This is a genomic window from Paenibacillus sp. BC26, assembly GCF_900116125.1.
Taxonomy (GTDB): Bacteria; Bacillota; Bacilli; order Paenibacillales; family Paenibacillaceae; genus Paenibacillus_Z; species Paenibacillus_Z lignilyticus.
Genome location: NZ_FPAD01000004.1, coordinates 1 through 115,343, shown reverse-complemented (window position 1 = coordinate 115,343; position 115,343 = coordinate 1). Strand labels below are relative to the sequence as shown.

Sequence of the window (115,343 nt, the reverse complement as noted above, 5' to 3'; positions counted from 1 at the left end):
GTGGGAAGAGAAGAAGATGGTCGTGCCATTCCCGCGCTCTTCCGCGAGCAGCTCGAAGAACGTATGCTGCATAAGAGGGTCGAGGCCGCCTGTCGGCTCATCCAGGATGAGCAGCTTCGGTCTGTGCACCAGTGCTTGCACGATGCCGACCTTCTTGCGATTGCCGAAGGAGAGATCTTCAATCTTGCGGGAGAGATCCAGGTCAAGCCGCTCGGCCAGCTCCGCGATCCGCTTCGATTCCGATTGGCCGTAGAAAGCCGCTGAATACTTGAGCAGATCGATAACCTTCATATCGTCATAATAAAATACTTCCGAAGGCAAATAACCGACTTGGCGGCGGATGGCCTTGGCATCCTTCACGATGTCCATTCCCAGAATCGAGGCGCTGCCCGAGGTTGGGAAGACGAAGTTAAGCAGCGTTCGGATGGTGGTACTCTTGCCGGCTCCGTTTGGTCCGATGAACCCAAACACCTCGCCTTCTCCGATCGCAAAGGATACATCGGATATGCCGCGGCTCTTGCCGTACGTTTTCGTCAACTGACGAAGTTCGACGATTGATTTCACGCTTGGAGCCTCCTATCGTTTAACAGGTTAATGAATTGCGTTGACTGATGAGTCAATGTGATTGTAATCCCGCATTGACTCGTGAGTCAATGGATTTTTTGTGCGTCCGCGAGGCGGGTTTTAGGCGGCTTATCGACTTAAAAAGGCTGCGATATTTGTCGGTTTTTGTAGGAAAGCGGGATGAGAGTATGAGGACGGCGATGGTCTGAATAACCAACAAGATCACAAAATGTTCAAAACAATTCGTGAATATTGCAAAAACTAGGTAAAACACGAACTTTATGAAGTTTATTTGAATTTAATGTTCGTGTTTTTTCGTTGACATTCTGCGTCAGGATTGATAAACTAGGGATAGCGAAAAACGAATAAATACTTGCCATGCAAGACTCGTATATCCTTGGGGATCAGGCCCGAGAGTATCTACCCGAGAACCTTAATTTTCGGACTACGAGCCCATGCAGTTGAAGAACCAGGTTGCCGCCTTGACGGGGCAGCCTGATGTTGTCTATTGCCGTTCCTGTCTACTGGTTTGACAGGGCGACGTAGAGCTACATCTTCTCTGCTGGACTTGTAAGTCCCGAAGCCATCCATGTTGTGGAGCCTGTGCTGAGGGACTTTTTTTGTGGCTTGTACAGTAATCCGATTCCTTCATCAGACAAAGGTGGTTATAAGCAAATGTCAGCAAAAGTCGGCGTCATCATGGGCAGTAAGTCAGACTGGGAGACTATGAAGCTAGCCTGTGACGTTCTGGACGAGTTACAAATCCCTTATGAGAAGAAGGTTGTTTCGGCTCACCGGACACCGGACCTTATGTTCCAATACGCAGAAACGGCAGTAGAACGCGGCTTGAAGGTTATTATCGCGGGTGCTGGCGGAGCTGCACATTTGCCCGGCATGGTCGCTGCGAAGACGATTCTGCCGGTTATTGGCGTGCCTGTGAAGTCTTCGAATTTGAACGGACTTGATTCGCTGCTATCCATCGTGCAGATGCCGGGCGGCATTCCGGTTGCAACGGTTGCGATCGGCAACGCCGGCGGCACGAACGCGGGCTTGCTTGCCGCACAGATGCTTGGCGCATTCGATCCGGATGTACAAGCCCGCGTGCTTGCGCGCCGCGAACGGATTGAGCAGGAAGTGCTCGAAAGCAGTGAAACGCTATGAGCAGCGGTTTGGCGGGTAAAGACGTGAAGGTGATTTTGCCTGGAGCGACGGTTGGCATTCTGGGCGGCGGCCAGCTTGGCCGAATGATGGCGAATGCAGGCAGCGCCATGGGATATCGGTTCGTGGCACTGGATCCTACGCCGGATGCGCCTACCGGACAAGTGGCCGGTCAAATCGTAGCCGCGTATGACAATCGCGATGCGGCCCGCGAACTGGCGGAGCGCTCCGATGTCATCACGTATGAGTTCGAGAACGTCGATGCCGGCGTTGCGGCTATGCTGATGGAGGAATCGTACGTGCCGCAAGGCAGCGAGCTGCTCTATACGACGCAGCATCGGCTTCGTGAGAAGCGAGCGATTGAAGCGGCGGGCGTGAAGGTTGCGCCTTATGCAGAAGTGCGAAGCGCAGATGAGCTTCGCGAAGCAGTAGGCCGATTCGGCCTGCCTTGCGTGCTGAAGACCGCTATGGGCGGCTATGACGGCAAAGGCCAATGGGTCATCCGCAGCGAAGCCGAAATCGACGAAGCGTTCGAAACGCTGAATCGTGCCGGCACCGAGCTGGTGCTGGAGCAGTTCATTCGCTTCCGGAAGGAGCTGTCGGTCATTGCGGCAAGAAGCCCTCAGGGAGAGATTCGCACGTTCCCGGCGGCAGAGAACATCCACGTCGATAATATCCTGCATCTGTCGATCGTGCCTGCACGCATCGATGAAGAACTTCAGCGGGAAGCGGAGCGGCTTGCTGCCCGAATCGCTGAAGGGCTCGGAGCGGTTGGCTTGATCGCGGTGGAGCTGTTCTTGACGGAAGACGGCGAGCTGTTCGTCAATGAACTTGCGCCGCGTCCGCATAACAGCGGCCATTACACGATGGAAGCATGCCGGACATCGCAGTTCGAGCAGCATGTGCGCGCCGTATGCGGGCTGCCGCTTGGCGACACGGCGCTTCTGACGCCGGTTGTTATGGTGAACGTGCTCGGCGAGCACGTCGAGCCGCTGCTGGAATTGATTGCTAAGCAAGATGAGAATGCGGAACGTTTGGGCGTAGCGCCTAAAATTCATTTATATGGGAAACATGAAGCCAAACATAAACGGAAAATGGGTCATGTCAACGTGCTTGCATCGGATGTCGAGCAGGCGCTGGCATGGATTTCCGAAACCAACATTTGGAGGGTTTAATTCACGATGTTAGAACGTTACAGCAGACCGGAAATGAGAGCGATTTGGACAGAAGAGAACAAATTCAAGGCATGGCTCGAGGTTGAACTTTGCGCATGCGAGGCTTGGGTAGAGCTTGGCGTTATCCCGCGCGAGGATGTTGAAGCCCTGCGCAAAGGCGCAACGTTCAATATCGACCGCATCAACGAGATCGAGCTTGAAACACGCCATGACGTTATCGCGTTCACGCGTGCGGTATCCGAGACAGTAGGACCTGAGCGCAAATGGGTTCATTACGGCCTGACTTCCACTGACGTTGTCGATACGGCGATGGGTTACCTCCTTCTTCAAGCGAACACGATCTTGGAGAAAGACATTACGAACTTCATTGAAATTTTACGCGGCCAAGCGGTTGCTTATAAAGATACAGCGATGATGGGACGTACGCATGGCGTACACGCGGAGCCGACGACGTTCGGTTTGAAGCTTGCCCTCTGGTACGAAGAGATGAAGCGTAACCTGGAGCGTTTCCGCCATGCGGCTAACGGCGTTCAGTTCGGCAAAATCTCCGGTGCAGTAGGCACTTACGCGAACATCGATCCTTTCGTAGAAGAATTCACTTGCAAGAAGCTTGGCATTACGCCTGCTCCGATCTCGACGCAAACGCTGCAGCGTGACCGTCATGCCGAGTACATCGGCGCATTGGCATTGATCGCGACTTCGCTCGATAAATTCGCTACGGAAATCCGCGCTCTGCAGAAGAGCGAGTTCCGCGAAGTGGAAGAGCCGTTCGCGAAAGGTCAGAAGGGTTCATCCGCAATGCCGCACAAACGCAACCCGATCGGCTGCGAGAACATCTCCGGTCTGTCCCGTGTAATCCGCGGCCATATGCTGACGGCATACGAGAACGTTGTGCTGTGGCATGAGCGCGATATCAGCCACTCATCGGCTGAGCGCGTGATTTTGCCGGATTCCACGATGCTGCTCAACTACATGTTGAACCGTCTGGGCAACATCATCAAGAACCTTCAGGTGTTCCCTGAGAACATGAAACGCAATATGCAGCGTACGTTCGGCGTGCCGTTCTCCGGCCGCGTCATGACGAAGCTGATCGATAAAGGCATGAGCCGCGAGCAAGCGTACGACACGGTACAGCCGCGCGCGATGCAAGCATGGGAAGAGCAGCGCCAATTCCGCGACATCATCGAGTCGACGCCTGAGATTACGGCGCATCTGTCCGCTGATGAAATCGCAGACGCGTTTAACCCGGCTTGGCACCTTAAACACGTGGATACGATTTTCAGACGTTTGGAATTGATTTAAGAGCATGACTTCGCATGCATGAACATCTTCCGATCGCTGTTGTACCCTGAGTTTCATTTAACTATAAGGGATTATAGGTTGTTCTCCAGATTGTTCATGCCTGCTCCGTCATTACGTGCATAAATCTAAATCAAACCGTTGAAAAAAGGAGAGATTGAAATGACACAAGCGTTGTCCACGGCTGTGGATTATGTGAAGGCGCCGCTGCTATATAAAGGCAAGGTGCGTGAGCTTTATGATCTTGGCGAGCATTATCTCATTGTGGTAACGGACCGCATCAGCGCGTTTGACTATGTGCTGGACCCGGCAGTACCGGAGAAAGGCAATGTGCTGAATCGTTTGTCGGCCTTCTGGTTCGATCAAACGGCGGCAATGATGCCGAATCATATTGTTCACACGGACGTGTACAAGCTTGGCGATCTCGTAACGGAGCCCGAGCTTCTGAAAAACCGCATTATGGTTTCCAAGAAAGCCGAGCGCATCGATATCGAATGTGTCGTTCGCGGCTATATCACCGGCGGCGGTTGGAGACAATATGTGAAAACATCGGCAATTAACGGCATCGAGCTGCCGGAAGGCCTGCGCAAGAACGAGCGTTTTGCAGCGCCGCTGTTCACGCCGGCTGCGAAGAACGACGTTGGCCATGACGAGGACATCCCGTTCGAGCGGATGCAAGAGATGGTCGGCGCCGAGCTGGCGGAAGAGCTTCGCGATAAGAGCATTGCGCTGTACGAATATGCACGCGGCTTCTGCGAAGAGCGCGGTATCATTTTGGCGGATTGCAAGTTCGAGTTCGGCCTTATAGATGGTAAAGTCATTCTCATCGACGAAATCTTCACCCCGGATTCCTCGCGTTTCTGGGCGAAAGACAACTATGTCTACGACATCGAAATCGACAGCATGGACAAAGAACCGGTACGTACCTACCTGCTCGGCTCCGACTGGGACCGCGACAGCAAACCGGCTCCACTCCCGCAAGCCGTCGTAGAAGAAACAACCAACCGCTACCTGGCGATCTACAAAGCGCTAACAGGCGAAGCACTGGTCTAGTAACCCAAAACCCGCGAGTCAAGCACAGATGGCTCGCACCACATAAATCAGGCGACGCAAGCGGCGGCGAATAGCCCCGCGCAGCGAGCCCAGGATGCTCCCAGAGCATCCTGCAAAATAAGTGTTTTACCAGGATGGGCGAAGCAAATAAGTGGTGTGTCGAGCCGTAGAGCGCTAGCGCTCGCCTTTGAACTTGGGAAACATCCGCGAGGATATCGTTCAAGTTTCCCCAAGTTCAACAGCGACGGAGGCCGACATATCCACGTTTTGCGCAGCTCTCCCATCCCAAAAACCCCATTTTCCAGGAGGCGACCCCCCAAATGAAGGCTAAAGTTTACGTAACGATCAAACAAAACGTGCTTGACCCGCAAGGCAGCGCTGTTCAAGGCGCGCTGCACACGATGGGCTTCGAGGAAGTTGGCAAAGTCCGCATCGGCAAATATTTGGAACTGAACCTAGATACTACGGATCGTGCAGAAGCGGAAGCTCGTCTGAAAGCGATGTGCGAGAAGCTGCTGGCGAACACAGTAGTGGAAGACTACCGTTTTGAATTGGAGGGCTAAACGATGAAGTTCGCGGTTATCGTTTTTCCGGGCTCCAACTGTGATATCGACTGCTTCAAAGCAGTAGAAGATACAATCGGCCAGCAAGTCGAATACGTATGGCATACGGCTACGGATCTTTCCGCGTATGATGCGATTCTCGTTCCGGGCGGATTCTCTTACGGTGACTACCTGCGCTGCGGCGCGATCGCTCGTTTTGCACCGGTTATGAACGAAGTTGTAAAAGCTGCCGAGGCGGGCAAGTTCATTCTCGGCATCTGCAACGGGTTCCAAATCCTCACGGAGGCGGGCCTGCTGCCGGGCGCACTGCGCCGCAACAACGGCATGAAATTCATCTGCCAGCAAACACAGCTGGAAGTCGTCAACAACGCAACAGCATTTACCAGCCAATACAGCGCCGGCGAAATGATCGATATTCCGATCGCCCATGGCGAAGGCAACTACTACTGCGACGACGAAACGCTCGCGCAGCTCAAAGCAAACAACCAAATTGTGTTCCGTTATGCGGGTGACACGAACCCGAACGGTTCCATTGACAATATCGCGGGAATCAGCAATGAGCGCGGCAACGTGGTCGGCATGATGCCGCATCCGGAGCGCGCGGTCGATCAACTGCTTGGCTCGGAAGACGGCAAACGGATGTTTACATCGATTTTGAATGCTTGGAGGGAACAAAATGGCGCAGCAGTTAACAGCTAAAGAACCGACAGCGGAACAAATTGCGGATCAACGCATTTATACGCAGTTCGGTGTGACGGATCATGAATATGAACTGGTTTGCGGTTTTCTGGGACGCAAGCCGAACTATACGGAAATCGGCGTTTTCAGTGTGATGTGGTCGGAGCATTGTTCCTACAAGAACTCGAAGAAAATCCTGAAGAAGTTCCCGATCACCGGACCAAAGGTATTGATGGGTCCCGGCGAGGGCGCGGGTATCGTCGATATCGGCGACAACCAAGCGGTTGTTTTCAAAATCGAATCGCATAACCATCCGTCCGCAGTTGAGCCTTACCAAGGCGCAGCAACAGGCGTAGGCGGCATTATCCGCGACATTTTCTCCATGGGTGCTCGTCCGGTCGCGCTGCTGAACAGCTTGCGTTTCGGTAACCTTGAGAATCCGCGCGTTAAATATCTGTTCGAGCACGTAGTTGGCGGTATCGCTGGCTATGGTAACTGTATCGGGATTCCGACAGTTGCAGGCGAAGTTATGTTCGATGAGAGCTACGAAGGCAATCCACTTGTTAACGCAATGTGCGTGGGTCTGATCGATCATGATAAAATCCAGCGCGGCGTGGCAAAAGGCGTAGGCAACCCGGTATTCTATGTAGGTCCTGCAACCGGCCGCGACGGTATTCACGGTGCGACATTCGCATCGGTTGAATTGTCCGAAGAGTCCGAAGAGAAACGTACCGCTGTCCAAGTAGGCGATCCATTCATGGAGAAGCTGGTTATGGAAGCGACACTTGAACTTATTGATTCCGGCATCGTAGTCGGTATTCAAGATATGGGAGCAGCGGGTCTGACTTGCTCCAGCGCGGAGATGGCTTCCAAAGCGGGTAACGGCTTGGAGCTGTACCTCGACGAGGTGCCGCAGCGCGAAGAAGGCATGACACCTTACGAAATGATGCTGTCCGAGTCGCAAGAGCGTATGCTGTTCGTCGTTGAACCGCAGCATGAAGCGCAAGCGCAGGAAATTTTTGACCGTTGGGGCATTATCTGCGTGAAGGTTGGTAAAGTTACGGATGACGGCCGTCTGCGTCTGTTCCACCAAGGCGAAGAAGTGGCGAATATGCCGGTAAAAGCGCTCGTTGACGAGTGCCCAATGTACGACAAACCTTCTCAAGAGCCTGCTTACTACGCGGCAAATGCGGCAATCGATACGACTGCATATCCGGAAGTAACGGATCTGACAGGCGCATTGAAGCAAGTGCTGGCTTCGCCGACAGTGGCGAGCAAAGAGTGGGTTTACAACCAATATGACTACATGGTGCGCACAAGCACTGCCGTTCAACCGGGCTCCGATGCTGCGGTTGTCACGATTCGCGGAACGCGCAAAGCGCTTGCGATGACTACAGATTGCAACGGCCGCTATGTATACCTCGATCCTGAAGTAGGCGGACGTATCGCGGTAGCGGAAGCAGCGCGTAACATCGTATGTTCCGGTGCTGAGCCGCTCGCGATTACGGACAACCTGAACTTCGGCAGCCCGGAGAAGCCGGAAGTGTTCTGGCAAATCGAGAAGGCGGCAGACGGTATTTCCGAAGCTTGCCGTACGCTTGATACGCCGGTAATCGGCGGTAACGTCAGCTTGTACAACGAGAACGCAAAAGGCGCGATTTACCCAACGCCGGTTATCGGTATGGTTGGACTCGTGCAAGACGTTGATCATATTACGACGCAAGGCTTCAAAGCGGAAGGCGATGTTATTTTCATTGCCGGCGAAACGAAGCATGAGCTTGGCGGAAGTGAATTGCAATACGTGCTGCAAGGCAAGAGCGAAGGACGTCCTCCGCAAATTGACCTCGCAACGGAGAAGAAATTGCTTGATGGCGTGCTTGGCGCGATCCGCGAAGGTCTTGTCGCTTCGGCGCATGACTTGTCCGAGGGCGGCCTAGCGGTTGCGCTTGCGGAATCCGCAATCAGCGGCAAGCTCGGCGCTGAAGTGGACATTACGACAGACCTGCGTCCTGACGCTGCTTTGTTCAGCGAAACGCAATCCCGTATCTTACTTTCGGCGAAGCCGGAGCAAGCACAAGCGCTGCAGAAGTACCTGACAGACAAAGGCGTACCGAACGCGGCACTCGGCGTCGTACGCACAAGCGGACTTGTTGTTACTGTTAATGGCAAACCGGGCATCAACGCACCGGTTGATCAACTGGAGAAGGTTTGGAAGGATGCGATTCCATGTCTGATGAAATAAAACAGCTGCCGAAGCTGTGGACAGGCGATCACTATAACGAAGGCATTGGCCGGGATGATATTTTTGATAAATTGCGCGAAGAGTGCGGCGTATTCGGGGTGTACGGCATCCCGGATGCCTGCTCCCTCGGTTACTACGGGCTGCACGCGCTGCAGCACCGCGGCGAAGAGAGCTCCGGCATGGCAGCAGTGGAATCAACGACCGGCAAGTTTACGTACCACCGGGGCATGGGTCTTGTCAAAGAAGTGTTCGACCAGGCAACGCTGGAAGGCCTTCCGGGCAACTGCGTCATCGGCCATGTGCGCTATTCGACTGCAGGGGAAAGCAAGCTCGCGAATGCGCAGCCGCTTGTCTTCAAATATCGTGACGGCGATCTCGCTGTCGCAACGAACGGAAATATCGTGAACGCGCCTTCGATCCGCAAGGAGCTGGAGAGCCAGGGCTCGATTTTCCAAACGACTAGCGATACCGAAGTGATTGCCCATCTGATTGCGCGCTCGAGCAAAGACTTCGTCAGTGCGGCAAAAGATGCGCTGCAGCGGATTATTGGCGGTTTTGCTTTTCTCATTATGACGAATGACAAGCTGCTTGTTGCCTCTGACGGCCATGGCCTTCGTCCGCTCGTCATGGGGAAACTGGACGGCGGTTATGTATTCGCTTCGGAGACCTGCGCGCTTGAAACTTGCGGCGCTGAATATGTACGCGACGTGCAGCCGGGCGAGCTGCTTGTGCTGGATAAGAACGGTCTGCGTGAGGATCGTTTCGAGAAGCTGGAGCGCCGCGCGACTTGTGCGATGGAATATATTTATTTTGCAAGACCGGATAGCGATATTAACGGAATCAACCTGCACTCGGCGCGTAAGCGCATGGGGCAGAAGCTGGCGCTCGAAGCGTTCTTCGATGCCGATCTGGTAACGGGCGTACCGGATTCCAGTATTTCGGCCGCCATCGGTTATGCGGAGCAAACGGGCATTCCGTATGAGCTCGGTCTGATCAAGAACAAGTATACGGGCCGTACGTTCATTCAACCTTCGCAAGAGCTTCGCGAGAAGGGTGTCAAAATGAAGCTGTCCGCGGTTCGCAAAGTGGTGGAAGGCAAGCGCGTTGTCATGATCGATGACTCGATCGTGCGCGGTACGACGAGCCTTCGCATCGTTAACCTGCTTCGCGAAGCAGGCGCGACCGAGGTTCATGTGTGCATTACTTCGCCTCCGTTCAAGAACCCTTGCTACTACGGCATCGACACGCCTGACCGCAAGGAATTGATTGCTTCGCAGAAGACGGTTGAAGAAATTCGTCAGGCGATCAATGCGGATTCTTTATATTTCTTAAGCCATGAAGGCTTTATTGAAGCTGTCGGCGGTAACGACGGCGAATACAATCGCGGAATGTGCTTGGCTTGCTTCGATAATGATTACCCGACACCGGTGGATCCGACTTCGGAGAAAAGCTGCAGCTGCTAGTGTAAGGTGAAGGCAGCTGCCTGCGGCCGATATGGGTCTCCACTCGCTGTTGTATTCGGATTTCTTGAACAAGTGTTATAAGGTAGGAATCCGAATACAAAGGCGACCGCTAACGCTGTTCCGACTCCATATCGGACTCCGGCCGCTTTTTCACCTTGGGGTATGATCCGAAAGACAAACCTTGATCACCTAAGGTTTGATGAAATAATTCTAAGGAGTGACTATCGTGTCAGAAGCTTATAAACAAGCCGGCGTTGACATTTCGGCAGGTAATGAAGCGGTTGAACGGATGAAGAAACACGTGAAGAAGACGTTCCGTCCGGAAGTATTGACGGATCTTGGCGGCTTCGGTGGTCTGTTTGGCCTTAATAAAGACAAGTACGAGGAGCCGGTATTGGTTTCGGGCACGGATGGTGTCGGTACGAAGCTGAAGGTTGCTTTTGCGATGGACAAGCATGACACGATCGGTATTGATGCGGTTGCGATGTGCGTGAACGACATTATCGTTCAAGGCGCGGAGCCGCTGTTCTTCCTTGATTACCTGGCTTGCGGCAAAGTAGAGCCTGCGAAGATCGAAGCGATCGTGAAAGGGATTTCCGACGGCTGCGTGCAGTCCGGCTGCGCTCTGATCGGCGGCGAAACGGCTGAAATGCCTGGTATGTACCAAGGCGACGAGTACGATATCGCTGGTTTTACAGTCGGCATCGTAGACAAGAAAAACATCATCGACGGCAAAACGATCGCTCCCGGCGATGTCGTGCTGGGTCTCGCTTCGAGCGGTATCCACAGCAACGGCTTCTCCCTCGTTCGTCGTTTGCTTCTTGAGACAGCTGGTTACGGTCTTAACGATGCATTGCCTGAGCTTGGCGGCAAAACGCTTGGCGAAGTGATCATCGAGCCGACTCGGATTTATGTGAAATCCGTTCTTGAGCTGATCAAACAAGTACAAGTTAAAGGGATGGCCCATATTACAGGCGGCGGATTCATTGAGAACATTCCGCGGGTTCTGCCTGAAGGCGTGAACGTAGAGATTGCTTACGGATCATGGCCGATTCAACCGATCTTCGGGCTGATGCAAGAGAAAGGCTCGATCACAAACCGCGATATGTTCACGACCTTCAACATGGGCGTGGGTATGGTCGTTGTCGTTCCTGCTGAACAAGCCGAAGACGCGCTGCGCATTGCACGCGAGCTTGGCGAAGATGCCTACATCATCGGCAAAGTAACGGAAGGCAGCCGTGTAGTCACCTTTACGGGAGCTGACGTTTAATGGCCGGAATGCGCGTCGCCGTGTTTGCTTCGGGCTTCGGCTCGAACTTCGGGGCGCTCGTGGATGCGGCAAAAAACCAAAGGCTCGATGGCGCAAGCCTCGAGCTTCTTGTTTGTGATAAGCCGGAGGCGCCTGTAGTTGCGCGTGCTCGTGAAGCCGATGTTGATGTTTTTGCGTTTCGACCGAAGGAGTACGCTTCTCGTGAAGCGTACGAAACGGAGATTCTGGCGGAGCTGAAGCGACGCGGAATCGAACTGATCGTACTGGCCGGCTATATGCGGATTCTGACGCCGGTGCTCGTTGAGCCGTTCTTCGGACGGATGATCAACGTGCATCCGTCGCTGCTGCCCGCTTTTCCGGGCGTGAACGGGATTGGCCAGGCGCTGGCCTACGGCGTGAAGGTGACGGGGGTCACCGTTCACTACGTGGACGGCGGCCTGGACAGCGGCCCGATCATCGCGCAGCGCACAGTCGAGGTCGCGGACGGCGACACGCTGGAGACGCTCGCACCGCGAATCCACGCGGCGGAGCAAGCGCTGCTCCCGTGGGTCGTCTCGCGCATCGCCGCCGGGGCGGTCGCGATCGACGGCCGGCACGTGAGCGTGAAGTAGATCGAGTTGGTGAAGGTCGTCTGGAGAGCTACATTGGCGGAAAACTAGTGTGACTGAGTGGATATAGATTATCTGGTGAGCTACATGGTTGAGAAACTAGTGTGGTTGAGCGGATGTAGATCATCTGGGTAGCTACATGGTTGAGAAACAGTGTGGTTGAGCGAGAGGTACCAGTTACCGTACTTGAGTGGGAAATCGGAGATTTAGGCTAAAGAGAGGTACTGGTTACCTCACATTGGTGTGAATACGGCGATTTTGAGCTAAAAGGGGTACTGGTTACCTCACATTAGTGTGAATGCGGCGATTTTGAGCTAAGAGGGGTACTAGTTACCGCACACACGACAAATTAAGCCCAAGAGTAGCCCTCAGAGCAACACATTGGCTGGAAACCGACAAATCAAGCCCAAGAGTAGCCCTCAGAGCAACACATGAGCTGGAAACCGACGAATCAAGCCCAAGAGTAGCCCTCAGAGCAACACATGAGCTGGAAACCGACGAATCGAGCCCAAGAGTAGCACCTAGAGCAACAGATTGGCTGGAAACGGACGAATCAAGCCCAAGAGTAGCACCTAGAGCAACATTTGAGCTGACCATATCAAAGCGTGAGTAAGTTTCAAACAAATAGATGCAAGTTGGCGCGCGCTCCGACGGAGCTGCGCGCAAGGGTTATGCTTTCGGAGCTGGCGTTTAGCTTACGATGCAAGGGATTGCTTACAATAGGCGTGCTCCATCGGAGCGGCGCAAAAACTTTTAGGAGGTTCTATTTTGACCATTCGCAGAGCACTTATTAGCGTATCGGATAAGACGGGGATTGTGGAGTTTTCGCGGGCATTGGCTGGACTGGGCGTGCAAATTATTTCGACGGGCGGTACGGCGAGCCTGCTGGAGAAGGAAGGCGTTCCGGTTATCGGGATTTCCGATGTAACGGGCTTTCCGGAGATTTTGGACGGTCGCGTAAAAACGCTGCACCCTGCCGTACACAGCGGCCTGCTTGCCGTTCGCGATGACGAAGAGCATCAGAAAGCGATGCAAGAGCTTGGCCTCGACTACATCGACCTGGTTGTCGTGAACCTGTATCCTTTTGCAGCCACGATTGCGAAACCGGATGTATCCTATGAGGATGCGATCGAGAACATCGACATCGGCGGTCCGACCATGCTTCGTTCGGCAGCGAAGAACCACGCGTTCGTAACCGTTGTCGTAGACGCGGCAGACTACCAAACCGTGCTCGAAGAAGTGAAAGCGCAAGGCGACACGACGCTTGAGACTCGTAAGAGCCTCGCAGCGAAAGTGTTCCGCCACACCGGCGCTTACGATGCGCTCATCTCGGACTACCTCTCGAAGCTGCAAGGCAATCCGCTTCCGGAGAGCTACACGGTGACTTACGAGAAAGTGCAGGATCTGCGTTATGGCGAGAACCCGCATCAGAAAGCAGCGTTCTACCGCAAGCCGCTTGCATCCGCAGGCAACATCACGACGGCTGAGCAGCTGCACGGCAAAGAGCTCTCCTACAACAATATCAACGACGCTAACGCGGCGCTTGCCATTGTAAAAGAATTCAATGAACCGGCTGTCGTAGCGGTCAAACATATGAACCCTTGCGGCGTGGGCATCGGCAGCGACATCCACGAAGCCTACCAGAAAGCATACGCAGCAGATCCAACTTCGATCTTCGGCGGCATTGTGGCGGCTAACCGTACAATCGGCGTGGAGACCGCTAAACTGCTGAGCGAGATTTTCCTGGAGATCGTTATTGCTCCGGACTTCACGCCTGAGGCGCTTGAAGTGCTGACGAAGAAGAAGAACATCCGCCTGATGAAGCTCGGCGAAATCCAAGCGGCCAGCGAGCGCAAGCCGGAATGGCTCGTAACAAGCGTAGACGGCGGCATGCTCGTGCAAGAGAGCGACGTCCACAGCCTGACGGAAGCGGACATCCAAGTCGTGACGAACCGCAAGCCAACAGAAGAAGAGCTGAAGCAGCTGCTATTCGGTTGGAAAGTCGTGAAGCATGTGAAATCGAACGCGATCCTTCTGGCATCGGACGACATGACGGTAGGCGTAGGCGCAGGCCAAATGAACCGTGTCGGTGCAGCACGCATCGCGATCGAGCAAGCAGGCGACAAAGCACAAGGCGCAGTTCTTGCTTCCGACGCGTTCTTCCCAATGGGCGACACGCTGGAGCTGGCAGCGAAAGCCGGCATTACGGCGGTTATTCAACCGGGCGGTTCGATCAAGGATGAGGAATCGATCGCAGTAGCGAATGCGCATAACATTGCGATGGTGCTGACAGGCGTTCGTCATTTTAAACACTAGTACAGGCTTGGCATAAAAGGAGGGGTTTCCTGTGCGGATTATGGTCATCGGCGGCGGCGGGCGTGAGCACGCGATCGTCTGGGCGCTGAATAAGAGCGATAAAGTAAGCAAGATTTTCTGTGCGCCGGGCAACGCAGGTATTGCGGAGCTGGCAGAATGCGCGCCAATTCCGGTTAACCGGTTTGACGAACTCATTCAGTTTGCATGCGATAACGCGGTGGATCTGGTCTTCGTAGGACCGGATGATCCGCTTGCGGACGGGATCGTCGACGCTTTCGAAGCGCGCAATATTCCGGTATACGGACCTCGCAAGAATGCGGCAGAAATCGAAGGCAGCAAAATCTTCATGAAAAATTTGCTGAAGAAGTACGAGATTCCGACAGCGAAATACGAGACGTTCACCGAATACGAGACGGCACTGGCTTACTTGCGTGAGCAAGAGCTGCCGATCGTGGTCAAGGCTGACGGTCTCGCGGCAGGCAAAGGCGTAACGGTTGCGGCAACGTTGGAAGAAGCCGAAGAAGCGCTCCACGGCATGATGGTGGGCAAAGTGTTCGGCGAATCCGGCGGACGCGTCGTGATTGAAGAATTCCTGTCGGGACAAGAGATGTCGATTCTGGCCTTTGTGGATGGCGAAACGGTGCGCGCAATGGTGCCGGCTCAAGATCACAAGCCTGTCTACGACAACGACAAAGGACCAAATACAGGCGGTATGGGCACGTATTCTCCGCTGCCGCATATCGATCCGGCTATCGTGGAAGAGTCCATCGAGAACATCATCAAGCCGACTGCTCGGGCAATGGTCAGCGAAGGTCGTCCGTTCCGCGGCGTCCTATTCGCAGGGCTGATGATTACGAAGGACGGTCCTAAAACGATTGAGTTCAATGCGCGGATGGGCGATCCGGAGACGCAAGTTGTCCTGCCTCGCCTCAAGACCGACCTGCTCGATATCGTGCTCGCTTCGCTGAACGGACGCCTCGATCAGCTTGAGATCGAGTGGAGCGACGAAGCTGCGGTATGCGTCATTGCCGCATCCGAAGGTTACCCGGCTGCCTATCCGAAGGGCCTTCCGATCTCAGGCCTGGATGCTGCAAAAGCGCAAGGCGCGCTCGTGTTCCACGCCGGAACGGCACTGTCTGCCGAAGGCGAGATCGTCACGAACGGCGGACGCGTGCTCGGCATCGTCGGCCGTGGCAGCGATATTGCGGAAGCGCGCGCGAAGGCGTACGAAGCGGCGGCTGCGATTCATTTTGACGGCATGCACTGTCGGACCGATATTGCGGCGAAAGCGCTGAAATAGTAAGCAACAAGCAACATCTAACAGAGAGTTGTCCATCACCGGACAACTCTTTTTTTTTCGTTTTCACGGATGATTTCTCACACCATTGCTTCACAAATTCAGGTATGATTTGAAGTGAATGGTTTTATTGGCGGCTATGTCAGGCATCTATTCCATGACCAAGGAGTGAATTCGATTCATGAGACGGAGCAAGGTGGATTTTGACAGGGACTGGTTGTTTTACAGGGGGAATATTGATATTCCGTATGCGGTGAAAGCGGGCGGAGCCGGCAGCCTAACGGATTGCGAGAAAGGCGAGGAGGGCCTGTGGCAGCAGATCGCATTTACGGATAAGAATTCAGGCGTCTCGGTAGCCCCCGATGAGTGGGAGACGGTAAACCTGCCCCATGATTGGCTCGTGGAAGAGGAGTTCTCGAAGGACGGACCGCTGGAGCGCGGCTACAAAAAATCCGGCGTCGGCTGTTACCGCAAAATGTTCGATATTCCGGCCGCCGATGAGGGCAAGAAGATCATCATCGAGTTTGATGGCGTTATGCGGCACAGCAGCGTATGGGTGAACGGCCATTTTGTCGGTACGCATCCCAGCGGCAGCGTTCCTTTCTTCTACGATATTACGGATATCGTTCGTTATGGCGATGAAGGACGCAACGTGATTTTTGTCAAAGTGGATGCCAGGGATTACGAAGGCTGGTGGTATGACGGAGCGGGCATTTACCGCCATGTGTGGCTGACTACAACGGACAGGCTGCATGTCGGTCAGTGGGGAACTTATGTCACTACACCGGCAGTGTCGGAAGCAACGTCAACGGTGCGGATAGAGACGACTGTAAACAATGAATATCGGATCGCAAAAGATTGTGAATTGGTCATCGAAATTGTTGATGCAAACGGGGAAGTCGTTGCGTCTGCGCGTTCGGCGGCAACCATTCCGGACGGTGAAATACATACCTTTGTGCAACAGGTCGAGGTGTCCGATCCACTCCTATGGTCGCTTGAAGCACCGAACCTATACAAAGCCATTGCTATGGTTATAGAAAACGGTACGGAAACGGATCGCTACGAAACGATATTCGGCATTCGCACGATTGAATTCACGACCGACAACGGGTTTTTTTTGAACGGTAAACGGACCGTTATAAAAGGGCTTTGCGTGCATCAAGATTTTGCAGGTGTCGGGGTAGCCCTCCCGGATAGCATCATCGCATACAAATTGCAGCTCCTCCAGGAGATGGGTGCAAACGCTTACCGCTCTGCGCACCATCCGCCAACGAAGGAATTGCTGGAGATGTGCGACCGCATGGGCATCATGGTCATCGATGAGAATCGCCGGCTGGACAGCTCTCCGGAGGGGATCAAGAACCTGAAGCATATGCTCTATCGGGATCGCAATCACCCGAGCATCATTGCATGGTCGCTGGAGAACGAGGAGCAGCTTGAAGGCACCGTGATGGGGGCACGCATCTTGGCGACGCTGGTGCAGGTGACGAAGAAGCTCGACCCGACTCGGCCAACGACTGCGGCGCTGAATCACGGCTTCAATGACGGCGGATATAGCGATGAGCTTGATATCGTCGGCTATAATTACGGGCATAAATGGGGCAGCTTCATCAATGACCATGCCAAACATCCGGAGCGCATCATATACGGCAGCGAAGTCTCTGCTTACGCGGTAACACGGGGGATTTACGAGCATGACGAGTCCAAGGGCTACTGCTCGGAATATGGGACAAGCTGGCGGGAAAATGAATGGCTGAACAGCTGGACGACATCTCCGGAGCAATCATGGGGTGCTGTGGCGGAAAATCCTTTTCTGGCGGGCATGTTTATATGGGCAGGGTTTGATTATCGGGGGGAGCCATCGCCCTTCAAATGGCCGAATATCAATTCGCAATACGGCACGATGGATACATGCGGATTTCCGAAAGACAACTACTACTATTACAAGTCGGCATGGACGGATAAGCCGATGATCCATCTGTTCCCGCACTGGAACTGGCCCGGCAAGGAAGGGCAAGAGATTGACGTTTGGGCGTACAGCAACTTGGATACGATCGAATTGTTCCTCAATGGCGTCTCTGTCGGCGAGCAGAAGCGGAAGCCGAACGGACACGTGGAATGGAAGGTTCCTTATGAGCCGGGCAAGCTGCTGGCTGTAGGCAGAAGAGACGGTGAAATCGTATCGGAAGTAACGGTGGAGACGACAGGGGCGGCTCATCATATACGGCTTATGCCGCATCTAAGTGCGGTGCATGCGAACGATACGGACGCTGTTGCTGTACGTGTCGCGATCTGTGATGAGCAGGGGCGCGTCGTGCCGACTGCGGACAATCTGGTCTATTTCACGGTGAACGGCGGCGGGCGGATTATCGGAGTCGGCAACGGCGATCCGATCTCGCATGAAGCGGATAAAGCAAGCAAACGCAGAGCGTTTAACGGCTACTGCCTCCTCATCCTGCAGGCGGGAACAGAAGTTGGAGCGCTCGAGCTGCGCGCTCATTCAACGGGACTTCTGGATGGGCATGCGATCATTTCGGTAGGCTAGGCTAGCGCCAAAAGTTGCTGGATAGGTGAGGTAACGGTGGAAGAGTGGCTTTGGGGGCAACACATAGGCTGGATTGGAGCAGAAACGGCGGATGAGTGGCTCTGAGGGCAACACAATTGCTGGATTGGTGCAGAAACGGTGGAAGAGTAACTCTGGGGGCAACACATTGGCTGAATTGGTGGAGAAACGGCGGAAGAGTGGCACTGGGAGCAACACATAGGCTGGATTGGTGCAGAAACGGCGGAAGAGTGGCTCTGAGGTCAACACATTTGCTGAATTGGAGCAGAAACGGTGGATGAGTGGCTCTGAGGGCAACACATTTGCTGGATTGGTGCAGAAACGGCGGAAGAGTAGCTCTGGGAGCAACACATAGGCTGGATTGGTACAGAAACGGTGGAAGAGTGGCTTTGGGGGCAACACATAGGCTGGATTGGAGCAGAAACGGCGGATGAGTGGCTCTGAGGGCAACACATTTGCTGGATTGGAGCAGAAACGGTGGATGAGTGGCTCTGGGGGCAACACATGTTTAGAAACAGCTATCAAAACGGCAAGGCAAGGTTACTCTGAGGGTAACCTTGCCGTTTTTGCGTCTAAGAGCGGTAATAGATACCGCACATGGAACGGGATGACCGGGATCGCACGAAAGAACGGTAAATAGTACCGTACATGGAGCGGGATCGCCGCAATAGTGCAGAAGAGCGGTAACCAGTACCGCACATGGAGTGGGTTCGTCGGAATATTGCGGAAGAGCGGTAACAGGTACCGCTCATGGAGCGATACCAGCGACACCAGCGACACCAGCGCTCGAGCAAACAGAAAAGACCGCCTCAAAAGCTGCGTGCGTTTTTGAGGTGGTCTTTTTGCATATTTGCAACCTGCCAGAGTTTTGGAGAGGGTCCATAGTTTGGCATGTGGGGTGTTACTTGTTTGTAACTACTAAATCGCCTAAATCTACTAGCATAGGTAGTAGAAGAAGTGTGAGAGGATTGGTAGGATGCGACAGCTGCGAGAATTGCGACATCGGAGAAGATTAGCCTCATTGATTGTGGTTACGCTAATGATAGGCCTATTGTCGACCAGCTGCGGACTGAGCAAGGATGAATTGGCGGGAGCCGCTCATCCATCGCTTCCTCCGGGGCGAAGTAACAGCGACACGGGAACAAACGCCGACAGTGGCATAGGCAATTCGGAGTCCGGAACCCATGTAGATGACAATCATACGGGATCATCGCCAGGCCAAACCGTTGCGCTCCTGCATCCGCAGCCGCCTGTAATAACGATTGAGCCGCCGGTTATGCTGGATCAACCGACCGAGCAGAACACGGATTTTCTTTCGCCACAAGGCGCGAAGCTGGTTGCCTTGACCTTTGACGACGGGCCGGACGGTCATTACACGCCGGCTATACTCGATATTTTGAAAGCCAAGAAGATACATGCCACTTTCTTTACGGTAGGAACCCAAGTGAAAAGGTACGGCAAAGTCATGAGACGCATTCGCGATGAGGGCAGCGAGATCGGCAATCACAGCTATGCGCATAAGGATTTGTCAAAGCTTGACAGCAACCCTATTTTGAATCAAATTAAATGGACGGACGAATTAATTCATAAACAGATCGGATATGTGCCCCGCTTGGTCAGAGCGCCGTATGGTGCCACCTCGCCGTTATTGAAGCAGATTGTAAAAGATAACGGACGCGAGCTGATCGGCTGGACGGTCGATACGCGCGATTGGGCGGGCAGCTCGGTGGCGGCAATGCGGGCTAACGTGAATAAGAACACGCATCCCGGCGGCATTATTTTGATGCATTCTTTCGGAAGCAAACATGTCAGCAATACGGTAGAACTTCTGCCGCTCATCATTAAGGATCTGCAAAACAAAGGCTATACCTTCGTTACCGTGAGTGAGCTGCTGGCTGCCAAAGCACATAGCAATCATGCCAAGACGAAGCAAGGCTGACAGTGCGGAAGGAGCACGAGGGATGAACATATCGCAATGGATGAAACATACCGCTGTTCTGGTCGGCACCTTGCTCTGCTTCTTGGCGGTAACGGGCTGTCAGTACAGCGCCACGCCGGCTGATCTGCTGCTTAACCCAAGGTCGACGCCGGAGAACGCCGAGCTGGCTGCTGCCATTCGCGATCATCTCCCGGCGAGAGCCAAGCTGTCGCTGGCCATGCAAGAGCGGTCGAATTCGGCCGTGGTCAAAATGGATGCGGACGGCGATGGGAAGCAGGAGGCTTTTGTCATCTATTCGGATGAGAGCGGGACGGAGCATGTGATGGTGCTGAAGCGCAGTGCGGATATCGGCTGGCAGCAGTGGTTTTCGTTCGCCGAAACATCCAGCTACGGGATCGATGTATTGCGCACGGTGGATTTGGACCGGGACGGGGAGCCTGAGGTGCTGATCGGGTGGAATCAATACGGGGAGCCACAGCATATTTTGACCCTGTATCATGTGCCTTCGACCAGCGGAATCGTAGCACCTAAGCCGATAGCGGAGCTGCCTTACGATACGTTCGGACTCGGGGATGCGGAAGGAGACGGTCACGACGAGATTGCTTTAATTCAGCTGCAGCGTCAGAAGCTGACGGCTTCAATTGGGATCTATCATTTTGCGGGGGATCGTGCGACGAAGATGGCTTCCGCCCCGCTCGACGGTTCGGTAAATGAATACTTACAGGTGAAGCTTGGCAAAATCGCAAAGGATCAATATGGCGTGCTCGCAGATGCCGCGATTGGCGCGAACTCTTCCATGACGACCATGTATGCCTGGAAAGCAGGCAAGCTGGTTCCGATCTATCCGCCTAAACAAGCCGGCGACGAGAATGTGCAGATCAATGCGACCATGCAGCTAAGCGATGATGGCAACGGGGATGGGATTCTGGACGTAATCGAGCTTCGGGAAGCGCCCGGCCAATCTGAAGGTGTCGCCTACAGCGATTTGCTCTGGATTCAGCAATATAAGCAGTGGAACGGTGTCGATGGGTTTGACGTCGTTGGCGAACAATATGTGGATACGAATCGGTCCTATGCGCTGACGCTGCCGATGGAATGGAGCCAGTACACATTCCGAAGACTAACGGATGGGAATAGCGACGATGTTGCGCTTGACCGCTTTGAGGAGGAAACGAATCGGCGCGAGGAGATTTTGGCGCTGCGCGTGATCCCGATTGCGGAGTGGAACGAGAAGGAACAGCAGCTGCAAGAGGAAGGGAGCCGCTTCGAGCAGCTTGGCAGCGGTAGCGGGCTTGTTTATGTAGCGATATGGCATGCTCCGCTTATTAAGGAAGATGGAGCGAAGCCAAGCGGCATCTTCCCGCCTGATGAGGCGACGATGCGCAAGCTCTTCAAGCTGCTGCCGGAAGAATAGGTCTGAGTAAAGAGGGGGACGGCTGCTTTGAAAATATTGATTGTTGAGGATGAAGAAGCGATTCGCGGGTTTGTCCGCATTAATTTAAAACGAGGCGGCATGGAAGTAACGGAGGCCGAGGATGGGGAAACCGCTTTGGCGCTTGCGCAGGCGGCTTCCCCGCCTTTCGATGTGGCCCTGCTGGATCTGATGCTGCCCGGTATTAGCGGGTTTGAAGTGTGCGAGCAGCTGAGACAGCAGTTTCCCCGCATGGGCATCATTATGCTGACGGCGAAGTCGCAGGAGGAAGACAAGATCCGCGGCTTGGAGCTAGGCGCGGATGATTATGTGCAGAAGCCGTTCAGCCCGGGCGAGCTTGTCGCCCGGCTGAACGCGCTTAAGCGGCGCATGCAGCCGCTTGGCGATGAGCCGGCGGGCGGTGGCGACGGGGCTGGGGGAGCTTCAGCTGCCGAGGCAGCAGCCATGCCTGCGGCGGCGCAAGCGCAACCGCCGCAACCGCAAGGCTCCGGCGGCTCGGCGCAAGGCGCAGCGCAGCAGCCGGTGCCGCAGCGGCCCGGCGAGCTGAGCTCGGGGCTGTTCCGCCTGTCTTCGGCGGAGCGCCGGCTGTGGAAGGATGGCGTCGAGATCGTGCTGACGCCGACGGAATGGACGCTTGTGAAGCTGCTGATGGAGCGGGAAGGCGAGGGGCTTAGCCGCGATGATATCCTGAACGCGGTATGGGGACGCCACTACGTCGGCGATCTGAAGATCGTCGATGTGAACATTCGCCGCATCCGCCAGAAGATCGAAATCCAGCCGTCCGATCCGCAGCATATCGAGACGCTGTGGGGGTATGGCTACCGCTGGAAACGGAGCGACGAGCAATGAGAAGCCTGCGCACACGCATCGTATGGAGCTATGGCATCCTGATCGTGCTCGTAGTCGTGATGCTCGGTTCGATGTTCGTGACCCTCGTCTGGAACTACTATTACAGCAGCGCGGTCGGCTCTGTTCTGCAGCGTGCAGAGACGGAGGCGGCCCTACATAATCGGATGATCGCGTATGAGCCGATGAGAGAGAAAGCCAGGTACATGCTGCAAAATATGTCCGAAGGGACGGCCCATCTCCAGCTGCTTACCGGCTCCGGCGTTATCGTCGTCGACAGCAACGGACTTGGCGGCGATGGCAAGCTAGCGGAAACGCCCGATGTCAGGCGGGCGATCTACGGCGGCAAAGGGGTCTGGCGCGGCACGGACCCGTTGACGAACGAGCGGATCGCGGCGGTTACGCTGCCGGTTAAGCAAGGTCAGCGCGTAGTGGCGATGTTTCGCTATACCGCCTCGCTCAAGGAAGTGGACACAACCGTCCGCAATGTGCTGTGGATTACGCTGCTTGTCGGTACGGTTGTCGTGCTGCTCTTCTTTACGACGAGCGTGTTGATCGCGAACCGAATCGCCAAACCGATTCGCAATCTAACGCGAGTCGCCGAGAAGATGGCCGAAGGCGATTGGACCCGCCGCGCCGCGCCTCATGATCGGGACGAGATCGGCCGGCTTGCGGAAACGCTGAACACGATGGCCTCCGAGCTGACGCGGCGAGAGAAGCTGAAGGAGGACTTCATCTCCTCGATCTCCCATGAGCTGCGGACACCGCTCACCTCGATTAAAGGCTGGAGCGAGACGCTGGCCTCCGGCGATCCGAGCGATGTAGAAGAGCTGAATCTGGGGCTGAAGATCATCGATCGGGAGACGGAACGGTTGGCCGGACTCGTTGAGGACTTGCTCGACTTCTCGAAGCTCTATGCCAAGAGCATCGTGCTCCATCCCGAGGCGCTCGACATCCGGAAGACGATCGAAGAAACGCTCCGCCAGTTCGAAGCGCGCGGGCAGCGGGAGTCGATCAAGATAACAGGAACAAGCGGGGACAAGCCGCTTGTTGCGGAAGTCGATGCCAATCGCCTCAAGCAGGTGTTCATCAACGTGCTCGACAATGCGCTGAAGTTTACGCCGCGAAACGGGACCATTACGGTAACGGCGGATCAAGACGACGGGATGGCCCGAATCCGCATCCAAGATACGGGAAGCGGCATTTCGCCTGAGGATTTGCCCCATGTGACCGAGAAGTTCTACAAAGGGACAAGCCAGCGCTCCGGAAGCGGACTTGGCCTGGCCATCTGCAAAGAGATCGTCGAGCTGCATGGCGGGAGCTTCCGTCTGGAGAGTACGGTTGGCGAAGGAACAACGGTGACGATTGCATTACCTCTGATCCGCACACAGCAGCAGAACCAACAGCAGCAGAACCAACAGCAACAGAACCAGCAACAGCAGAACCAACAGCAACAGAACCAGCAACAGCAGAACCAACAACAGCAGCATCCCCAACAGCCGCCGGAAGCGGCAAACCCAAAATAACCCGATCGGCAGCAGCCGACCGGGTTATTTTGGAGCTTGCATTTATTCTTTATAGAACAGCGACTTGTGATTCTTGGTTACATAGGCAATCGCGATAATCGCCAACAGGATAACAAGGCTGGAGAACCAATGTGCGGTGATCCAGTCGATAAAAGCTGGCATACACAGCCCCCTCGGGTGAAGCGAGATAAAGTTAGTGTGCCAGTTATTAGGCGAGTTATGCGTTTCTGCCCAGCGAGGCAGCGCTGCTTTGTGCAATGCGAAATTCTAACGAATCGTAGAGGGCTTATTTCAACGAAATTAGGGGCTTTGAGATTCTAACGAATCGTAGGGGGTTTATTGTGGGAAAATCCGCTCCTAAATACACACTTGTGGTCAAATAAGGCCTGTAAGATTCGTTAGCCTATTTTTGGAGCCGTTTTCGGGCAAATAAGACCTGTACGATTCGTTAGAGCTATCACTCCACTCGAATTGCGCAGCTCGCACCAGATATCACTCCACTCCACCTCGCGCCCCGCCGCGTCCAACTGCGATAATCTAAGGAATGGCGCCTCGCCGCGTCCAGCTAGCTTGCGGTACTCTTACGAATCGTAGGTGAGATATCTCGCCCTGATTTCCGGGCGTCGAGATTCTTATGGGGAAATAGCAATTTAGAAAGTTCATTCCCGGCAACAGTGGAAGACAATGCCACCGCTCTTGTGGTTTAATAAGAAATATCCTAACTCAACTCTTCCAAAAGGTGGGCTCGCAGATGAAGCATGCTAAACGGTCATCCTTTCGCTTTACGCTCGTGCTTGGCGCAGTCATGCTGCTAGTGGCAAGTATGGTGCTCACGGGCTGCAACGAGAAGAAGCTTAACGTCAACGATACGCCACCGGTTGCCGAAACGCCGACGGAACCAGCGGAAGCGCCTGCAGAGACGGCGCCGGTTGATCCGCCCGCCGTGGATCCGCCTCAATATATTGCACCGCTGACCGGCTTGCCGCTGGATAGCGAACCTACGCAGCGTCCGATCGCCGTCATGGTGAACAACTTCGCCGCGGCGCGTCCCCAATCGGGATTGCCGAACGCCGATGTCGTCTGGGAAGTGCTTGCCGAAGGCGGCATTACGCGGCTCGTAGCCGTCTACCAAAGCGACACCTCGACGAATCCGATCGGTCCGATTCGCAGCAACCGTCCTTATCTGATTCGCATCGGCGAAGCCTATCATTCCGTATTGGCTCATGCGGGCGCGAGCACAGATGGCTACGACATCCTGCAGCATCATGACAAAGATTACTTAGACGAAATCTCCAACGCTGGCGCTTATTTTTACCGGGAATCGTTCCGCAAACCGCCGCACAATCTGTACTCCAATTTAGAGAAGCTGCGTGCAGGAGCCGCGAAGAAGAAATATGCGGAAACCGTCGAGATCCCGACGTTTACCTGGTCCGATCAAGGAGCAACCTCAGCGGGAGCGGCGGCAACGACGGTCGAGATTCATTTTCTGCTGAAGGATTACAAGCTGTCCTACCGTTACAACGAGGCGACTGGCCTCTATGAACGCTCGATTAACGGCAAACCGCATACCGATCTCACGACGAACAACCAGCTTACGGCTACGAATCTGGTGGTCATCGGCGCGAAACATAAGACCTACGACGACTACGGCCGGCTTGAAATTGATCTGGAGAGCGGCGGTCCTGCGATGCTGATCCAGAAAGGCAAGGAAGTCGACTGCACGTGGGAGCGCAGCAGCGACGGCGTCATTCGCCTCATGAAGGACGGACAGGAGCTGCCATTCGTACCCGGACATACCTTCTATCACATCGTTCCGATGACCCCGACGTTTGCGGGCCATGTGAAGCTCGGCATATAATGAATAGATTAGACGCGTAACGTGGAGGAACATAGATTGGAATCGACTACGAAGCAAAATGAAAAATCCTGGAACACCGGCGCCTACGGGGCGTGGCTGAAGCGTTTCGGCACGCCGGCCGAGGCGGCGGACAAAATCAAATCGGCACCCGAGAAGCGCATCGGTTCGGCACTGGAGCATATGGGGAATGTGCGCGGGAAGCGGATCGTGAATCTGCTTGGCTCGAACGGCAACAAAGCCGTGGCGCTTGCGCTGCTTGGCGCCGAAGCAACCGTCATCGATTTCTCCGCGGAGAACGAGCGTTATGCTACGGAACTGGCCGCTGCGGCAGTCGTTCCGCTTACCTATATCGTTGCAGATGTGCTGAAGCTGCCTAACGAGGTGCTTAACGGCAGCTACGACATCGTGTATATGGAGTTTGGGATTCTGCATTATTTTCAAAATCTGCTGCCGCTCTTCGAGGTCGTGAACGGGTTGCTTCGACAAGGAGGGACGCTCGTGCTGCAGGATTTCCATCCCGTCTCCACGAAGCTGATCTCTTCGCGCGGCACAACGGCGAACATCCGCAAACACAAGGTGGACGGCGATTATTTCAGCACGGAGCTGGAGGAGAAGGAAGTCGCATTCTCCAAGTTTATGTCGGAGGATCAAGAAGGGGCAGCGGAAGTCCCTAAAGTACTGCTGCGCAACTGGACGCTCGGGGAGATCGTAACGGCGGTTGCTTCCGGGGGATTGTGCATCAAGCTGCTGGAAGAGCTGCCGAATGCCTCTTCGGACGTGTTCGACAAAGGGATTCCGAAGACATTCACCATCGCAGCCGAGAAGCTGTAAATCGCGATAAAGCAGGAGAAGCCGGAGCAGATCCGGTTTCTTTTTTTTGCGCCGGAGGCGGTTAAAATCGGATGTGCCGGAAAACAATAGAAGGGCAAGGCAGCCTCAAATGAAAATAATGAACGATTTTTGATAATTAGTCATAAAACCTTTACAATCCCTTAACAATTGGGTTGTAAACTGTGTTAAGATATTGTCGGTTTCATATGGAGATTGTAGAAATTTACCGGCAACCAAATTAGCGCGACAGCGAAGGGGATAGTTATGTTTAAGAAAAAGAACGATGTGTTCTTTACGACACTGGAAGCGATGGCGGATACGATTCTGGAAGGCGTGCTCTACTTTGAGCAGAACGTTTCTAAAATCAAAGATGCCGGACAGTTTGCGAAAACGATGAAAGAGTATGAGAGCAAATGCGACCGTCACGTACATACGATTCTGACTGAACTGAACAAAACGTTCATTACGCCAATCGAGCGTGAAGATATTTTGAAGCTGACGACGTCGCTTGACGATGTGCTTGACGGCATCGAAGCTTGCGCTTCCCGTTTCGAAATGTACAACATTACGGAGCCGGACGAGTACGTCACTTTGTTCGCAGAGAACATCCTTCGCTGCGCGCAGCAAATCAAGAAAGCGATCTACCTCCTCTCCGAGAAGAAGCTGCTTGCGATGCGCGAGCCTGCGATCCATATCAACGAGCTTGAGAACCAAGCCGATGATCTGCTTCGCATCAGCGTGAAGAGCTTGTTCGCGAACGTGAAGGATCCGATTGAGCTGATCAAGCGCAAAGAGGTTTATGAGCGTCTGGAGCAAACGACCGACTATTGTGAGGATGTCGCAAACACACTCGAAACCATCATTATGCGCAACAGCTAAGGAGCGGGACGAGCAGGCATGGACATTTACATTTGGGTTGGCATCGTTATATTTCTAGCATTGGCCTTTGACTTTATTAACGGTTTTCACGATACAGCTAACGCGATCGCGACGACAGTGTCGACACGGGCATTGTCACCGCGGATGGCGATTATTCTAGCGTCACTGATGAACTTTATCGGGGCGATTATGTTTACGGGCGTGGCGAAGACGATCGGGGGCAAAATCGCGAATCCGGCTACGCTTGACCATGGCGTGCAGGTCGTAGTCGCGACGCTGATCGGGGCCATTGCATGGAACCTGGTCACGTGGTGGTTCGGTATCCCTTCCTCGTCTTCACATGCTTTGATCGGGTCATTGACCGGAGCGGTTGTCAGCTCTGCCGGATTAGACGCTATTAACGGCAGCGGATTTATCGATATCTTAAAGGCACTTATTCTATCGCCGCTCATTGCGTTCGCCGGGGGCTTTATCGTGATGTGGATATTGAAGCAGATTTTTGCCAAATCCAATCCGCATCACGTCAATAAAGTGTTCCGCTCGAGTCAGATTCTGACGGCGGCATTCCAATCGTTCACCCACGGGACGAACGATGCGCAGAAGGCGATGGGTATCATCACATTCGCGCTCGTCACGGCGGGCATCCAAGATAATACCGATCATATTCCGCTCTGGGTTAAGATTTCCGCAGCGACGGCTATGGCGCTCGGTACGTCGATCGGCGGCTGGAAGATCATCAAGACGATGGGTACGAAAATTTTCAAAATCGAGCCGATCAACGGCTTCGCGGCGGATATCACATCGGCAACCGTTATCTTAACGGCAACCATGACGCATCTGCCGGTAAGTACAACGCATGTAATTACGTCTTCCATTCTCGGCGTGGGCAGCGCGAAGCGCTTCTCCGCCGTCAAATGGGATTTGGCCGGACGGATCATCATCTCATGGATCATCACGATTCCGATTACGATGATTCTCGCGGCCGTGCTGTACCAGATTATCGCTTTGTTTATCTAAAATGTTAAAAGGCTGAACGTCTCGCAAGCGGCACTTAAGGTGCGCTTGGTTGAGATGTTCAGCCTTTTCTTCATGTGGTGTGGTCGGTTATCGACGAGGGCGTCTGCGGCGCGGGCCGCCGGGTGTTACGCCGGATTTGCTTCCGGTCCGCCGGCGCTTCTTCTTGCGGCGCTTCGGAGGTGCGTCATCATCGTCGTCGGTGCTGGTTACCGAAGCTCCTTTCTTCCCGAAGGAGGAAGCGAGTACCTTGATCAGCGGCGCCATCTGGGTGATGCTGCCGACCACTTTCTGCACCTTGCCCATCGTGGTCACGATCCCGTCGATGCCCCCTAATCGGTCGACTACGCCCTTGAGGTCATTGAGACTGGTGGCGAGGTTGAAGCCGGACTTGGCGTCGGCCTTGGCATCGGGTTTGACGTCGATCTTCCCTGCTTCGATCATCGCGGGGAGATTGCCGTCGGACTCCGGAAGAGGTATAATTTGCTGGCCGGCCGCCGGTTGGATGGTAATCGATGGGACTCCGGTAGAGAACTCGGAGGATGAGAACGGGACCGGGGTTTTCCCTAACCCGACGCTTTTGTTGGTGTTTAAGCCTTGAAATGGATCCGATATTCCGGGAAAAGGACTTTGCTGCCGCCCATGATGCAGGCCTTGACCTTGCCCGCCGCCCTGGCTCTGCTGCTCATAGCTGCCGGCGGGTGGATCGTAGCGGTATTTCACGCAGATCACAACCTTTTTTGGCTTTTTATATAGTAGTCTATGGGATAGGCAAACATACGGACTGGACGAATGCCCGTATTTTCGTAATAAATTTCCGCAGGTGCGGGGTAACACATGGCGATCGTTGTGGGCCGACATGTCCTTCTGTTCTGTGAAGCGCTACAACGGTGATGCTTGAATAATGGTAGAGAAACGAATACAATTAACTTACTAGTTCAAGTAGGAGTGTGCGGACGATGCAATTGAAGAAGCTGAATGACAAGACGTTCGACCAGCTGTTTGAAGCAATTCTTACGCTGGAGACGGTGGAAGAATGCTATGTGTTCTTTGACGATTTGTGTACGGTAAACGAGATCCAGTCGCTGTCCCAGCGGCTTGAAGTGGCACGCATGCTTGGCAAGGGTGCGACATATAATCAGATTGAAGCCGAAACCGGCGCAAGCACGGCGACGATTTCGCGCGTGAAGCGGTGCCTGAACTATGGCAACGATGGGTACAAGATGGCGCTGGAGCGCGCAGGACGCTAACGTCATGCGGAAGCCTGGCGTGTTGGTTATTAGTCACGGCTCGCGCGAGGCGGACTGGGTGAAGCTTGTGGATGAGGCAGTAGCGGCGGTTGTGGTAGGGCGAGAGGGTGGCGCTGTTGGAAGCGCTGATCGCGATGAGAGCAGAGATGCTGACGCTAGTCGCGGTGACGAGCAGAGCCCTAGTAACCTTACCGGCGCCGATGTGCCGGTTGTCTCGGCTTTTCTTGAGATTGTAGAAGGACGTCTGATTCAAGACGGCATAGATCAGCTGGAAGCGGAAGGCGTGACGGAGCTCTACGTCCTTCCGCTTTTTGTGTCGTCCGGCAGTACGCATGTGGACGACATTGCGCAGGCGTTCGGCGTTGCGCCGGTGTCGGCGGGGCGCCGCGGCGAGCTGGTGCCGTTTCGGGTTGGCGCGGGCATGAGCGTCCGCTTCGGCTTGCCGATCGACGACGACGCGGATATTGCCGAGCTGCTGCTCGGCAATATCGCGGAGCTGTCGTCGGCGCCAGCGCGGGAGCGATTGCTGCTCGTCGCGCACGGTTCGCGCGAGCCGGTCTTCCACCGCCGCTGGCGGGATGGGATGCGGCAGCTCGCGGCGCGTGTTCGCGAGCTTGGCGGGTTTGGCGGCGCAGACATTGCGATGCTGCTGCCGAACCAAGCGGCCTGCAAGCTGCGCGCGCTGCAGCGGCGGTACCCCGGTGACTCGTTCCTCGTCGTGCCTCTCTTTCTGAGCGAGGGTTATTTTACAAGAACGGTGATTCCGGGTCGGCTTGAAGGGCTGGATTACCGGTACAATGGCCGCGCGCTGCTGCCGAATCCGAACATTGTGCGCTGGGTGGAGCGTCAGATCGAGAGCTGGCTGAGTGAGCTGAATGGTGCGTGATGACTTGTCGCTCGTCGCTGGCAATAACTGCCGAGTGGCGTTTGGGAAGTTCGCCATTTAGGTGTATAGTAAAGGGTAGAGAACGCGAGAAGATACGGGCAGCAGGATGCTTGCCGGTTGCCGTGTTTACGGATGCGCGGGAGGCGCTGCCGTACACGGTCCGGAGTGAATGTGCCGGAGGTGGACTAGGTGACGATTAAGAGGGCGAGATTGATCTATAACCCGACATCGGGTCGGGAGGAAATAAAGAAGCGGCTGCCGGATATCCTACAGCGGCTAGAGCGCGGCGGCATCGAGACGAGCTGCCACGCCACCGTGAGCGAAGGCGATGCGACGATCGCGGCATCCGAAGCGGCGGACCGCGGCTTCGATATGATTATTGCGGCCGGCGGCGACGGGACGCTGTATGAAGTGATCAACGGCTTGGCGGAGAAGGACGTACGACCGCCGCTGGGGATTTTGCCGCTCGGGACCACGAATGATTTTGCCCGCGCGCTTGGCATTCCGAAGCACTGGGAGTACGCGTGCGATCTCATCATTCAGCAGTACACGAAGCCGATCGATCTGGGACGGGCGAATCAGCGGTATTTTATCAATATTGCAGGAGGTGGCTCCTTGACGGAGCTGACCTATGAAGTGCCGAGCAAGCTGAAGACGATGATCGGGCAGCTGGCCTATTATATGAAGGGTCTTGAGAAAATGACCCGCCTTCGGCCAACGGAGCTGCGGCTCCAGGCGAAGGAGATCGGCGAGATCCATGAGGAGATCATGATGTTCCTCATCTGCAACAGCAATTCGGTCGGCGGCTTCGAGAAGCTGGCGCCTGAGGCGAGCCTCAGCGATGGCCTGTTCGACGTAGTCGTGCTGAAGAAATGCAACCTCGGCGAATTCATCCGGCTGGCGTCACTGGCGCTGCGAGGCGAGCATTTGCATGATCCGCATGTGGTGCATTTCCAGACGCGCGAGCTGATCGTCACGACACCGGATTACGTGCAGCTGAACCTGGACGGCGAGTATGGCGGCACGCTGCCATGTACGTTCACGGTGCTGCCGTCGCATTTGAACATTATCGTAGATGAAGCGGGCAATTCTACTTATAAATAAACGGCATGAAGCAGATAGATGGGTAAGGCGAGATAAGCTCGAAGCAGAGATATGAAATAGGCAAGACAACTGATTGAGGAAAACGGAGCGGGTTACGTACAATGAGCAACAATAAGGTTAAAGTACCGACAGTAAGCAAAAATGATGAAGTCGTCGTCGACATTGTCGGCTTGACGCATGAAGGCGAAGGGGTAGGCCGTGCAGACGGCTTTACCCTTTTTATACAGGGGGCCCTTCCCGGCGAACGCGTCCGTGCGAAGGTGTTGAAGGTGAAGAAGACGTATGGCTACGCGAAGCTGCAGGAGTTATTGGTTAAGAGCGCGGACCGGGTAGACGCGCCATGTCCGATCTATAAGCAGTGCGGCGGCTGTCAGCTGCAGCACTTGAGTTATGAGGGGCAGCTGGCGTGGAAGCGGCAGCATGTGGTGGATAATTTGGAGCGGATCGGGAAGCTACGGGTTGCTGGGGCGGACGGCGAAGGTGGCCTAGTCGGCGGTGAGGCGGATGCAGTGATTGTCCATCCCACGGTTGGGATGGACGAGCCATGGCGCTATCGGAACAAGGCGTCCGTGCCAATGGGCATGGCCGCTGTGGCAACAGGAGGCGACGGCGATGGACTCTTCTCGGAAGAGCGCCTGATCGGTGGCTTCTACGCGCGCGGTAGTCACCGCATCATTGATATGGACGAGTGCATGATTCAGCACTCGCACAATGATGATATTGTGGCTCGCGTGAAGGCGATCGGCCGCGAGCTTGGTGTTTCGGCCTATAACGAAGAGACAGGTCGAGGGCTGCTGCGTCATGTGATGACGCGTGTTGGTTTCGTATCGGGCGAGGCGATGATCGTGCTGATCACGAACGGCCAGCACATCCCTCAAGTGGACAGCTGGATCAAGATGATTCGCGAAGCCGTGCCTAATGTGAAGAGTATCGTGCAGAACGTAAACAAGCGTGATACGAACGTGATCTTCGGCGATGAGACCCGCGTGCTATGGGGCAGCGAGGTTATCTATGACGAGCTCGATGGCATTCGCTTCGCCATCTCGGCACGGTCGTTCTACCAGGTAAACCCTGTGCAAACGGTGGAACTTTACCGCAAAGCGGTTGAATACGCGGCGCTGACGGGGAGCGAGCGGGTTATCGATGCCTATTGTGGCATCGGTACGATTTCGTTGTTCTTGGCGAGGCAAGCAGGACATGTTTACGGCGTCGAGATCGTGCCAGAGGCGATTGCGGATGCTGAGCGCAATGCGAAGCTGAACGGGATTGAGAACGCCTCGTTCGAGGCAGGACCAGCCGAGGTCGTGATCCCGCGCTGGCGTAAGGAAGGCATCGTGCCTGCCGTGATCGTGGTCGATCCGCCGCGAAAAGGCTGCGACGAAGCGTTGCTGGAGACGATCCTTGCGATGCACCCGGAGCGTGTGGTGTATGTGTCGTGTAATCCGTCGACACTAGCACGTGACCTGCGCGTGTTGGAGGATGGTGGGTATCGGACGGTCGAGGTGCAGCCGGTGGATATGTTTCCGCATACGACACACATCGAGAGCGTCTGTTCCTTGATTTATAAAGGTTTGAGTGAGTGAATGAGGGAGTTGGGGACGCGAGCGATTTCGCGTCCCCATTTGATTTGAGGTGCTAGAAATGTCAGTAGGCGTAGTAGACAGGTGTAGCACTTGACTAAGTGAAGCTGTTTAAGATTATTCGCGGGGAACCATATCTTATATAAATTTCTAATATTCGATACGTAAGGAAGTTCATCACTTTCTCTTGAATTGTTGTAAGGACTATAAATTGTATTCAGCGGAATAATATGATAAGAACATTAGTTCTCATTTAAATGTTTGATAGAAAATATGAATTAGTTAACAGTATCAAAAAATGCAGGATTTTGTCTGTTGGGCTCGAACATATACTGTAATAAAAGATAGATAGAGGAGTTTAGATATGCCAGACATTATTGCAGAAGCTGAAGTTGAAATTAAGGAAGGATATATCCTTGATTATATCTCAGGTAAATTAGTTAAGGATTCACCTGAAGAGCGTGAAGCAGTTCAAGTTTTCTCGGAAATATTGGTCAGAGACTACGGTTATCCTAAAGAACATATACAAACTCGTCCTCAATGGCGCGTGAAGGTTAGACCTTCTGATAAGAAAAAGGAATACCCTATTGATATTGCAGTTTTTGAAGATGCTACGAAGACTGAGGATAATATATCTATAATTATTGAATGTAAAAAGAAAAACCGGAAAGACGGTAGGAGTCAACTTGAGGACTATTTACGGTTCTCAAAGGCAAGGATGGGAGTTTGGTTTAATGGCGAGGAAAGATTTTACCTTGTTAAAACTGAAAAAGGTGGAAAAGTACTCTTTGAGGAAATTCCCAACATCCCTCAGTATGGACAAAGGTTAGAAGATGTTGGACAGTTTACGAGAAAAGATTTGAAACCAGCAACTAATCTAAAAGTAATATTTAGAACGATTCGCAACTATTTAGCAGCTAATGCAGTTGGGGCGACAAGAGACGAAATATTTGCTCAACAACTTATTAATCTTATTTTTTGTAAGATATATGATGAAAGATTTACTAAGTCGGGCGATATAGTTACTTTCCGAGCAGGTATTGATGAAGAAGATACAAAAGTAAAAGAACGTATAGTTAAGTTATTTGAAAAAGTTAAAAAACAATATAGTGATGTTATTGAGGTCGCTGATTCAATAACCTTGGATGCAAATAGCTTGACATATGTGGTCGGTGAGCTTCAGAATTATTGTCTAGTTGATAGTGAACGTGATGCCGTAGCAGAAGCGTTCGAGATATTTATTGGTCCTTCTCTTAAGGGACCGCAGGGGCAATTTTTTACACCACGAAATGTAGTAAAGATGATTGTTGATATGATTGACCCTTCTCCGGATGATAAGATAATTGACCCAGCATGTGGAAGTGGTGGCTTTTTGGTTGAAGCCCTAAGATATGTATGGAATAAGGTTGAGGCACAGGGTTCTGATTTAGGTTGGCCAGACCAAGAAATTCATTCCGAGAAGCAGAAAGTTGCGATACGAAACTTTCGAGGAATTGATAAGGATAGTTTTTTAAGTAAAGTTGCAAAAGCATATATGGCTATATTGGGTGATGGGCGCGGTGGTGTATTCTGTGAAAATAGTCTCGATGCACGCGAAAATTGGTCTTCAGCTACACAGAGTGAAATAGTCTATGGTGGATTTGATATTGTCCTAACCAATCCACCGTTTGGGAAAAAGCTTGCTATTGATTCTGAGGATACGCTCAGTAAATATGAATTAGGTCATGTTTGGAAAATGAATGATGATGGCAAGTTTGAAAAGGGCGCAATGCAAGAAAAACAGCCCCCACAAATACTGTTTATTGAGCGTTGTTTAGATTTGTTAAAGCCAGGTGGTAAAATGGGTATTGTACTGCTTGAAAGTACATTTGGTATGCCAAAGTACCGGTATGTTGTCGATTATCTAACACAAAGAGCAAAAATTAACGCTATTGTAGCAATGCCAGAGGATTTATTCCAACCTCATACACATGCCAAGACGTGTGTGGTTATCTGCGAAAAAGTAGCTGAAAAGCCAAAAGAACCATACCCAATTTTCATGAGTGAAGTTGAATGGTGCGGACATGATAGTAGGGGAAATCCGACATATAGAGTTAATGCAGAAGGAAAGAGAGTCCTGCTCGATGATACAGTTAATGTAGCGGCTATTTATCACGACGGGAGAAGAAAAAAATAATGATTAGTTATTGGATTGATTCAGACCAAATCTCAGATAGTATATTTATCCCAAAGTACTATAACCCTAATTTAGTAGAGAAAATTAATGACTTACGACCAACTCATAATTGCATGAGTATAAAAGAACTGTCTGAAAATGGGATCATTCAGTTCTATACTGGTCACGAAATCGGGAAAAATGCCTACGGTACAGGAGATATTCCTTTTGTAAGAACATCGGATATATCCAATTGGGAAATTAAAACTATCCCTAAACAAGGCGTTAGTAAAGAAATCTACAACGAGTATTCAAAGGTACAAGACGTTCAAGAAGGTGATATACTCTTTGTCAGAGATGGTACGTATCTTATTGGGAATAACTGCTTTATTACAAAAGTTGATAAAGAGTTACTTTTTCAATCGCATATATTGAAAGTTAGGGTTATTAAACCGGAATACATGGAACCTGAACTTTTATTTTTACTATTTAATACAGACTTAGTACAAGAACAAATTAGATCTTTTCAATTTACTGCTGATATTATTGATACTATAGGTCAGCGTTTTAATGAAATTATACTTCCAGTGCCAAAGGATAAAACTTTCAGGTCGCAAATAGTAACAAAGTTACAACATGCCTTATCCCAAAGAGTAATTGGAAAGGCATTTATCAAACACATGCCCAAGATAATTGAACAAGTGTTATTAGACGATGATATTAATGAAATTCGAAAACTTGAAAAAATGGATATTGATGAAATTACATCGTTAATAACAACCGAAACCATAACCTCTGAGTTTGGTGGATTCAACTGCTTCTCCCTTTTATCTTCGCAAATAAAGGATTCAATCTTTATTCCTAAGTACTATGACCCGACAATTGAAAAGGAACTTAGTGAACTTGAACATAACTGTGAACTAGTAACAATGGGTCAACTTAAACTAACTGGTGTAATCTCGTATTATACTGGCGACGAAATAGGTAAGATGGCATACGGGACAGGGAGTATCCCGTTTATTAGAACATCGGACTTCTCAAATTGGGAAATTAAGCACAATCCAAAACAAGGAATTTCGGAAGAAATTTATGAGGAGTACGCTATACGAGAAGATGTAAATGAAAATGATGTTCTTTTAGTAAGGGATGGAACTTATCTAGTCGGTTCTTCTTGTATTATTACTAAGTTCGATGCCAAGTCATTATTTTGCGGCGGATTATATAAAATAAGATGTAATGACTGGGAACGCATCGACCCCTTTTTACTTTTAGGACTACTTAATTCCTATATTGTAAAAAGGCAAATTCGCACAAAGCAGTTTACTAGAGATGTAATTGATACCATTGGGAATAGAATAGATGAAGTGGTTATTCCAATTCCTAGAAATGATGTAACCAAAAAGAAAATTAGCGACTTTATTAAAAAAATAGTCGAAACAAGAATTGATTCTCGTGAGGAAATTACTTCGCTTGCAAAGTTTGTTATTAATTAAATACAAATAATCTAAAAAACATCAAAGACCAACGATTAATTGGCTTTGGTGTTTTTTAGGTGGAGGAAGAATATGAAAAGAGGATTTAAAGTAGTATGGGATAATCATTTTGAGATTTGTATTAGAAGCAGCATATTAGTTGAAGTTTGGATGCAAAATGAATTAGAGGACATTGGAATTATTGAATCCTATTCAACCAATAGTTTTAAGATAAATGGAGGTTTTTACTTTAGAGAGAATGTATTGATAATTGTACAATAAGAAATATTATATTTGTGATTCTACCTATTGAATTACAATTAATAGGTCTATTTAAGAAGATCCCCCATTACTTAGAGAGCACAAGAGCCGAAATAAGCTTTGATATGGTTACAATATTACCGTACATATATGAGTGCTGTATCATAACTGTGAGTTTCTTATGGCAAGGCGGATAAAACCAAATGAGTATAATGTTATCCTAAGAAAAAACCTGTTGTGTAATTAGATACTAGTATACAATATAAATAATGGAAGTAATTTCTTTTGAAATAAAATTATAAATATAGAGGTGTAAGAATGAGCGAGTTGTTATATTTTGGGGATGATGTAGAAGAGGGAATTTATGATGACAGTATATTAGATATTGAAGAAGATGAAGATGAAGTAATCAATGAGATTCCTACGGAACAAAGAAAATTAAGAGTACAAGCATATGATAAAAGTGTAAATGATCTTGTTCGTATGGTAAGGGAAAATGATATTATATTAAATCCTGAATATCAAAGAAATTATGTGTGGGATAATAAGAAGGCATCGTTACTGATTGAATCAATCTTATTAAATATCCCAATACCCGTAATTTATGCTTCAGAAGAAGAGGATAGCAGATGGAATGTTGTTGATGGATTACAAAGACTAACTGCTTTAAAGAGATTTTTTGAAAATAATTTTAAATTAACTGGACTTCAAATTTTAAGTGAATTAAATGGTGTTAAGTATGAGGATCTTAATCCAAAAGCAACTAGAGTATTGAAAAATGGTAATTTAAGAATAATATTGATATTTAATGATTCTCATCCTGAAATAAAATACGATATCTTTCTGAGATTGAACACAGGTTCAGTAAAGTTAAATGAACAAGAACTTAGAAATTGTTTATATAGAGGTAACCTAAATAATGCAATTAAAGAACTGGCTAAAAATCGTAAACTATTAAATATTTTAGGGTTAAAGTCCCCTCATAAACGAATGGTAGATTGTGAAATGATTTTACGGTATTTTGCATTCTCTGAGAATTTCGATATATCAAGTAATACCATTAGTAATTATAAAGGAGCAATAAAGACCTTTCTCAACTCTTATTCTGAGAGCAATCAAAATCTTACAGTAGAAGCTGTGGAGAATCTGAAGATTAAATTTAATAGAGTTATAGATTCAGTATATGTGGTGTTCGGAGACAAAGCATTTAGAAAGTTAAATGAAGATGGGTTTGAAACAAAAATTAACAAAGCAATAATGGATGTTATCATGATTAGTTTTGAGCATTATGAATTCAAAAAAATCGAGGAAAAGAAAGATTTAATCTTAAACCTTTATAAGGAAAAACTAAATGAGGTTAAATTTAATTTAGCAGTCACCCAAGGAACTTCAGATACAAAAGTATTAGAGTATAGGCTTGATGAATGGATAAAAGAATTAGATAAGGTAATGAAGGGTGTTAAGAATGACTAATCAACTAGGGAGTTTTGGGAGTTTTAATAATGCACTAACTGAGGTAAATCTCTTAATAAACTTCGCAAGTAAGTGTGAAAGATTACCCAATGAATATGCAGCATTAAATAAAAGCGCCTTATTACTTCTCACTTCGAAATTTGAAGTATTTGTTGAGGACGTAGTTAAAGAATATATAGAGGAAATTAATTCAATGAATTTGACTAACTTATTAATTTCTGAACAGCTAAAAATAAAACACTCAATTACTCGAATTAAGGATTTAGTAGATTTCATTGAAAACCCGAGTAAAAATGATAAGAAGGTAGAAGTATTTAAGGATTTAGCACAACTTTGGTCGGACCAGGAGATCACTTTTGCAGGCTTAGATATTCCCAATAAATTCAACTATGGGAAGCATGGTTCTAAAGAAATGCAAAAGTTATTTAGCAACATAGAAATCGAGAACATATTTGAAACAATAGTTCTATATTCTGATAATGAACATTCATTACTTGAAGATGAACAAGTGATCGATTTTAAAGGAATAATAAATAATATTACAAGTCAGAGGAATAATATAACACATCAGGATAAGACTCCAAATATGACCCATCAACAAATAGGCGAGTACGTTGATTATTTCAATAGATTCTCAAAAGAATTGTGCCAGTATCTTGAAGGTAAACTTTATAGTATGAGACAAGAGCTAGAGGCGTATAAACAAGTAGCCGCTCAAAGAGAGAGTGCTAGTTAGGGTAGCACTAATTTCATCATGAGGTAGTGAGCGAATACTGCAACATCTAAAGATTTGTCACTATTAATAATTCCACACATGTCCAATCTGTGGATTGCTTATCCAAATGAGACTGCAGAATAATCAGTATTCTGCAAAACATGACTGTGGTTAAGCGAAATAAGCTTGTCATTAAGCCGAATGGAATTAGGCATCCTACTTGATATTCTTTCGGCTTTTTTTTAGCAATTTCCTACTAGTTGATTAATTAAATTGCCCTGGAAACAGCACTACTAGCCAACTACATAAGAGTATAGGTGTTGCATTTACTTACTTCTCATCTTTGTAATGAGATCAGGGCATAGTAAAACTTTAAACTTGTCCAAACTTAATAATGACGAGTATGATAAAGTTAACCTATTGGAACTTATGGAGGAAGACATGAAAAAAAATATCCATGTAGTTGGAGCAGTCATTTTGCATGAAGGTAAAATACTTTGTGCCCAAAGAGGGGAGAATTCAAGCTTACCGCTGAAATGGGAATTTCCAGGCGGGAAAATTGAAGCGGGGGAAACACCTCAAGCTGCGCTTCATCGTGAGATTTTAGAGGAAATGCACTGTCAGGTTAAAATTGGAGAGCAGATTGAGCATACGGTATATGAGTATGATTTCGGATTTGTTCATCTAACGACATTTTATTGCAAGCTTATTGAAGGCACTCCTGTATTAACAGAGCATGCGGCAATACAGTGGTTGCCAGTGTCACAATTGAGCGCCTTGGACTGGGCACCTGCAGATATTCCGGCTATAGAGAAAATCGTCGAACAGAATCAAATCGAATCACTATAAATTGCACAATTCACACCAACTTAAGGACTACCTGCAAATAATGCGTAGGTGGTCCTTTTTGTATGCTAAAATAGTAATTACTATTAATGTTATTAATTAGGGTGGGCTAAATTCAAATGACAAACACAATACTAGTAGACGCATTATCTTTAAGTATTAGCCAACCCTCTCAGTTCGCAGATCAAGCGTTAAAGACGCCTCCGAAATTATTGGTTAATAATCCTAAAAAGAATGAAAGTATATTAACACCGGTCTTGGAAGAATTGTCGCAATGCCAATCCTTTATGTTTATTGTGGCCTTCGTAACTGAAAGTGGCCTAGCGACATTAAAGGCACAGCTCCTGGATCTAAGTCGTAAAGGGATTAAAGGTAGACTACTGACATCTACTTATCTTTATTTCAATCATCCGAAGGTGTTTAGAGAGTTACTTAAAATTAAAAATATGGAGGTTCGACTATCGGACCTTAAAGGCTTCCATTCTAAAGGCTATATATTCATTAATGAGCTGCAGCAATCACTGATAATTGGCAGCGCGAATTTAACTGCCCAAGCACTCAAAGTGAACTATGAGTGGAGTGTTAAGCTAACACTAAATCCAGATGCAGAGATCATTCACCAAATCACAAATCAGTACGAAGATGTATGGCTGGAATCTAGTGCATTATCAGAAGAATGGATAATGAATTACGAGAAGGCTTTTATCCAATACTCAGCAAAGAAAATTATAGAAGAGTTATCTGTTGAAATTCTCAGTGATAAGAAAATCTCTAACTCCATTCCTTCCATCGAGCCTAACAAAATGCAGCGCTACGCTTTGCAAAGAATAGATGAAATACACCAAGCCAATAAACAAAAGGCTTTGATAATCTCAGCTACTGGGACAGGGAAAACGTACCTATCTGCTTTCGATGTAAGAAGATATAATCCGAAACGAATGTTGTTTATCGCCCATAGAGAGCAAATATTACTTAAATCCAAATCCGATTATTTCAGCATAGTTGGTGGAGATGATAAGGATTATGGGATCCTATCGGGTAATAGCAAGTGTGATCAAGCCAAGTATGTTTTTGCTACCATTCAAACCATCTCAAAGACCGATGTGCTTAGCCAATTTGATCCAGAGTGCTTTGATTACATATTAATCGATGAAGTGCATAAAGCTGGGGCAGCGTCCTATCGTAAAGTGATTGATTATTTTAAACCGCGCTTCTTAATGGGCATGACAGCAACTCCTGAGCGATCTGATGATTTCAACATTTATCAACTCTTTGATTACAATGTCGCCTACGAGATTAGATTGCAGGAAGCTCTAGAAGAAGAAATGCTATGTCCGTTTCATTACTTTGGAGTTACGGATTTCGAGCATGAAGGGCAAATTATTGATGATACAACGGTATTAGGGAAGCTTGTTACGGATGAGCGGGTAAATCATATGATTGAGAAAATCGAGTATTATGGCTTCTCTGGGCAGATAGTAAAAGGGTTAATATTCTGTAGTCGTAAAGAAGAAGCAATTATGCTTTCTGGAATGATGAATGCAAGAGGATATCGAACAGTCCCCTTAACTGGAGACGATGATATTAACCAGAGAGAATTACAAATTCAAGCTTTGGAAAACGGAGAAATTGAATATATTATTACGGTTGATATTTTCAACGAAGGTATAGATATTCCTAGTGTCAATCAAGTAGTCATGTTAAGACAAACCCAGTCGAGTATTATCTTTATACAACAGCTGGGCAGAGGTCTTAGGAAGCATGATACTAAAGATTTTGTTACGATTATTGATTTTATAGGCAATTACAAAAACAACTACCTTATTCCGATAGCTCTATCCGGCGATAAATCGATGAATAAAGATAACATTCGAAGAAAAATGAAGGACACGAGCTACATTAATGGCATTTCTACGATTAATTTTGAAGAAGTGGCTAAGGAACAAATTTACAAATCAATAAACAACAGCAATTTGACGGAGCTTAAGAAATTAAGGGATGCCTATATTGAATTGAAAAACCGAATTGGTCGGACTCCGAAACTGTACGATTTTATAACTAATAACTCATTGGATCCCCTGGTCCTACTAGATTCTCATGACTCGTACTACAAATTTCTGAAAAGAATTAATGAAGTGGTTTCAGAACTAAGTGTATTTGAAGAGAAGATATTAGCTATGCTCTCAACCGAAATTCTTCCTGGAAAACGGAAGCACGAGATCGTGTTATTGGAGTTGTTGTTACAACAAGAGACAGTTTCGTATGAGGACTATCTGCACGCGTTACAGCAATCAAACTGTCGAGTGGATGAGGCAACACTTGCATCGGTTGAACGTGTTTTAGACTTATCCTTCTTCGTTACGGCTCAGCGTGAGAAGTACGGAAACAAACCAATTAGCACATTAATAGATGGGAAAGAGTTCATTTTGAATGAGGAAATAAAAAACAAAATGAGTAAAAACTCTTATTTCCACGAATCGATAATCGATATTCTTGAATGTGCTAAAGCGAAGTCGAGCGACTACGATGGAAGTTCACTACTAACGTTGTATCAGAAATACACGCGTAAAGATGTTGGTAAATTGCTGAACTGGGGTAGCGATGAAAGCTCTACGATGTATGGTTATAAAACCAAACATAATACCTGTCCGATATTTGTAACGTATCACAAAGATGATGACATTGAATCAGGCATAAAATACGAGGACGAGCTTCTTTCTCCACAAGTTTTGAAATGGTTCACAAGAAGGAATCGTACCATTCATTCTGAAGAGGTAAAGAAAATAATCGATGCCAAGGAGAATGGAATAGAGGTTCATATCTTTGTGAAGAAGGACGATGATGAAGGGGGCAGCGACTATTATTACTTTGGTAAAGCAACCCCTGTTCCAGCCAGTGTTGGGCAAACCATAATGAAAAGTAAGACTGGTAAAGACGAGCCTGTTGTCTTTATGAATATGATTCTGGAGAATCCGGTGGAATCTAGAATTTATCACTATGTGAAGACTGGAAATACTAGTTCTTCAATTACTTAGTGGGGCATTTTCGATTTTTTGCTTATTAGGAATAGTTTTTAGAGCAACATTCACTTATCCTCAAAAGCTCAGGCGTATTCAACGCTTGGGCTTTTGTTATACGAATTGGCGTGAACGATTCGAGGAGATGTTACAAATATCGTAGCTAAAATGTGCATACTGAGTGTCCACTTTCATGGCATAGGTCCGGTTCTCATTAAGACAATAATGCCCTCGTAAAGGAGAAGATTACCTTATAGGAACTCCATTGCAACAGACGTATGATAAGACTAGTCCACAATATGCAGAGGTTCATTCTGAAAAATGATGACAGGATTTAAAAAGGAGTAAGATTACGTTATTTGCACGTACGCTTATCGCTTTTTGAATCCTGTTATTTTTTTGCCTGTGGACGGATGCACTTATACCAGATTAGACACTGGGAATAGGAGAGGTGATGCGGCAGCGAACATAAAAGCGGGAAAGTGTTGTCAGACCACACTTTGCGAAACTCGGGATCCTGATGGGATGGGGTAAAGGTCTTGCTAGACCCCACATCAATACCATACGTTCATAAATAGGTTAGATATGGAGGGACGTTTAAGAATGATAAAAAGACGTATAGTAGTCTATTTCCTTATGGCAGCGATGTTATTAAATTGGTTTGCAATTCCTACAACAGTCAGCGCGGCATGGGGAGATGCCGTAAATCTGTTGACCGTAAATGCAGGCGCAGATGGGAATACGGCGACAGAAACCATTGCACCGGACGGTCAGACAGCGTGGAGCTTAAACACCGGAACCTCGAAGAACGGTGGGCCTTGGGATAACCTCTTCACGCCGAGCGTGACGTCACATCCGGATGTATCAGCGTATAGAGACGGCTACTTCGTATTCGAGATGTACGTTCCTAATGAGGGCTTCAAGAATATGCAAGGAAATAACTGGCTCGTCATCGTAAGTGACGGCAATAATGACTTTAACACGGATTCTCGTCTCCAGCTTAATTTAAGCGGGGTTACAGCTGCAGCAGTGGGCACATGGGCGACAGTCTATACGAAGCTATCGTCGTCAAGTGCCGTAGCCGGGGCTTTCGATGATGCCTGGCTAAACCAGGTAAATAGACTGGCCATGCATCTGCAATGGGGTACGAGTGTTCCTAATACCAGTGTTTTCATGAAAAACCCGCGTTTCCAGAAGAGTACGCTAGGAGCCCCGGTTTCACAATCAACGGTCCCCGCGCTTGACGTAGCAACAAAAACGGTAACAGCGAACGCGCCGGCTAGCGGGCAAGCTGTGGAGTTCGCAATAAGCGATGATGGAAACGCTCCTGCAACCGGTTGGGTGGATGGAACGAATAACGTTGGTGTGTATACGTATCAATTTGACACATTACCTTCAGCAGACACCTACTATGTATTCGCGCGCTCGAAAGCAGATAGCAGCTACAACTACAGCGGCGCCTCTTCAAGAATTACCGTAACATCAATTAACGAACAAACATTGGTAAATGAAGCAGCGGCGTCTCTGACATGGGATACGATTAAAGGTAGTAATACTTCGAATAACGATGTCAAATCGCAACTTCATCTTCCGACAGCAATAGGAACAACTAACGTAGCATGGTCTTCGGACAATGCAGCAATAAGCAACACCGGAAGTGTAAATCGTTTATGGAATAGAGAAGTAGACAAAACCGTAGTACTCACGGCGACCATAACCAAGGGTGCTGCAAGTGCTACGCAAACGTTTACTTTGACGGTGACAGCCGTGCCGGCGGCGGTAAATGCTCAAGCTGCGACGTTTTTTCCGAATACGAATGAGGGGACGAACACGACTGCGCCGGACGGAAACAACGCGTTCAAGTTGGGAGCTGGCAGGATTGGCGCGGGCGCTGAACGGATTTGGGATGCCCGCTTTATTAGTAGCAGCGGCAATCAGAATTTATTAGGTTATGCGGATCAATATTTTGTATTTGATATGTATGTTACGCATACGGACCTTTTGAATCTTAACGGGAATAACTGGATTGCAATAGCGGCTGGCGGTAACAGTGTTGACACCAATTCGCGTCTTAACCTTAATGTGAACGAGATCAGAAGCGGACATGTCAATGAATGGATGACGGTATATGCGAAATTATCGGCAGCAAATTCTCCTAATGGTTTCAATCCCGTGAATTTGGACACGGTACAAGCAGGAAGATTGCAAATGCAATGGTCTGCTGTGCCCCAAGGCGACATCTATATCAAGAACCCGCGTTTCCAGAATACCGTGGAGTCGCCGAGACCGATTCCGGCAGCTGTTGAAACAACCGACAACGTTACGTTATCGGCAACAGCGCCATCAAACGGTCAGGCTGTGCAGTTCGCGATCAACACCTCCGGTAACGCTCCTGCAGTCGGCGATTGGACGACGGGTACGCTCAATGCAGGCGTGTATACGGCGACATTTACAAAGCCAACGGGCAACACCTATTATACATTCGCACGCACGGCTCAAAATACGCAATATCCTTTCGCAGGAACGCATACGAGAGTGAAAGTGGAGCATCTTGACGACACGCAAGCCATAACAGACGCGGCCAATCATCTGACATGGGACACGATCAGGAATGCGAACGCGATTCAATCCGAAGTAAGAACCGGGTTGTCTCTGCCGACAACGGGTACGAACGATACGGCTATAGCGTGGTCGGCTGCACCGGCAGGTGTCATAAATACCTTAACTGGCGCGGTAACTCGCGACCCTGTCGCAGACAAAGCAGTAACCCTTACTGCGACAATAAGCAAAGGTAGCGCAGCACCTATTCATGTACCTTTTAACTTGACAGTATCCAGTACGGCTAATGAGCTTGCTGAAGTGTTTATTGACTTGAATAATCCAAACACATTTGTTCAATCGGTCAACAAACTACAAGGCAACGGCATAGGCATCAGCCTCGAAGGAGACAGTGTCCCAGTGGCGGTCGCACCACAAAGCGGAGTAGGCGCTGCGAAGGTTGGCGACTTTATGTACGTCATTGTAAACGACCCTCGACTTGCACAAGTAAACAAGGTCGAGTTAACGGTCACATACTGGAGACCGAGCGCAACCGGCGGTATTTCGTTACATTACAACACGATATATCCCGGCAGTTTCTCCGGATTTGATGCGTATCGATCTGCGAGCATTCCGGCGACAGGAAGCGGCAGTACTTGGGTAACGTCAAAAGTTGTGCTTAACGGAGCTAATTTTGCGATAGGTGCACAGAATCAAGGCGCGCACCTCCGTTTCGCTACACCCGGAGCAATCATTCAGAGCATACGAATAACCGAAATTCCGCCAACGGATGCAGAAGCGGTACAACTTGCTTCGGACGCGCTGATTTGGGACGTGATCAAGGGCACGAATACCAGACAGGATCTGGTTGAAACCGGTTTGACTCTTACTACGACGGGTTCGGCGAGAACGACCATTGCGTGGACATCTACCAATAACGCGGTTATTAACAGCAACACCGGCGCAGTAGCACGTCAAGAAGCCAATGCAGCCGTAACCCTCACGGCGACCATAAGCAAAGGTGCGGCAGTGGTTGTCAAAACATTTACTATCGTCGTTCGCGGAACAGGTGCAGGAACCGACGAGGCTGCAGTAGATCATATGTTGAACAAGCTGACATGGGATGCAATCAAAGGCGTGAATGCTTCCGAGGCTAATGTGACGACGAACTTGGTTCTTCCGTCAATGGGCGAGAATATGACGGATATTACCTGGGCGACATCCGCTGCTAACCTCATAACCGCTGCAGGCATGATCCCGACAAACCGTCCGGACGACGGCGGTGTAGTAACGATTACGGCGACGGTTACAAGAGGTCCGGTATCCGATCCTGTAAGCAAGACTAAAGCATTCGTACTGACAGTTCCGAATAGACATGATTACGCAAAATACATGAGAACGGCAATTACTCAGGTACATGATGCGAAAGATTGGGCGATCTCTGACTACAACGTACTTGCTTTCGGTGCAATAAACGATGAGATGGCACAAAATGAAGGCATCGTTAATCCAGACAACAGAGAGGCTTTCCAAGCGGCGATTGACGCGGCTTATAATGACGGCGGCGGCGTAGTCTATATTCCGGCTGGAACTTATGCGTTCCGTACGGAATCTACCGGCACAATAAGCGTCAAGAGCACGACAGGCAATACAACCTACGAATATAAACAGGTTTTAAAATTGCGGGCAGGCGTACAGCTCCGCGGCGAATGGGATAACCCCGATGAGGACAATTACGATGGTAAAATCGACGGAACCATTCTCGCGGTATATGCCGGCAAAAATTCCGCCAATTATGACACGTATGTTGACTCTGACGAGAGAGAAAATCAGACAGGCGGCAAAAAAGTAGCTAATGTGTCCGATAGATTTATAGACATGGAACAAGGCACAGGCGTAACTAACCTCTCCGTATGGTATCCCGAGCAGGATATTACTGCTGCAACCGTTGTTGAAAAGAGGGACCAAAACGGTCAGAAGACAGGGGAATTCGAAACCATTCATGGGATTCCGTATCCGTGGACGTTCTATCAGAGAACCGGTAACAGCGTGACGCTGGATAACGTTACGCTTGTCAACGCTTGGGGAGGATTCATCTCGCTGCCTAGCGAAATGCATTATGTGCTGAACAGCAAGTTGACGGCTCTCTACAAGGGCATCGTGGTTCACACCTGTACAGATATCGGACGAATCGAGAACGTTAACATGGACCCGAACTATTGGGCGAATTCAGGGCTTAGCGGCGCTCCGACTCTTTCGGCTGCGAAAGCGTACACAAGAGCCAACGCTACCGGATTTATGATGCATCGTTCCGACTGGGAATATGTGTCTGGTTTACATGTTGCCGGATATAAGACGGGGATGTGGATCGGAAGAGAACCTGGCGGCGACGAATCTCCGAACGCGCAGTTCTACGGATTAAAGATCGAAGACAGTCAAACGGGCATCTATATTGACAATGCTAACGGTTTCGGTTTGCTGATCTCGAATTCGGAATTTGGCGGCGATACTGCAGCATATGTTAACGAACGTTTCAACACTTCTGTTCAGTTCAACGGAGTTGCATTTAAAGGTCCGATTGTGAGTAACGCCAGAGGCGGAGTGATATCGTTTGAGGATTGTACGTTCGACGAATATGACAATTTCGCACTGAACTTCCTCAATCGAGGCAACGCATTAGTCAGTCAGAGCAACTTCAAACAAGCAGACAAACATGCAAATCTCGGAACTAACTTCGGCACCTTTAAATCGGTAAATTCCGGTTATAACCTTAACATCGAGAGCGCTAACCTTGCCGCTCACATCGATAACCTTAAACTTGACGTTACGGGTGGCGGTAATGACACCACGGTACAGATCGTAAATGACGTCGATTATCTGTTTGAACCGATTCCGAAGGACGTAAACACAGATATTGATGTACATCCTAGACCGACATCAAGCGCAGTGCTTAGACTTGACTTGCCGCGTTCGTTAACAAACAACGTACCGACCGTGGATATAGCTGCAGAATTGCAAGACGCTCTTACCTATATTAAAGCTAATCATGGCGGTGGCACTGTATATTTACCAGGCGGAAGATATAGACTGGATAATCCTGTAGTCGTTCCCGAAGGCGTTGAACTCAGAGGAACATGGGACGTACAGCACCATACGCAAGGCGGCGGTACGGCGATCTTTACGACTTACACCGGCGGTGCCCAAGGGGAAAATGGAAGCTCTCTCATTCAACTTCAGGCAAAAGCAGGTCTCAGAGGACTTAACATTACGCAAGCGAATATAACCAACGTCAACCTCGACGATCCTACTCAAACGCTTAAAACGCCGTTCTTGGTACAGGGGCAAGGTGCAGGCGTATATGCAATCAATTTTACGATTCCAATCGGGGATAAAGGCATTGACCTTGCTTCCTATAAAACCGACGGTCACTATGTCGATTATTTAGGCGGCACGCTCTTAAGAGCAGGCATCTGGGTCGGCGGAGGCGGGGAAGGCGGATTTATCAGAAATATGCAACTCAATCCGCATTACGCGTTGAGACTTCCGGGAGGTCAAGGCTATTCGGCACCTTCAGGCGATGTGTACGGATTCGTACAAAGATACCTCAGTGCGCTCAAATTCTCCGATGTGGAAGACGAGACGATTTTCAACAATTTCGTTTACGGTTCGGTATACGGCGTACACTTCCTGAAGAGAGATTTGGGGAACGGCCAATTCGCATACCCGGGAAAATTGACGATGATCGGTCATGGCTCGGACGGATGCGCATACTCCTTGTATGTGGAAGACGCGGACGAACACACCCAAATCATCGCGATCAACTCGGAACTGGTGAATACGAACATCGCAACCGAGCCAAACAGAGCGTATATCCGAATGGGCGATGTACCGAATACCGCCAAAATCCACCCCGACGCCGAACTTGTTCTGTACAACAGCGCGTTCTGGGGAAGCCCAAGCGTAGCGGGTGCGGTAGTCAATAACGGTATCGTTCGTATCCAGCAAGGAAACTTTACTCAGCTGCCGGCTAACAACCCGGGTATAGACGTCTACGGCGGTCAAGCGAATGTATACTCCTCTTACTTCCAACCGTCTAAGAACGGTCAGAATAATAATGTGTATGCTATGCTGCGAACGGGCGGCACATCGATCGAACTCAGCAACAACTATTACGCATCCGGTTTGAGAAACAGCACGCCGGTCGACAATCCGTATGGCATTTACGGCTCGGATCTATTGGCGGAACCGTTCGTGTTTAGCCTTACCAGTAACGGAGCCGAGCAACAATTTACCTTTAAGTATAATGTCGGAGGAAAAACCTCTGCACCAGGGACACTGACAATTGGTTCTCCGGCGGCTTATGCTGAAGATTTCACTCCAATCCCATTTAACGCGCTTGCGGCAGGCGAATCCGTAACCGTAGATTTACCGTATTATGTTGCAGGTCTGATCACATTCGAGCTTCAACTCGAAGACGGAAAGTCATACAAATATACGGCAAAATTAGACGCAGCTTACACTGAAAAGGTAAGCTCCGCCGGCGCGGAAAATCCGGCCAGAAGTGCTGCAACTCCGGCATATGTAATGAACACCAAAGATTATGTAACTGCGGGAACGTGGGATGGTCCGCAAGACCTTGGCGTAGAATCGCGTTTCGCATGGGATGACAGCAATTTATATGCATACATTGTCGTTACAGACGACGTACACTTCAATAGTCAGTCCGGAGGCAATATATGGAGAGAGGACAATTTGCAGTTAGGCATTGATTTACGCAATCCTGCAACCAACAGTACGACGCGGAATGAATTGGGATTCACGCTCACCAATGACAACGAAGTAATCAAATGGGCTTGGACTCGTCCTGCAGGTACCAATGCACCGACTGCTCCGATCACGGATATTGTGGCAGAGATTACGAGGGATGAAGCAGCTAAACAGACGATTTACAGTCTCAAAATCCCGTTTAATACCGTTCATAATAATCCTGCATCGCTACTCGCGAACGGAAGAATCGGAGTATCGGTCATGCTCAATGAATCTGACGGCCCGAATGAATCTGACAGCACCAGAAGCACATTTGAAGTGGAAAGCGGGCAATTAAAGAGTTCGGATTTATTTACAAATCTATATCTGTTAGGCACAGGCGGATACAATGAAAGGCTTGAAACATCAGCAGAGGCTGCCGTTTCAAAGGCGCTCGCGTCTGGATCTGCTGCTGATATCGCTTTAGCGCTCAACTTTGTCACTATTCTGGCAGACGGCCAAGTTAAAGCAGAGCTAATGGCGTTACTTGCGCCTCCCGCCACGGTTATCGAAGCGACGCCAACGGCTTACGTAGAAAAACTAAGCGGTAATAAAAATAACTTGACTATCACGGTTAGAGAAAAGTATTCCGACGGTTCGATTATCGACATCAAAAAAACGTTCTCTATCCAAAACAACTCGAAAGGGACGTACGAAGTAGGCCAATATAAAGTCTATGTGGATACAAAAGGAAACACGCAAATCCGAGAAATCTATATCGTGTCTCCAAAGCCGAATCAGATTTGATTAAAACGAAGCAGCCCCATCATGTTGGGGCTGCATTTTTATTTATCACTTCTCCACATAAGTTATATGAAGCGGTAAAATCAGTATCGCATTCGACAAAATCTGATAAATAGGATAATTATACCACTCAGTATGATATTATCATGAACAGATGGATTGAGTAATAACAGTAGAGGGAGTTCTGAGAACATGAAGCTAGCTTATTTATGGATAGAATCATATGGGGTGTTTAAAGAAACAGGATTTCATTTCAGTAACAACTATAAATTTGATTATAAATTAGGCACGTTGACAGTTTCAAATACACTCGAGCAAGTGATTCCTAATGATTTTTTCGGTGCAAACTGTATTGATGTAAGTGTTGTTGTTGGTGATAATGGAGCAGGTAAAACTTCACTGCTGAAATGCATTCTGGATTGTATGGCATGTGGAGTCGATGATATAGATTTAAGTTTTATAGCGGTGTTTTATGACCAACCGCCTACGGAATTGCACATTTATACACACCGTATGCCAGTAATACAAGTCACTAAGGATGAAGGCAGTAGTGCAACTGTTATTAGATTAGATGAAAGTGCCTTCATAAAAGAGGTTAACAAAACTAAATTGGTTTATATAAGCAATGCGCTTGACTTGAATGATTATTCTCTAAAAAAAAGAGGAACCGTGTTTGATGGTTCAACTGGGGGCCTTTTGAGGAGAGACTACTTTAGCAATCAAGAAAGCCGGCATATTACATCAGAGGAGAACCCGGTCTATAATTTCTTTAATAATGAAGTGTATAGACAAATAGATTTCCTGACTCAGAATAAATTTTATGATTCAGAGAGAGACATGCCGTTTAAAATGCCGGAATTTCTAGAAATATCTGTCGTGAAAAATGATCGTAATCTAAAAAATACTCATGAAATATTGAGCATAGAGAGTCATGCTAAATATGGCAGTGAAAATCAAACGATAGAAATAATGAACGAAAATGAAAAAATAAGAGAATTATTGTATATGGTTCATGATTCACTATGGAGGCTAGCTGATAATAAAGAAATGTGGTTCTCTCAAATTGCTGAGCACTTGGTTATTAATGCAATAAAAGAAGTCGCTGAACCGAATACAACAGCAGATAAACGAACAACAGAATTAACATGCTTGCTAGAAGTTTTTGAGCCATTTAAAGAAGGAACCGAAACAATTCTGTCCTATTGCAGGAATTTTTTAATACGAGCCAGTGAAAAGATAAAAGAAAAAAAGTCCATTAATGCGTATCGTCTTATTCCCTATCAAGTGTTTATTGAATGGCTTATTCAGAACTATTCATTCTTTGACATTGAGGTTAATTCCGCTGAGCCCTCCCTGGCCGTAGCTAGACTTAAAAAAGGAAATCTAAACACGTTTAAAGATTTCTTCGAGCACTATAACAAAACATGTCGCCCATATTTTTATCTTAATTTTTCGTGGGGACTAAGTACAGGAGAGAGCAATCTACTCAGCCTGTATGCTCGGTTATATTCCGTACTTAAACCCGATCTAAATGGAGGACGAAGTAAGCAAATCGTGAATCATATTCCTAGTGGAGAAGTTCAGTGCAGCAATGTATTGTTATTAATTGACGAGGCAGATTTATCCTATCATCCAAGGTGGCAAATTAAGTATTTAGATGCTTTACTGGGCATACTTACCACCGTATATGCTAATTATGATGTTCAGGTCATTCTAACTACGCATTCTCCAATTCTATTATCTGATGTTCCCAGAAGCCAAGTTCTATATTTAAAGGATGGCAAGGTCCACCATACTGAAGAACACCAGGAAACATTCGGGCAGAATATTTACACATTGTTTAATGATGCATTCTTTTTAGACACTACAGTAGGTGAGTTCTCAGATCGAATGATAAAAGAAGTTAGTGGTGGACTTGATGAGTTACTTAAAGTAGCAATTGATTTAAACAATAGCAGTTACGATAACAATGATAGGAATCGCAAGAATAATGAAAATAATTACATACCGACATTAGAACGCTATGAATACATAATTGGCATAATCGGTGAGCCAGTCATTAGAAGAGCGTTTGAGTCTAAATTTCAGCAAATAAGATCAGCTTATCTATCTAAAGAGCTCAAAGAATCGATTACTCGTTATAATGATCTCTCCCCGGAAGATAGAGACCGACTGATTGACTATATAATAAAGACAAGCGATGAGAGGCAATAAACATGAAGAAAATTATGATTTCTGAGCAGACAGAAAAAAAACATCAGCGATACTATAGAAAGCGTATTATTCAGGACTTAATGGAGAGTAAAGGAGAGAGCTATGCTTATGAATCAGCCGCAGAAATCAGACGAGTAAGTCCCTCGAAGTACTTTAATGAGAATAGGTTTGTAAAGCAACATTCTTATTTTGTTGGGTTCGTAAAAAATCGTTACAAAACTTTTGCCACGGGTAAACTCTCCGATTTAGCAAAACTGAAAGAGACAATAGAAATACAATTTCCGTTAGTCTGCAAAATGCTCAGGCTTAAATTGGATGGACTTAAGTATAACTATAAGGAGTATTTGTACCGTCTTTTCGGGTATGAGCAGTTTAAGGTAGATGACTTATTCAATTATTTTAATAAAGAAGCCCAAAAAAGTATTGGAAAGGAAATATATTGTGCAAAAGTCCAAGCGGAAATAGTGCGAATGCTAGAAGGCATTTTTCCTCAGCACAAGAATGAAATTAATGCGAGATTGCTACCTGGAGGCCAGTCGCTTCTAGTAGATCAATGCAAGATGGAGTTTCGCAAGTTACATGAATTAAATATTACAATAGATAACTTCAAACAGTTTCCTGTATTTAAAAATTACTGGAATGATTATTTCTTTGTTATGGAAAGTGCTCTGAGAGTATGCCCTTACTGTAATCGGCAATATATAACTCCACTCTATTCTGATAATGGTAAGATTAGAGCTGACATAGATCACTTTTTACCGAAAAGTATATATCCCTATTTCTCAATGTCTCTATACAATCTGGTTCCGGTATGTAAATCGTGCAACCAGTCATTAAAGCGAGATAAAGAGTTCAATTTTAACCATATTAGTCCCTATGAAGATCATATTGGCGATTATTTCAAGTTTAAGGCGAATGTGGTTACGAATGAAATTTCAATTAAGAGGGAAGGCGACAAGTTAGATGAGATTGCACATCACCTGGAGACTTTTAAGATTGGACCATTATATAACTATCACAGGAATCAAGTAAAAGAGTTGATAAGAAAAAGAATTGTTTATCCGGACTTATATATTAAGAAGTTATATGAGGAAAATCGAACTTTTTTTAATAGTGAGCATGAGTTGAAGCAATTAATTGTTGGATTCATCGAGGATAAGAGCAAGATAAATGATGAAGCCTTTCTAAAATTTAGACGTGATATTGCTGAACAATTAGGCTTTTTAAGCTCCCGAAATGATTTCAGAATTGCAAAGCTTAGAGAGATACTGAATAAATCGCATTAATAATTTTATATAAGGGCACTGTTTCCTCATTAGGAGATGTAGTGCGCTGACTTCTAACCCGTTGCAACAGGATGATTTGAACATCACTTCCTACTGATATACAATTAATGGTATATCTTTGCATGTCATCGTTTGACCTAGTAAAGGAGCACATCTAATGTTTCATATCGAAGCATCTTCAGAACCGCGCGAGAAGAATTATGAGACAGTCATCAATCAGCGCGAGCAATTCGTACAGCAGTTATGCGAGCACCTGTGAGGTCTCAATGATGAACTATCAAGTCACTTCAGAATGGAACGAGAACCTGTGGCGTAAGGTAGAGCCGGTGTACCGGGAAGCCTTCCCCGAACATAGAGGGAAGAGCGAAGGCGTGATCCGCCGCATGTTTCAGCGCAAGCTAAGCGAGTTGCACACATGGATGGAAGCGGGGGAAGTCGTCGCTATGGCACTGACAGCGACTGACCGTGGAGCGCATGTGCTCGTGATCGATTATCTCGCCGTGCGGGCAAGCCGACGAGGCGGCGGTCTAGGCCGTCATTGCGTGGAAGCGATTAGCGAATGGGCGAAGTTGTCGGAATCGTGCCGCGCGGTCGTTATTGAGGTCGAAGCGGAGCAAACGGAGGAGAATGCGGAGCGCATCAGATTTTGGCTGAGGACAGGCTTTCAACTCACGAGTTATGTGCATCCGTACATCTGGGTGCCAGAGACGTATCAGGCGATGTATTTGCCGCTGGAGCCTGCTTTTAAGCCGGAGGATGAAGGCCAATCGCTGTTCAAATTCATCACCAAGTATCATGAGAAAGCGTACCGAGGCGGAGATATTGAATAGCAACAACGACTAAACGGCGAAACATGGAAGCGTTGCCAAAATGGCTAAGAACAAAGGAGAGATGAATATGTTCCCCGCTTTATACGAGATTAGGAAAGCGACAACCCGACAATTCACGACCTTCGATCCCGCCACCAAGAGCAAGACGGTGAGAATCATGCCCGGCGAGCCTCCGCGCACGATCGTAAAGAGTGACAAACCAGGCATGATCAGCCGGATGTGGTTAACCTTTCCCGGATGGTTCTGGCGACATTGGGACACGCAAGCCGAGAACGATACATCTACGTTGAAGAAGCTCATCATCCGTATCTATTGGGACGGGGAGTCTGAACCGTCCGTTGAATGTCCGATCGGCGATTTCTTTGGCATCGGCCATTGCGAATTTCGACACTTCGTCTCACGGTATATCGGAATGTCGAGCGGAGGCTTCTATTCCTACTTCCTGATGCCCTATAATCAAGTGCGCATTGAGCTTGAGAACTTGCATGAGAGCATCCCGCTTGATGTTTTCTTTAACGCCAACTACGAGGAATACGACGAACTGCCGAAGGACTCCGGGCGGTTCCATTGCCTCTTCCGGACGGCACGTCTTGGGGGTACGGAACCGCTTCCTCTGGTAGACATTCAAGGACGCGGCCATTACATCGGATGCTGCCTGTCCATGCAGGGAGAGGATCTCAACTACTTGTCTTACTTGGAAGCGCCGGAATATATGTTCATCGACACGGAAGACCGCGAGAACCCGACGATCGTTGGCACCGGACTGGAAGATTATTTCAATGGCGGCTGGTACTTCAGGGATGGTGAATTCAACGGAGAGCTGCATGGCGTGCCGCTGAAAGATACGCTGCGTTCGATGATCAGCATGTATCGGTTTCACGAACATGATGCCATTGCGTTCGACAAAAATCTCAGCATCTCGTTCGTGAACCCATGGGAGGCGAAGCACCTGAAGCCCTATTGGTACTCTTCGACCGCCTACTGGTATCAGGATAGGGCTGCACCGCTTCCCGAAAAGCTTCCCGTCGACAAGTTGATGAGTATGTACAGACGGCGCGACACGGATCATCAATCTTATCCTTAAGCCCGGGATTTTCACTGCCTCGCTTAGAACCCAATAATCTTTACAAAAACACCTCCTCCAATTAATCGAAAATCAACACTCCCTCTTTACCATAAGGGAGAGCGTTCTAAAATTGGATGATTCCAGGAGGAGAGAACTTATGAAACTACTGCTGATGGGTGACTTGCATTACCACGAAATCGATACGACGATTCCGGGGCTGCCGGAGGCTAGGACGGCTTTCTACCAGACGCTGCTGGAGCAATTTCTGAATACGGATGCGGATTTGCATATATCGCTTGGAGACTTGACGAATTTCGGCTCGGCCGTGGAGCTGCAAGAAGTGTACGATCTGCTGTGGCACGAGAAGCGAAATTTCGTTCATGTGCTGGGCAACCATGATCTGTACTCGCAGACGCGCGAGCAAGTGCTCGAGATCACGGGTCAGGAGCGTTATCACGCCATCGATACGGACACAGCGACGCTGGTCTTTCTGGATACGGCCAGAGAGATGAACACCGCGGATTGGAGCGGCTGGATGGATGAAGAGCAGCTGCAGTGGTTGGAGTACTGTGTGGAGAAGTCCGGTACGAAGCCGCTGCTCGTCTTCGGTCATCATCCTGTTTATCAGACGACGACTAGATCGGAAATGGACAAAGGCTCCATTCATCCCAGCATCGACATGTGGCGTATACTGAATCTGAAACAGGGGACAGGCGTCTATTTCAACGGGCATACGCATGTGAACTCGATCGTGGCGCAGAACAATTGGACGTTCGTGCAGTTGTCCGCAGCTTTGGATCAACCGGGCTTCCGAGTTGTTGATCTCGAAGATGAACAAATCCGGATCTCGACCATAGACGTCATGTTCTTAGAGGAGCATGCAGCGATACTTCACCAACATATCTCGCATTACGGCCACAATCCGAATGCTCGCGGACTAGACACAGACCGTCAGCACAACATTCCCTTAGCCACCGTGACAGCAACGGCGGAGCAGTCTCAATAATGGAGACATCAAGAACGAAGAACGCGGCCTTGAACCATGCTTCTTTTCTGGAGCGCCTAGCCACGAACAGAATGATCGCTTCCATTAAGGACCCCAGGCATATCGAGACCGCCTTGTCCCTAAACCACCAACTAAGCGGAGTATTCCTGTTAACAGGGCACATTGGTGTCATCAAAGGGTATGTGGATGTGTTCAAGGAACACCAGCTCCCTGTCTTCCTGCATCTGGAGAAGATCGGCGGACTTAGTACGGACAACTACGGTCTGGATTACCTGGCCAAGGTCATCAAGCCGACGGGCATTATTTCGACGAAGACCAATGTGGTGAAAACCGCGAAGAAGATGGGGCTGCTCACCATTCAGCGCTTCTTCCTCGTCGACAGCGAGGGCTTGGACAATATCTCGAAGAGTCTCCTGCTGAGCGAACCGGACATTATTGAAGTCATGCCTGCGCGTATCCCGGATATGTTCGACAAGGTGAGGGCGTTCACTTCGCTCCCGATCATCACCGGCGGCCTACTGTACGAGCCGGAGCAGGCAGAGGCGTGTTTGAGACACGGAGCGGCAGCGATCTCGACATCTAAACCGGCATTATGGAAATCCATTGCCTCTACGCCTATCATCCAATAATCGAAAATCCATATAATCTTTGCAATGGGATAACCTGGCGTTAACGAAACCCCTGTATCATTCAGTATGAAAAGTAAATAGCGATCGGTTGGAGTAATGGAGAAACCTTATCCGCTTGAGGGCATTTAGCCTTCGGCAGGATTAAGGTTTCTTTTGTTGCACCCCCGATTATACAAAAATCAAGTAGAGAAAAGGTGGAGGATTGGACGATGGTTAAGAAGCTTACTACTGTGACACTTGCAATGCTGATGACAACAGGTGTGCTGTCGGCGTGCGGAGCGAGCGAAACGAACTCGAACACGGGCAACAACAAGACAACAAACGCAAATGCAACCAACACGACAGCCGGGGCAACGGACACGGCAGCAGAAACACCTGCAGCTGAGAAGATCGTCATCAAATATTGGTATGCGTACGGCGACAAGATCGAAGAAGCGAAGCAGCACATGGTTCAAACCTTCAACGAGTCGCAGGACAAATACGAAGTCATAGCGGAACACCAAGGTACTTACGACGATCTTCACGCTAAAGTACAAGCAGCCTTCGCAGCCGGAGACGCGCCTGCGGTAACCGATCTGGAGATCTCATCCACGGGCGTATTCGCTCACTCCGGCATGCTGGAAGATCTGACGGCTTATGCAGAGAAGGACAAGGATCAGCTGAAGCTGGATGATTTCAACCCGGGTCTGATGGGCAATGCCTACGTGGACGGCAAGCTGTACGGCCTTCCATTCATGCGCAGCACGCCGATTCTATATAAGAACGTTACGATGCTGAAGGACGCCGGACTCGACCCGGCCGGTCCGAAGACATGGGATGAGCTGGAGCAATACTCCAAAGTGCTGAAGGAGAAAGGCAAGCTCGGCATGACCGTGCCTGCGGATATCTGGTTCTATGAAGGTCTCGTTGCTCAGAGCGGCGGCAAAATGCTCAGCGAAGACGGCAAGACGGCAGCGTTCAACTCGCCTGAAGGCGTAGCACCGGTAGAGTTCTGGAAGAAGCTGGTCGGTGAAGGACTGATTAAGATCCCGATGGGCGACGAAGCGGGAGCAACGGCTGACAAAGACTGGTCCAACCAGTTGTCCGCATTCAAATTTGCCTCGACGGCCGGCGTAACGGGAAGTCTGGAGCTGGCCAAGCAAGGCGGCTTCGAGATGGATACGGCATTCATGCCTTCCAATATGAGCTACGGCGTTCCGACAGGCGGCTGTCAGCTGGTTATTACGTCGAAGAGCAGCGATGAGGAGAAGCAAGCGGCTTGGGAATTCCTGAAATGGATGACGTCGAAGGAAAACACGATCTACCAGCACAAGCATGTCGGTTACTTGCCGACTCGTATGTCTGCGGTAGAGAGCGATGAGCTGAAGCAGCATTTTATCGAGTTCCCGCAATTCAAAGTAGCCGTAGACCAACTGCAATTCGCTAGACCGCGCCCAATGGAGAACGCGTATCCGGAAGTGGCGAAGATCATCAGAGAAGCGATCGAGAAAGCCATTCTCGATCCGAAGGTAACGCCGCAGGAAGCGATGGATCAAGCGGCGGAGAAAGCCAATAAGCTGCTCGGCAAATAATCTTGCACCCGTCACCTCATAGCTAGTCCAAACCAAGGAGGAGCCTTGCGCTCGCAAGCGTCCCCTCCTTGTCATCCTAAGAGCAGGGGAGCAATGCGCCGATGCAAAGCGAGAAGTGGTTGTCTGCGATTAAAGTGGTTATTTTCGATATGGACGGGACGCTCTACCAAGAAGACACTTACCTGGATCGGTATATCCGTTACCTGCTGGAAGGAACGGCGCATGAAGGAGAAACCGAGGCGGCGATTCGCTTAGGGAGAGCTATTCGGGCAGGCGAGCATGAGATTCAATTTGGACATTTTTATCATAGGCTGGATGATTTGTGGTTGGTTCGAGATGGCGCGTTCTTCATTCAGGGTCATACCTGGGAGGGAACGAAAGTCGTCGATGAGCAAGCGCATGGCTACGGAACGGTGTCTGCCCAAGCGCCGCATTTGATTCCGATCGGCGACCCCTGGGGAATTGCTACGGCTCTCAACCACAGATATAAGCTTCCGGAGCACAATTTGAAAGCCGCGTTCGATCGGGTCCGCAAGGAGATGGTCGAAGCAGCTTCCTATCCGTTCATTTGCCACACCGACTTGTTCCGAGCCATCGAAGAGCTAACGGCTGTGGAGAAAAAAGTACTCATGACCAACACCCATCACGAATCCGGCATTGAGTTCACGAGCTACATGGGAATCCGTTCTATGTTCGACGATGTCGTATACGACGCCAATAAGCCTGTCGGCCTTCATTCCTACGTCGAGGCGCTGCTTGAGCAGGGCTATCAGGCGCATGAAATGTTATCGATCGGGGATAACCCGTGGAACGATCTGCATCCGGTGAAGCAGCTTGGCGGCAGAACTTGTTATATCTCTCCTTATCCGAGCAGCGACCCAGAGGTATGGGATTTGCGGCTTCATCGGTTGGAGGAGCTGGAGCAGCTTATGCGTACGATTCAAGAATCCATCACAAGGAGGAACATGGCGGATGGCGAAGATCGAGCTGAAGCACATAGGCAAGAAATTCAAGGATGAGACCGTTATTGAAAATTTGAACCTGACCATCAAGGATGGATCGTTCACCGTTCTGGTCGGGCCTTCGGGCTGTGGCAAATCCACGACGCTGCGCATGGTAGCGGGGCTTGAGAAGCTGACGAGCGGCGAGATCTGGATTGACGATAAATGCGTGAACGATACGCCGCCGGGGCTGCGGGATGTGGCGATGGTTTTTCAGAATTATGCGCTGTATCCAACGATGACTGTACGCGGCAATATCGAATTTGGCCTTAAGAATAGAGGCATTGCCAAAGGCGAGCGCGAGAAGCTGATCACGGACATTTCCGAGATTGTCGGCTTAGCCCCGCATCTGAACAAGAAACCCCAGAACTTGTCCGGCGGTCAACGCCAACGGGTGGCGCTTGCCCGGGCAATGGTGAAGCAGCCGAAGGTGTTCATCCTCGATGAGCCCTTGTCCAATCTGGACGCGAAGCTGCGCAACCAGATGAGAACCGAGCTGATTCAGCTGCACAAGCGTCTTGGCACGACGTTCGTCTACGTTACGCATGATCAGGTTGAAGCGATGTCGATGGGCGATGAGATCGTCGTCATGAACAAAGGGGTTATTCAGCAGGCGGATACGCCGATGAATCTCTATCACGACCCGGCTAATCAATTCACCGCGGAGTTTATCGGAACACCGGCTATGAACATGATGGATGTACGGGATTTTCAAGAGCTGGAGATTCAATCCTCTGCAACAATAGGCCGTGTTGGCTTCCGCCCGGAGCAGGCGCTGATTGGCGCGAGCGATGCGGTTGAAGGCTACGACCTTATCGGCGAGATTCTAACCCGCGAGAGTCTTGGAGCGGAAAATATTTATCAGATCCAATCGCGAAGCGGCATCTTCTTCGTCAAAACCTTCCTTGCGCCGCTCGAGACGGCCGCGCACGTGAAGGTCACGATTCCGTACGAGCAGCTCTATTATTTCGGGCTGAACGGAGAGAGACTGCGCGGCGTGGAGGCCAGAGCAAGCGCGAAACATTTGGCGACGGCTGGAGGAAGATAACATGACCGTATGGGAAAGACTGCGTCCGTATAGCATGGTCGCTCCGGCGATTATCGTGTTTTCCTTGTTCTTCATCTATCCGATCTTCTACATGATCTACTTGAGCATGTTCGATTGGAATTTTGTCAGCCCGACCAAGACCTTCGTTGGTCTTCAGAACTTCAAAGACCTGCTGGCAGAGTCGGATTTCCGCCAGGTGCTGACGAACACGACGATCTATACGCTGCTCACGGTAACGCTGACGACCGGAATTGCGCTGCTGCTCGCACTGTGGCTGAATCGAAAAAGCTTCTTCCACGGCTTCGTCCAAGGCGCGATCTTCAGTCCGCATATTATTTCGCTCGTGTCGATATCGCTGCTGTGGAGCTGGCTGATGGACCCCGAGTACGGACTGCTCAACTGGGTGATCGGGCTGGTGGGATTCGGCAAGCTAGCGTGGTTGTCCCATCCGAGCACATCGCTCGTTTCACTGGTCATCGTAGCCGTATGGAAGGGACTTGGCTACAACGCGCTGGTGTTCATCGCGGGGCTGCAGAGCATCCCGCCGGATATCTATGAAGCGGCCTCGCTGGATCGCTCCAAACCGTGGACGACCTTCAGAAAGCTGATTCTGCCCATGCTGTCGCCATCGATATTCTTCTTGGTGATCATCAACATGATCGGTTCGTTCCAGGTGTTCGAGACCATCGCCATCATGACGCAAGGCGGCCCGATCAACTCCACCAATACGCTGGTCTATTACATCTACGAGAACGGATTCCGGTTCTTCAAGATCGGCTATGCATCCGCGGCGGGCGTTATCTTGCTGATCATCATCGGGATTCTTACGATTATCTATTTCAAACTGCTGTCGAAGCGCGTTCATTACCGTTAAGAAGAGGTGAAGCTCTTGAAAGCCGTAGACAATACGATCAGCGGCGGCCCCGCTATCGGGACTGCTGCCGCAAGCAGCCGGTTGCGTCCTACCCGTACCCGCGAAGCAACGATCAGACGAGCGATATCCGCTGTTCTGCGTGGACTGAATACGATTGCCTTGCTGGCGCTGGTGCTGATTTTTGCCATGCCGTTCATCTGGATGCTCTCCACGTCGCTGAAGACGCTGTCCGAAACGATGGTATTCCCGCCGCAGTGGATTCCGCTAGATCCGGTCTGGAAGAATTACTCGGATGCCTGGAATACGGGACCGTTCCTCAATTATTTCATGAACAGCGTCATCATCGCGGTCGGCATTCTGATTCTGCAGATGTTGACGATTGTTCCGGCGGCGTATGCTTTTGCCAGATACAAGTTTGTCGGTTCGGGCTTCCTGTTCGGGATCGTCATGGTAACGCTGATGATTCCGGCCCAGCTGATCTTCCTGCCCGTATACCTGGAGCTGAGCGCATTCAAGCTGCTCAATACGCATCTTGGTCTGATCCTGCCTTTCGCGTCCAGCGCCTTCGGCATCTTCCTGCTGCGGCAGGCGTTCATGCAAATTTCGGATGAGCTGATCGAAGCGGCAAGATTGGATCAGGCGGCCGAATGGAAGGTCATCGTGCAGATTATGGTACCGCTCGTGAAGCCGGTACTGGTGACATTCGCCCTGTTCAGCTTCATCGCGCATTGGAACGACTATTTCTGGCCGCTTGTCATGACCACCAACGAAACAGCCAGAACGCTGCCGCTCGGTATCGCTAAGATCCGTGAAGTGGAAGGCGTCGCGACTTGGAATATTCTGATGGCCGGTAACGTGATTCTAGTCGTGCCGATCCTCATCGTATTCTTCTTGTCGCAGCGGCAGATCATTAAGGCTTTCGTGTATAACGGCGTCAAATAAACCAGGCATGATGGGAAGGATGAAGAGACGATGATAAGAATTGTGGCACACCGCGGATGTTCGGGAGAGGCACCGGAGAACACGATGGCGGCATTCGAGCTCGCCCTGAGCGAGCCGGCGATTCCGATGATTGAGCTTGACGTGCATTTGTCGAGGGACGGTGTCCCCGTTGTCATACACGACCATACGCTGGACCGGACTACAAACGGAACCGGACCGGTAAAAGCTTACACGCTGGAAGAGCTGCGGCAGTTGGATGCGGGGAGTAAGTTTGATGCTGCTTTTGCGGGACAGCGGATTCCGACGCTTGAGGAGGTGCTGCTGCTTGCCAAAGGCTGCTGCAAACTGCACGTCGAGCTGAAGATGCTGGCCAATGAATATGAGGGCATCGAGGAGCGGGTCATCTCGCTCATTCAGCGGCACGGGATGCAGGAGGAAGTCGTGCTCTCCTCCTTCAATCATGATTCCATGAAGCGGGCACATGAGATCGACCCGTCGATCGCGACGGCTTTGATCTATCTTGGCAAGCCGACGCTGCTTGAGGAGCAGCTTCGTTATACGGGCGCAACGGGCTTGTCCGTGCATTACGGGTTCGTTACGCAAGAGCTCGTGGACGAGATGGCGGCGCTCGGAATGGATCTGGGCGTCTGGACGGTAGATGATTCGGAGGTTCTGGCGCGGATTATCGAGGCGTATCCGAATATCCGGATTACGACGAATTATCCGCATCGCGTGCTGCAGATTGTGCGTGGAGAAGGCGTACAGGCATAGTAACTTTAAGGACATAAGAAATGACACGGAATCGTTTATACTTCCGTGTCTTTTTTGTTTTGCTGCTAACGTCGCCTGCTCTCCTGATTCGCGATCAGATCCCGAAGCCAATAACCGCTGTCGCGGATGGTTCGCTGCTGCGTCTTGTGATCGACCTTAATGATGCCCATGGGGCAGGATAAGCCGGAACTCCACTCGAAGTTGTCTAATGTCGTCCAGTGAAAATAACCCCGGATATCGGAACCTTCGTCGATCGCTTCTTTCAATGCCCCCAGATAATGGGACATATATTTGATGCGGTAGGTGTCGTCCGTTCGCTGCGATTCCTCCAGGTTATGGCCCGGTTCCGTCGTCCCGTTCTCGGTAATGTAGATCACGGGATTGCCATACTCCTCCCGGTATCGCCGCGTGAGCTCCTTCAACCCATCGGGAAACGCATGGGCGCCGAGCACGGGATGCCCATACCGCTCGTCGGATGGATTTCGGTCAACCCAGGTCTTCAAGAAGGGGATATACCACTTTCTCGTGGCATACATGCGCGTGTAATAATTGACGCCGAGAAAATCAACAGGCTGACGGATTGTTTCCATATCTCCCGGTGCAATCTTAGGCACGATCGGCCACAGCCGCGAGAACAGCTTCTCAGGGTACTTGCCTTTAAACACGCCGTCCAGGTAGAACCGATTTACGAACATATCCGCCATTTCGACCGAGTCTAATTCCTTCTCGTTCGGATGGAAGCTCGCCGGGTAGACCGGAAATTGACTCAGCGTGATCCCGATGTTCAGATCGCTTCGTTCGCTCCGCAGTGCCTGCACCGCCAGGCCATGACCCAGAAGCTGGTGATGGGCGACCTTGAAGTACGTCCACGGATTCTTAATGCCCGGTGCGTGCTCGCCGAGGAAGTGCCCGAACATCGCATGCTCCCAGGGTTCGTTAAGCGTAATCCAGTCTTTGACTCGGTCGCCGAGTCTTTCGACGACAACCTTCGCATACTCCGCAAAATACTGGGCGGTCTCCCTGCCGGCAAACCCTTTATATTGCTGGAACAGCGCATAAGGCGTGTCCCAGTGGAAGAGCGTGACGAAAGGCCGGATTCCCTTCTCAAGCAAAGCGTTCACTAATCGATCGTAATAATCCAATCCCTTCTGATTGACGGCTCCCTTTCCTTCAGGTAGAACGCGTGACCAGCTGACGGAGAACCGGTACGCATCCATGTTCAAGCTGCTCATCAAGTCGATATCCGTCTGAAAATCATGATACGTATCGCAAGTCACATCTCCGTTGCTGCCGTCGCGAATCTTCCCTTTGGTATGGGAAAATACATCCCATATCGACAACCCCTTGCCATCCTCATTCCAGCCGCCTTCAATCTGATACGCAGCCGTGGAAGTCCCGATTATAAAATCCTTTTTGAATGGAGTAAACATCGTCGCACCGCTTCTCTATTAGGATTGGTAGCTTATTATAGCACTTGCGAGAAAACGCTTTCAATATATGGTTTTCGACTATATAATACTGTCTAGCAAAGCTTGTTTGAGATCAATATAGGAGGCATTCCATGAGTGCAATCGACAGCAATATCTCACGCAGGCTGACGGGATGGCAGAAGTTCATGATCTCCTTCCCCACGATGCCGGGCAATTTAAGCAACGTCCTGATTCACAACGCGTTTCTGAAATACTATACGGACATTGTCGGTTTGAATCCGAAGTATATCGGGATTCTGTATGCGATCTTCGGGATATGGAACGCGATCAATGACCCGGCAATAGGCGTGTGGCTGGATCGATTGAAGTACAATCCTCAAAGAGGCAAATATGTCTATGTAATGCGGCTAAGCGCGCCTGTTACGCTGGTCGCGTCCTTTGCGATGATTTTCGCTCAGCCCTCATGGGATCAGTGGGTTATTTTCGCCTTTATGCTAATCTTGATTTTCATATACGATACGTCCATGACTACCTTCAGTATTGCGCACGCCAACTATAAGCTGCTTGCTGCCAAGACGAGCGAGGAGCGAGTGGATGTGTCCGTATTCACCAGCTATATCGCGAACATCGGGGGCTTTCTGGGTACGGTGATTCCGACGCTGCTTCTGGTTGGCAATAGCGAAAAGACCTTGACGACCATTCTGTTCTGCGCTGTTCTGGCCCTAAATTCCATTCTCTATTTGGTCGCGCTCAAGCCGTTGAAGGATGCGGAGGAGATGTATGTAAAGGAGAATGTCCAGATCGCAGGACGAAAAGGTATCTTCGGCGATGTCTTCGACAATGTGAGAGAGGCTGTGAAATCGCGAGCGTTCGTCACCTTCGTTCTCGTCCAAATCCTCGTCGGCGGCCCAAGCGCCTTCTACTTTACTCCCTTTCTATACATGTCGGATTACGTGCTGGAACTCAAGGGCATACAGGCGACTCTTATGGATGTGCTGATGGGACTTTCCTTGTTTGCGGCGGCGCCGTTTCTGGGCAAGTTTATCAAGAAGCGTGGGATGAAAAATGCCATGCTATTGGCGTTAATTCCGAGTGCGTGCGGGTTTCTGCTGCTGGCGTTTGTCCAGAATTACTATCAAGCCATTGCGGCCTATATCCTCATGTATGTGTTCACCCAAGCCGTTAGCATTGCGATGAGCCCCATGCTCGGTGCGATTATCGACGAGGACGAGCAGCGCACCGGCTTGCGAAAAGCAGGCATGTACACCGGATTGGACGCGCTCCTGACGATCCCGATGTCCGGCATCCAAGCGTCGCTCTTCATGGGCATCATCAGCTATTTCGGTTTTCAGGCAGGCTCTGACGTGCAGAGCGCCAATGCTCTGCTGGGGATCAAGATCGGTGCGGGCGTGCTGCCGTGCGCGTGCATCCTTCTGGGCATCATCCCGCTGTTGTTGTGCCCTATAAACAAGAAGAAGGAACTGGAGCTATCGGAGTTTTCGAAGAATCGGCAAATGGAGCTTTCGTAGACAAAACCTCCCCGTTTGGGGAGGTTTTTATTTGCGCAGCTAGGTTCGTAGAAAGTTTGTTTCTATTCGACAAAATAGGACTAGTAAGGTAGTGATATAAGCTATAATAGGGAAGCAGTTGCACTGGCGTGAAGCGAGCGTGTCTCTTGGTCTGCGTTTATAGGCATGCTTGATATAGTAGGCAAAATGGAAGGTTGTGATAGGGAGTCGGTTATACAAGGGTGGAAACAAGGATTTAAAGAATCGCGATGATCAGGGATCGGTTCAAATTAATCGTTAATAGGGGTGTCATAGTGAGAGGGAAAGTATCCAAATTCGTCATCATGTTCATCTGTTTTATGCTGGTTTTTGGCGTGTTTTTTCAGCAAAAAAGTTTCGTGTCGGCCGCTTCCTCCGGTGCTCTAACGAGCGCCATTCCGAACGAGCCCATAACCGGTGCTGCATACGGGAATGGCGTCTATGTTGCGGCAGGCTATTACGGCAAAATCCTAACGTCTGCGAACGGGCTTGATTGGCAAATCGCCGCAGATAAAACGAGGCTGGACGTCACCTATACAGGTGTAACTTTCGGAGATAACGTCTTCGTCGCAGTCGGCTACGACGGCACGATCATGACGTCGCCGGACGGCGCGGTATGGACGCAGCGAGACTCTACCGTCACTGGGACGATTGCGAGAGTCGCTTACGTCAGTGGAATCAATAAATTCTTTGCCGTAACTAAAGCGGGTGTATTGCTCACGTCGACTAATGGCGTTACATGGACATCGGCTTCTGTGGGGACGAGCAAGGATCTTACTTCCATTGCAGCTAGCGGATCTACCATCGTCATCGGCGATTCCGGCGGTTATGTACATACTTCGACGAATGGAACCAGCTGGACGCACAAGAAACTGGATAATTCATTCTTTATCAATTCCGTTCTCGGTCTTAATGGCCGTTTCTACGCCAACGATGCGTTGGGGACGACGCATACTTCTACAGATGGGATAAACTGGGCATCCGCCGTCATAGCTGGTCAAGTATTCGGCGGCCTCTATGATGGCAGCAAGTATTATTTGTTCGGCTATGACGGGACATCGTATGGAGCGGTGTTTACTTCTGACAAAGCAAACGGCGTGAGCTTCTCTAAACAAGGGATTCAAACCACTACAATGACCGCGCAAAATGGCTTCTATGCGAACGGGGTCTACATGCAGCTCGGCAACGACGGCATCGTCGTGTCGACCGACGGGACCGCTTGGAATTACGCCTACGGCGGCGTGGTGTCCAGCGTTCTCTACAACGGTACGGAATACATAGCCGTCGGCAAACATGGCAACGACGGGTTTATTAAAACGTCTGCGGATTTTGTGAATTGGACGCCTGTCACGTTGCCGCAACGTGTTCCTGCCTTGACTTCGATTGCCACCGGGCTGGGTAAATATGTTGTGGTGAGCGACTCCCCGGGAACGGTGCTAACATCAACTAACGGTACCGCTTGGAACGTAAACGCTCCTGCAGTTTCGGAATACGGTTTAACGGCGGTCGCTTTTGCAAACGCCGTATTCGTGGCGGTCGACGAGATTGGATCCATTTATAAACTGGCAAACGGCAGTACAAGCTGGACGCTGGAGAGGAGCGATTCCGTCGACTATAATGCGCTAAGGTTCGTTGCCTTCGATGGCAGTGGATTTTATGCTGCCGGCGATTCTGGAGTCCTTCTTCAATCCGATTATACAGGAAGCAATTGGCAAAACGTTCAAGCAGCTCCGATCGTCTTTACTTTTGATAAGAAGAGCTCCAATCAAACGGACGTTCCGATCACGTTTACCGGCACCTTTAGAAATATCAGCGTCAGCAATTATAGCAGCGCACTGGTAGAAGGAACCGATTATAGCGTATCAGGAACTACGGTGACGGTTAAAAAGTCATTTTTGGCCAAACTGCCTCTAGGTTGGCAGACAATCGCCTTGCACGTAAGCAACGGACCATTCAAGAGAGCAGCCGTCAACGTGGTTAACACGGCGTCTTCGCTGGCACAGGTTTCGGGTGTACAGCTTAATCCGAATGGCAATGCATCGTGGGGCAGTGTGGCTGGGGCAGTTAGCTATGAAGCGCAACTGTACCGTAACGGATCTGTCTGGGGCAGCGCAGTCTCCGTGGCCGCTGGTAGCACAAGCACGAATTTCTTAGCCGCCATGCTTGCTGCGGGAGCGGGTAATTATACGGTCAAAGTGAAAGCGATCGGGGATACCGTAAATGTTAAGGATGGTGCCCAATCGGCGGCATCTGGCGCTGTGACTATTTATAAGGCACCGGCAGAGGATGGAACGGCTAATAAAGAAGGAACAACGCAGAGAGCGGACTTTACGATCATCGTAACGGCTCAAAACGGGACAAAGGCCACAGCGAAAGTTGGCGGCGTTAACGTTTTGCAAACGGGTTCCGAAGTTCCGGTAAGCAGCGGGAAAGCGACGCTTCCGATTAAGATCGATAGTTTGTCGGAGGGTGAAAACGCAATTGTAATTGTTTTACAGGATCCTTCAGGCAACATCAATTCCCAAGAATTATCGGTTAAGGTAACGAAGGATACAACGGCACCAATAACCGCAACAGAAGATGGCACGGCTGATAAAGCAGGGACTACGCAGACCGCTAATTTCAACATCGTCGTGAATGCGGAGACAGGAGCCGCAGTGACGGCGAAAGTTGGCGGCACGAACGTTCTACAGACGGGAGTGAGCGTCTTGGCTGCGGGCGGTAAAGCGACGCTTCCGATTGATCTCACGAAGCTAACAGAGGGAGCCAACAACATTGCGATTGTTGTTACGGATCCTGTGGGGAATGTTTCCGATGCGCTGACTGTCAGCGTAACGAAAGATACCATCAGCGCAGCGAATGCGGCACTGGCAATCACCTACGGGAGCGGTGATTCCGCTGCAAGCGTAACGCAGTCGGTAACGTTGCCGACAACGGGAATGAATGGAACGACCGTTTCATGGTCTTCCAGCGTACCGGCAACTATTGGCGCGACAGGCGTGGTAACGCGTCCAGCATACGGTTCGGGCAATGCAGCGGTGACTTTAACCGCTACGATCAGCGTAAGCGGAATAAGCCAGACGAAAACGTTCGAGCTGACCGTACTGGAGCAAGCGCCAACGGATGCGCAAGCGGTAGACGCAGCCAAGACGGTTTTGGATGTTGGGTACGGTGGCGGTGATACTGCTGCAAGTGTAACGCAATCGGTAACGCTGCCTAATTCAGGGCTGCTTGGAACTACAGTTACATGGTCTTCCGATCATGCAGCCGTTATCGGAGCAACAGGTGCGGTGACGCGTCCGATATATGGAGCGGGCGATGCAACGGTAACGCTGACTGCGACGATCACCAGAGGCGCAGTCACCCAGACAAAAACATTCATATTGACCGTGCAAAAGCTAGCTCAGACAGATGTAGAAGCGGTAAGCGAGGCTAAGTCGGCGTTAGAAGTTGGTTACGGTGGCACGGATACGTCTGCAAGCGTAACGGAGGCAGTGACGTTGTCGCCAACGGGGCTGAGCGGAACGACAGTAACATGGTCATCCGATGATGTAGCAGTCAATGCAACGACTGGAGCGGTTACGCGTCCAGCGTATGGAGCGGGCGATGCGACGGTGACGTTGACCGCGACGATCACGAAGAATGCAGCGAGCGAGACCAAGACGTTCACGCTTACCGTGTTGGAGCTTGCACAGACGGATGAGCAAGCGGTAGACGCGGCTAAGTCGGCGCTGGAAGTTGGTTACAGTGGCGGTGACACAGCTGCAAGCGTGACGCAAGCCGTAACGCTGCCAGGTACAGCGCAGAACGGAGTGACAGTAACATGGTCGTCCGATGATACGGCAATTCATGCAGCGACAGGTGCTGTAACGCGTCCGGCATACGCATCGGGCGATGCGACGGTAACGTTGACTGCGACGATCAAGAAAAATGCAGTAAGTGAGACGAAGACGTTTACACTGACTGTAACGAAGCTGGCACAGACAGATGCAGAAGCAGTAAGCGCGGATAAGTTGGCATTAGAAGTTGGTTACGGTAATGGTGATACAGCTACTGGCGTTACGCAAGCAGTAACATTGCCGGCAACAGGGCTAAACGGAACGACAGTTACATGGTCGTCCGATGATGCAGCAATTCATGCAACAACAGGAGCGGTAACGCGTCCGGAATATGGATCGGGCGATTTGACGGTAACGTTGACTGCGACGATCAAGAAAAATGCAGCAAGCGAGACGAAGACGTTCACGCTGACCGTGTTGGAGTTGGCACAGACAGATGCGCAAGCGGTAGACGCGGCTAAGTCGGCGCTGGAAGTTGGTTATAGTGTCGGTGACACAGCTGCAAGTGTGACGCAAGCAGTTACATTGCCAGGAACAGGGCTAAACGGAGTGACGGTAACATGGTCGTCCGATGATGCAGCAGTTCATGCAACAACTGGTGCAGTAACGCGTCCGGCGTACGGAGCAGGCGATGCAACCGTAACGTTGACTGCGACGATCAAGAAAAATGCAGCAGTTGAGACGAAGATGTTTACGCTGACTGTAACGAAGCTGGCGCAGACAGATGCAGAGGCAGTAAGCGCAGATAAGTTGACATTAGAAGTTGGTTACGGTGGTGGTGATACAGCTACTAACGTAACGCAAGCAGTAACATTGCCGGCAACAGGGCTAAACGGAACGACAGTTACATGGTCGTCCAATGATGTAGCAATTCATGCAACAACAGGAGCGGTAACGCGTCCGGCATACGGCTTAGGCGATGCAAACGTAACGTTGACTGCGACAATCAAGAAGAATGCAGCAGTTGAGACGAAGACGTTTACGCTGACTGTAACGAAGCTGGCACAGACAGATGCAGAAGCAGTAAGCGCGGATAAGTTGACATTAGAAGTTGGTTACGGTGGAACTGATTCCGTTACAAGCGTAACGCAAGCAGTAACATTGCCAGCGACAGGGCTAAACGGAACGACAGTAACGTGGTCGTCCGATGATACAGCGATAGATGCAGTGACAGGAGCAGTAACACGTCCGGCGTACGGAGCGGGCGACACAACCGTAACGTTGACTGCTACGATCAAGAAGAATGCAGTAATTGAGACGAAGACGTTTACTATGACTGTAACGAAGCTGGCGCAGACAGATGCAGAGGCAGTAAGCGCAGATAAGTTGGCATTAGAAGTTGGTTACGGTGGAACTGATTCCGATACAAGCGTAACGCAAGCAGTAACGCTGCCGGCAACTGGACTGAACGGAACGATAGTAACCTGGTTGTCCGATAACGCAGCAATTGATGCAGTAACAGGTGCAGTAACTCGTCCAGCGTACGGATTGGGCGATGCAACGGTTACGCTGACTGCAACAATCAAGAAGAATGCGGCAATCGAGACCAAGACGTTTACACTTACCGTGTTGGAGCTAGCACAAACAGATGCGCAAGCAGTAAGCGCAGCGAAATCCTTGCTAGCCATCACTTACGGTGGTAGTGAATCCGCTACAAGCGTAACGCAAGCAGTAACGCTGCCAGCAATTGGACTGAACGGAGTGACAGTAACATGGTCGTCCGACAACGCGGCAATTGATGCAGCAGCAGGTGCTGTAACGCGTCCGGCGTACGGAGCAGGCGATGCAACCGTAACGTTGACTGCGACGATCAAGAAGAATGCAGCAATTGAGACCAAGACGTTCACGTTGACTGTACCGCAGCTGGCACAAACGGATGCTCAAGCAGTAAGCGCAGCGAAGTCTGCATTGGCAATCACATACGGCGGCAGCGATACAGCTACAAGTGTAACGCAAGCATTAACTTTGCCAGCAACAGGATTAAACGGAGTGACCGTAACATGGTCGTCCGACAACACAGCAATCGATGCAGCAACAGGCGCTGTAACGCGTCCAGCATACGGAGCAGGCGATGTAACAGTAACGCTGACAGCGACGATCAAGAAGAATGCAGCGAGCGAGACGAAGACATTCACGTTGACCGTACCGCAGCTGGCACAAACAGATGCGCAAGCAGTAACCGCAGCGAAATCCGTACTGGCAATCACTTACGGTGGTAGCGATACAGCTGCCAGCGTAACGCAAGCAGTGACATTGCCAACTACAGGGCTAAACGGAGTAACAGTAACATGGACGTCCGATGATGTAACCATAAACGCAACGACAGGTGCGGTAACGCGTCCGGCATTCGGAGCAGGTAATGCGACAGTAACGCTGACTGCAACGATTACCAAAGGTGCAGCAAGCGAGACGAAGACATTCACGCTTGCAGTAATCGAGCTTGATGAAGTAATACCGCCAGACGTAACGCCACCGGCAGCGCCGGCAGTGAACGCAGTGGACAGCGATGATCTTGTCATCACAGGTACTGCGGAAGCGGGTTCGACCATAACGGTAAAAGCAGGCGGAACGACGGTGGGATCGGCAGTAGCAATCGGAGGCACATTCTCCATTACGCTAACAGCTGCACTACCAGCAGCTACGGAGCTTGAAGTAACGGCAACGGATGCAGCAAGCAATGTAAGCCCGGCAACGCTCATTACAGTAACAGAGGCAACGGTTGTCACGCCTCCGGACGTAACGCCACCGGCAGCACCGACAGTGAACGCAGTGGACAGCGATGACCTCGTCATCACAGGTACAGCGGAAGCGGGTTCGACCGTAACAGTAAAAGCAGGCGGAACGACGTTGGGATCGGCAGTAGCAACCGGAGGCACATTCTCTATTACGCTAACAGCTGCACTACCAACAGCTACGGAGCTTGAAGTAACGGCAACGGATGCAGCGAGCAATGTAAGCTCGGCAACGCTTATTACGGTAACAGAGGCAACAGTTGTCACGCCTCCGGACGTAACGCCGCCGGCAGCACCGGCAGTGAACGCAGTGGACAGCGATGACCTCGTCATCACAGGTACAGCGGAAGCGGGTTCGACCGTAACGGTAAAAGCAGGCGGAACGACGTTGGGATCGGCAGTAGCAACCGGAGGCACATTCTCCATTACGCTGACAGCTGCTCTACCGGCAGCTACACAGCTTGAAGTAACGGCAACGGACGCAGCGAGTAACGTGAGCACAGCTACATTAATCACGGTAACAGCGGCATCCACCGGTACACCGACAACACCATCAACACCAAGCGACACAACAGTGACCTCGACGGACGGTACGCTGACGCTTCCGGCAGGTCAATCCGGCAAGGTTAGCTTTGAAGATGCGGTGACAATCTCTATTCCGGCTGGTTCTACAACTAAAGATCTGAAACTAACGATAGACAAAGTGTTGAACACTCAACATCTGGTTTCGGATGAAGATGTTCTAGCCAGTCCGGTCTTCGAGATTCTGAAAAACTTCTCGGAGAACTTCAGCAAATCCATTACGTTGACGTTTGCTTTTGATCCTACTAAATTGAGTGGTGATCAGAAGGTGGCGGTCTACTATTACGATGAAGTGAAGAAGGAATGGGTGAAGGTCGGCGGGGTTCAAATCAACCAAAACCATATCTCCGTAGAGGTCAATCACTTTACGAAATATGCAGTATTCGTTGAAGGAAAGAGTTCTCCTGAAACGGAACCGACGATTCACTTCAGCGACATCGCCGGACACTGGGCAGAAGCAAACATCAAGAAAGCGGTAAGCAGCGGAATCGTTAAGGGATACCAGGACGGTACATTTAAGCCTGGCAAAACCGTCACGCGCGCCGAATTTGCGGTTATGCTGATGAATGTGCTGAAGCCGCAAGGAGAAGGAGCACAACTGACCTTTATGGATACAGCGAAGATCGGAACGTGGGCGCAGAAAGCAGTCGCTCAGGCGGTGCAAGCGGGTATTATTACAGGTTATGCGGACGGCAGCTTCGGTCCGAATGAAGAGATAACGAGAGCGGAAATGGCGGCAATGATCGCAAAAGCGACAGGGACGCCAGTCAAAGAGGTTGCCGCAACCGATTTCGCCGACGACAAGGATATTCCGGCGTGGGCGAAAGCCGGCGTTGCGTTTGTGAAACAAGCAGGCATTGTGCAAGGCAAAGGCGATAACCAATTTGCCCCTCGCGACCATGCAACAAGAGCAGAAGCTGTAACGGTTCTGCTCAACTTGCTGGCATAGATGAGCAAGTAAGCAGTTGATTAAATAACGAACAGAGGGGCGAGCCTGCATAGGCTCGCCTCTCTGTCTATTTTATACGTCCCCATCCTGCAGGAGCGTGTTCACCCGCCTCGGCACGCGTATAACCTAAAGTATCTATCAGCGCCAGCCATGACATCAGCTGAGGCTTAGAAATGTTGCATAATGTGCAACAATATCTCCAGTTTGCGCTCGTGAAGTTGGATATGTTGCCCATTATGCAACATTTTGGCTCCAAATAGGCTTCATATGCTGAACTGCTCAGAAAATGCTGCCTTTTACGCAACAAATGTGGATTTTACGCCTTTGGAATGCCAAAATGTTGCCTTTTGTGCAACAATCCCGGATTTTCCAAAAGCCGAGGTGATCTGTTCGATGATCAAACAGCACAAACCCCCGATCTCACATCGAGATCGGGGGTTTGCCTTATCTACCATAGGCCAACAAACTTAAGCCTCCATCTTCTGAGCCGAATACAGCTTATAATACCGGCCGCGCCGCGCGAGCAGCTCATCATGCGAGCCGCTTTCGGCGATGCCTTTGTCGGCGACATACATGATGCGGTCGCAGTTCTTAACCGTGGAGAGACGATGCGCGATAATGAACGACGTGCGTCCCTTCAGCAATTCATTCAAGCCCATCTGCACCAAACGCTCGGTCTGCGCATCGATGGACGAAGTCGCCTCATCCAAGATGAGAATGCGCGGATTCGCAAGCAGCGTGCGCGCGAAGGAGATAAGCTGGCGCTGACCTTGCGAGAGCTTCGAGCCGCGCTCGTTGACCTCGGTCAAGTAGCCTTTCTCGAACTCGCGGATGAATTCATCCGCACAGACCGCCTTAGCGGCTGCGATAACCTCTTCCTCGGTAGCGTCGAGCCTGCCGTAGCGGATGTTATCCAAGATCGTGCCGGAGAAGATGAAGCTGTCCTGCAGCATGATCCCCATTTGACTGCGCAGCGATTTGAGCTTGATCTGGGAGATATCATGACCGTCAATGCGAATTTGTCCGCCTGTGATGTTATAGAACCGCGAGATCAGGTTGACCACCGTTGTTTTACCTGCACCTGTCGGACCGACTAGCGCGATGCTTTCACCGGCTTTGACATCGAACGAAAGGTTCTGCAGGATGTTATGCCCCGGATCGTAGGCGAAGGTGACATCGTCGAAAGTCACATTGCCTCGGATAGGCGGCAACTCCTTCGCATCCTTCACATCGCTGACGGTCACCGGCTCATCAAGCGTTTCAAAGATACGCTCCAAGTAGGCTACCGAGTTAATAAAGCTGTTGTACAAGTTCGAGATGTTCAGGATCGGCTGCCAGAAGCGCGAAGCATAGCTGCTCATAGCAAGGATGACGCCGAACGTCACCTCTTCCGGTCCGAGCGCCAGCAAACCTACGAAATAGATCGCTGTCGTGACCGTCGTCGCCAGGTTATCGACCGAGAACGGGACCAGGAAGTTGAGGTACATCGTTCTCATCCACGCACTGCGGTAGTTGGTGGACAAGCGGGTGAAGATGCCTTCATTATGCTGCTCACGGGTGAAGATTTGCGTTACGCGAATGCCGCTGATGCTCTCTTGCAAGTAAGCATTCAAGTTGGAGCTTTTGTTAGATACCGACTGCCATGCCCGGCGCTGCTTGGTCTTAATCAGCATGATAATGCCAAGGAAGATAGGCAAACCGCCCAGAATGACAAAAGACAGCTTCACATCAACCGCGAACATAAAGATGGCGATGAAGAGTAAGTTCATAATCTCAAGAATTAAGTTGATAATCCCGTTGGACAGCACGTCCGATACGGAGTTGACGTAGTTGACGACCCGAATGAGAATCTTGCCTTGCGGGCGGTCGTCATAATATTGGAACGGCAGCTCCTGCAAATGCTTGAACAAATCCGTCCGGATATCGAAAATAATATCCTGCCCGACGCTCGTCATCATACGCGAGCGGATCGTGGCCAAGATGACGCTGACGACGATGGTAGCCAGCGTAAGCAGTGACCAACCGACAAGCGCTTGACCGTCTTTAGCAGGAATCGTAACGTCGACGACATGCTGCATAATGAGAGGCGCGGAGAGCGCGATGCCGGCTGACAAGGCGCTCAGGATGAACGCGATGATCATCGGCTTCTGCTGCCTTCTGATGTAGACCAGCGCACGCCGGAAATGTCGGATATTAAACGGTGATTCTAAATTCTCATCAATATCGAACTTATTTCTGGCCATGTGCGATCGCCCCCCTTCCGATGCCTTCGATTTGCAGCATGAATACGTCGTAATAGTAACCGCGCTTAGCTAGAAGCTCGGCATGAGTACCTTCTTCAATAACCCGTCCATTGTCCAAAATAAGAATGCGGTCAGCCTGCGCCGTCGTGGATACCCGCTGGGCGATAATGATCTTCGTACAAGGGAAGTCCAGTTCGCGCAAACTCTTCTGGATATGTTCTTCCGTCTCTAAGTCGACCGCAGATGTGGTGTCGTCGAGAATGAGGATCGGAGGCTGTACGGCTAATGCCCGAGCCAGCGCGATACGCTGCTTTTGTCCGCCTGACAGCCCGACACCGCGTTCGCCGACGACGGTATTGTAGCCTTCCGGCATTTTGCGTATGAAATCCTGCGCAGCGGCAAGCTCGGCAAACTTGTGGACGTCCTCTTCCGGCATATCAGGATTGTTGTAGGCAATGTTGCCGTCAATCGTGTCGGAGAACAGCAGCACGTCCTGTGTCGCGATCCCGATGTTGCCGCGCAGCTCATCAAGCTCCAGCTTGCGCACGTCCTTGCCGTCTACCAAGACGCGGCCTCTCGTAATGTCATAGAAGCGCGGGATGAGGTTAATGAGCGTCGTTTTGCCCGATCCCGTTGCACCCATTATGGCGATCGTTTCACCAGGTTCGATCGTGAAGTTGATGTCTTCCAGCACCGTCACGCTATCGTACTTGAAGCTCACATGCTCAAACTGAATGCGTCCGTTATAACGCCGCTTAACCGTGGCATTGTGATCGTTGACGATTTCCGGATGCGCGTAATAGACCTCGATGATTTTGGTAAGGCTCGCGAAGAACCGCTGAATATCGTTGATGATGATACCAATGCTCCGCATCGGGTTGGAAAGTCCCCAGACGAGCGCGGAGAAAGCCGAAAATTCCCCGAACGTAATCCGCTCGTTCATGACGAACAGACCTCCTGCCAGCATCAGTATGACGCTGAATCCCTGAGAGAAGATCTCCAAGTAGGGGAAATAGTCCAGCCAGACCAAGGCGGCTTTCTTATTGGCCTTGGAGTAGTTCACACTTTTCTCCGTGAATTTGTTGATTTCGAACTCCTCGCGCGCGAACGCTTTGACTACGCGATTACCCGCGATATTTTCCTGCGTCGTCGTATTCAGCTGCGATAGGCGCTCCCGCAGATCCACATACATCGGACGTACGCGTCTGGCGAAGATGAAGGCCACGATGCCGATCGGAGGCGACAGGATGAGCAGCCACCACGTCAGCTCTGCGTCGATATAGAAGAAATACGCCACTGCCGCAATGAATACCGTCAGCGATTCGATGATGGTTTTCACAATCCACGCCAAGGAGTGACGGACCATTTCGAGGTCGCCTGTCATCTTGGTCATGAGATCCCCGGTACGATTGCGATCGTAGTACCTCATGTCTTGGCCCTGGATTTTGTTATACAGATAGATCCGGACCCGGTAAAGCATGTTCTGCGAAGCTCGTTCATATAGCAAGGTCGTACAGTAGGCTAGACTCGTGCGAAGCAAAGAAAAGCCGATCATGCCCAAACAAAGGCCGATCAGCAGCGCTCGTTCGTCTGTCAGATTACTTGCTGCGTCCTCGCCGGCGATGAAGAGATCGACAATGCGCTGTCCGATGTACGGATTGATAATGGTGAGCGAGGAACCCACCACCGATAGGCATAATGCGAAAATATAACGCGTGCGATCGCCTATCAGGTTGTGCCAAAGCCATTTGAATTGAAACATGTGATCACCGACTTCTGTAAGTTTCTGCATTTTGAGGTTCCGAATCTCGCCTTCTATTCATACAGGGCTGGTCTCCGGTCAAAAAACTATGGAAATTATAACACAAAAAGGTGGAATTCAAGCTAAAAAATAAAATTTATTTGGGACTCTCTGTCAGATTGAGCGTCATCGCCGAAGCGTCCGCACGTCCGAATCTTATGGAAAATTTTAAGTAATCACCAAGGATGATGGAAGAAAATGTCGAATTACAATAAAATGTCAAGACTCGCAGCTTCTTGTCCAATTGGGTAAAAAAAGCGATGTTGAAACTACGCGTCTGATCTTCCGTAATCCAGATTAAGGAAACGGAAATATGTTGCGATCAAGCCGCGTACATTGGAATGAAACTGGATGGAGGAGCATGGTCGATGGGGACTAAATTCGTGAAGCTGCTGGGAATGATCGTGGTCATCGCGGCTTTGAATATTGCGGTATTCTCGCCCGGCTTGATGGGGATTGAGATTGGAGAGCGTCCATTCGAGTCGGCTCTCGGTGTCACATTGCTACTTGCCAGCGGACTGACACTTCTATATGGAAGCTTCACGATGCTGTTTAAGCAGCGGGAGACGATTCCTCCCAAGCAGCTTCAAACAAGAGAAGACTTCGAGGAGGCTCTAATGAGGTATCGACGAGTGAAGGTGCTGCAGGAGGATATGGCTTACGCCCTGGAGCAGATGGAGCGGATGAATAAGAGACAGGACACGTTGCTGAGCGTTCTCGGGCAGCGATTCGATCCGAATGAGCTTAGCTACAAGAAATTCGCTTCGGTGTCACGGGAGGTTGAGAAGTTGTTTTACCTGAACGTGAGAAGCATCTTGAACCGTCTGCATGTGTTCGACGAATCGGAGCTGCAGAATGCCGGAGGAGGCCGTAAGCCCTCCAGAATTTCTCCCGAGCTTCTCCAAGTAAGATCGGGAATCGTCAATGAGCAGCTGACATTCGTTAAGCAATCGTTGGAGTCGAACGAAGAGATGTTGATCAAGCTGGATAAACTGCTGCTTGAAATTTCGCGCTTGGACAGCTTCGAGCCGAGTGAAATCGATCAGATGCCTTGCATGCAGGAGATCGACTCGTTGATCAAGCAGACTAAATATTACAAACAGTGAGAGGTGCGGTTATGTCCAAACAGAGCAAGTTTTTGGTGATATCGATATTAATCTTGGGTCTCGTATTCGTCCTTGTGTACTACGGCATCAATTTGACCTCGAACTTAGGCAAGTCCAAAGCGGAAGTCACGTCCGAGAACGCCGGTAAGCAGCTGAGCAACTTGTACGAAGATATTTCCGTTACGACCGCGGAGCCGGTGAAAGGGCAGATCGATCTGGATCCGATCGACGTTGCCGCTTCACTGCCGGACATCTCCAAGTTCCCGATTACGGTGAACAGCACGACGGATCAATTCGTCGAAATCTTCTCCTCCACGGAGAAATCGGGGACCGGCGTTGACGGCTGGTTAACCGAAGTGGCAACGGAATTCAACAATGCCGGCATCGAGGTGGATGGAAAGCCCGCATCTGTGAAGATAAGAAATATCGCCTCCGGGACGGCGACCGATTATATCAAGACCGGCAAATATGTTCCGGACGCGTTCACCCCTTCCAATGAGCTATGGGGCAAAATGGCGGAAGCCAGCGGAGTCAAGACGCAGCTTATTGCACCGCGCCTCGTCGGCAATGTTCCGGGCATCGTCATTGCCAAGGCCAAGTACGATGCATTGGTCGACAAATACGGATCGGTCAACGTCAAAACCGTTACCGAAGCGATCGCGAACAATGAATTTTCGATGGGATACACCGATCCTTTTGCCAGCTCGACCGGACTCAACTTTCTCGTCACCGCACTACATACCTTCGATAATTCGGATAGCTTGAGCGACAAAGCGGTGCAAGGGTTCGAGAAGTTTCAAGCGAACGTGCCGTTCATCGCGTCTACTACCTTACAGATGAGAGATGCGGCGAAGTCGGGCATGCTGGATGGTTTCGTGCTTGAGTATCAGACTTTCATTAATGCGGCGGAATTGAAGAGCGGATATGTATTCACTCCGTTCGGTGTTCGGCATGACAGTCCGTTATTTGCCTTAGGGGATCTGCCGCAAGAGAAAATCGATATCATCAAGAAATTCGCGGAGTTTGTGACCCAAGATAACTATCAGCAAATAGCGAAGGACAAAGGATTTAACCAGCTTGAGGAGTACAAATCCGAACTGGCCGTCATGGATGGCGCGACGCTGACTTCCGCTCAGAAGCTGTGGAAAGAGAAGAAGAACGGAAGCAAGCCGATCGCAGCCGTCTTCGTAACCGACATCTCCGGAAGCATGGACGGCGAGCCGCTGGTCCGCCTGAAAGAATCGCTGCTCAAAGGGCAGAAATATCTCGGCCGAGATAACAGCATCGGACTCGTTTCGTATTCCAGCGACGTATCCATCGATGTGCCGATCGGCAAATATGATGCGATTCAGCAATCGTTATTCGTGGGAGCGGTGAACAATCTGCAATCCGGCGGAGGAACGGCCACCTTCGATGGCATCATCGTCGCGCTCAAGATGCTGCAAGACCAATTGCTCGTCGATCCGAATATGAAGCCGGTTATCTTCGTCTTAAGCGATGGGGAGACGAACGAAGGCCACTCGCTCAACGATATCAAAGAGCTGGTCGAAATCTACAAGGTTCCGATCTACACGATCGGCTACAATGCCAACATCAAAGCGCTCCAAAGCATATCGAGCATTAACGAAGCGGCAAGCATCAACGCGGATACAGACGACGTCGTGTACAAGATCGGCAACCTTCTCAACGTTCAAATGTAAGCCCAAACCTAAGGAGGTATCCTATGTCATTCTCGATGGAAGTCGCCAGCGCGGAGCAAATCAAGCAGGTCATCGAACAAGAGGTCAAACCGGTCCCCGAAGAAATCGCCAAGCTCAAGGAAATCGCAGATAATAACGTATCCACAATCATGGCTTTAGATACGGAATCGCTCGAGAAACGCAAAGAGATTCTCCAATCGATCGACGCTTTCGGCCTCAGTACGATGAAATCATCCTCGGATAAGAATACGCTTCTGCAAGTCTCAGTCGGCAATCTCTCGAAGACGGGCGATGACGGCGGTCAAGTAGCCAAAGGCTTATCCGAGCTTCATACGCAGCTGAAGGATTTGGACCCGAGTGTTGTGGATTTTGCCAAAACGGGCATTCTCGGCAAATTGTTTAATCCGTTACGCGCGTATTTTCTCAAATATCAGAAAGCAGATGCGGTGATCGCCGACATCGTCGTCTCCTTGGATAAGGGGAAAATGACGCTGAAGAACGACAACACGACGCTGGAGATCGAGCAGCAGACGCTTCGCGAGTTGACGAAGAAGCTGCAGAAGGAGATCCAGCTTGGCATGCTGATGGATGAATCCATCGCAACGCAGATCGCCGAGGCGACTGCTCGCAATGAAGATCCCGATAAGATTCGTTTTATCACGGAGGAAGTTTTGTTCCCGTTACGCCAACGCGTTATGGATCTGCAGCAGATGCTGGTCGTCAATCAGCAAGGGATTATGGCGATCGAAGTCGTCATCCGCAACAACAAGGAGCTTATTCGCGGCGTTGACCGGGCGAAGAACGTGACCATCTCGGCACTGCGCATTTCCGTTACGGTGGCCAGCGCCCTCTATAATCAGAAGATTGTATTGAAGAAAATCGAACTGTTGAACCAAACGACAAACGAGCTAATTGCAGGTACTTCGCGCATGCTGAAGGAGCAGGGTGCAGAGATTCATAAGCAGGCGCTTAATGCAAGCATCTCGGTAGATACGCTGAAACAAGCGTTTACGGATGTCCTTGCTGCACTGGATTCAATCAGCACGTATAAGAAGGAAGCTCTCCCTAAGATGCGTGAAACGATCGGTCAATTCCGCGATCTGGCTGATGAGGGCGAGAAGCAGATTCAGCGGCTGGAGAAGGGGCAGAAGCTGGGGATTTAGAAGCAAAAGAGGCTATCCTGAAGGTCGGACACGCGACCGGAGGGATGGCCTCTTTATTGTTAATAAGCTATAGATAATCCTGTTCCGGATCATCTTCCGCCCCGGTGTACACCGAGATGAGGACGATGCTGATACCTTCGCTGACATTGGTTACTCTATGGGGAGTGGAGGCGTTCCAGCTGAAAGAGTCGCCTGCTTCCAGAACGGCGGAATCTTCGCCTTGCTGGGCTATAATTTTGCCTTGGATCACGAGATGAGACTCCTCACCTTTATGGGCATGAGGGGTTGCTCCCGTTGAGGCGCCCGGCGGAAGCTCCACGAGCATCATTCTCATCCCTCGGGTCGAACTGAGATGCTCTACCTTTAGCTTCTCGACGCCACTTGTCGTCACGTTGCGGTCGTCTTTGCGGACGATCGTCATCCGCTCGTCCTTCTTCATGAGCAAATAAGTCAAAGGCACGTTCAGCGCCGCGGCGATGTTATCCAATGTTGATATCGAAGGCGAGGTTTTATTCGTCTCGACTTGGCTCATGAAACCTTGCGATAAACCGGTTTCTTCACAGATTTGGGCGATCGTGATGTTTTTGCGTTTGCGTATTGCGCGAATGGTGGAGCCGATGTCCATCAGAATCACCTGCCTAATAATATTAGTAATACAAATGTTAATTACATATTAACAATAAAATGATTGACATACCAGTGGGGCAGAGTTATATTAGCGATATAAAATTTAATTCTTTATTACTAATATTTAAGCGAATGTGATTAGGAGGTTGATTGCATTGAACTTGGCTTATGAATATGATATCCATCTTCCGCCTCATAGCGATCCTAGCAAGAAATACCCGGCGATCTTTACCCTTCACGGGAAGGGCTCTAATGAACAGAACATGCGGGGGCTTGTTGCTCCATTGGCTGATGAATTCATCATCGTCAACATTCGCGGAGACCTTCGTTTAGGGGCGGGTTATCAATACTATGAGCTGAAGGGATTGGGTAATCCGATTCGCGAAAGCTTCGACCGGGCGGTTCGTCAGCTGGAGGCGTTCATCCACGATGTAACGGAGAAGTATCCGATTGACGCTGCGGGGCGATATTTGCTTGGCTTTAGTCAAGGTGCGATATTGTCCATGACGCTTGCGCTAACGATGGGTGAGCAATTGAAAGGAATCGTAGCCTTGAACGGCTATGTTCCGGCATTCGTGAAGACGGAGTACACGCTGCAGCCTGTAGATCAGGTATCCGCGTTCATCTCGCACGGCGAGTTCGATTCCGTATTCCCGTTGCAGATTGGGAAGGACAACGCAGCGTATTTTCATCAACTAACGCCGAACTGCACATTCAAAATCTATCCTACGGATCATGGCGTATCGGAAGAGAATCAAAGGGATTTCGTCAACTGGCTTCAAGCGGATGCTGCGCGTTAAACGAAAACGACTGAAGGAGTGAACAACCATTATGTTGCCATCTTATTTCATTGCTCATGGAGCACCGTCACTTGTACTGGAACAGCATGACTATACAGACTTTCTGAAGCAGTTCGCCTCTGAGCTACCATCCAAACCAAGAGCGATCGTGCTTTTCTCCGCACACTGGGAGAATAGAACGCAATCCGTAAGCACCGTGGATACGTACTCCACTATTTATGATTTTTCCGGTTTTCAAGATGAACTATACAAGATGACTTATCCGGCTCATGGCGACCTTGCGATCAGCGAGGAGATTGGCCGGCTATTCGCGAAGAACGGTATCCCTAGCGTCATGGATTCCGAGAGAGGGCTGGATCACGGGGCATGGGCGGTGCTGAAGCTGATGTATCCCGCCGCCGATATTCCGGTCATTGCTTTGTCCGTCAACAGGCATCTGACGAATGAGCAGCAGTATCAGATCGGGAAAGCACTGTCCGCGTTGCGTGAGCAAGATATTCTGATCCTTGGCAGTGGCGGGATCGTTCACAATCTGCGCAGGTTGAATTGGCGCGGAGGCAATACACCGGAAGAATGGGCACTCACCTTCGACAAGTGGATTCAAGATAAGCTGGAAAATTGGGACCTGGAAGCGTTGTTCCGTTATGATGAGCTCGCACCGAACGCCAAAGAAGCGGTTCCGACGAATGAGCATTTCATTCCGCTGCTTCTTGCGATGGGGGCCGGCGATAGCAGCAGGCAAGCGAAGCTGCTTCATCGCAGCTATCAGCTGGGCACGTTAAGCTTGAATTGCTGGGAATTCAAATAAAGCAAAAGACCTCTGCGCATGAGACATGGCAGAGGTCTTTTTCATGATGAAGATTCCGAAGCGGGAATTCCGTAACGATTCAGCGCTCTGGAAGCTGATTCTCTCATTCTGACCTTCAGATACTCGCCTTCGCTCACCCTAACGCGCAAGCCGAGGAAACGGATTTTAGATAGCAGAAATTCGCTCTCGTCGGCGAGGTAGGAAACATGAATGCGGTATTGGGCGCCGGTTTCGTCATAGGACACGGACTTCTCAAAGCATGAGAACGCATATAAGATGCGTGAAAGCTCTTCATTATAGTGGGGGACAACTTGGATGATGGCTTGTTGTTTACGTGTTTCCAATAATTGATGGAGTAATCTCTTTAACTCCGCTACTCGCTCTATTGCAAGTTCAGTGCCCTCGACATCAACGATATTGTGAAGCTTCGTGGACATGAGCGAGCGGCCGCGGGTGCTATACCACAATAAATACCATTCTCTCTTGACCATGTTGTACTCGAGTTTATAAGGAAAGCCGCTTTGATTCGCCTTTACCCCGCCGTGCTTGATGCGATAGGTGATTCGAATGCCATGGTTGACCATAAGAATACGCCGAAGCGCGCGAAGCAGCGGATGATAGACCTGACGTTCTTTGCTTTTGGCTTTCTCCATAATAATAGCCCGTATTTCCGTTGAAACTTCATCATGCAGCAACTGGTTCAGTTTGTTTCGGGTATCCGGCGTAAATGCATCCGCCGAAGCTGCGTGCTCGAGCATCATTTTGAGCCAAGTCCGTTCTTGGGAGGTCAATGCAAAGGAACCGGCTTCATCAAGGCGGGACATGATCTGATAATTAAAGATTTTCTCGAACAGGTTCATAGTAGCCCTGAATCTCCTTCCACTCCGCAATGAATTCCTTCCTTAGCCATGCCGGCTCCAACACCTCGCAGCTCGAGCCGAAGCTTCGCAGCCATGGTTTGATCTCGTAAATGCCATTCACCGTAATTTCGTAGAGAAACGTAGAGTCCGTTTCTTCCCTAATCGTTCCCCATTGTCCCTGTGCCTCGACACGTTCGCGGACGAAATTAGCGCCGGATCGATCGGGATTATAGAAGCGGGCTAGAACCTTCAACGTACGCAGGGTGTCCGTTACCCAGCTATATTTCATCTGCTCCAAGACAATATGTAATCGTTGGTCGAATTCCTCTTCCGTTACGACCTCGCCTTCCTCCAGCTGCGTTAGACCTTCCATTCGGAACTTCATAATGCCTCGTTGCCCATGACAGATTAAGTACCATCTGCCGTATTGATGATCGTAGACGACGCGCAGCGGCAGTGCCGTTTGCAGTGTGCCCTCGGTTTCCCGTTCGAAGAGAGGATTGGAGTTTTGAGACGCGTAGCTCTTTCCTTTCTTCGGTGACAGGTAGAGAAACTGAAGCTTCTTCCGTTGTTGAATGGCTTTGAAAATCGTATATAAATGCGCTTCATCCAATATTCGAGAATGATAATGATATTTGTAACGATGCGTTTCCCCGGTGTCCGGATCGAAGCCTCTTTTATGGAGCGCCTTCTTCAAGGTTGCCCGAAGCAGGAAGCCTTGAACGGAAGGGACCTGCGTATTCGAGATGACATCGACGTAATCGAACAGATCCAGGAGCTCATTGTCGGATAGGTGGTCAATCAGATCGTTGGCTGCTTTATAGCGGTAAGGGCGACCTCCGTGCAGGCGGATGATGACGCCGACCTCTTCCAAGTACTTGAGATCCCCTCGAATTGTTTTCTCATCCGGAATCGGGTAGTCGGCAGGCATCTGCTCGCTGCAATGATCCTGCAGGTCCTTCGCGGTTAGCTCTCGGGATTGTAACACATTTATCAGCAGCGCAAGCCGGATGCTCTCCGTTTCTTTCAGCGATTTCGCACGAAATAAGAACAGAAGGAGCGGGTCGGCGGATTCGTAATAGTTGTATTGGAATCCATCGGATAAGACGGATCCCTGCTCTTGCGACAACCCTTGTTTGAGCGTGCCGAGCATCTCTTTGAGGCTGCGAAGCGTCTTGTCATAGGTATGTACGGAGATACCGAGCCGGTTGGCGAACTGCTGTCTGTTATAAGCGCCGCCGGCAAGCGCCAGCATGCGCAGGAATTGAATCTCTTTATCGAAGCTCTCCCTAGCCACTCGCTTCCCTCCAGCCTGTATCGATAACTTATGCTCTATATTGTATCAAGGACGAAAGTTGGGGGATATGGAAAATTTTTATCTGTCGCCATACTTCCGCCCTGTTCGCGAACGGCTTTATCGGCGAAAATCAGATCTAAGAAGCCGAGTGCTTCAGTTCACTACATATAGAAAGGAATGTTGAAGCATGCATGAGAGCAATCGACTCTATTGGATAAAACCGCTAGCTAACATGGAACAGCAGATGAACAAGCAGCAAGAGAGCACGGGTTCTAAGCACTTTATCATTCCATTTCATAGAGGCATTCTTTATAAGCGCAGATTCTTATCGGGTTGTCGGTTGTTATCTACAGCCTGACTCCGATAAGGATGGATTACATACGCGTACTTATAAAGACTGCTTGATGCCGAGCGGTCTTTTTCTATGGCTGAATGTGCTGTAGGAAAAGATCTTAAGCAACAGGGGTCTTTTTCTGTTAGGATCCCTGCAAAGTACATATCGCAATAAACCTCAGCATGAGTAAGAAAGCAGTGGAGGCCCTGGCCTCCACAAACATTGCCCGGTAGCCAAGCGGCAAGGCAGATGACTTTGAATCATCGACCGCAGGTTCGAATCCTGCCCGGGCATCCAACCATCACGTGGCGTGGTGGTGAAATGGAAAAACACACGGGCCTTTCACGTCCGGATATGCGGGTTCGAGTCCCGTCCACGCCACCAAAATTACAAGAAACTTCTTCGTCGTCATATTTACGCCGTGTTCGTTCGGTCATGGATGAGAGAAGATAAGAGCAAGAAGCAAACGGAGGAACGAACAATGGAACACATACATAGCATCATCAAGAATGAATTGGCTCGCTTGGAGCAGGAGGAACAGGTCATCGTCTTGTACGCCTGCGAATCGGGAAGCAGGGCTTGGGGATTTCCTTCGCAGGATAGCGATTACGATGTTCGGTTCATCTATATTCGGCGACCGGAGTGGTACTTGTCCATCTTCGATAAACGGGATGTCATCGAACGTCCGGTCAGCGATATGCTCGACATTAGCGGTTGGGACATACGCAAGGCGCTGAACCTGTATCGGAAGTCGAATCCGCCGTTGTTAGAATGGTTGCAATCCCCCATTCAATACGCAGAGAAACTTAGCTTGGCCGAGCAACTCCGCCAACTATCACCGCTTACCTTTTCGCCAAAGTCGTGTATGTATCACTATCTGAACATGGCCCGCGGCAACTATCGGATGTATTTGCAAGGGGAGCGGGTTCGGATCAAGAAGTACTTCTATGTATTACGTCCTGTACTCGCTTGCGAGTGGATCGAGCGATATGGCGAAATGCCGCCAATGGAATTTGAAGTGCTGGTGGAACGTCTGGTCCCTAGAGACGGAGAGCTGTGGCAGACGATTCAACAATTACTGTATCGCAAGAAAGCAGGCGAAGAATTAGACTACGAGCCTCGGTTACATGCCATTAATGCGTATTTGGAGGAACGGCTGCAGCATTTCGAACAGACAGCAGTCATGTTAACAAAAGAAGAGAGCCAATTAGGCGAGCAACTGGATGTCTTATTCCGCTCAACCTTACAAGAAGCTTGGCAATGATAATAAATGGGAGAGTTGTTAACAATGGCTTATCAAACTATAGATGGCGTAAGAGTTTGGGGAAACCCTGACCCGGGGGCGATGTCGCAAGCGAAAACCTGCGCGGAGCATGGGAATGTCGTGCAAGCATTATTGATGGCAGATCATCACAAAGGGTATAGTCAACCGATTGGCGGCGTAGTCGTGTATGACGGACAACTATCGCCTTCGGGCGTCGGCTACGACATTGCATGCGGCAACAAAGCGGTTCGAACAAACCTTATGGCCGCGGATATCAAGCCAACGTTGTCTAAGATCATGGATCAAATCGCCAAGAAGATCTCTTTCGGAGTTGGACGCGTCAACAGCGAGAAAGTCGATCATGAGTTGTTCGATGACCCGGATTGGAGCGTATACGCATCCCTTGGCCGGCAGGAGCATGACAAGTTAAAAGCCCTTGCTCGCGATCAGTTGGGAACGGTCGGAAGCGGGAATCATTTTGTGGATTTGTTCGAAGAGCAAGGAACGGGAAGACTGTGGATTGCCAACCATTTTGGCAGCCGGGGGTTCGGTCACAAGACGGCAAGCGGCTTCATCAATTTGGCCGCTGGTCGTGCGTTTCTGGCGAATGCACCGGGAGAGAAAATGGATCAGCCTCCCGTGCTGCTCGACATTGACAGCGAGCTTGGCGATATGTACTTCCGAGCGATGAAGATTGCGGGCAGATATGCTTACGCCGGTCGCGATTATGTAATGGATCAAGTACTGGCGGTTGTCGGAGCACAAGCCGATTTCGCGGTGCATAATCACCATAACTACGCGTGGCTGGAGTCCCATAATGGGAAGGATTCGATTGTCGTACGAAAAGGGGCAACGCCTTCGGCACCGGGGCAAATGGGGTTCATCGGTGGCAGTATGAGCGATATATCAGTCATTGTGCAAGGAAAGGATACGGAGGAGAATCGCGATTCCTTCTACAGCACCGTTCACGGAGCGGGACGGATTATGAGCCGAACGCAAGCCGCCGGCAAAATGAACTGGAAAACGCGCGCACGCTCCGGCGGCCAAATTACCACGGCGCAAATGATGCAAGCCGTTCACGAGTATGGCGTTGAACTTCGCGGAGCCGGAACGGATGAAAGTCCGTTTGCCTACCGAAAACTCCAAGAAGTCTTAGACGCGCATTCGGAGACCATTGACGTTCTCCACGTGCTGAAGCCGATCGGCGTTTGCATGGCAGGAGCGGACGAATTCGATCCTTATAAGGATTAAGGTTACGTATAAACGCAAAGGGGTAATAGGGAGTGTTATCGGCAATGGTTGTACGACTGCCAAATCCTAAATCACCTTTCACAAGGAGGGGCTACCATGCAAATGATCGTTGAGTGCTCGAATTGCGGTCGCAAGAATCAGGTAGATGCATTGAAAGTGAAAGCTGCTCTTTGTGACTCCTGCAAGGAACAGCTGGTCGACGAGGATGCGATTCCCGCTGCCTACTCCGATGAAGAGATTGCAGCAGCAGTAGAGGCAGCTCCATCCGGTGTTGTAATCGAGGAAGTCGAAACAGACAAGTATATTTCCAGAATTGGCAATCATGAAGAGCAAGTGAATTATGTGAACAAAGGCTTCTGGTCCAAAGTGAAGAAATATGCGGCAAAAGTGCCTTTCTCCCACGAAGCCGTATCGATGTACTATTGCGCGACGGACCCGGCTACGCCGACTGCTGCGAAAGTAACAGCGATCAGCGCTCTTGCATACTTCATACTTCCGATTGACGTGATCCCTGACTTTATTCCCGTCGCAGGTTTTGCAGATGATGGGACAGCGGTATTCATAGCCTATAAAGCGATAACCATTCATATCACGGAAGAGCATCGGGCGAAGGCTGCCCAGTTTTTCGCGGAATAAAGAAGAAAGCCCTCTCTATAAGGAGGGCTTTCTTCTATTCATTTAGCCTCAAACTACAGCCTCTTCGGCACCTTCAAACTAATCGCAGTCCCTTCCCCCGGGGCGGATACCACTTCAAGCTGGCCGCCGATACCGCGAGCGCGCTCTTCCATGCTGAAGAGTCCAACGCCCTGCCGGTTCAAGTTCGGAACAAACCCTTTTCCGCGATCCAGGATTCGAATGAAAACATGCTCCTCCGTCTCCGACACATCCACTACAGCTTCGGCTACTGCAGCATATTTAGCTATGTTAGTCAGGGCTTCCTGAACGATGCGATACAGAGCGGTCTCGATGCGAGGGTCCAGCCGGGTGCGCAGCGTGCATGCGAATTGAACGCGGATATCGTAGTGCTTCTTGTAATTATCGATGTACGTTCGCAGCGCGGGGATGACGCCCAAGTCATCGAGCACGGAAGGACGCAAATCCCACGCAAGGCTTCGCACTTCCTCGATAATCGCCGATACCGACTGCCGAATGGTCGACAGCTCGGACTGATCGATTTGTTGCTCTCCAATTAGCTGGTCCAATTGAATGACAAGCCCGAACAAGCTTTGCCCAATGCCGTCGTGCAGCTCCCGCGAGAAACGCTGCCGCTCCGTCTCCTGAATGTGCATGACGCGCTTCATCATTTCCTGAAGCTCCTCTTCCGCCTTCTTCAGCTGCGTAACCTCGTTGCGAATGGCCAAATATTGATAGGGCTGTCCCTCGTTATCGAGTAAAGGCATGATGGTCGTGTTCACCCAATAAATACTGCCGTCCTTTGCCCGATTCCGAATTTCTCCCCGCCATACCCGGCCGGATCGAATGGTCCGCCATAGCTCCTCGAAGAAGACTCTGCCATGGAACCCCGAGTTAATAATGCGGTGATCCTTGCCGATCAGCTCATCGCGCGTAAATTGGGAAATCTCGCAAAACTTATCGTTCACATATTGAATAATCCCGTGGTGATCGGTAACGACCACGATCGACGATTCATCGAGTGCGAGTTTCACGTCCGTCAGCTGCTTCAGCATTTGGTGGAGATCTTCACGGAATGCAGGCTCGGTTATGTGATCGTCGAGACGCGCCAGAAGAGAATGGACCTTTTGCCCGATGACCTCCGGATAAGACTGGCTGTTATTCATAGCTCAACAGTCCTCTCTCCACGGCATAGCGAACCAAGTCCGGCCGAGTGCGCATCCCTAGCTTGTCCATCAGGTTGCTTTTGTGCGTTTCAATGGTTTTGACGCTGATCACAAGCTGTTCGGCGAGCTCTTTGTTGGAGTAGCCCTTGGCGATGCCGACCAACACTTCTTGCTCACGGTCGGACAACGAGGCATAGCTCCCTGTATGTTCGCCCTGCCGCAGTTTCTCCAAATACTCATTCATCAGCCGTTTCGTAGCCGTCGGATATAAGTAGGCGTTCCCTTGGGCGATCGACTGTATCGCGGTAATTAACTCCTCGTACGGCGCGCTTTTCAAAATATAACCGGATGCTCCGGCATGAATCGCTCGGAATAAATATTCGCCATCGTCATGCATCGTAAGAATAAGGACATAGGTTTCCGGCAGCAGCGCCTTCAACTCACGCGTTGCGGTCATGCCATCTTTGCCGTGAGGCATGCTAAGGTCCATTAACACCACATCCGGCTTCAGCTCCCGTGCGAGGCGAATGGCTTCGTCCCCGTCTGCCGCATCACCGACAATGCACATGTCATGCTTGCTATCCAGCAGCGATCGCAATCCCGACCGAACAACGACATGATCGTCTACGATGACTATACGAATCATAAGAGGTTCCTCCCTCTGGCTTTGACTCTATGATCTAGACTCAACCTCAATCCTCTCATCTTACCAAGTTGCCGTCCAAAAATGAAGGAAGCCTCGGAGCGGCATCCTTAAAAATCAGGGTTTTCAACACGGTTTATCAGGGAATGTCCTGATATACGATCGTGCCGCCAATCGTTACACTAATGGGAGCTGCATGCGAAGGGGATTTTTCCCAACAACGAGGAGAGATCATGATGATTAAGGTTAGCCCCGAACGAAGAAAACAAATCGATTACATAGGCATTACGGAAGACGATCTTCAATTGCTGCAATCGCAAGCCGGCATTTTCAAGCAAATTACGAATTCCGTCGTGGACGAATTATATGATCGTGTGCTCACACAGCCCGAGTTGGTCGAGATTATTAACAAACACAGCACAGTCGATCGGTTGAAGGGGACGCAAATTTGGTATTTTCAATCGATGACGGAAGGCCGAATCGATGAAGAGTTCATCAAGCGGCGTCTGTTTATCGGCAATGTGCATTCCCGGATCGGATTAACGACGACCTGGTACCTCGGCACCTACATGCTGTATCTCGATATTGCAACGAAACACATGCAAGCGGCTGCTCCGGAACAGTGGACGGCGATTATTTTCGCGCTCAGCAAAATGTTTAATTTCGACTCGCAGCTCGTCTTGGAAGCCTATGAAATGGACGAAAAGGCGATCATCCAGCGGATGGCCGATGAAAGACAGCAGATGCTTCAGAAAATCAGCTCGGCCGTACAGGAGTTGGCTTCGATGATGGTCGAGCTGGGAAGCAGCACCCAATCGGTGGCCGCATCCGCTTCGTTTACCGCAACGCTTCAAGAGAAGGCGCACCGTAATGTGGAAGTGCTGCAAGCCGAAGTAAAAGAGATTCACCTCATGGGGGCCATGATTCGGGAAATTTCCGATCAAACCCATCTGCTCGGATTGAACGCTGCGATCGAAGCGGCACGTGCGGGCGATAGCGGGCGAGGTTTCGAGGTCGTTGCGAACGAGATCCGGAAGCTGGCCAGCCATTCGAAGGAGTCGTTGAAGACGATTCAAGAGAAGCTGTCCATTATTGGCAGGATATTAGGCGAGGTGCAGAGCGGCAGCGATGAAACGGTCAAAATCGCGCGCGACCAAGCCGCCAGCTCTCAGGAGCTGGCAGCCTTCGTCACGATGATCGGCGCTGTAACGGCTGAGCTTGATGCGTTGAACCACGGTTAGTGCGTGGATGTACGAATGAATGTTTACGCTACTTTCGCTGTGCGAGCTGCCGTATTCGCTAACGAATCGTACGAGTCTTATTTGCCCCAAAATAGCCCCCAAAAAAATCTAACGAATCGTAGAGACGTTATTTGACGGTTTTGAGGTGTTTTAGAGCCGATTTTCCCGAAATAAGACCTCCACGGTTCGTTAGAATTTCGGAGACCGGATATTCGGCCCAATAAGACCTCTACGATTCGTTAGAATCTCCAAGACCGAAAATCGGCGAGTGACGCCACTACGGTTCGTAAGGTCTCGCCAAATGAGGAAGGCGAAGGTTCAGCGCCGAAATCGCCCAATAGTTCAAACCCATACCGGCAGCACAGGGGTAAACCCTGTGCTGCCTATTTTATTGCGCGTATGATCTATCAAACCGGAATAAGGTTCCTTATAATAACCGTATAGATAGAAAGTATGTGCATCGGAGAGAGAAACTTGAGAACCGTTAACCCCAAGATCCTACTGGTCCATAGAGTCATGAACGAGCTTGCTGACAGCCTGCTCAAAGTATTTATCCCCATCTTAATCTACAAAGAGCTGGGTTCGATCGCTTATGCAGCGGCCTACTTAGGCGGTTATTATGTCTTGCAGTCTCTGCTCAATATGACCTTGGGCCGTTATATGACGGCAAAGCCGATTGTGTTTATTCTGCTCCGGCTCATTCCCGTACTGGCTACACAGTATTTATTAGTTGCGGGACATGGCAGCCTGCTTTTGTACGGTTTGATCGCATCGACAGCCTGCGCCAATGCGTTCTACTGGGTTCCCTTGAACTATTTGTTCGCCTCATCGGCCGGCAAAGCAGTGGGGAAAGCTACGGGCCGCTTCCGCGCCGCATCTGTTGCGGGCAAAATCATCGGACCCGGCATCAGCGGCATCGTGCTGACTTATTTCGGCATTGAAGCCGTATCGACGATTGCGATTGCCTTCTTCGTGGTGTCGATCGTCGTGCTGCTAGTTTCATACCTGAGTACTGGTAACGAGGCCAAGGTAATGTCCTCTATCGTCGAGGCACCCTTAGGGTCTCCGGAAGGAACAGCGCAACAGCCTCAATCACCATTTGCAGCCATCCGGATTTATTTGGTTTCGTCCGTATTGTCAGGCTTCAGCGATACGGCCGATATCTTCTGGTCGCTGTATGTGTACACCGTCTCCGCCGCTTTCATCGATGTTGGTTTTGTTGCCGTGTTTATTCAATTTGGCGTGCTTGGCGCAAACCTAGTGATCGGCAAATTGACGGATGTCCGCAAATGGCTGCTGCCGGCGCTTCTGCCGCTGCTTGCTTATGCGGTCATTTGGATCGTAAGGCCTTATGCGATGGCGCCGATAAGCGTGTTTACCTTGTCCGCGGCAGGCGGGTTTCTGGTGCCGTTCTTCACCATTCCGATATTCGCGAATTTCGTCACTGAAAGCAAGCAAACGCACAGCCTGTCCCGATGCTTAGTCTCCAGAGAGGTCGCGCTCAAAGGTGGAGGAACAATCTCCATAGCAGGGTATTTGGCTACGGGGATGATTTCGATGCCCTTCATCTTGGCCGGAGTTGCCTCATTGTTGTTAGCCGTCCCGCTGCTGCGAATCTTTAATCGAATCAAAGCTGTTTAAATTGGAGGGGAGAATTCGACATGAAGAGTCTATTCGGCAATTATTTGCCGCTAGCCATGAATGCCATCGATAAATGTTCGTTTCCGCTTTCTTTTCTAGCCTATGAGGGGGCGGACATCGACAGTTGGCGATCGACGACAAGGGCGAAGGTGATGGAGCTGCTGTCCTTTCAGGCTGATCCGTGTCCCATGCAAGCAAGAGTAGATCGCTCGTATGTGAAGGACGGGCTCGTTGTGGAGCATGTCAGCTACGACCAGCCGTTTGGCCCAAGAACGGAAGGCATTCTCTTATATCCGTCTGAACGGACAGGGAAGCTGCCGGCTGTTGTAGCTCTTCACGATCACGGAGGGTTCAAGTACTTCGGCAAAGAGAAGCTGGTAGAGCTGGACGATGAGCCGGAAATCATGAAGGAATTCAAGCAGGCCGCTTATGAAGGAAGTTCATGGGCAACCAAGCTGGCGAAGCGGGGCTATGCGGTTTTTGTGCCGGATGTTTTCTTATGGGGGTCGCGAAAGACGGACGTGGAGAGCGTTCCCGATGAATATGTCCTTCCCGTGCTGCGCGAAGAGCCGGACTCCAGAGCTTATATTGAAGCCTACAATCAGTTTGCGGGCGAGTATGAATCCATGGTGGCCAAAACGCTATTTCTGGCAGGCACCACCTGGCCGGGAATCATGGCCTATGAAGATCGGAGGGCCGTCGATTATTTGTTGACGCGACCCGAGGTGGACGGCGATCGAATCGGCTGCGGCGGATTATCCGGGGGCGGCTTGAGAACGATTTACCTAGCCGGCTTGGATGATCGAATCAAATGCGCGGTATGCGTGGGTTTCATGTCTACCAACCGTGAGGTCGTGGCCCATCGCATTCAGCGGCACACATGGATGATGCATGTTCCGCACTTATCCTCTTATCTGGATATGCCGGACATCCTTTCACTAAGCGGACCCAATGCCGTAATGGTGCAATACGATATCGACGATCCCCTATGGACGATTGAAGGACAAGAAGAGAGCGACCGGAAGCTAAAGGCGATTTATGAGAAAATGGGGGCCGGTGATCGTTATCGCGGTCTTTTCTACCCCGGGCCTCATAAATTCGATAATCAGATGCAAGAGGATGCATTCCGGTGGCTGGATCAATGGCTCTTCAATGACGGCAATACGGTGCTCTAAAGCATCCCCAATCCAGCTGGGACTTTATCCCTCTCCGATAACCGGGCAAAAGGAGAAAAGGTTTGGTCCTCAAGAACCCACTGCGGGCAGGCTTTTTCTCCGGACTCCTACGATTGGATTATTTTTCTAAAATCGACATGAAATAAAAAGGATTCCTGACGAATGATGACGAATCATCTGAGCCGCAATTTATTCCGGCAGAAGGTGTGATCATCGTTGAGCAGGCAATCGAAGTGGGTCTTAAGTATAGTAATGTTGGTGGTCTTATGGACAAGCTTTCCCGTCATGACGAACACGCAGGGTTACGCAGAAACAGAATCCTTTAGCAGCGTTTCGTACAACATAAAGCCCGGCGATACGTTATACGGCATTGCCAAGAAGTTTTATCTGACAGGCGATTATGAGCAGGTGGCAAGAACGAACGGGCTGGATCCGAAGGTAAGCTTGAAAGCAGGGACGGCGCTCAAGCTGTCGAACCCGCTGGTGCTGGATCAATACACGGTCAAACAAGGCGATACCTTGTATGCGATTACGAATCATTATTTCAACCGCGTCTACTACATGAACGCGTTGATGGCGTACAATCACATCACGGAAGCGAATTTGAAGGCAGAGATGGCGCTGCGCGTGCCGCTGCCGGCAGGCGAACTGAAATACACGGTGCATAAGGGCGATACGTTGTACAGCTTATCGGCCAAATATTTTAATGTACAGGATTATCAGCAAATGATCGCCAAGGTGAACGGCATCGAAACGACGTCAGCCTCAATCAAGGCAGGACAAGTGGTGCAAATTCCGAATCCGTTCTACTCGATCGAGGAGTGTGCGACTGTCGCAGCACCGCAGGGGACGACGGCGGTGACTCCACCGGCCTCTGCTTCCGCTTCCGCGAAGCTGGTCTCCATTGAGATCGACATCACACGCAACAAGTTATATGTGATTGCGGGCGGAGCGGTTGAGAAGACCTTCGACATCGCAAGCGGGAAGAAGGGGTCAACTCCGACCGGGAGCTTCGAGATTATTACGAAGATCAAGAATCCATGGTACATGGCCAAAGAAATCCCGGGCGGCGATCCGAAGAACCCGCTGGGCAGCCGCTGGCTTGGGCTGAGCGTGCCGAATACGCAAGGAACGAAATACGGCATTCATGGTACGAATGCCCCTTCCTCGATCGGAACGAATGCCAGCGCAGGCTGCATCCGGATGCTGAATAAGGATGTAGAATGGTTGTTCGGCACCGTTCCGACAGGCACGAAAGTGAAGATTCACGCGTAGTTCGGCAAGCCGTTGAGTAAGAATGAATGTTCTGGTAAAATGTGCTTGTTAGCAGTTACTTTACGAGTAGAGGCGGTCTTGGAAATGGGAACAGGTGCTGAGAAATTAACCGTGCAAACAGTCGTGAATTTACCCGTTGAGAAAGTTTGGAAATACTGGACCGAGCCGGCGCATATCACCCAATGGAACAACGCCTCCGATGATTGGCACACGCCATTCTCCGAGAATGATTTACGGGTGGGCGGATCCTTCACTTCCAAGATGGCCGCGAAGGACGGCAGCTTCGAATTCGAATTTGGCGGCGTTTATGACGAAGTGCGGATCAACGAGGCGATTGCTTATACATTAGGCGATGGCAGGGAAGTTTCGATTGCGTTCATCAGCCAAGATAACGGGACGAAAGTCATCGAAACGTTCGAGACGGAAACCATGAATGCCGCTGAAATGCAGCAAGCCGGCTGGCAGGCGATCATGGATAACTTTAAGAAATACGCAGAATCGGTTAACGAAGAATAGTAATTATAGAACTTGCCAAATTGCTTCGAATAGGTACCCGTAGACAGGACACTTTGAAAAAAGGTGTTCAAACTAGGGGTACCTTTTGTATACTGGGTAGAGTAGCGGTGTGCCGTGTCTGACTTTCACATATACTGAGCTTGAATAAACAGGAAGAAATCAGTGCCGTCATGGTTATACTAGTGATAAAAATATTTTTAGGGGTGAGCGTCTGAGAAAGCATAAGCCAATGCCATTTGATGAATTGCTAAAGGAACTGCAAGGACAGAAGACGATTCAGGAAGATCCGGATCATCTGTCGTTTGACCGATTGTTCAACGATTCCTTCATGGGGAAGTATTCCGGCATGAAGAGCTTCGCGGAGTTTCTCGAGAAGGGCAATTTCCAAGTGGAAAACCACGAGGACATTCGTAATATTCCCGATGAGCTGTTTGACCGTCATGTAGCCAGAGAGACCCAATTTGCGAATTGGAACGATATGCTGGATAAGGCGACCAAAGAATCCGCGAAATAGGGATGCGTTTTTTCCAATTGAATAAACGTAACAAAGTGGATAACCACGCGTAATTCAGGCATGTTCCTAAGTTTGCGGGGTTATTTTTTTACCTCTCATTTACAAAACATCCATTTCGCATTAATAGATGCTTCACATTTCTCCCCTATAATTTCAAGGACAATCCCTTTATAGGAGTGAAGACATGTTGAAGAAGAGAAATAAACAGCTATTGGCACTTCTGCTTTCAACTGAGCTTGCCGCAAGTATGCTGGCCGGAGTATTGCCTGCTTCTGCCGATCCGGCTGTTATTCAAGGAACGCCGTACGATGCCAACGGGGGGTACAGCGTCCAAGTTCCGCATGTAATCATCAATCAGTATTATGGCGGAGGGGCTTCAACCGATGGCGCTGCCGTAAGCCATGGCTTCATCGAGCTGTATAATCCGACAGATGCAAACGTGGATCTCAGCACATGGTCCATTCAATATGCCGATCGCGGAGAAACTACGAACACCACTACCGGGGCAACAGGTGCATGGGAGAAGCTGGATCTGACGGGAACGATCGCTGCGCACGCTTCGTATTTGATCCGTGGCAATGCCACGACGCTTCCTTCGATTAAACTAGCGATTGCGGACGACAAGTTCGATCAGAGCTTTACTCGTACGCTTCAGAATAAAGGGATGAAACTCGTCCTGATGAGCAATCAAGATTTGCTGGATAAAGAGGTATCGGTGAATCCGTTCGTCAATAAGCCTGCGGGTTATGTGGATATGCTGGGTACAGGCAGCAATGATAACGGAAGTGATATTAGCGGTTATGAGACGGCCTATCCTACGGGCAAGACAGTCGGTACAGGAGTCGCCGGCACTACGGGCGGTACTTCCAAGAATATGTCGCTAAGACGTGTGAATTTTGCGGACAGCGATAATAACAAGAACGATTTTGTGCAAATTACGTACGGGTCCATGGTTGCCGGTCAGCCGGAGTTAACCGCTTATGGCCCTCGCAGCGGAAATGATGGCGAATGGGGCGTTGCTCCGACGCCTCTTGTCGTTTCCACGAATGAGCTTGCTGATGGGGCAGCAGCGCAAGCATACTCGGCTGCCATCAGCGTGACAGGCGGGAAAGCACCTTATCACTTCAGCGCAACAGGATTGCCTGCAGGCCTGGCAATTGATGCTGCAACAGGCGTCATTTCCGGAACGCTGGCCTCAGACGCGCCTGCGATGAACAATGTGGAAGTTATCATTACGGACAGCGCATCGACGCCGCAGACCATAAGCAAATCCTATGTCCTTCATGTCAATGAAGCGATTCCGGATACGTTGACGATGACGAGAGTGGGCTCCTTTATTGCCGGTGCGCCTAACGGGGACGGCGGCGTTGCGGAGATCGTGAAGTACAACCCGGAGAATCATAAGTTCTATTCCGTCAACGGATCCAGCGATCCCGCGACACTGGATATCGTATCCTTGGATAACACGGGAAAACCGGAAGCGGACGCGACCTCGATCAATATCGAAGAGGTTGTTCAACAGAACTTGCCCGACTTCGAATACGGTGATTTTACGAGTGTGGATATCGATCTGAAGAATGATTTGGTTTACGCCGCCATTCAGGAGAAGACGTATACGGACAACGGAGCGATTCTCGTATTTGATTACGACGGCAAATATGTCACCTCCTACGAGGCAGGCGTACAACCGGATATGATCAAAGTTACGCATGACGGCCGTTATGTATTAACAGCGGATGAAGCCGAGCCGCGTTTAGCCGGCGCTGATCCGGAAGGCAGCGTGACAATCGTCGATCGCGTGAACAACGTGACGAAACACGTGAAATTCGACGATGTCAGCGTCATCGATGATCGGGTTCATCTTCGCGGCACTGCAAATGAGGCGGGTCTCATTACCGGTCCGGCTGCATCGAAAGAAGCGGCTAAGTATGATTTGGAGCCGGAATACATCGCATTGTCTGATGACGAGAAAATAGCCTATGTATCTTTGCAAGAGAATAACGCGATAGCGACGATCGATATTGCCAGCGGAACGGTAACGGCGGTTACCGGACTTGGCTATAAGGATTTGAATCTGGCCGAGAACTCCCTCGATTTGGTGAAGGACAGCAAGATTAAGTTCGAGAACGTGCCGTTCAAAGGCATGTTCATGCCGGATGGCATCGATACGTACACCGTGGACGGAGAAACGTATTTGTTCACGGCGAACGAAGGGGATGCGACGGAATGGCCGGGCAGAACCAATATCTCTACGATCGGCGGCCTTGTGAAAGGCGGATTGACGCCTACTTCGGAAGCAGCTACTTTCTTAGCTGGCAAAACGGTAGGCGGCAAAACAGCCTATGACAGCGTAGAAGTACCAAGCGATATGGGACCGGATGGCGTTTACTTATATGGCGCTCGTTCCTTCTCGATTTGGAATGCGGACAGCTTAGAACCTGTCTTTGATAGCAAGAATGATTTTGAGAAAATTACAGCACAACGTCTTCCGGCCTATTTCAACTCCGATCATAAGGAGGTTGCTTTTGATAAACGAAGCACGAAGAAAGGTCCGGAACCGGAGTATGTGAAAGTCGGCAAAGTGGGCAGCAAGGCATTGGCTTTCATCGGCCTTGAGCGCGTGGGCGGTATCATGACGTACGATGTGACGAACCCGCAGACGCCTGCTTTTGTTAATTATACGAATACACGCAACTTTGGAACGTCGGATCTGCAAGGCGACATCGGTCCGGAAGGTCTGGAGTTTATCCCCGCAACGGCAAGTCCAAGCGGAATGCCGCTTCTTCTGGTCGCTCATGAAGTAGGCGGTATGATTACGGTGTATCAGCTGAATGTGGACAAAGTGACATTGAATGCGAAAGAATTGGCGCTTAAGGTTGGCGGTTCGACTTCGCAGTTGACAGCTACAGTAGTCCCCCATGCTGAAAATGGTGCCGCGACGGTAACTTGGTCATCATCGGATGCAACCGTGGCTGCGGTAGATGCAGCCGGTAAAGTTTCGCCTCTTAGAGCGGGAACGACTGTCATAACGGCACTAAGCGCAGACGGCTATGGCGTAGCGGAAGCGGCAGTTACGGTTGCGAGTGCGGATGCGCCTCCAAGCAGTCCGGTTACGGGCCCAACCGCGCCGCCTGCCACTGGACCTGTTGTGGATGGAACTAAAGTGACGACGGAAGTGAAAGCAGTTACGGATGCTTCGGGCAAAGCGACGGCGGCCGTAACGGATAAACAAGTCGAAGAAGTCTTGTCCAAGCTGGCGGCTTCCAATTCGGCAGGTGCGAAAGATATCATTGCGATCAAAGCCGTAGCCGATGCGAGTGCCAAGGAGACGGCGGTGACCTTCTCGGCAGCGGCGATGGATAAGATTTCCGGCAGCGTCGCGGATGCGCTGATTATTCAATCGGGAATCGGACAGGTGCAGCTGGATAAGAAAGCAATGGCCACAGTAGCGAATGCTGCGAGCGCAGGTGAGGTAACGGTATCCGTTGCGAAGCTTTCGGCAGAGGAACTGGCTGCTCGTACGAAGGATAATCAAGCCGCGATTGCCGAAGCGATTGGCTCGCATCCCGTGTATGATTTTAATGTAGTGTTGGATGGGAAGAAGGTATCTGATTTTGCGGGCGGCATCGTCAATATCAGCATTCCATATGTGTTAAGCGCAGGTGAGGATGCCAATGCCATCATCGCTTACTATATCGCTGATAATGGCAAACTCGAGCTGCTGCCTAATGCCAAGTATGACAAGGCAACAGGACAACTGGTCTTCTCCGTAGCCCATTTCTCGACGTATGCGATCGCCAGCAACAATGTGAAGTATACCGATACGGCATCCAGCTTCGCGAAGGACCAAATCACTTACTTGTCTGCAAGAGCGATCATGGAAGGTGTAGGCGGCGGAAGCTTTGCTCCTAAGAAGCAAGTGACAAGAGCTGACTTCACCCTGATTCTGGCCCGCGTTGCCGGGGTCGACTTGACGACGTATGAAGGAAGTAAGTTCAGCGATGTAAGTGCGGATGCGTATTATGCGCAGTCCGTGCAATGGGCAGCGGCAACCGGAATTACAAGCGGTGCAGCCGCAGGCGTATTTAATCCGAGTGCTCCGATTACAAGGGAGCAAATGGTGGCGATGATTGCGCGTCTAGCCGCAACCTTGCATTACACGCTTCCGAAAACAGTGCCGAGCGTCACGTTCACAGACGAGGCGAGTATCTCGAGCTATGCGAGAGAAGCGGTTGCGGCTGTTCAGCAAGCAGGTATCATTAACGGCAGAGCATCCGCCGGTGCAGGAAGCAGCTTCGATCCGCAGCAATTTGCTACGCGCGAAGAGACGGCGAAGATGATCAGCATTTTGTTCCAAGGGTTCATGAATCATTAATACGTTCGGTATGACAAATACCCCGAGCTGGCTTACTGCCAATGCTCGGGGTATTTGTTTATATGTCTAGCCCCCTTTTGCCCGCCATAGAATGAAGAAGGAAGATACCTCGCGATCGATTGCGATTATCGAAAGGAGGTTCGCATGAAAACAATACGGATTGGAGCGGGACAGGGATTCTATGGCGATTCAGTATGGCCCGCTATCGAGACGGCTAAGCGAGGGAAGGTGCAGTATATCTGCTTTGACAGCCTCGCTGAGCTTACGCTTGCGATTCTGCAGAAGGACCGGCAGCGTGATCCGGCCGGAGGTTATGCCGCCGACATTGGTCGTACGATGAAAGAATTGCTTCCGATAGCACAAGCGCAAGGCATCCGCATCATCACGAATGCGGGAGGCATGAATCCGCTTGGGGCGATGCGGGAAACCAAGCGAATTGCGGGTGAACTGGGCCTGACAGGGCTAAAGATAGCCGTTGTGACCGGGGACGATGTGCGCTCGCAGCTGCCCGAATTCATGCGGCAAGGAGCGGCGCTCTCCCATATGGAGGATGGCCGGGATATAAGCACCATCCAAGAACGTATCGTCTTCGCCAACGCCTACTTAGGCGCCGAACCGATTGTGAATGCGCTTCGGCAAGAGGCGGACGTCATTATTACAGGCCGAACCACCGACTCGGCACTATTTCTTGCGCCGTTAATTCATGAATTCACTATTGGGCCGGATGAGTGGGATCGTCTTGCGCAAGGGGTGTTAATGGGTCATCTTCTGGAATGCTCCGGGCAAGCTTCGGGCGGCAATTTCAGCGGTGACTGGCAGGCGGTAGCGGAGTTGGAGCGGATTGGTTTTCCTATTGCGGAAGTTCGCGAGGATTTAACGTTCACGCTAACCAAGACAGAGGGGACCGGCGGACTCGTCTCCGTCGATACGGTGAAGGAACAGCTGTTGTATGAAATTCACGATCCGGCGGCATATGTCACGCCTGATGTAGTGCTGGATCTGATGGGGGTCACGCTGGTTGACGCTGGCCCGAACAGGGTCGAGGTTTCGGGTGCGCGCGGTTCCGAACGCCCCGATACGCTCAAAGTCGTGATGGGCTACGCCGACGGCTGGCTCGGGCAGGCCATCTGGGGGTATTCGTGGCCGGATGCGCTTGCCAAAGCTCAGACTGCCGATCGGATTGTTCGCAGCCATATTGAACGGCTCGGTCTTAGCTATGAAGAAATTCGTACCGATTACCTCGGTTACAATTCCTTGCATGGACCGCTGGCAAAGCTGCCTCAGCAGGAAGAGCTGAACGAAGTGTATGTGCGGGTAGCGATGCGAACGAAGAGCAAGGACGATGCAGCCAAACTGGGCCGGCTCGTTCCGCCGCTCATGCTGAGCGGTCCTCCTGCGATGGGCGCTTTCCTTGGCGTGATGAAGCCGCGTGAGCTGCTCGGCATGTGGTCTTGTCTCGTGCAGCGGGCGTTCATCGAGCAGGGCGTGCAAGTGACGGTTGTGGAGGTGTAGCTATCGTGGCGCGTATACGCAAGCAGCTTCGTCATCTTGTGCAGGCACGATCCGGCGACAAGGGAAATACAATCAATATTGCGGTTTTCGCACAAGATGCGGCTGTGTTCGAATTGGTGAAGCGAGAGCTGACGACGGATCGGGTCAAGGCGCATTTTACCGGCCTGATCGAAGGGGAAGTCGTACGTTATGTAGTGCCTAACCTGCTGGCCATGAATTATGTTTGCCGCGCCGCGCTGGGCGGAGGCGGGTCTGCCACGCTTCGGATGGATAACCTCGGCAAGTGCTACGCGGCTAATTTGTTGCGGCTGGAAATTGAAATGGACGACGATGATGATGGTGAACCATCCGTAACACCTTTGCCGCCCGCCACCACGACTTAAGCAGAAGAGGGGTTGCTTGCGATGAACTTCGACTTAACGGAAGAGCAGGCGATGATTCGGGATTTGATTCATGATTTTGCGGATGCGGAGGTGGCGCCGGGGGCGGTCGATCGGGATCGCACCGGCACGTTTCCGGTGGAAGTCTTCGAGAAGCTTGCTAAGCTCGGCTTAATGGGCCTTCCTTTTCCGGAGCAATACGGCGGAGGCGGAGCAGATACGATCAGCTTCGCGATCGTAGTCGAAGAGCTCAGCCGAGTATGCGCGTCAACCGGCATCACGTACTCTGCGCATGTGTCGCTCGGGGGAGCGCCGCTCGCACTGTTCGGCACGGAAGAGCAGAAAGCGGCTTTCTTAACGCCGCTTTGCAGGGGCGAGTATCTCGGCGCCTTTGGACTGACCGAACCGGATGCCGGATCGGATGCGGGCGGAACCCGCACGACTGCAGTACGAACCGGGGATCAGTGGAGCATCAGCGGCTCCAAATGTTTCATCACCAATGCCAGCTATGCGCGCAATCTAGCCCTTACTGCGGTCACCGATAAGTCCAAGGGAACGAGCGGCATCAGCGCGTTTATCGTTCCAACGGATGCACCCGGATTCACCACCCACTGCAGCTACGAGAAAATGGGGCTTCACGCCTCCAACACGACCGAGCTCGTGCTCGAAGAAGTAGCGGTGCCGCAGGAGAATTTGCTCGGCAAGGAAGGGAACGGCTTCAAGCAGTTTCTCGCCGTTCTCGATGGCGGCCGAATTGGCATTGGGGCCATGGGGGTGGGCATCGCCCAAGGCGCCTATGACAAATCGCTGCGCTATGCGAAGCAGCGCAAGCAATTCGGCCGAACGCTCAGCGCGTTTCAGGCGATTCAGTTCAAGCTGGCCGATATGGCGATGAACATCGAGCTCGCCCGCACGATGGTCTACAAGGCGGCATGGCTGAAGGATCAGGGGAGGCCGTTCAAGAAAGAAGCGGCGATGGCGAAGCTTTTTGCGACCGAGATGTGCATGAAGGTATGCGATCAAGCGGTCCAGATTCACGGCGGCTACGGCTATATGAAAGAGTACGAGGTAGAGCGCTACATGCGCGATGCCAAGCTGCTCGAAATCGGTGAAGGAACCTCGGAAATTCAGCGTCTGGTCATTGCAGCCCAAATCGGCTGTTATTAGGACAGAGTCAGCAGCAGAGGGGAGTACCGAGAACTATGGAATCTTCACACGAATCGGCGAATGGCCGGCTGCAGGAGCAGATCGAGGAGATCAAGAAGGGCGGCGCCGCCAAATATCACGCGAAGAATGCGGAGCAAGGCAAACTCTTCGTGCGCGATCGCTTGAAGCTGCTGTTTGATCCGGACTTCGAGCTCGAGGATGCTTTGTTCGCCAGCTGCAACGAAGCAGGGCTGCCGGCTGACGGCGTCGTCACCGCCATTGGCAAGATTCACGGCGGAACCGTATGCGTCATCGCCAATGATTCCACGGTAAAGGCAGGCTCCTGGGGAGCGCGGACCGTGGAGAAAATCATTCGGATGCAGGAGACGGCGGATAAGCTGCGAGTGCCGCTGCTCTATCTTGTCGATTCGGCGGGGGCTCGGATAACCGACCAAGCGCTCATGTATCCGGGGCGGCGAGGGGCAGGGCGCATCTTCTACAATGAGGTGAAGCTGTCGGGCAAAATCCCTCAGGTGTGTCTCTTGTTTGGGCCATCGGCGGCAGGCGGCGCCTATATCCCGGCTTTCTGCGATATCGTCATCATGGTCGAGGGCAATGCCTCCATGTACCTCGGTTCCCCGCGCATCGTGGAGATGGTGACGGGGGAGAAAGCTTCATTGGAGCAGCTCGGCGGAGCCCGCATGCACTGCTCGGTCTCGGGCTGCGGAGATGTGCTCGCGAAGAGCGAGGAGGAAGCGATCGCGCTGACGAGACAATACCTAGCTTATTTCCCGCCTAATTTCACGGAAAAACCGCCAACCAAAGAAACCCGTCCCCCTGCCGATCTGAGAGTTCCGCTCGACTCGATTATTCCGGATAACCAATATACCCCATTCGATATGTATCCGTTCATCGACGGCCTCATTGATGAGCATTCGTTCTTCGAAATCAAACGCCTCTTCGCGAGGGAGCTCATCACGGGTATCGCTCGGATAGCCGGCAAACCGGTTGGCATTATCGCGAATCAGCCGAAGACCAAGGGCGGCATCCTGTTCCACGACTCGGCGGACAAAGCCGCCAAATTCATCAGCTTATGTGACGCGTTCCACATTCCGCTGCTGTTTCTCGCCGATGTGCCCGGCTTTATGGTCGGTACGGCGGTAGAACAAGCGGGCATCATTCGGCATGGGGCCAAAATGATCGCCGCCGTGTCCGAAGCGACGGTGCCGAAGATATCCGTCATCGTGCGCAAAGCTTACGGTGCCGGCCTTTACGCCATGGCCGGTCCGGCCTTTGAACCCGATTGCTGCCTGGCGCTGCCCTCGGCTCAAATCGCGGTCATGGGACCGGAAGCCGCGGTCAACGCCGTGTACGCGAACAAGATTGCGGAGCTGCAAGAGCCGCAGCGCTCCGAATTCATCGCCGCCAAACGCGAGGAATACCGCCAGGATATCGATCTCTACCAGCTGGCTTCCGATATGGTCATCGACGGCATCGTTCCGGCCCATGCATTGCGCAGAGAGCTGATCAAACGTTTTGAGGCGTACACTTCAAAAACCGTTACCTTCACAGAGCGGAAGCATCCGGTTTATCCGGTCTAGCGGGAGAGGAAGAAGGAGGAGAAGGGAGGACGGCATCGCCATGACTACGGAATCACCGGAGCCTCAGCCTCAGCCGCCTGTTCTCTGGGAGCAAAGCGGGCATATCGGCACGATTCGGCTCAATCGCCCGGAGAGCCTCAATGCGATTAACGAAGCGATGCTTATTGCTCTTGAGGAGCAGCTGCATCGCATTGCTTCCGATACTCGCGGAATCCGCGTCGTCATCCTCGAAGGCGAAGGGCGTGCCTTCTGCGCCGGCGCGGATTTAAAGGAGCGAAGCATGCTGACCGACCCGCTGCAGATTCGGCAGCGGATCATCCGCAGCAAGGCTGTGTTCGCCGCGCTGGAGCGATTGCCGCAGCCGACGATCGCCAAGATCAACGGCCTCGCCTTCGGCGGCGGACTGGAGCTGGCGTTATGCTGCGATTTCCGCTACGCCATAAGCAGTGCAAGGCTGGGGCTGACCGAGGTTAGCCTCGGCATCATCCCCGGCGCCGGGGGCACGCAGCGATTGCCGCGGCTGATCGGCCCGGCCAAAGCCAAAGAGCTGATTCTCACGGCGCGGCGGATCACAGCCGAACAAGCGCATCGGCTCGGTCTGCTGACGGACGTCGCGGAGAACGAAGAACAACTTAAGTCGCAATGCGCGGCGACAGCCGAAGAACTCCTTGCCAATGCCCCGCTCGCCGTGTACCAGGCGAAGCGGGCCATTGACCAAGGGCTGGACCTGGACCTCCCGTCAGGCCTCTCCCTCGAAACCTCCGCTTACGAAGCGCTTATTCCTACCAGGGATCGGCTGGAGGCGCTCGAAGCCTTCCGCGCGAAACGGCCGCCTCAGTTCACGGGCGAATAGCTCCGGCTCTTGCTTTACCATCGGACAAGAGTGAAAAAGAGGACGTCCGCATGGACGCCCTCTTCTTTGATTAACCTGCAATCTAGTCTTCAGCCAGCTTATAGACTTCAATAATCTTCAAGAACAAACTGAGCACAATGGAGGAAACCGTCGCGAGCGCCATTCCTTTGAGCTCGAAATTACCCCATTTCAGCGCAGCACCGCTAAGTCCGATGACCAGCACGATGGTGGTTAACATTAAGTTGGCAGGCTTGGAGTAATCGACCTTGGTCTCAACCAGCATGCGAATCCCGGAAGCGGCGATAACGCCGAAGAGCAGCAGCGACACGCCGCCCATGACGGCTTCGGGTACGGTCTGGATCAAGGAGGACAGCTTGCCGATGAAAGAAAGAACAATCGCGATAATGGCCGCACCGCCGACAACCCATACCGAATATACACGGCTGATTGCCATTACGCCGATATTCTCGCCGTAGGTCGTATTCGGCGTAGAGCCGACGAAGCCGGATAGAACCGTAGATACGCCATTGCCAAGCAGCGATCGGCTGAGCCCGGGATCCTTCGTTAAATCCTTCTCGACAATGTTGCCCGTTACGATCAAATGGCCGATATGCTCGGCGATGACGACGAGGGCCGCCGGCGCGATGATCGCGATGCTGGACCAGTCGAACGTCGGCGAGTAGAACGTTGGAGCTTTGAACCAGGCAGCGGCATCGAGCGTCGCTTTTACTTTCACCAGCCCAAGGATTGCTGCGAGGGCATACCCGACGATAACGGAGATCAGAATCGGAATAACCTTCATGAATCCGCGGAATAGCACGGAACCGACAACGCCAATAAAAAGCGTGACGAGGGATACCGTAATGGTAGCCGCATCAGGCGACCAATCTGCCGACGAGCCAGACTTGGCAATAAGGCCGGCCATCTGTGCTGCGGTCGGCACAAGCTCGAGGCCGATAACGGCAACAATCGCGCCCATCGCGGCCGGCGGGAATACGACATCGATCCAGCGTGTGCCGGCCAGTTTAATGATGAAGGAAACGAGCATGAAGATGAGGCCAACCGCAATGAAGCCCCCGAGCGCCGCGGAATATCCTCCTTCTGATTGCAGCACCACGAATACCGGCGAGAGGAAAGCGAAGCTGGATCCCAGATAAGCAGGGATTTTGAATTTCGTAAGGATGAGATAGAGCAAGGTACCGATACCGTTCATAAGCAGAATCGTTGCGGGATCTACCTTGAATAAAATCGGGACGAGTACGGTCGAGCCAAACATGGCGAATAAATGCTGCAAGCTAAGCGGAATGCTGGCCGCGAGTGACGGCCGTTCATGGACTTGAATGATCTTCGACAACGGATATGGCCTCCTGAAGTTAGCGAATATGATGGTTTTTGCCAAACGTAATAGTATCATAATTGGCCCAATTGAGGAATTGCATTCAGAGTCAGAAGCAGCTTGGTCTCCATGTGTAACGAATAGACAGGCTTCCCTAAGGAAACATTTACAACAAACCGCTTGACAAATATTTTAATAATGTCATAATGACAATATAAAGATTACGAAGCAGGTGATGCACCTTGACCCAACCTATTAATGAGGCTAATGAGTCCGAAGAGCTGACTTATTCCCCGCGTAACTATCGCACGCCGGACGGTGCGCCTGCGGACATTGTGATATTCACGATTACTTCGACACATCGGAATACGGCGAAGAAGTCTCTCCCGACCCGCCAATTGGAGGTCTTGCTCATTCAGCGCAAAAGCTGGCCTTTCGCAGAGCAGTGGGCTCTGCCCGGAGGCTTCTCGAAAGACACCGAGACGATTCTCGAGAGCGCGAAGCGGGAGCTGCAAGAAGAAACCGGCGTCGACAATGTTCATATCGAATATTTCAACGCCTACAGCGAGCCCGGGCGGGATCCGCGCGGATGGATGATCTCGCACGCCTTCTGCGCGCTCGTGCACGAAGGGGAGCTTGAGCATCGCAGAGCTGCCGATGATGCTGCGGATGTTCGGTTGTTTTCGGTGCAGGAGGCACTGGAGATGGAGCTGGCATTCGATCATAAGCAGATTTTGCAGGATGCACTGGGTCATATTCGCCGCAGCATGCTGACTACGGCCATTGCCAGAGCGTTTCTGCCTGAGGAGTTTACGATCGGCGAGCTGTACCAGGTTATTGAGGCGGTTGTGCCGGACTTCGTGGAACGCAACTTTATCCGCAAGATTACATCGACGCAAAGCCGCAAAGGCATTATTGAAGAAATCCGGGATTCGCGCGGCGAGCTGAAGATGTCGAATCGCTACTCTCAGCGGGCAGCACAGCTTTATCGCTTCACTGATTATGTGCCTCAGTTGTCTATATACAGCTAGGCATTCTTTTTACGGAGTTGATATTGTCACAATGACATGATTTGATTCCATGAATTCAAATAAGGAAGGTGGATATGATGAAAGCATTGGTTGTCATTGATTTCACGGTTGATTTTGTGAACGGTCGTCTACCGGTTGGTCAGCCCGCAATGGAGATCGAGAGCCGCATCGCAGCGATAACAAAGCAGTTTGCAGAACAAGGGGACTTTGTTGTGATGGCCGTAGATTTGCACGACGAGCACGATGCGCTTCATCCCGAGCACAAGCTGTTTCCTCCGCACAACATTCGAGGTACGGCAGGACGGGAGCTCTACGGCAAACTGCGAGAGGTTTATGAGACGGAGAAGGACCGTATCTATTGGATGGACAAAACGAGATACAGTGCCTTTTGCGGAACGGACCTGGAATTGCAGCTTCGGGCGAGAGGGATTACGGAGCTTCACCTGGTTGGCGTCTGTACGGACATCTGCGTGCTGCATACGGCGGTAGATGCTTACAATAGAGGCTATCAGATTGTGGTCCATGCCGATGGCGTGGCAACCTTTAATGAGCAGGGGCATGAGTGGGCGCTGGGGCATTTCAAGCATTCACTCGGCGCAGAAGTAGTGGCAGGCGATCAGCCAATCAACTAATGACCCAATCATAAATCACTCAATCACCCCCAATTGGCCCAATCACACGACTCTATAAAGGAGAGATTGAATTATGGTGAATAAGCAGCAGCAAGCAATTATCGAACACTTGCAAGTAAAACCGACGATTGATGCAGAGGAAGAAATCCGGCGTAGAGTCGGTTTTATGAAAGCTTATCTTCAGCATACAGGGGCCAGAGGATATGCTCTTGGCATATCGGGCGGTCAAGATTCCACATTGGCAGGCAAGCTCGCACAGCTGGCCGTGGACGAATATAATGCCGATCCGACAAGCAAGAACCAAGCTACCTTCCTGGCAGTCCGATTGCCGTATGGCGTGCAGAAGGACGAAGACGATTGCCAGGATGCGCTCCGATTTATTGGGCCGACTCGTACGAGTGTCGTCAATATTAAACCGGCGGTCGATGCGGCCGTGGAGCAGTTTGAGGCGGCAACGGGAGATAAGCTGGGCGATTTTCATAAAGGAAATGTAAAAGCGCGGGAGCGGATGAAGGCGCAATACGATTTGGCGGCGCATTATGGGCTGCTCGTGCTGGGCACGGATCATGCTGCCGAAGCGATAACGGGTTTTTATACGAAGCATGGGGACGGAGCCTGCGATATGGCGCCAATCTATGGCTTGAATAAGCGTCAAGGAAGAGCATTATTAGAAGCATTGAACTGTCCGGCTCACTTATATACGAAGAAACCGACCGCGGATTTAGAGGATTTGAAGCCGGGAATTCCGGATGAGGTTGCACTAGGCATGACCTACGAGCAGCTCGACGACTATTTAGAGGGCAAAACATTGCCGGTCGAGTTAAGCGACAAAATCGAAGCGCGTTACAAACTAACGGAGCATAAACGCCGCGGTCCCGTGACGGTTTATGATGACTGGTGGAAGGAATGAGGTTCTATGAATTACGACAATCTGACGCTCCATACGGATAAATATCAGATTAATATGATGTACGCGCACTGGATGAACGGCACCTTAAATGATAAGGCGGTATTTGAGCTGTTTTTCCGCAAGCTTCCGTTCGGCAATGGCTACGCGGTTGCTGCCGGGCTCGAGCGGGTCATCCATTACATTAAAGGTCTGCAATTCGGCGATGATGAGATTGCTTATTTGAGGGAGCAGGAAGAGAACTACGAGGAGACGTTTCTGCAGGAGCTTCGTGCATTTCGGTTCACGGGTAACTTGGACGCTGTCCCGGAGGGAACGATTATTTTCCCGAATGAGCCTCTGATTCGCGTAGAAGCGAGAGTGTTCGAAGCGCAGCTAATCGAAACGGCCATGCTCAACTTCGTTAATTTTCAAACGCTGATCGCTACCAAAGCTTCGCGGATTAAGCAGGTTGCCGGTGAGGACGGCCTGCTGGAGTTTGGCACAAGACGCGCGCAGGAAGCTGATGCTTCGATCTGGGGAGCGAGGGCTGCTTATGTTGCCGGCTTCCATGCTACATCGAACTTAAGAGCGGGGATGTTGTTTCGAATCCCTACCAAAGGTACGCATGCACACGCTTGGGTTCAGGGGCATGAGAGTGAAGAGGAGGCCTTTCGCAAATACGCGGAAGTGCTTCCGGATCATGTAACGCTGCTGGTAGATACCTACGATACGCTTAAGAGCGGCGTACCGAATGCCATTCATATCGCCCGCATGCTCGAGCAGCAGGGTAAACGGATGAACGCGATCCGCCTCGACAGCGGTGACCTCGCATATTTATCGCAGCGTGCGAGACATATGCTCGATGAAGCGGGATTCCCTTATGTTCAGATCATCGCATCGAATGACTTGGATGAAAATATTATTTTCAACCTTAAGGCGCAAGGGGCGCGTATCGATGTCTGGGGTGTTGGCACGCAGCTGATAACGGCAGGTGACCAGCCTTCGCTGGGCGGGGTGTATAAGCTCGTTGCTCGTGAGGGTTGCGATGGTACGTATGTGCCCGTTATCAAAATCTCAGGGAATCCCGAGAAAGTCAGCACCCCTGGGATCAAAGAGGTCTACCGCATAATTAACAGAGCAACCGGGATGGCTGACGGCGATTATATCGCACTTCGCCATGAAGAAGCCGTAAAGCGGGGAGAGGCTATAGAGCTGTTCGATCCTCTGCATCCTTATATCCACAAAGTCATTAAAGAATACGACGCTGTGCCGCTTTTGCAGCCGATATTCCAATCGGGGGAGCTTGTATATTCGATGCCCGCCCTTGAGGGCATCCGGAGTTATCATGAGCAGCAGCTAAAGTTATTCTGGCCGCAGTACCTTCGCAAGCTGAATCCGGAGATGTATCGCGTGAATATTAGTGTCGAAGCTTGGCAGTTGAAACTTGATCTCATCCAGCGTTATAGATAGTCTTACAGCAGACCCGGAGGCGCATCATGCGCCTTCGGATTATCGCTTTTATAATAATTTCGAAAAAAGACTTGCCATATGATGTCGAACCATGATATATTCTAATTCCGCCGCTGAGAGATACAGGGACGCGGTGCTCGAAACGAAAACAAGTTGAAAATAAAGCTTGCAATCATGTTTCGAAGTATGGTATCATCTGATTCTGGGCCAACAAACCAGAACATGAAATTTGTTCTTTGAAAACTGAACAATGAGCGACCAGTCAAATGGTTATAAATCGCGAAACATAACGTTTCGCAAAGCTAGTTTTTTGAATGAGCTA

At 50.6% G+C, this 115,343-nt stretch carries 82 protein-coding genes, 2 tRNA genes and 1 riboswitch (1 of these 85 running past the window's edge); of the genes, 73 read left to right on the top strand and 11 right to left on the bottom strand.

What is annotated here, in order from left to right; genetic code table 11:
* Positions 1–564: the 5' portion of an ABC transporter ATP-binding protein gene (locus BM412_RS24120; RefSeq protein ID WP_091224089.1), read on the bottom strand. The gene continues 321 nt to the left of window position 1, outside the view; 564 of the gene's 885 nt are visible here — the first part of the coding sequence; it begins with the start codon at positions 562–564; the stop codon falls past the left edge of the window.
* Positions 565–931: 367 nt separating this feature from the next.
* A riboswitch (purine riboswitch) is annotated at positions 932–1,032 on the top strand.
* Positions 1,033–1,239: 207 nt separating this feature from the next.
* Here BM412_RS24120 and purE point away from each other — a divergent pair.
* The 21 genes from purE (at position 1,240) to BM412_RS24010 (ending at position 28,577) form a co-directional block, all read left to right on the top strand.
* Complete coding sequence (gene purE / locus BM412_RS24115; RefSeq protein ID WP_090978892.1) at positions 1,240–1,725, top strand: 5-(carboxyamino)imidazole ribonucleotide mutase; 486 nt, start codon at positions 1,240–1,242, stop codon at positions 1,723–1,725.
* The gene (purK, locus tag BM412_RS24110) at positions 1,722–2,897 is read left to right on the top strand and encodes a 5-(carboxyamino)imidazole ribonucleotide synthase (RefSeq protein WP_091224088.1); all 1,176 of its coding nucleotides are present in this window, start codon (positions 1,722–1,724) and stop codon (positions 2,895–2,897) included. Before purE ends, purK begins: the two co-directional genes overlap by 4 nt.
* 6 nt (positions 2,898–2,903) lie before the next feature.
* The gene (gene purB / locus BM412_RS24105; RefSeq protein ID WP_091224087.1) at positions 2,904–4,199 is read left to right on the top strand and encodes an adenylosuccinate lyase; all 1,296 of its coding nucleotides are present in this window, start codon (positions 2,904–2,906) and stop codon (positions 4,197–4,199) included.
* Between the two features lie 159 nt (positions 4,200–4,358).
* Positions 4,359–5,249 (top strand): phosphoribosylaminoimidazolesuccinocarboxamide synthase, encoded by an 891-nt coding sequence (locus BM412_RS24100; RefSeq protein WP_091224086.1) that lies wholly within the window; start codon positions 4,359–4,361, stop codon positions 5,247–5,249.
* 320 nt (positions 5,250–5,569) lie between these two features.
* Positions 5,570–5,812 (top strand): phosphoribosylformylglycinamidine synthase subunit PurS, encoded by a 243-nt coding sequence (purS, locus tag BM412_RS24095; RefSeq protein WP_090978904.1) that lies wholly within the window; start codon positions 5,570–5,572, stop codon positions 5,810–5,812.
* Between the two features lie 3 nt (positions 5,813–5,815).
* Positions 5,816–6,511 carry a phosphoribosylformylglycinamidine synthase subunit PurQ gene (gene purQ / locus BM412_RS24090; protein ID WP_091224085.1) on the top strand — a complete coding sequence of 232 codons (696 nt, stop codon included), beginning with the start codon at positions 5,816–5,818 and terminating at the stop codon, positions 6,509–6,511.
* Positions 6,489–8,732, top strand: coding sequence for a phosphoribosylformylglycinamidine synthase subunit PurL (gene purL, locus BM412_RS24085; RefSeq protein ID WP_091224084.1), 2,244 nt, complete (start codon positions 6,489–6,491; stop codon positions 8,730–8,732). Before purQ ends, purL begins: the two co-directional genes overlap by 23 nt.
* Positions 8,717–10,195, top strand: coding sequence for an amidophosphoribosyltransferase (purF, locus tag BM412_RS24080; protein ID WP_091224083.1), 1,479 nt, complete (start codon positions 8,717–8,719; stop codon positions 10,193–10,195). Before purL ends, purF begins: the two co-directional genes overlap by 16 nt.
* Positions 10,196–10,421: 226 nt before the next feature.
* Positions 10,422–11,465 carry a phosphoribosylformylglycinamidine cyclo-ligase gene (purM, locus tag BM412_RS24075; protein ID WP_091224082.1) on the top strand — a complete coding sequence of 348 codons (1,044 nt, stop codon included), beginning with the start codon at positions 10,422–10,424 and terminating at the stop codon, positions 11,463–11,465.
* Positions 11,465–12,076, top strand: coding sequence for a phosphoribosylglycinamide formyltransferase (purN, locus tag BM412_RS24070; protein ID WP_091224081.1), 612 nt, complete (start codon positions 11,465–11,467; stop codon positions 12,074–12,076). Before purM ends, purN begins: the two co-directional genes overlap by 1 nt.
* A gap of 765 nt (positions 12,077–12,841) precedes the next feature.
* The gene (purH, locus tag BM412_RS24065; RefSeq protein WP_091224080.1) at positions 12,842–14,389 is read left to right on the top strand and encodes a bifunctional phosphoribosylaminoimidazolecarboxamide formyltransferase/IMP cyclohydrolase; all 1,548 of its coding nucleotides are present in this window, start codon (positions 12,842–12,844) and stop codon (positions 14,387–14,389) included.
* Positions 14,390–14,420: 31 nt separating this feature from the next.
* The gene (gene purD, locus BM412_RS24060; protein WP_091224079.1) at positions 14,421–15,689 is read left to right on the top strand and encodes a phosphoribosylamine--glycine ligase; all 1,269 of its coding nucleotides are present in this window, start codon (positions 14,421–14,423) and stop codon (positions 15,687–15,689) included.
* A 178-nt stretch (positions 15,690–15,867) separates the two neighbouring features.
* Positions 15,868–18,231 (top strand): beta-galactosidase GalA, encoded by a 2,364-nt coding sequence (gene galA, locus BM412_RS24055; protein WP_091224078.1) that lies wholly within the window; start codon positions 15,868–15,870, stop codon positions 18,229–18,231.
* Positions 18,232–19,288: 1,057 nt separating this feature from the next.
* Positions 19,289–20,188: a polysaccharide deacetylase family protein gene (locus tag BM412_RS24045; RefSeq protein WP_177246058.1), complete on the top strand. Its 900-nt coding sequence runs from the start codon at positions 19,289–19,291 to the stop codon at positions 20,186–20,188.
* 22 nt (positions 20,189–20,210) lie between these two features.
* On the top strand, positions 20,211–21,602 hold the full coding sequence (locus BM412_RS24040) for a hypothetical protein (protein ID WP_091224075.1): 1,392 nt from the start codon (positions 20,211–20,213) through the stop codon (positions 21,600–21,602).
* A 27-nt stretch (positions 21,603–21,629) separates the two neighbouring features.
* Positions 21,630–22,469, top strand: a complete 840-nt coding sequence (locus tag BM412_RS24035) for a response regulator transcription factor (protein ID WP_091224074.1) — start codon at positions 21,630–21,632, stop codon at positions 22,467–22,469.
* Complete coding sequence (locus BM412_RS24030) at positions 22,466–23,992, top strand: sensor histidine kinase (RefSeq protein ID WP_091224073.1); 1,527 nt, start codon at positions 22,466–22,468, stop codon at positions 23,990–23,992. The genes BM412_RS24035 and BM412_RS24030 overlap by 4 nt, the downstream gene beginning before the upstream one ends.
* A gap of 751 nt (positions 23,993–24,743) precedes the next feature.
* Positions 24,744–25,850, top strand: a complete 1,107-nt coding sequence (locus tag BM412_RS24025; protein ID WP_256256564.1) for a DUF3048 domain-containing protein — start codon at positions 24,744–24,746, stop codon at positions 25,848–25,850.
* Between the two features lie 36 nt (positions 25,851–25,886).
* Complete coding sequence (locus BM412_RS24020; protein ID WP_091224072.1) at positions 25,887–26,681, top strand: class I SAM-dependent methyltransferase; 795 nt, start codon at positions 25,887–25,889, stop codon at positions 26,679–26,681.
* Between the two features lie 264 nt (positions 26,682–26,945).
* Positions 26,946–27,560: a DUF47 domain-containing protein gene (locus BM412_RS24015; RefSeq protein WP_091224071.1), complete on the top strand. Its 615-nt coding sequence runs from the start codon at positions 26,946–26,948 to the stop codon at positions 27,558–27,560.
* Between the two features lie 18 nt (positions 27,561–27,578).
* Positions 27,579–28,577, top strand: coding sequence for an inorganic phosphate transporter (locus tag BM412_RS24010; RefSeq protein ID WP_091224070.1), 999 nt, complete (start codon positions 27,579–27,581; stop codon positions 28,575–28,577).
* Positions 28,578–28,664: 87 nt separating this feature from the next.
* On the opposite strand, the gene BM412_RS24005 is transcribed toward BM412_RS24010, so the two are convergent.
* A complete protein-coding gene (locus BM412_RS24005) occupies positions 28,665–29,297 on the bottom strand; it encodes a hypothetical protein (protein WP_091224069.1) in 633 nt (210 codons plus the stop codon).
* Positions 29,298–29,533: 236 nt separating this feature from the next.
* Between BM412_RS24005 and BM412_RS24000 the strand changes: the two genes are divergently transcribed.
* From BM412_RS24000 to BM412_RS23885, 24 genes are all read left to right on the top strand, one after another.
* Positions 29,534–29,824 carry a YerC/YecD family TrpR-related protein gene (locus tag BM412_RS24000; protein ID WP_090978952.1) on the top strand — a complete coding sequence of 97 codons (291 nt, stop codon included), beginning with the start codon at positions 29,534–29,536 and terminating at the stop codon, positions 29,822–29,824.
* Complete coding sequence (locus BM412_RS23995; protein ID WP_371264855.1) at positions 29,787–30,710, top strand: sirohydrochlorin chelatase; 924 nt, start codon at positions 29,787–29,789, stop codon at positions 30,708–30,710. The genes BM412_RS24000 and BM412_RS23995 overlap by 38 nt, the downstream gene beginning before the upstream one ends.
* A 189-nt stretch (positions 30,711–30,899) precedes the next feature.
* Positions 30,900–31,814, top strand: a complete 915-nt coding sequence (locus tag BM412_RS23990) for a diacylglycerol kinase (RefSeq protein ID WP_091224066.1) — start codon at positions 30,900–30,902, stop codon at positions 31,812–31,814.
* A gap of 101 nt (positions 31,815–31,915) precedes the next feature.
* Positions 31,916–33,397: a 23S rRNA (uracil(1939)-C(5))-methyltransferase RlmD gene (rlmD, locus tag BM412_RS23985; RefSeq protein WP_091224064.1), complete on the top strand. Its 1,482-nt coding sequence runs from the start codon at positions 31,916–31,918 to the stop codon at positions 33,395–33,397.
* 361 nt (positions 33,398–33,758) lie between these two features.
* Positions 33,759–35,570, top strand: a complete 1,812-nt coding sequence (locus BM412_RS23980; protein WP_091224061.1) for a type I restriction-modification system subunit M — start codon at positions 33,759–33,761, stop codon at positions 35,568–35,570.
* Complete coding sequence (locus tag BM412_RS23975) at positions 35,570–37,042, top strand: restriction endonuclease subunit S domain-containing protein (RefSeq protein WP_218163180.1); 1,473 nt, start codon at positions 35,570–35,572, stop codon at positions 37,040–37,042. Before BM412_RS23980 ends, BM412_RS23975 begins: the two co-directional genes overlap by 1 nt.
* 72 nt (positions 37,043–37,114) lie before the next feature.
* Entirely contained in the window at positions 37,115–37,303 is a 189-nt protein-coding gene (locus tag BM412_RS32220; RefSeq protein WP_091224059.1) for a hypothetical protein, read from the top strand.
* Between the two features lie 297 nt (positions 37,304–37,600).
* Positions 37,601–38,755, top strand: a complete 1,155-nt coding sequence (locus BM412_RS23965; RefSeq protein WP_091224057.1) for a DUF262 domain-containing protein — start codon at positions 37,601–37,603, stop codon at positions 38,753–38,755.
* On the top strand, positions 38,748–39,491 hold the full coding sequence (locus BM412_RS23960) for an MAE_28990/MAE_18760 family HEPN-like nuclease (RefSeq protein WP_091224055.1): 744 nt from the start codon (positions 38,748–38,750) through the stop codon (positions 39,489–39,491). Before BM412_RS23965 ends, BM412_RS23960 begins: the two co-directional genes overlap by 8 nt.
* Positions 39,492–39,911: 420 nt before the next feature.
* A complete protein-coding gene (locus BM412_RS23955; protein WP_091224619.1) occupies positions 39,912–40,319 on the top strand; it encodes a (deoxy)nucleoside triphosphate pyrophosphohydrolase in 408 nt (135 codons plus the stop codon).
* A gap of 116 nt (positions 40,320–40,435) precedes the next feature.
* Positions 40,436–43,351: a DEAD/DEAH box helicase gene (locus tag BM412_RS23950; protein WP_091224053.1), complete on the top strand. Its 2,916-nt coding sequence runs from the start codon at positions 40,436–40,438 to the stop codon at positions 43,349–43,351.
* A gap of 585 nt (positions 43,352–43,936) precedes the next feature.
* Positions 43,937–51,424 carry an immunoglobulin-like domain-containing protein gene (locus BM412_RS23945; protein ID WP_091224051.1) on the top strand — a complete coding sequence of 2,496 codons (7,488 nt, stop codon included), beginning with the start codon at positions 43,937–43,939 and terminating at the stop codon, positions 51,422–51,424.
* Between the two features lie 189 nt (positions 51,425–51,613).
* Complete coding sequence (locus BM412_RS23940; protein ID WP_091224048.1) at positions 51,614–53,635, top strand: AAA family ATPase; 2,022 nt, start codon at positions 51,614–51,616, stop codon at positions 53,633–53,635.
* Positions 53,636–53,637: 2 nt separating this feature from the next.
* Positions 53,638–54,921: an HNH endonuclease domain-containing protein gene (locus BM412_RS23935; RefSeq protein WP_091224046.1), complete on the top strand. Its 1,284-nt coding sequence runs from the start codon at positions 53,638–53,640 to the stop codon at positions 54,919–54,921.
* 269 nt (positions 54,922–55,190) lie between these two features.
* Positions 55,191–55,751, top strand: a complete 561-nt coding sequence (locus BM412_RS23930; RefSeq protein ID WP_177246057.1) for a GNAT family N-acetyltransferase — start codon at positions 55,191–55,193, stop codon at positions 55,749–55,751.
* A 40-nt stretch (positions 55,752–55,791) separates the two neighbouring features.
* Positions 55,792–56,835, top strand: coding sequence for a glycoside hydrolase family 172 protein (locus BM412_RS23925; RefSeq protein ID WP_091224043.1), 1,044 nt, complete (start codon positions 55,792–55,794; stop codon positions 56,833–56,835).
* Between the two features lie 139 nt (positions 56,836–56,974).
* A complete protein-coding gene (locus BM412_RS23920; protein WP_091224041.1) occupies positions 56,975–57,823 on the top strand; it encodes a metallophosphoesterase family protein in 849 nt (282 codons plus the stop codon).
* A complete protein-coding gene (locus BM412_RS23915) occupies positions 57,823–58,452 on the top strand; it encodes a glycerol-3-phosphate responsive antiterminator (RefSeq protein ID WP_091224040.1) in 630 nt (209 codons plus the stop codon). Before BM412_RS23920 ends, BM412_RS23915 begins: the two co-directional genes overlap by 1 nt.
* 209 nt (positions 58,453–58,661) lie before the next feature.
* The gene (locus tag BM412_RS23910) at positions 58,662–60,023 is read left to right on the top strand and encodes an ABC transporter substrate-binding protein (protein WP_091224038.1); all 1,362 of its coding nucleotides are present in this window, start codon (positions 58,662–58,664) and stop codon (positions 60,021–60,023) included.
* A 101-nt stretch (positions 60,024–60,124) separates the two neighbouring features.
* The gene (locus tag BM412_RS23905) at positions 60,125–61,042 is read left to right on the top strand and encodes an HAD family hydrolase (protein WP_091224036.1); all 918 of its coding nucleotides are present in this window, start codon (positions 60,125–60,127) and stop codon (positions 61,040–61,042) included.
* Positions 60,996–62,072 (top strand): ABC transporter ATP-binding protein, encoded by a 1,077-nt coding sequence (locus BM412_RS23900; protein WP_091224034.1) that lies wholly within the window; start codon positions 60,996–60,998, stop codon positions 62,070–62,072. The genes BM412_RS23905 and BM412_RS23900 overlap by 47 nt, the downstream gene beginning before the upstream one ends.
* A 1-nt stretch (position 62,073) precedes the next feature.
* The gene (locus BM412_RS23895; protein ID WP_091224033.1) at positions 62,074–62,946 is read left to right on the top strand and encodes a carbohydrate ABC transporter permease; all 873 of its coding nucleotides are present in this window, start codon (positions 62,074–62,076) and stop codon (positions 62,944–62,946) included.
* A 111-nt stretch (positions 62,947–63,057) separates the two neighbouring features.
* Positions 63,058–63,888 (top strand): carbohydrate ABC transporter permease, encoded by an 831-nt coding sequence (locus tag BM412_RS23890; RefSeq protein ID WP_256256599.1) that lies wholly within the window; start codon positions 63,058–63,060, stop codon positions 63,886–63,888.
* Between the two features lie 30 nt (positions 63,889–63,918).
* On the top strand, positions 63,919–64,659 hold the full coding sequence (locus BM412_RS23885) for a glycerophosphodiester phosphodiesterase (protein WP_091224031.1): 741 nt from the start codon (positions 63,919–63,921) through the stop codon (positions 64,657–64,659).
* A gap of 65 nt (positions 64,660–64,724) precedes the next feature.
* Here the strand turns inward: BM412_RS23885 and BM412_RS23880 are convergent, their stop codons facing one another.
* Positions 64,725–66,089 carry a GH1 family beta-glucosidase gene (locus tag BM412_RS23880; RefSeq protein ID WP_091224029.1) on the bottom strand — a complete coding sequence of 455 codons (1,365 nt, stop codon included), beginning with the start codon at positions 66,087–66,089 and terminating at the stop codon, positions 64,725–64,727.
* 131 nt (positions 66,090–66,220) lie between these two features.
* Here BM412_RS23880 and BM412_RS23875 point away from each other — a divergent pair, with 131 nt between their 5' ends.
* Together BM412_RS23875 and BM412_RS23870 are read left to right on the top strand one after the other, a co-directional pair.
* Positions 66,221–67,618 (top strand): MFS transporter, encoded by a 1,398-nt coding sequence (locus BM412_RS23875; RefSeq protein ID WP_091224027.1) that lies wholly within the window; start codon positions 66,221–66,223, stop codon positions 67,616–67,618.
* Between the two features lie 293 nt (positions 67,619–67,911).
* Entirely contained in the window at positions 67,912–75,738 is a 7,827-nt protein-coding gene (locus tag BM412_RS23870; protein ID WP_177246056.1) for an immunoglobulin-like domain-containing protein, read from the top strand.
* A gap of 467 nt (positions 75,739–76,205) precedes the next feature.
* Here the strand turns inward: BM412_RS23870 and BM412_RS23865 are convergent, their stop codons facing one another.
* Together BM412_RS23865 and BM412_RS23860 are read right to left on the bottom strand one after the other, a co-directional pair.
* A complete protein-coding gene (locus BM412_RS23865) occupies positions 76,206–77,981 on the bottom strand; it encodes an ABC transporter ATP-binding protein (protein ID WP_091224023.1) in 1,776 nt (591 codons plus the stop codon).
* Positions 77,968–79,773, bottom strand: coding sequence for an ABC transporter ATP-binding protein (locus tag BM412_RS23860; RefSeq protein WP_256256562.1), 1,806 nt, complete (start codon positions 79,771–79,773; stop codon positions 77,968–77,970). Before BM412_RS23860 ends, BM412_RS23865 begins: the two co-directional genes overlap by 14 nt.
* 350 nt (positions 79,774–80,123) lie before the next feature.
* On the opposite strand from BM412_RS23860, the gene BM412_RS23855 reads away from it, so the two are divergent.
* Genes BM412_RS23855 through BM412_RS23845 form a run of 3 tightly spaced genes read left to right on the top strand, consistent with a single transcriptional unit; the run spans position 80,124 to position 83,751 of the window.
* Positions 80,124–80,888 (top strand): hypothetical protein, encoded by a 765-nt coding sequence (locus BM412_RS23855; RefSeq protein ID WP_256256561.1) that lies wholly within the window; start codon positions 80,124–80,126, stop codon positions 80,886–80,888.
* A gap of 11 nt (positions 80,889–80,899) precedes the next feature.
* Positions 80,900–82,588 carry a vWA domain-containing protein gene (locus BM412_RS23850; RefSeq protein ID WP_091224019.1) on the top strand — a complete coding sequence of 563 codons (1,689 nt, stop codon included), beginning with the start codon at positions 80,900–80,902 and terminating at the stop codon, positions 82,586–82,588.
* Positions 82,589–82,611: 23 nt separating this feature from the next.
* Positions 82,612–83,751 (top strand): toxic anion resistance protein, encoded by a 1,140-nt coding sequence (locus BM412_RS23845; protein ID WP_091224017.1) that lies wholly within the window; start codon positions 82,612–82,614, stop codon positions 83,749–83,751.
* Between the two features lie 67 nt (positions 83,752–83,818).
* Here the strand turns inward: BM412_RS23845 and BM412_RS23840 are convergent, their stop codons facing one another.
* Positions 83,819–84,376 carry a helix-turn-helix domain-containing protein gene (locus BM412_RS23840; RefSeq protein ID WP_091224015.1) on the bottom strand — a complete coding sequence of 186 codons (558 nt, stop codon included), beginning with the start codon at positions 84,374–84,376 and terminating at the stop codon, positions 83,819–83,821.
* A gap of 157 nt (positions 84,377–84,533) precedes the next feature.
* Between BM412_RS23840 and BM412_RS23835 the strand changes: the two genes are divergently transcribed.
* The gene (locus BM412_RS23835) at positions 84,534–85,178 is read left to right on the top strand and encodes an alpha/beta hydrolase (protein ID WP_091224013.1); all 645 of its coding nucleotides are present in this window, start codon (positions 84,534–84,536) and stop codon (positions 85,176–85,178) included.
* 31 nt (positions 85,179–85,209) lie between these two features.
* Entirely contained in the window at positions 85,210–85,986 is a 777-nt protein-coding gene (locus BM412_RS23830; protein ID WP_091224011.1) for a DODA-type extradiol aromatic ring-opening family dioxygenase, read from the top strand.
* A 41-nt stretch (positions 85,987–86,027) separates the two neighbouring features.
* Here BM412_RS23830 and BM412_RS23825 read toward each other — a convergent pair whose 3' ends face one another.
* Both BM412_RS23825 and BM412_RS23820 read right to left on the bottom strand, forming a co-directional pair.
* Entirely contained in the window at positions 86,028–86,846 is an 819-nt protein-coding gene (locus BM412_RS23825) for a WYL domain-containing protein (protein WP_091224009.1), read from the bottom strand.
* Complete coding sequence (locus BM412_RS23820; RefSeq protein WP_091224007.1) at positions 86,821–88,143, bottom strand: helix-turn-helix transcriptional regulator; 1,323 nt, start codon at positions 88,141–88,143, stop codon at positions 86,821–86,823. The genes BM412_RS23825 and BM412_RS23820 overlap by 26 nt, the downstream gene beginning before the upstream one ends.
* A 557-nt stretch (positions 88,144–88,700) precedes the next feature.
* Between BM412_RS23820 and BM412_RS23815 the strand changes: the two genes are divergently transcribed.
* From BM412_RS23815 to BM412_RS32665, 5 genes are all read left to right on the top strand, one after another.
* A tRNA-Gln gene (locus BM412_RS23815) sits at positions 88,701–88,774 on the top strand.
* A 10-nt stretch (positions 88,775–88,784) separates the two neighbouring features.
* Positions 88,785–88,861, top strand: a tRNA-Glu gene (locus BM412_RS23810).
* A gap of 97 nt (positions 88,862–88,958) precedes the next feature.
* Entirely contained in the window at positions 88,959–89,741 is a 783-nt protein-coding gene (locus BM412_RS23805) for a nucleotidyltransferase domain-containing protein (protein WP_091224005.1), read from the top strand.
* A 24-nt stretch (positions 89,742–89,765) separates the two neighbouring features.
* Entirely contained in the window at positions 89,766–90,992 is a 1,227-nt protein-coding gene (locus tag BM412_RS23800; RefSeq protein WP_091224003.1) for an RtcB family protein, read from the top strand.
* Positions 90,993–91,088: 96 nt separating this feature from the next.
* Complete coding sequence (locus BM412_RS32665; protein ID WP_256256560.1) at positions 91,089–91,628, top strand: YkvA family protein; 540 nt, start codon at positions 91,089–91,091, stop codon at positions 91,626–91,628.
* Positions 91,629–91,681: 53 nt separating this feature from the next.
* Here BM412_RS32665 and BM412_RS23790 read toward each other — a convergent pair whose 3' ends face one another.
* The gene (locus BM412_RS23790) at positions 91,682–92,791 is read right to left on the bottom strand and encodes a PAS domain-containing sensor histidine kinase (RefSeq protein WP_091224001.1); all 1,110 of its coding nucleotides are present in this window, start codon (positions 92,789–92,791) and stop codon (positions 91,682–91,684) included.
* Entirely contained in the window at positions 92,784–93,437 is a 654-nt protein-coding gene (locus BM412_RS23785; protein ID WP_091223999.1) for a response regulator, read from the bottom strand. Before BM412_RS23785 ends, BM412_RS23790 begins: the two co-directional genes overlap by 8 nt.
* A 233-nt stretch (positions 93,438–93,670) precedes the next feature.
* On the opposite strand from BM412_RS23785, the gene BM412_RS23780 reads away from it, so the two are divergent.
* The 12 genes from BM412_RS23780 to BM412_RS23725 all read left to right on the top strand — a co-directional run bounded on the left by BM412_RS23780 (position 93,671) and on the right by BM412_RS23725 (position 109,663).
* The gene (locus tag BM412_RS23780) at positions 93,671–94,675 is read left to right on the top strand and encodes a globin-coupled sensor protein (RefSeq protein ID WP_091223997.1); all 1,005 of its coding nucleotides are present in this window, start codon (positions 93,671–93,673) and stop codon (positions 94,673–94,675) included.
* Between the two features lie 474 nt (positions 94,676–95,149).
* On the top strand, positions 95,150–96,316 hold the full coding sequence (locus BM412_RS23775; RefSeq protein WP_177246055.1) for an MFS transporter: 1,167 nt from the start codon (positions 95,150–95,152) through the stop codon (positions 96,314–96,316).
* A gap of 20 nt (positions 96,317–96,336) precedes the next feature.
* Positions 96,337–97,491, top strand: coding sequence for a dienelactone hydrolase family protein (locus tag BM412_RS23770; protein WP_091223993.1), 1,155 nt, complete (start codon positions 96,337–96,339; stop codon positions 97,489–97,491).
* Positions 97,492–97,743: 252 nt separating this feature from the next.
* Positions 97,744–98,766 carry a LysM peptidoglycan-binding domain-containing protein gene (locus BM412_RS23765; RefSeq protein WP_091223991.1) on the top strand — a complete coding sequence of 341 codons (1,023 nt, stop codon included), beginning with the start codon at positions 97,744–97,746 and terminating at the stop codon, positions 98,764–98,766.
* 84 nt (positions 98,767–98,850) lie between these two features.
* The gene (locus BM412_RS23760; protein WP_091223989.1) at positions 98,851–99,282 is read left to right on the top strand and encodes an SRPBCC family protein; all 432 of its coding nucleotides are present in this window, start codon (positions 98,851–98,853) and stop codon (positions 99,280–99,282) included.
* Positions 99,283–99,511: 229 nt separating this feature from the next.
* A complete protein-coding gene (locus BM412_RS23755; RefSeq protein WP_091223987.1) occupies positions 99,512–99,796 on the top strand; it encodes a hypothetical protein in 285 nt (94 codons plus the stop codon).
* 184 nt (positions 99,797–99,980) lie between these two features.
* Positions 99,981–104,171, top strand: a complete 4,191-nt coding sequence (locus BM412_RS23750) for a choice-of-anchor I family protein (protein WP_091223985.1) — start codon at positions 99,981–99,983, stop codon at positions 104,169–104,171.
* A 144-nt stretch (positions 104,172–104,315) separates the two neighbouring features.
* The gene (locus tag BM412_RS23745; protein ID WP_091223983.1) at positions 104,316–105,683 is read left to right on the top strand and encodes an acyclic terpene utilization AtuA family protein; all 1,368 of its coding nucleotides are present in this window, start codon (positions 104,316–104,318) and stop codon (positions 105,681–105,683) included.
* Between the two features lie 5 nt (positions 105,684–105,688).
* Complete coding sequence (locus BM412_RS23740) at positions 105,689–106,066, top strand: AtuA-related protein (protein WP_256256558.1); 378 nt, start codon at positions 105,689–105,691, stop codon at positions 106,064–106,066.
* Positions 106,067–106,087: 21 nt separating this feature from the next.
* Positions 106,088–107,230, top strand: a complete 1,143-nt coding sequence (locus BM412_RS23735; protein WP_091223981.1) for an acyl-CoA dehydrogenase — start codon at positions 106,088–106,090, stop codon at positions 107,228–107,230.
* A gap of 35 nt (positions 107,231–107,265) precedes the next feature.
* Complete coding sequence (locus BM412_RS23730) at positions 107,266–108,810, top strand: acyl-CoA carboxylase subunit beta (protein ID WP_091223979.1); 1,545 nt, start codon at positions 107,266–107,268, stop codon at positions 108,808–108,810.
* Between the two features lie 40 nt (positions 108,811–108,850).
* Entirely contained in the window at positions 108,851–109,663 is an 813-nt protein-coding gene (locus tag BM412_RS23725; protein ID WP_091223977.1) for an enoyl-CoA hydratase-related protein, read from the top strand.
* 82 nt (positions 109,664–109,745) lie between these two features.
* On the opposite strand, the gene uraA is transcribed toward BM412_RS23725, so the two are convergent.
* The gene (uraA, locus tag BM412_RS23720) at positions 109,746–111,017 is read right to left on the bottom strand and encodes a uracil permease (RefSeq protein WP_256256557.1); all 1,272 of its coding nucleotides are present in this window, start codon (positions 111,015–111,017) and stop codon (positions 109,746–109,748) included.
* 224 nt (positions 111,018–111,241) lie between these two features.
* Here uraA and BM412_RS23715 point away from each other — a divergent pair, with 224 nt between their 5' ends.
* The 4 genes from BM412_RS23715 to BM412_RS23700 all read left to right on the top strand — a co-directional run bounded on the left by BM412_RS23715 (position 111,242) and on the right by BM412_RS23700 (position 115,021).
* Positions 111,242–112,030 carry an NUDIX hydrolase gene (locus tag BM412_RS23715; protein ID WP_256256556.1) on the top strand — a complete coding sequence of 263 codons (789 nt, stop codon included), beginning with the start codon at positions 111,242–111,244 and terminating at the stop codon, positions 112,028–112,030.
* Between the two features lie 77 nt (positions 112,031–112,107).
* The gene (locus BM412_RS23710) at positions 112,108–112,662 is read left to right on the top strand and encodes a cysteine hydrolase family protein (protein ID WP_091224613.1); all 555 of its coding nucleotides are present in this window, start codon (positions 112,108–112,110) and stop codon (positions 112,660–112,662) included.
* A 73-nt stretch (positions 112,663–112,735) separates the two neighbouring features.
* Positions 112,736–113,572 (top strand): ammonia-dependent NAD(+) synthetase, encoded by an 837-nt coding sequence (gene nadE, locus BM412_RS23705; RefSeq protein WP_091223973.1) that lies wholly within the window; start codon positions 112,736–112,738, stop codon positions 113,570–113,572.
* A gap of 6 nt (positions 113,573–113,578) precedes the next feature.
* Positions 113,579–115,021 carry a nicotinate phosphoribosyltransferase gene (locus BM412_RS23700; protein ID WP_091223971.1) on the top strand — a complete coding sequence of 481 codons (1,443 nt, stop codon included), beginning with the start codon at positions 113,579–113,581 and terminating at the stop codon, positions 115,019–115,021.
* The last annotated feature ends 322 nt before the right edge of the window (positions 115,022–115,343 follow it).

Coding starts and splice junctions, on each gene's coding strand:
- BM412_RS23700 (WP_091223971.1), top strand. CDS start 113,579: ATGAATTACGACAATCTGACGCTCCATACGGATAAATATCAGATTAAT.
- BM412_RS23880 (WP_091224029.1), bottom strand. CDS start 66,089: ATGTTTACTCCATTCAAAAAGGATTTTATAATCGGGACTTCCACGGCT.
- BM412_RS23930 (WP_177246057.1), top strand. CDS start 55,191: ATGAACTATCAAGTCACTTCAGAATGGAACGAGAACCTGTGGCGTAAG.
- galA (WP_091224078.1), top strand. CDS start 15,868: ATGAGACGGAGCAAGGTGGATTTTGACAGGGACTGGTTGTTTTACAGG.
- BM412_RS23805 (WP_091224005.1), top strand. CDS start 88,959: ATGGAACACATACATAGCATCATCAAGAATGAATTGGCTCGCTTGGAG.
- BM412_RS24025 (WP_256256564.1), top strand. CDS start 24,744: ATGAAGCATGCTAAACGGTCATCCTTTCGCTTTACGCTCGTGCTTGGC.
- BM412_RS23900 (WP_091224034.1), top strand. CDS start 60,996: ATGGCGAAGATCGAGCTGAAGCACATAGGCAAGAAATTCAAGGATGAG.
- BM412_RS23755 (WP_091223987.1), top strand. CDS start 99,512: ATGCCATTTGATGAATTGCTAAAGGAACTGCAAGGACAGAAGACGATT.
- BM412_RS23785 (WP_091223999.1), bottom strand. CDS start 93,437: ATGATTCGTATAGTCATCGTAGACGATCATGTCGTTGTTCGGTCGGGA.
- BM412_RS32665 (WP_256256560.1), top strand. CDS start 91,089: ATGCAAATGATCGTTGAGTGCTCGAATTGCGGTCGCAAGAATCAGGTA.
- purN (WP_091224081.1), top strand. CDS start 11,465: ATGGCCGGAATGCGCGTCGCCGTGTTTGCTTCGGGCTTCGGCTCGAAC.
- BM412_RS23800 (WP_091224003.1), top strand. CDS start 89,766: ATGGCTTATCAAACTATAGATGGCGTAAGAGTTTGGGGAAACCCTGAC.
- purS (WP_090978904.1), top strand. CDS start 5,570: ATGAAGGCTAAAGTTTACGTAACGATCAAACAAAACGTGCTTGACCCG.
- BM412_RS23765 (WP_091223991.1), top strand. CDS start 97,744: ATGTTGGTGGTCTTATGGACAAGCTTTCCCGTCATGACGAACACGCAG.
- BM412_RS24045 (WP_177246058.1), top strand. CDS start 19,289: ATGATAGGCCTATTGTCGACCAGCTGCGGACTGAGCAAGGATGAATTG.
- BM412_RS23750 (WP_091223985.1), top strand. CDS start 99,981: ATGTTGAAGAAGAGAAATAAACAGCTATTGGCACTTCTGCTTTCAACT.
- BM412_RS23935 (WP_091224046.1), top strand. CDS start 53,638: ATGAAGAAAATTATGATTTCTGAGCAGACAGAAAAAAAACATCAGCGA.
- BM412_RS24000 (WP_090978952.1), top strand. CDS start 29,534: ATGCAATTGAAGAAGCTGAATGACAAGACGTTCGACCAGCTGTTTGAA.
- BM412_RS23920 (WP_091224041.1), top strand. CDS start 56,975: ATGAAACTACTGCTGATGGGTGACTTGCATTACCACGAAATCGATACG.
- BM412_RS23745 (WP_091223983.1), top strand. CDS start 104,316: ATGAAAACAATACGGATTGGAGCGGGACAGGGATTCTATGGCGATTCA.
- BM412_RS23855 (WP_256256561.1), top strand. CDS start 80,124: ATGAAACTGGATGGAGGAGCATGGTCGATGGGGACTAAATTCGTGAAG.
- BM412_RS23825 (WP_091224009.1), bottom strand. CDS start 86,846: ATGAACCTGTTCGAGAAAATCTTTAATTATCAGATCATGTCCCGCCTT.
- BM412_RS23780 (WP_091223997.1), top strand. CDS start 93,671: ATGATTAAGGTTAGCCCCGAACGAAGAAAACAAATCGATTACATAGGC.
- purQ (WP_091224085.1), top strand. CDS start 5,816: ATGAAGTTCGCGGTTATCGTTTTTCCGGGCTCCAACTGTGATATCGAC.
- BM412_RS23725 (WP_091223977.1), top strand. CDS start 108,851: ATGACTACGGAATCACCGGAGCCTCAGCCTCAGCCGCCTGTTCTCTGG.
- BM412_RS23910 (WP_091224038.1), top strand. CDS start 58,662: ATGGTTAAGAAGCTTACTACTGTGACACTTGCAATGCTGATGACAACA.
- BM412_RS23875 (WP_091224027.1), top strand. CDS start 66,221: ATGAGTGCAATCGACAGCAATATCTCACGCAGGCTGACGGGATGGCAG.
- BM412_RS23710 (WP_091224613.1), top strand. CDS start 112,108: ATGAAAGCATTGGTTGTCATTGATTTCACGGTTGATTTTGTGAACGGT.
- rlmD (WP_091224064.1), top strand. CDS start 31,916: ATGAGCAACAATAAGGTTAAAGTACCGACAGTAAGCAAAAATGATGAA.
- BM412_RS23895 (WP_091224033.1), top strand. CDS start 62,074: ATGACCGTATGGGAAAGACTGCGTCCGTATAGCATGGTCGCTCCGGCG.
- BM412_RS23980 (WP_091224061.1), top strand. CDS start 33,759: ATGCCAGACATTATTGCAGAAGCTGAAGTTGAAATTAAGGAAGGATAT.
- BM412_RS24015 (WP_091224071.1), top strand. CDS start 26,946: ATGTTTAAGAAAAAGAACGATGTGTTCTTTACGACACTGGAAGCGATG.
- BM412_RS23845 (WP_091224017.1), top strand. CDS start 82,612: ATGTCATTCTCGATGGAAGTCGCCAGCGCGGAGCAAATCAAGCAGGTC.
- purL (WP_091224084.1), top strand. CDS start 6,489: ATGGCGCAGCAGTTAACAGCTAAAGAACCGACAGCGGAACAAATTGCG.
- BM412_RS23865 (WP_091224023.1), bottom strand. CDS start 77,981: ATGGCCAGAAATAAGTTCGATATTGATGAGAATTTAGAATCACCGTTT.
- nadE (WP_091223973.1), top strand. CDS start 112,736: ATGGTGAATAAGCAGCAGCAAGCAATTATCGAACACTTGCAAGTAAAA.
- purE (WP_090978892.1), top strand. CDS start 1,240: ATGTCAGCAAAAGTCGGCGTCATCATGGGCAGTAAGTCAGACTGGGAG.
- purB (WP_091224087.1), top strand. CDS start 2,904: ATGTTAGAACGTTACAGCAGACCGGAAATGAGAGCGATTTGGACAGAA.
- BM412_RS23790 (WP_091224001.1), bottom strand. CDS start 92,791: ATGAATAACAGCCAGTCTTATCCGGAGGTCATCGGGCAAAAGGTCCAT.
- purK (WP_091224088.1), top strand. CDS start 1,722: ATGAGCAGCGGTTTGGCGGGTAAAGACGTGAAGGTGATTTTGCCTGGA.
- BM412_RS24010 (WP_091224070.1), top strand. CDS start 27,579: ATGGACATTTACATTTGGGTTGGCATCGTTATATTTCTAGCATTGGCC.
- BM412_RS23860 (WP_256256562.1), bottom strand. CDS start 79,773: ATGCAGAAACTTACAGAAGTCGGTGATCACATGTTTCAATTCAAATGG.
- BM412_RS23955 (WP_091224619.1), top strand. CDS start 39,912: ATGAAAAAAAATATCCATGTAGTTGGAGCAGTCATTTTGCATGAAGGT.
- BM412_RS23940 (WP_091224048.1), top strand. CDS start 51,614: ATGAAGCTAGCTTATTTATGGATAGAATCATATGGGGTGTTTAAAGAA.
- BM412_RS23840 (WP_091224015.1), bottom strand. CDS start 84,376: ATGGACATCGGCTCCACCATTCGCGCAATACGCAAACGCAAAAACATC.
- BM412_RS23770 (WP_091223993.1), top strand. CDS start 96,337: ATGAAGAGTCTATTCGGCAATTATTTGCCGCTAGCCATGAATGCCATC.
- BM412_RS23760 (WP_091223989.1), top strand. CDS start 98,851: ATGGGAACAGGTGCTGAGAAATTAACCGTGCAAACAGTCGTGAATTTA.
- BM412_RS23925 (WP_091224043.1), top strand. CDS start 55,792: ATGGCTAAGAACAAAGGAGAGATGAATATGTTCCCCGCTTTATACGAG.
- BM412_RS23960 (WP_091224055.1), top strand. CDS start 38,748: ATGACTAATCAACTAGGGAGTTTTGGGAGTTTTAATAATGCACTAACT.
- BM412_RS23850 (WP_091224019.1), top strand. CDS start 80,900: ATGTCCAAACAGAGCAAGTTTTTGGTGATATCGATATTAATCTTGGGT.
- BM412_RS24040 (WP_091224075.1), top strand. CDS start 20,211: ATGAACATATCGCAATGGATGAAACATACCGCTGTTCTGGTCGGCACC.
- BM412_RS32220 (WP_091224059.1), top strand. CDS start 37,115: ATGAAAAGAGGATTTAAAGTAGTATGGGATAATCATTTTGAGATTTGT.
- BM412_RS23830 (WP_091224011.1), top strand. CDS start 85,210: ATGTTGCCATCTTATTTCATTGCTCATGGAGCACCGTCACTTGTACTG.
- BM412_RS23885 (WP_091224031.1), top strand. CDS start 63,919: ATGATAAGAATTGTGGCACACCGCGGATGTTCGGGAGAGGCACCGGAG.
- BM412_RS23905 (WP_091224036.1), top strand. CDS start 60,125: ATGCAAAGCGAGAAGTGGTTGTCTGCGATTAAAGTGGTTATTTTCGAT.
- BM412_RS23735 (WP_091223981.1), top strand. CDS start 106,088: ATGAACTTCGACTTAACGGAAGAGCAGGCGATGATTCGGGATTTGATT.
- BM412_RS23965 (WP_091224057.1), top strand. CDS start 37,601: ATGAGCGAGTTGTTATATTTTGGGGATGATGTAGAAGAGGGAATTTAT.
- BM412_RS23945 (WP_091224051.1), top strand. CDS start 43,937: ATGATAAAAAGACGTATAGTAGTCTATTTCCTTATGGCAGCGATGTTA.
- BM412_RS24030 (WP_091224073.1), top strand. CDS start 22,466: ATGAGAAGCCTGCGCACACGCATCGTATGGAGCTATGGCATCCTGATC.
- purF (WP_091224083.1), top strand. CDS start 8,717: ATGTCTGATGAAATAAAACAGCTGCCGAAGCTGTGGACAGGCGATCAC.
- BM412_RS23995 (WP_371264855.1), top strand. CDS start 29,787: ATGGGTACAAGATGGCGCTGGAGCGCGCAGGACGCTAACGTCATGCGG.
- BM412_RS23975 (WP_218163180.1), top strand. CDS start 35,570: ATGATTAGTTATTGGATTGATTCAGACCAAATCTCAGATAGTATATTT.
- BM412_RS23730 (WP_091223979.1), top strand. CDS start 107,266: ATGGAATCTTCACACGAATCGGCGAATGGCCGGCTGCAGGAGCAGATC.
- BM412_RS23915 (WP_091224040.1), top strand. CDS start 57,823: ATGGAGACATCAAGAACGAAGAACGCGGCCTTGAACCATGCTTCTTTT.
- BM412_RS24100 (WP_091224086.1), top strand. CDS start 4,359: ATGACACAAGCGTTGTCCACGGCTGTGGATTATGTGAAGGCGCCGCTG.
- BM412_RS23950 (WP_091224053.1), top strand. CDS start 40,436: ATGACAAACACAATACTAGTAGACGCATTATCTTTAAGTATTAGCCAA.